Origin of the sequence: Devosia psychrophila (assembly GCF_000971275.1) — a bacterium.
Lineage (GTDB): Bacteria > Pseudomonadota > Alphaproteobacteria > Rhizobiales > Devosiaceae > Devosia > Devosia psychrophila.
The window spans coordinates 226,588-324,034 of sequence record NZ_LAPV01000093.1; the positions used below are offsets into that span (position 1 = coordinate 226,588).

Consider the following 97,447-nt stretch of genomic DNA (forward strand, 5'->3'; position numbering starts at 1 on the left):
CCAGATGGTACGGTGGGGCGAACTCAAGGGCAGCCCGCAATCGGCTGCGATTGCCGCTGCCAGTTTCCGGCCGGACCTGTATAGGGCTGCCCTGGCGCCGCTTGGCGTCGATTTGCCACTGGCCGACAGCAAAATCGAAGGCGCCCGGCAGCAGCCCGAACAGATTGCCGGCGCCCCCTCGCCTGTGGCCATGCTGCCAGACCGGTTCTTTGACGGCGCAGTGTTCGATCACGACCAGCTCGGCGCCTATATGGCTCGCCAGCAACAAGCCGATCTGCCTGCCACATAGGCAGTCCGCTGGGCGATTGCGCATCGGCGAGATAAGCCGTGTTTGGTTCGCTTCAGCCAAGCCACTGGCAAAGCGTGGCTTTTCGCCGAGACCTCGGTGGCACGAGTTATGCATAGCCTGGGCCACTCGGTGTCCAGTGACGGGCACCACAGGCAAAGCCGCCAACCGCTGCATCCGGGTCATCGCGACCGGGGTGCAGCGGTTGGCGGCTTTTCATCTTCCGTGGAGTTGAAACACATGGCCCGTTCCGCATCCATCGAGCTCGTCCCGACGCAACGCCTGCCAGACCGCATGGCGCCGCTCGCGGTTTTGCCGCTGTTCCTCGACCTGCGCGGCAAGCGCGCCGTCGTCATTGGCGGATCGGAACCAGCCTGCTGGAAAATCGAGCTGCTGGCGGCTGCCGGTGCGCAAGTCGATGTGTATGCGCCCGTGGCAGACCGCTGCAGCGAGCTGGAGGCTCTGGCCGATCGGGTCAACCTTATCGACCGCCACTGGTGCGCAGCGGATCTGCAAGGTGCGGCTTTTGCCGTGGCAGACATCGAGCATGACGACGAGGCCAAGGCGTTCGTAGAGGCGGCGCATGCCGCCGGGGTGCCCTCCAATGTCATCGACAAACCGGAATTCTGCCAGTTGCAGTTCGGCGCCATCGTCAACCGCTCGCCCCTCGTGCTCGGCATCTCGACCGCTGGCGCCGCGCCGATCCTCGGGCAGGCGGTGCGTCGCCGCATCGAGATGCTGCTGCCGCGAACGCTGAGCGACTGGGCCCAACTTGCTGCCACCATCCGCCCAAAGGTGATGGCACGGCTACCGGCCGGCCCCTTGCGCCGCGCCTTCTGGGAACGCCTTGCCGAGCAGGCTTTCGGCCCGGCCGCCCCAGAAGCCGAGGACCACGACGCTGCGCTGCTAGCGCCGGCACCCAGCCATGGCCGCGTAACCTTGGTTGGTGCCGGCCCCGGCGATGCCGATCTGCTTACCATCAAGGCAGTCCGTGCCCTGCAGTCGGCCGATGTGATCCTGTTCGACGACCTGGTCTCGGGGGAAGTGCTGGAACTGGCGCGGCGGGAGGCCAAGCGCATGCTGGTGGGCAAGCGTGCCGGACGCGACAGCTGCCGGCAGGAGGATATTAACCAGACCATGCTGAAGCTGGCCCAGCAGGGCAAGCACGTCGTTCGCCTCAAGTCCGGCGACCCGATGATCTTCGGCCGCGCGGGCGAGGAAATCGCCATGCTGGAACAGCACGGCATCAGCGTCAGCGTGGTGCCAGGGATCAGCGCAGCGCTGGCACTGGCCAGCGGCCTCGGCATATCGCTAACCCACCGCGATTGCGCTCAGGCCGTGCGCTTCGTCACCGGACATTCCCGCAAAGGCGTGTTGCCCGACAACCTCGATTGGCGCTCGCTGGCCGATCCCGCCACCACCAATATCTACTACATGTCGCGCCGCACCCTGCCCGACATTGTGCAACGCCTGCTCGACGGCGGCATGGCGCCCACGACCCCCGCAGTCATCGCCAGCGATATCAGCCTGCCAAACCAGAAGACCTGGCGTGGCACTATCGCGGACTCGACAACAGCTGCCACGGATTTCGACCTGTCATCCCCAACGCTATTCGCCGTAGGCACTGCATTGGGCCTGAAGGCCGCGAGTGAGGTGTATTACGAGCAACCGGCGGCCCTCGCCGCTAGCCGCTGACCTGTTCCAGTTCGATCAGCGTGCCGTCGAAATCCTTTGGATGCAGGAACAACACCGGCAGCCCATGCGCGCCGGTCTTGGGCTTTCCATCGCCCAGCACCCGCGCTCCACCTGCTGTCAGCGTCGCCGCAGCGGCAAGAATATCCGGCACCTCAAAGCAGATGTGATGCATGCCACCGCTGGGGTTCTTGGCAAGAAAGGCCGCAATCGGCGAGCTTTCACCCAACGGCTCCAACAGCTCGACCTTGCTGTTGCCGGTGTCGATAAACACCACCGTCACCCCATGCTCCGGCAGCGCCTGCGGCTGACCGACATGCGCGCCGAGCAGGTCACGATAATTCGCCGACGCAGCCGCGATGTCGGGCACAGCGATGGCGATGTGATTGAGGCGACCGATCATCGATTGCTCAGCCTTCCCTCGATCTGGCTCAGCACCGAAAACGCGGCGCTCAACACATTGGTGCCCGGGCCGAAAATGGCCGCAACACCGGCGTCGAGTAGAAAATCATAATCCTGTTCGGGGATGACGCCGCCGACGATGACGGTGACCTCGCCAAGTTCGCGATCCTTCAAGGCATTGATCAATTCAGGCACCAGCGTCTTGTGCCCCGCGGCCAGCGATGACACGCCGACCGCATCGACCTTGAGCGCGTCGACATGTGCGGCGACTTCCGGCGCCGTCTCGAACAGGTCGCCCATATGCACCGAAAAGCCCAGATCGGCGAAGGCGCTGGCAATCACCTTGGCGCCCCGATCATGCCCATCCTGCCCCATCTTGGCGATGAAGATCGACGGCGCTCGGCCCCGAGCCGCCTTGAAGCTCTCGATGCGGCCGGCGATGGCGGCAAATTCGGGATCGTCGCCATACCCCTCTGCATAGACGCCCGAAATAACGCGGGTGACCGCGGCGTGGCGGCCAAACACATCTTCCATTGCCAGGGAAATCTCGCCCAGCGTCGCCCGCGCCCGCGCCGCCTCGATGGCCGCTTCAAGCAGGTTGCCCTCGTCCTTGGCCGCATATTCGCGCAGTGCCGCCAGCAGCGACTGGCATTTCGCCTCGTCACGGCTGGCCCGGATGCGCTGGAGTTGCGCCACCTGCTCCAGCCGCACCTTGGCATTGTCGATGTCGCGCACCTCGATGGGGTCTTCCACGTCCAGCCGATAGCGGTTGACCCCGACGATGACATCCTCGCCGCGATCCACCCGGGCCTGGCGCTGTGCCGCCGCCTTTTCGATCTCAAGTTTCGGCCCGCCCGACTGCACCGCCTTGGTCATGCCGCCCTGCGCCTCTGCCTCGCCGATCAGCGCCTTGGCACCGGCGACCAGCTGCGCCGTCAGCGCCTCGACATAGTAAGACCCTCCGAGAGGGTCGACCACGTCGGTAATGCGCGATTCATGCTGCAGGATGAGCTGGGTATTGCGCGCGATGCGGCTCGAAAACTCCGTCGGCAGCGCGATGGCTTCGTCGAAGCTGTTGGTGTGGAGGCTCTGCGTGCCGCCCAGCGTCGCGGCCAAGGCTTCGATAGTGGTGCGCACGATATTGTTATGCGGGTCCTGCTCGGTCAGCGATACGCCCGAAGTCTGGCAATGGGTGCGCAGCATTTTCGAGCGCGGGTCTTTCGCCCCAAGCCCGGTCATGATCTCGCTCCACAGTTGCCGCGCGGCGCGCAGCTTGGAAACCTCGAGAAAGAAGTTCATGCCGATGCCGAAAAAGAAGCTCAGCCGCCCGGCAAAGGCATCGATATCGAGCCCCCGCGCTTGGGCCGCGCGGACATATTCCATGCCGTCGGCCAGCGTATAGGCCAGCTCCTGCACCGCCGTCGCCCCGGCCTCGTGCATGTGGTAGCCCGAGATCGAGATCGAGTTGAACTTGGGCATGTGCCGCGCCGTATGGGCGATGATGTCACCGACGATCCGCATCGAAGGCTCCGGCGGATAGATATAGGTATTGCGGACCATGAACTCCTTGAGGATGTCGTTCTGGATGGTCCCCTCCAGCTTGCCCTGCGGCACGCCCTGCTCTTCGGCCGCCACGATGAACATCGCCAGCACCGGGATCACCGCGCCATTCATGGTCATCGACACGCTCATCTGATCGAGCGGAATGCCGTCAAACAGCACCTTCATGTCCTCGACCGTGTCAATGGCCACTCCGGCCTTGCCGACATCGCCGATGACGCGCGGATGGTCGCTGTCATAGCCGCGATGGGTCGCCAGATCGAAGGCGACCGACAATCCCTTCTGCCCCTTCTCCAGCGCCTGCCGGTAAAACGCATTGCTCTCGCGCGCCGTCGAAAACCCGGCATATTGCCGAATGGTCCACGGCCGGTTGGCATACATGGTCGCCCGCACGCCGCGGGTAAACGGCTCGACGCCGGGTGTTTCTGCATTGTCACCGAAGTAAACCGGCTTGACGGGGATGCCGCCATAGTCGCGGTCAAGCGACGCGACCTGAGTATCGCGCAGTTCCTTTTGGGCGAGCGTGGCCCAGTGGGCGAAGGTGGCTCGTTCAGTCATGCGCTATTCTCCCGCATCCACCGAACGGTACCTCCCCCTTGACGGGGGAGGCTAGGTGGGGGTGTCGTTTAGCCCCGATGGGGCCAAACGCCCCCCACCCTTGATCCCTCCCCGCAAGGGGGAGGGTGTCGACTGGACTATCGAGCGCGAAATCCAGCACCATCACACCGCCTCGAATTCGAGGATGACCGCATCCACCGCCAGCACCGCACCGGCCACCGCATGCACCTTGCTCACCCGCGCCCGCTTCTCGGCCTTGAGCACGTTTTCCATCTTCATGGCCTCGACGATGGCCAGCGTCTGGCCATCCTCGACAATATCGCCTTCGACAACATCGATCCGCACCACCTGCCCCGGCATCGGGCAGAGCAGGAAACGGCTCATGTCGGGCGGTACTTTCACCGGCATATGGACCAGCAACGCCGCGACATGCGGCCGAACCACCATCACCTTGAGATCGGCACCGCGATAGCGGATGCGGAAACCAGCGGTGGTCGTCGCGACCTTAAGCACCGAAGCCGGCCCGGTCGACCAGGCAATGCTGGCCAGCGTGCCACCCGGCTGCCAGTCGAAGCCATTCGCCGTCAGCGCAGTGTCGAACAGGTTCAACTCCCACACACCCGCCGGATCGAGCCGATGCAGTTTGACCGGGATCTGCTCGCCGCCGATGACCACGACGAATTCGCCATACAGTTCGGACGTCGAAACTAGTGGTGTATGCGCCACCAGCCCTTTCCGATCCTCCTGCAGCAGCCGCATCATCGCCGCTGCCGCCACCACTTCGATCAACCGCCCACGCGGCAGTTTGGCGCCATGGAAACCGTCGGGAAATTCCTCGGCGATGTAGCCCGTCGTCAACCGCCCCTCGCGGAAACGATCCTGATCCATCACCGTGGAGAGAAACGGCAGGTTGTTGCCGACCCCTTCGACCTCGAAACTGTCCAGCGCCGTGGCCATGGCGTCGATTGCCTCAAGCCGGGTCGGCGCCCAAGTGCACAGCTTGGCGATCATCGGATCGTAAAACGTCGAAATCTCGCCGCCTTCGAACACACCGGTATCGTTGCGAACCGCCAGCGTTTCGGTGGCAAACTCCTCCGGTGGGCTGTATCGGGTCAGCCGCCCAGTGGACGGCAGGAAATTGCGATAGGGATCCTCGGCATAGAGCCGGCTTTCGATGGCCCAGCCGTTGCGCTGCACCTGGTCCTGCGTCAGCGGCAGCTTTTCGCCATTGGCCACGCGCAGCATCAGCTCCACCAAGTCCAGCCCGGTGATTAGCTCGGTCACCGGATGCTCCACCTGCAGCCGCGTGTTCATTTCGAGAAAGTAGAAATTGCGCTCGCCATCGACAATGAATTCAACCGTGCCGGCGCTGGTGTATCCCACCGCCTTGGCCAGCGCGACCGACTGCTCGCCCATGGCTTTTCGCGTTGCCTCGTCGAGGAAGGGCGACGGCGCCTCCTCGATGACCTTCTGGTTGCGGCGCTGAATCGAACATTCGCGCTCGTTGAGAAAGAGCACGTTGCCAAAACTGTCGCCGATCAGCTGGATTTCGATATGGCGCGGCTCGGTGACGAATTTTTCAATGAAAATCCGATCGTCGCCAAACGACGACGCGGCCTCGGATTTGGAGCGCTCAAAACCCTCCCGCGCCTCGGCATCGTTCGAGGCGATGCGCATGCCCTTGCCGCCACCGCCGGCCGATGCCTTGATCATCACCGGATAGCCGACGGACTTGGCAATCGTCACCGCGTGCTCGGCATCGTCGATCAGGCCCATATGGCCCGGCACGGTCGAAACACCCGCCGCCGCCGCCAGTTTCTTGCTGGTAATCTTGTCGCCCATCGCCTCGATGGCCTTCACCGGCGGCCCGACGAAAATGATCCCGGCCGCCTCCAGCGCCGCCGCGAACTTCGGATTCTCGGACAAAAATCCATATCCCGGATGCACCGCCTGCGCGCCGGTCTTCCGGCAAGCCGCAATGATCTTGTCGATCTGCAAATAGCTGTCCTTGGCCGGCGACGCCCCGATATGCACCGCCTCATCCGCCATCCGCACATGCAGCGCCTCGCGGTCGGCGTCGGAATAAACCGCGACGGTCGCAATGCCCATGCGCTTGGCAGTCTTGATGACGCGACAGGCGATTTCACCGCGATTGGCGATGAGGAGTTTGGTGATTGTCATGCTGGCCTCGATGGTGGAGCGACCACCGGGTCGCACCCTCCCCCTTGCGGGGAGGGCTGGGGAGGGGGATTGCCGCGAAGACGCGACGGGTTGGACCCTAGTGCCGCAACGATGGTGTCAAACACCCCGTCGGGATTGTGCAGCACGTCATCATTGGTGAACCGCAACACCGCGAACCCACGGGCATTCAGATACTCGTCGCGCGTTCGGTCATTGGCCAGAGCGATGTCGCCACCATGCGTGTCGCCGTCCACCTCAATGACCAATTGCCCATGAATGCACGCGAAATCGACGAAATAGCTGCCGATCTGCTTCTGCTTGCGAAAATGGTAACCGCCGGTGCGGAGCGACCACAACAACTGCCATAGCGCCCTTTCGGCAAGCGTGGGATTGGCGCGGAGTTTCTTTGCGAGTTCGATGCTCATCGGGCGCCGCACAGATCTCGCCACGGCCACGAAGCGGTACCTCCCCCTTGACGGGGGAGGCTAGGAGGGGGTGCGAGAGCCCCGATATTGGGACTAACCGCCCCCCTCCCTGACCCTCCCCGCGCGGGGGAGGGTGTCGACTGAAACATCTTCATCCTCGCCCCCTTCACAACGGAATATTCCCGTGCTTTTTCTTCGGCACACTCACCGTCTTATTCCGCAATGTCGAAAACGCCCTGATCACCCTTCTTCTCGTCCCATGCGGCATGATCACGTCGTCGATAAACCCACGCTCCGCCGCCACGAACGGATTGGCGAAGCGCGCCTCATAATCCGCCGTACGCTGGGCGATCTTGTCCTTGTCGCCCAGTTCCGAGCGATACAAAATCTCTGTCGCCCCCTTGGCGCCCATCACGGCGATTTCGGCTGAGGGCCAGGCGTAGTTCACATCCGCCTTGATGTGCTTGCTGGCCATCACGTCATAGGCGCCGCCATAGGCCTTCCGCGTAATCACCGTCACCAGCGGCACGGTGGCTTCGGCATAGGCGAACAGCAGCTTGGCGCCGTGCTTGATGATGCCGCCGTACTCCTGCGCCACGCCGGGAAGGAAGCCGGGCACGTCGACGAAGGTCAGGATGGGGATTTCAAAGCTGTCGCAAAAACGGATGAAGCGTGCGGCCTTTTTGCTGGCGTTTATATCCAGGCAGCCTGCAAGCACCAGCGGTTGATTGGCGACGACGCCGACGGTATTGCCGTCGAGCCGGATGAAACCGCACAGGATATTGCCGGCGTGGTCCTGTTGGATTTGGAGGAAGTCACCCCCGTCGGCGACCTTGTGGATCACCTCGCGCATGTCATAGGGCTGGCTGGCGCTGTCGGGGATGATGGTATCGAGCGAAGCGTCGTCGCGGTCGATCGGATCATGCGTGGGCAGGCGCGGTGGCTTCTGGCCAGCGGCCAGCGGCAGGAAGCCGAACAGCCGGCGCACTTCGAGCAGCGTTTCGATGTCATTGTCGAAGGCGGCATCGGCCACCGAAGAGATTTTCGTATGCGTCGAAGCGCCGCCGAGTTCTTCCTGAGTGACGGTCTCGTTGGTGACGGTTTTGACCACGTCCGGGCCGGTCACGAACATGTAGCTGGTGTCTTTCACCATGTAGATAAAGTCGGTCATCGCCGGCGAATAGACGGCCCCGCCGGCACAAGGCCCCATGATCACCGAGATCTGTGGCACCGCGCCCGAGGCCTGCACATTGCGCCAGAACACGTCGGCATAGCCTCCGAGCGAGGCCACACCTTCCTGGATGCGGGCGCCGCCGCTGTCGTTGAGCCCGATAATCGGCGCGCCGTTCTGCAGCGCCAGGTCCATGACTTTACAGATTTTTTTGGCATGGGTTTCGCTGAGCGAGCCGCCGAACACCGTGAAATCCTGGCTGAACACATAGACCATCCGGCCCTCGATCATGCCCCAGCCGGTCACCACGCCATCGCCCGGAATGATGGTGTCGGCCATGTCGAAATCCGTCGCCCGATGGGTGACGAACATGTCGTATTCTTCGAAACTGCCGGGATCGAGCAGCACGTCAAGGCGTTCGCGCGCCGTCAGCTTGCCCTTGCCGTGCTGCACATCGATGCGCCGCTGTCCGCCACCAAGCCTCGCCTGCGCGCGCTTGTCTTCGAGTTCGGCGATGATTTTCTGCATGGCGACAAGGGTCCGGTGTTGGTGCCCGATCCGACCACAGCGCGGCGCTATTTCCAAGACGGCAAAAGACATTGTTGCTAGTTCTGAACGCCATAGGGAAATGAGGAGGCAGACTTGGCTATCGACAGTGCAACCACCATCAAGGTGCCCGAGGCCGTTCTGGCCGAGCGGGTCGCTGCCGCCCTGCGCGAGGCCGGGGCCAGCGAGGCATCTCTCGCTGCTGCCACGCGCGCCATGCTGCATGCTTCGAGACATGGCGTGGATAGCCATGGAGTGCGGCTGACCGAGCATTACTGCCTGATGCTGGCGGGTGGGCGGCTCAACAAAAATCCGCAACTGCAGATCGATCACAAGGCCGCGGCCAGCGCTGTGGTCGATGGCGACGACGGGCTGGGGCACTACGCGGCCTATCGCGCCATGGAAGTGGCCTGCGAGATGGCGAAGACTTCGGGTATTGCCGCCGTCGGGGTGCGCCGCTCGTCCCACCTCGGCGCAGCGGGCGCCTACGCGCTGGCCGGCGCCGAAGCGGGTTGCATTGGCTTTGCCACCACCAATACCGATTCCATGGTGGCGCTGTTCGATGGGGCGCAGCGCTTTCATGGCACCAATCCGCTGGCTTTTGCCGCACCGGTGCCGGGGCAAAAGCCATGGTTTGTCGACATGGCGACCTCGTCCATTCCGATGAACCGGGTGCTGCTGCATCGATCGCTCGGCACGCAATTGCCCGAGGGCATTGCGGCCAACGCCGAGGGCATTCCGGTGACCGATCCGGCCGAGGTGAATATGCTGCTGCCGCTTGGCGGCGCCGATTATGGCTACAAGGGCGCGGCGCTGGCGGGCGTCGCCACCCTGCTCTCGGCGATCCTGATGGGCACGACGCTCGATACCGACTTCATCCCGATGTATGATGCCGAAGATACCTCGACGCCGCGCAATATGGGACACTTCTTCATGGCCATCGACCCAGGGCACTTTGTTGGGACCTCGGCATTTGGCGACGGCATGCTGCGCTATCTCAAGGGCCTGCGCGGTGCTCCTGCCCGTCCCGGCGGCCAGACCATGGCACCAGGCGATCGCGAGTGGACCATTGCCGAGCAACGCGTCGTGGCGGGCATTCCCATTGATCCGGACACGGCGCGGTTTCTCGGGCTGGCTGAGTTTTAGCGATAGCCGACGAAGATCGATGCCATCGCCGGTGAAGCCTTGGTGTAGCCGAGAGCACTGCTCCAGTCGCCAAGCCCCTCAGGAATGACGACCGGCTTGCCGTCTGCTGTGAGATCAGCAACGATCAATAATTCGTTGTCAGCATTGGCGCGACGGAAGGCGATGGCGTCCGGTCCGCAGGGGATCGGCTCATAGCTGCCGCGGGCAAACAGGTCTGGCAGCTTCTGGCGCAATTGCAGCAATCGCTGCGTCAGCACCAGCTTGTCGTCACGCGGGCCGGCTGGAGCCGCAAGCCGCTGCTTGAGACCGGCAAAATCCACCGGGCGCCGGTTGTCGGGATCGACGAAACTCTGCTCCCAGTCCTCGGCACCGCGATAGATGTCCGGCATGCCCGGCACCGTCAGCTTGAGCGCCGCCTGTACCAGCGCCTTACGCAGTCCGGTCTGCAGGATTGCCGCGCGATCCTGCTCGAAACGCGCCATGAAATCCCGGTTTGCCAGTGTCGCATCGATGAACGCGTCGACACCGCTCTCGTATTCCGTATTGTTGACGCCCCAATCGGTCCGCTCGCGCGCCTCGCGCAGGGACTTCATCATGGCGCCCTTGATGCGCCTGCCAAAGTCATCCGGCGCGCCGAAAGATGGCCAGCCGCCGAGCAACAGCTGGAAAAACAGGTACATGTCGTTTGGGTGGATCGGGTTAGCGGCCAGCAGATCCCGCCAGCCCTTAACCGCCCGGTCCCACTCTGCCGGGTGTTCTGAGATGGCGCCGACAATGGCGCGGATATCCTCGCCGCGCTTGGTGTCATGCGTCGAGGTGCCGAGCATGGCATCGGGGCTTTCCACCAACCGGCGCTGGTTGGCATCGTGGAACGCCGCGACGCTTATGGAGAAGCGTTCGGGATGGGCGCCGACCTCATTTAGGGCCACCAGACGGTGGTGGCGATACACGGCGGTGTCCTCGAGCCCCTTGGCCATGGCCGGGCCGGTGTATTGCTGGAATTTTCCGATGGCGGTGATGACCAGGCGCGGATCGTATTCAGCGCCGAGATGGCCACCGAGCAGTTCTTCGAGGAAATCTAACAGTTCCGGCGCAAAATTCGGCTGGGTCTTTCGAGCCTTGGCGATGGCGAGACCAATTTCGCGACGGTCGCGATTGGAGACCCCGCTGTCGTCGATATAGGTGCGATAGACGGTGAGGTGGGCGATAACTTCGCGCATTGCCTTGCGCAGCCCGTTCTCGGTCAGGTCGCGGGTTTCAGAATGCGACCAAGCAACAGCGGACAGATGCCGCGCCAAAGCTGCCAGTTCGGCTGCCAGCTCATTGTCCATCACCCGCAGCTTGCAGCTGTATTCCAGACCGACCGGGTCCGGCACCGGGCCGATGAAATCGGCATAGGTTTGGGTTAGGGCCGCTTCGGCATCTTCCGGGACCAGCAGCCGCGTCAGCAGGGCGCCGAATTCATAACCGGTGGTGCCGTCCACCGGCCAGTCCGGCCGCAACCTTTCGTACGGCGCGAGGATTTTTTCGATGGCCAGATAAATCGGCCGCGGCGACTTGGCGCGCAGGTTTTCGATATAACCCTTGGGGTCGAGCAGGCCGTCGACATGGTCGATGCGCAGGCCCTGCACCAGTCCTTCCTCGATCAGCTGGAAAATCAGCTGATGGGCATGGGCGAACACATCGGGCCGGTCGATGCGAATGCTGGCGAGGTCGCTGTTGATGAAAAAGCGACGATAGTTGATCTCGTCGGCCGCGGCGGAATGATGCACCAGCCGCCAGTGCTGGCGCTGGATCAAGGCGTCGAGCGCGGCGTGTCCGGACGGTTCCGAAAGCGCGGCTATCGCCGCGTTCAGACTACCGTAAGTCTCGTTCAGAATCCGTTCATCTTCGGGCCGGAGCGGCAGCTTTTCGCTGCCATTAGCCCAGATTGAACCATCTGCACGAAGCTCGATATCGCCCGCAGCAAGTGCCTCGGCGTAGCTTTTGCCTAGGAACGGGACCAGCAATTTTCCCGACATTTCCGCCCGCGGCGGGTTCCAGTCGATGTCAAACCAGTCCGCATATTTGCTGTCGGGACCATGCTTGAGCACATCCAGCCACAACTCGTTATGCGCCCCGCCGACGCCCATGTGATTGGGCACAAAATCTAGAATAACGCCCAGTCCCGCAGCCTGGACGACGCCAACCATCTGGCGGAACTCATCAATCGTCCCAAGCTCCGGATTGATCCGCGCATGATCCACCGTATCGTACCCATGCGTACTCCCCGGTCGCGCCATCAGGATCGGCGACAGGTAGACGTGGCTGATACCCAGGTCAGCCAGATAGGGCACCAGCGCCGTAGCACCGGCAAAGGTGAAATCCTGGCTGAGCTGGAGGCGATACGTGGCGCGGAGGGAGGTCATGCCAGCGCAACGGCAGGTAAGCCGCTTCGTTCCTACGAAAGTGCCGCCACTACACAAGCTTCGTCGAGATCGATGACCTGTTCGACGATCATACCAGCGCCAGCTGAATCACTGTCGCCAATGGCGGTTACCAGCGCGGTCAGGGTTTCCAGCGACGCCTGCAGGTAAGCCTCTGCGCCGGTCTTGCCGACCTGGCGCAGTGCCAGCGCCAGTGTCAGTTCAACGATGCCGGTAACCGAGCGCAGAATGGCATTACCCGATGTATCGGCCACTGCGCGGTGGATTTCCAACGCGGCGATACCATGGTTTTCGAGATCGCCACCAGCCGAGTCCATCTGGTGCAGCCAGTATTTCATGACGCGGATATTCTCGGCGGTGCGGCGCTGCGCGGCCAAAGCTGCAGCGCGGGTTTCGAGCGCCCGACGCACATCGAACAGGCTTTCATAGAAGCGCCGGTCTGGCTTGGCGTAATAGTGCCATGAGAGGACTTGGGGATCAAAGAGGCTCCAGCGGCTGGTGGGTGAAACGCGCGTGCCGACCTTGGGCCGCGCCTCGACCAGGCCCTTGGCTTCGAGCGTCTTCAGCGCCTCGCGCAGCACGGTGCGCGAGACGCCATAGCTTTCCATCATCACCGCGTCGCTGGCGAGGATCGAGCCGACAGGAAACTTGCCTGTGACGATGCCCAGACCGATTTCGTTGATGACGAAAGTGTGGAAATTCCGTGCAGCGGGTCGCCCTGAAAGTGAGCGAATAAGGCTGCCTGCTTCGATCATACCAGAACCAGTTCTACGCTTTCTCGGGCTTCTCTTCGCCCGGGGCGGAAGCCGCAAATATGATGCGCTGCAAGACTATGAACAAGAACAGCAAGACGCCGATCACGATCTTGGTCCACCAGCTCGACAGCGTTCCGTCGAAGATGATGTAGGTCTGGACCAGACCGAGCAGCATGACGCCAACGAAAGTTCCCAGCACAAAGCCGTAGCCGCCGGTCAGCAGCGTGCCGCCGATCACCACCGCGCTGATGGCGTCGAGTTCCACGCCCACCGCCGCAAGCGGATAACCCGCCGAGGTGTAGAGCGAAAACACGATGCCCGACAAGGCGGCAAGTACGCTCGACAGCATATAGATTTGCACGGTTGTTCGCGCCACCGGCACGCCCATCAGCAGGGCGGAGACCGGGTTTCCGCCCAATGCGTAGACGTATGAACCGAAGCGGGTACGGTGGGCCAGCAACGCGCCGAGAAGGAAAATCGCGACCATCAGAAGGCCGATGAAACTCAACCGTCCGCCCCCCGGCAGGCGGATCATCAGGTCGGAAATGGCGCTATAGAACTCGTGATTGATGGGCACGGAATCCTGGGTGATGACCGAGGCACCGCCTCGCGCTAGGAACATGCCGGCCAGGGTGACGATGAAGCTGGGCACCTTCAGATAATGGATGGCGGCCCCCATAGCCGCGCCGAACAGCGCCGCGACACCCAGCACGATGACGAAGGCCAGCAGCGGATGCACCCCGAGCCAGGAGATCAGCACCGCCACCAGCACGCCGGTAAAGCCGATCACCGCGCCGACCGACAGGTCGATGCCGCCCGAGATGATGACGAAGGTCATGCCGACGGCGGCAATGCCGAGAAACGCATTGTCGGTGAGGAAATTGCCCAGCACCCGCGTCGACAGCATACTGGGGAACTGCAGCACGCTAGCCGCGTAGGCGATGATGAAGATAACGGCGGTGGCGGCGAGGGGACGAAGACTGCGTTTCATTTGGAAACCACCCGCTTGTCGTCGCGCTTGAAGAAGCCGACGGCGGTGCCGACCAGCGGGGATTGCAGCATCAGGATCAGGATGATCATCCCGGCCTTGACGATGAGGTTGAATTCGGGCCGGAAACCCGAGACCAGGATGCCGGTGTTCATCGCCTGGATGATGATGGCGCCCACCACGGCGAGGGGTATGGAGAACTTGCCGCCGAGCAACGAGGTACCCCCGATGACTACGGCGAGGATGGCGTCGAGTTCGAGCCAAAGGCCGGAATTATTGGCGTCGGCGCCGCGAATATCGGCGGCCACGAGGATGCCGGCGATGGCAGCACAGAAGCCGCTCAGGCCGTAGACCAGCATCAGCAGGATGCGGCTATTGATGCCGGCCAGCGAAGCTGCGGAGCGATTGACGCCGATGGCCTGAATGAACAGGCCGATGGCCGTTCGTTTCACCACTAGCGTGACGAGGATCATCAGCACCAGCGCGATCACCGCCGCCATGGGAAAGCCCAGCAACGAGCCGGTGCCGATAAAGATCAGGGTCGGATCGTTGAAGGTGACGATATACCCCTCGGTAATCAGTTGGGCGATGCCACGCCCGGCCACCATCAGCACCAGCGTGGCAATGATGGGCTGGATATCGAGCACGGCAACGAGGAAGCCGTTCCACAAGCCACACACGATCCCGACGCCGAGCGCAGCAGTCACGGCGATTGGCGTTGGATAGCCCGCCACCACCATGGTCGCGGCCACCGCGCCGCAAACGGCCATGATGGCGCCGACCGACAGGTCGACGCCCTTGGTGGCGATGACGCCGGTCATGCCGATTGCGAGAATTGCTACCGGGGCGCCGCGATTAAGCACGTCGATGGCGCTGCCGAACAGCCGCCCGTCCTGCCAGGTGATGCGAAAGAAATTGGGGAACAGCGCCCAGTTGATGAGCAGCACGGCGGCAAGCGCCAGCAATTGCGGATTGGCCAGACGTTCGAGATGGAGCCGCTTCATGCGACAGCCTCGTCAGGGTTATTGGCGATCGCCTGGACGATGACGCCGGGATTGATGTTCTTGCCGCGCAGTTCGGCGACCATTTCGCGATCACGCATCACTACGATGCGCGAGCTGTAGGCCACCACTTCGTCGAGTTCAGAGGAGATCACCAGCATGGCCATGCCCTCGTCGCGCAGGCGATTGATGGTGCGGACGATTTCGGCATGGGCGCCGACGTCGATGCCGCGCGTCGGCTCGTCGAGAATGAGAAAGGCCGGGTCGGTGGCCAGCCAGCGCGAAAGGATCACCTTCTGCTGGTTGCCGCCCGAGAGAAGTTTTACCGGCATGTCGAGCGAGGCGGCGCGGATATCCATGGACTCGCCGAAGCGGCCGGCGATTTCCATCTGTTCGTCGCGGTTGAGCGCCTTGAACCAGCCGAGCTTGCCCTGCAATGCGATGATGATGTTTTCCCGTACCGACAGGTCGCCGAGAATGCCCTCGGCCTTGCGGTCTTCCGGGCAGAAACCAAAGCCGTGCTTGATGGCGTCGGTAGTCTTGCGGATGGCGCTCGGCTTGCCGTTGACGCTTACGGTGCCCTGGTCGGCCGGGTCGGCGCCGAACATGATGCGTGCCACTTCGGTGCGGCCGGATCCCAGCAGGCCGGCGACACCGACCACTTCGCCCTTGTGGATGGTCAGATCGAACGGCAGCACACTGCGCTTGCGGCCATAGCCCTTGAATTCGACTAGCACCTCGTTAGGCGCCTCGCCCGGCTCGACATCAGTGGCGCCGGAAAAGGCTATGTCCTTGCCCAGCATGAGGCGGACAACGTCGGTACGGGTCAGCGCATCAAGGGCGCGGGTTTCGATCAGTTTGCCATTGCGCAACACGGTGACCCGGTCGGAGATGGCAAAGACCTGATCGAGAAAATGGGTGATGAAGATGATGGCCAGCCCCTTGGCCTTGAGGCCGCGAACCACTTCGAACAGGCGCTCGACCTCGTTTCGATCAAGGCTGGCGGTGGGTTCGTCGAGGATCAGCACCTTGCCTGAAAGCTGCACGGCTCGGGCGATGGCGACGATCTGCTGTACGGCCACCGAATGGGTGCCGAGTTCGCTGGAGGGATCGATGTTTAGGTCGTAATTCTTGAGGATAACCCTGGCGTCCGCTTCCATCTTGCGGAAATTGACGAAGCCGAAGCGCAAAGGCTGGTGCCCGAGGAACAGGTTTTCCGCCACGGACCGGTTCGGCAGAAGGTTCACCTCCTGATACACGGTGCCGATGCCAAAGGTCTGGGCGTGCAGTGGATTGTCGAGCGAGACCTGCGTGCCATCGACATAGATGCCACCGCCATCGGGCTGGTACGCGCCGGTCAGGATCTTGATCAGCGTGGATTTACCGGCGCCGTTTTCGCCGAGCAGGGCGTGCACTTCGCCAGCCTTGAGGCCGAAATCGACATTGTCGAGCGCGACATGATTGCCGAAAATCTTCATGACGCCGCGTGCTTCGAGCACGTAGTCGCTATCAGCCATGCTGCCCCCATTCATTGATCGCAACGCCCCCAGTCGGCACCCTCCCCTTGCGGGGAGGGATCAAGGGTGGGGGTCGGCTGGCCCCAATATCGAGGCCAAACCACACCCCCAACCAACCTCCCCGTCAAGGGGGAGGTGCCGTCCGGTGGTTAAACGAGCTTCGTTGCTTAATAGCCCAGGCCCTTGCGGGTATCATACTCGCCCTGGGGATTGTCGGCAGGCGTGTACAGCTTCGACTCGGTGATGATGAACTTTGCGGGTTGGGTGCCATCGGCGAGGAAGGCCGAGAGCGCATCGAAGGCGGGACCGGCCATGTTGGGGGTCAGTTCCACGGTAGCATTGGCTTCGCCGGCAACCATTGCAGCGAAGATGTCCGGCACGCCGTCGATCGAGACGACCTTGATGTCGGTGCCGGGCTTGAGGCCAGCGTCCTTGATGGCCTGGATGGCGCCAACGGCCATGTCATCGTTGTGGGCATAGACCGCGCAAATATCGGCGCCGCCGTTTTCGGCCTTGATGAAGCCTTCCATGACTTCCTTACCCTTGGCGCGGGTGAAATCACCGGTCTGGCTGCGGGCGATGGTCAGGTTGGCGTGGCCGACAATGGCTTCTTCGAAGCCCTTCTTGCGGTTGATGGCCGGGGTGGAGCCGACGGTGCCCTGCAGCTCGACGATCTTGCAATCGGCATCGCCGACTTCCTTGACCAACCAGTCGCCAGCGGTACGGCCTTCGAGCACCTGATCGGAAGCAACCGAGGTCAGGTAAAGGTCTTCCGGCGCGTCAACGCCGCGGTCGAGCAGCATGACGGGGATTTCGGCTTCCTTGGCTTCGGTCAGCACGTCGTCCCAGCCGGTCGCAACGACAGGAGCCACGATGATTGCGTCGACGCCCTGAGCGATGAAGCCGCGGATGGCCTTGATCTGGTTTTCCTGCTTCTGCTGCGCATCGGCAAATTTGAGGTCGATGCCGCGCTCTTCGGCCTGCTGCTTGGTTACCGAAGTCTCAGCGGCGCGCCAGCCGGATTCAGAACCAATCTGGCTGAAGCCGATGGTCAACCCCTTCAGATTGTCCTGCGCGATGGCGACAGAAGTCAAAGCGGTAGCGAGGCTTGCCGCGATGGCAAGCTTGGAAATGATGGTCACGATGTCCTCCCAATGTGGCGCCACGGCGTTTTCACCTGCAGCGATAATGGGGACGCTACATAAAGTACTATTATATGTAAATAGCGAAAACCGTACCCACGCCGGCGCTCGAATGAAGTGTCTTGTCGGGTGATTTTTGTGGCTTCCAGCCAGTGCCTTAGCCTAGCCTGTCGGCCGAGCTGTTGCGCGCCACGACGCGCGGCGTGACGACGAAATGCTCGGACTCGGTGCGGCCCTTGATGCGCTCGATCAACAGGCGGACCGATTGCAGCCCGAGCAGTTCGCCGGATTGGTCGACGCTGGTTAGGCTGTTCTGGGCAAAGTCGCAGTACATCGTGTTGTCATAGCCGACCACCGCCAGATCGCGCGGAATGGACAGACCCATCTCGGTCGCCACGCTGATGACCTCAAGGGCGATAAAGTCGGTCCAGCAGAAGATTGCCTCGGGACGATCGGGAGCCTCAAGCAGCTTTTTTGCAGCGATCTGCACTTCGCGCATGGTCTGGCGAGCTCTAACTACGTTGATATACGAGCCCAGTTCCTGCTCCATCATCTCGCGCCGGTAACCGAGTTCGCGCTGCGTGATGATGGTCGATTCGGTGATCAGGCTCAGCATGGCGATGTTGCGGTAGCCGTTGCTCGACAGGTGTCTGACAGCCAGGGTGCCGCCCTCGTAGTCGTCATTGTTGACAGTATCGTAGCTTGAGACGCCGGGAGCATGATTGCCGATCGTGGCAAGCGGTTTGCGCTTGGCAATGTCCAGCAATTGCTGCTGGTCGGTGGGACCGATCAGGATCAGGCCATCCATTTGCCGGTCGATCATGGAATCGACCAGGGCATCATCGAACGTGGTCCCGGATTGGCTGACCCCGAGCAGCACCTGGTACTGGGTCCGCTCCAGTGCCGAATTTACGCCGGCAAGGATGTCCGAGAAAAACGGGTTGCGCAGATCGGGCAATATCATGCCGAGTGTGAAGGTTTGCCCGCGCATTCCCCGCGCTGCCGTATGCGGACGATAACCCAGCTTGGCCATCGACTTCCGAACCTTGAGGCGCATCGACTCGCTGACGCCGTAAGCGTCCCGCAATACCTTCGAAACCGCGGCGACGGAGACGCCGGCATCTATCGCAACCTCACGGATGGTGACGCGTGACGGCTTCTGGACGGCTGGTTTTTCCATGCAACTCCAAGGGTCAGAACCCTGCATTTCGGGGCTGGTCGCGGCTTGCCAGCTCGTTCCGTCTACATCAGAAAATTCCTATTGCCAAAAAACTTGGAATGTAGAACGATACACGTAGAACATTATACACCTCGCAAACGAGGTTGCCGTCAACCGGACGGCGTGGAGGAGGCAGACTTGACCGACATGACGAGCACGCTGGTGCGGGCGAACCCGACTTCTGCGCGACAGGCGCCTTGGGCGGCAGCCAGGATGATCCGTCCGCTGGTCGACAAGGGTGTAGGCATGCCTGCCTCGTTCGTCTCGACTGATTTCAGCATTGAACGCGTTGGCGGCGATGAGACACTGCGCATCAGCGCTCTCGGGCTCTATCGCTGCTTCATCAACGGCAGACGCGTCGGCAACGACCTGCTCACCCCGGGCTGGACTAGCTACGAAACCCGCCTCAGCTACCAGACCTATGCCGTCGCCGACCTGCTGGTGGCAGGCACCAACCACATCGAGATCTGGCTGGCCGATGGCTGGTTGCGTTCGCAGATGATGTGGGGCAATGCGCCGATCTTCAACACCTGGGGCAGCGAGATTGGCGCCATTGCCGAACTGACTTCGGACGCGAACGGCGGCAAGACGCTGCTGGTCACCGACGACAGCTGGAAAAGTGGCGAGTTGCCCATTCGCAAGTCTGGCATCTATTTCGGCGAGGTTTTCGACGCGCGGATCAAGCCAGTGGTTTCCTCAGGCACCGCTGCGATCGACTTCGACGTGGTCAGGCTCATTGCCCACGAAACCACTCCGGTGCGCGAGCTGGATGCGCTGGCCGTGGTCAAGCAATGGACCGATGCCGATGGCCGCACGGTCTATGACTTCGGCCAGAATATTGGCGGCTATGTCGCGTTTACCGTGCGCGGCGAGGCTGGCGCCAAAGTCACCGTCGAACATGCCGAAGTGCTCGATAAGGATGGCAATTTCTACAACGTCAACTATCGCACTGCCGAAGCGCGGATCGAATATACGCTGAGCGGCAATGGCGACGAGCAATTCCGCCCGCACTTCACCTTCCAAGGTTTCCGATATGCCCGCATCACCATCGAGAGCAAGGCCGAACTGACCAGCGTGGTCTCGGTGCCGATCAGTTCGGTCACGGAGGTCAAGTCCAGCTTCACCTCAGCCAACAAGCTGGTCGACCGGCTGTTTCTCAACACCGTCTGGTCGCAGCGCGGCAATTTCATCGAAGTGCCGACCGATTGCCCGCAGCGCGACGAGCGCCTGGGCTGGACCGGCGATGCGCAGGTTTTCGCAGGCACCGCAATGTATCTGGCCGATGCGCAGAATTTCTTCCGCAAGTGGATCCGCGACGTCATGGCAGACCAGCGCGAAGATGGTGCGGTGCCCCATGTGGTGCCGGACCCAACCAAGATGCAGCCCAAGGATTATCCGGGCTTTTATGGCAGCACCGGCTGGGGTGATGCGATCGCTGTGGTGCCGTGGCAGATGTATCTGCACTACGGCGACACCGACTTTTTGGCCGAGACGCTACCGGCGATGGTGAAGTGGGTCGATTTCGTGTGGTCCATCAGCGAGGGCCCGATCGTCAAGCCACCGCGCGCCTGGGGCGGTCGTGGTTTCTCGTTTGGCGACTGGCTGCAGCCCAGCGGCCCGAGCGCCAAGCCGCTGCCGACGATCAGCGACGACGCTGCGGCGACGCTGTATCTGCATATCACCTCGGCAATGGTTGGCAGGATTGCCGGCATCGTCGGTGACACGGCGACTGCCCAGCGGATGAGCGACATCGCAACGAAGGTGAAGAACGCCTTTGCGCTCGAGTTCATCACCCCGGCAGGACGCGTGGCGGGCGACGACCAGACATCCTATGCACTGGCGTTCCTGCATGACCTGATCCCGGCCGACAAGCAGGACGCGGCCAAGGCGTATTTCAAGAATGCCATAGCCCGCACCGATGGGCGGATCGGCACCGGTTTCATCGGCACCCCTGCCCTGTTGCCGGCGCTAGTCAAGATTGGCGAAGCCAACCTTGCCGCTGACGTCTTCTTGCAGGAAGAAGTTCCCGGCTGGCTGTATCAGGTCAAGATGGGGGCCACGACGATCTGGGAGCGCTGGGACGCGATCCAGGCCGATGGCTCGATCTACAATCCGCAGATGAATTCCTACAATCACTATGCCTATGGCGCGGTGTGCCAGTGGCTGCTCGAAGGGGTCGCCGGGTTCCGGCCGGACCCCGAGGCGCCAGGCTTTGCCACGGTGATTTTCGAGCCGATCATCATTGGCGCGCTATCGCCGGTGAAGGCTAGCCACGCCAGCCCCAAGGGTCTCATTCGCGCTGAATGGACGGTGGATGGCGATGCAGTTCGCTACGAGGTCGAGGTGCCTGGCGGCTCGAACGGCGTGCTGCGGCTGGCGGCCGGCTATCGCAACATCACGGTCGATGGTGCGGCGTGGGACGGCAAGGGCGACCATGCCCTCGCAGCGGGCAGCCATGTCATCACCTTCGATCACACACCGGCACAGCGCAAAGCGGCTGCCGAACACAGCATCAATACCCGTACGCCCTGATAAACAGGCGGCGGCTGAGACGGCCCGCATGGTGCGGGTAAATGGGAGAGAGACCAAATGACCAAGACGACACGCAGGACCGCGCTTACCGGCTTCGCCGCCGGTCTGCTGGCCTTGACTGCCCTGACCGGCGCAAGCTTTGCCCAGAGCACTACACTGACCTACCTGATCCCCAGCGGCGCCGATGGCGTGGCCGTGGCCGAGGAGCTGGTGAAGAGCTTCGAAGCCGCCAACCCGGATATCAATATCGAGATCGAAACCCGTCCAGGCGGCTCGGAAGGCGACAATCTCGTCAAGACGCGGTTGGCCACCAGCAGCATGGCCGACGTGTTCCGCTACAATTCCGGCTCGTTGTTCCAGGCCATCAACCCGCAGCAGTTCCTGGTCGACCTGACCAACGAACCCTGGCAGGCCGATGTGCAGGACAGCTTCAAGCAGGTGGTGACGGCATCGGACGGCACCGTGCGCGGCGCGCCGATGGGCGCGGCCATGGGCGGCGGCATCTATTACAACAAGGCAATCTATGCCGAGCTGGGCCTGACCGTTCCCAAGACCTGGGCCGAGTTCATGGCCAACAATGAAAAGATCAAGGCCGCCGGCAAGGTCGCCGTGGTCCAGACCTATGGCGATACGTGGACCAGCCAGCTGTTCGTGCTTGCCGATTATTACAACGTCTCGGCTGCCGAGCCGGACTTTGCCGCCAACTACACCGCCGGTACGGCCAAGTTCGCGACAGACAAGGTGGCACAGCGCGGCTTCGACAAGCTGCAGGAAACCTTCGACGCCGGCTATTTCAACGAAGACTTCGGCGCCGCCAAGTATGACGACGGGCTGCGCATGGTGGCATCGGGTGAAGGCGCCCACTACCCGATGCTGACCTTTGCCACCACCGCCATCGTCGCCAGCTATCCTGACCTGATCGACAATGTCGGCTTCTTCGCCCAGCCGGGCGACGACGCCGCCAAGAACGGCCTGACGGTGTGGATGCCGGATGGCATCTATATCCCCAACACCACGTCGAATCTTGATGCCGCCAAGAAGTTCGTCGCCTACGTCGCCAGCGTCGAAGGTTGCGAAGCCCAGACCCGGGCCGGTGGCGCTTCGGGGCCGTACCTGATCAACGGCTGCACGCTGCCAGCCGACGTGCCGCCAGCCGTGACCGACATGCTCCCCTACTTCGCAGATGGCGGCCAGAACGGGCCGGCGCTGGAGTTCCTGTCGCCGATCAAGGGCCCGGCACTCGAGCAGATCACCGTTGAAGTCGGCTCGGGCATTCGCCCCGCCGCTGATGGCGCGGCGCTCTACGACGAAGACGTTCGCAAGCAAGCCCAGCAACTCGGCCTCCCAGGCTGGTAAGCGCTTGCCGATAGGCGGCTCCGGGTGCCTGGTCTCACCCGGGGCTGCCGCTTTGAGGAGGAACATAGATGGCCGTGATGACTGAAACCGCAGCGGCCGTGCCCGTGGTGCAGGTGCCTAAGCGCCGCTCGCCCTATCCGGCCTCGTTCTTTCTTCCCGCCGCCGTCATCTATGGCGTGCTGTTCCTGCTGCCGACCTTCGCATCGCTGTATTTCAGCCTGACGCGCTGGACGCTGTTCAACTCCACCTTCATCGGGCTGGATAATTTTGCGCAATTTCTGCGCGAGCCGTTCCTGATCAAGGGGCTGATCAATACAGTGCTGTATGCGGTAATCACCTCCGGCCTCAAAGTTGTGCTCGGACTGCTGCTGGCGGTGTTGCTGACCAGCCAGATCGCGGCGCGCGGCTATCTGCGCTCGGTGGTGTTTTTCCCGGTGCTGGTTTCTACCGTCGGCGTCGGCATCACCTTCACGATTTTGATGCACCCCACCCAGGGCATGATCAATGAGGCGCTGGCGGTGATCGGCATCAAGGGGCCGGGCTGGCTGGTCAATCCAAGCCTGGCGCTGTTCTCGGTGGCACTGGTCGATGTGTGGAAGGGCGTCGGGCTCGCCACGGTGATCTACATCGCCGGCATCGTCGCCATCCCCAAGGATTACTATGAGGCCGCCCGCATCGACGGCTCAACCAAGTGGCAGAGCTTTTTGTATGTCACCCTGCCGCTGTGCCGCCCCGCCACGGTAACGGTGATCCTACTTTCCTTCATCGGCGGGTTGCGGACCTTCGACCTGATCTGGGCGATGACGCGGGGCGGGCCGGGCTTTGCCTCCGATACCGTCGCCTCGGTGATTTACAAGCAATACCAGGCCGGCTTTTATGGCCTCAGCACCGCCGGGAACGTGGTGCTGTTCATCCTGATCGCCGTTCTTGTCGTGCCGCTGACCATGCTGCTCAATCGCCGCGAGGGACACGAATGAGTTTCGTCCGCAATTATTGGCTGAGCGCCGTCGCCATCGTGGTTTCCGCCGTGGTGTTTCTGATCCCGTTCAGCTTCATCATCCTGATGGCGTTCAAGGACAAGACCCAGGCGCAATTGCTCGACTTTTCGTGGCCGCAGGGCATGCACCTGTGGAGCAACATCGTCGAGGTGGTGACCACCCGCAACTGGATGCTGCTGACCGCCTTCATCAATTCGACCATCCTGACCGTCGCCAGCGTAACCCTCGTGGTGATCTTGTCGGCCATGGTCGGCTTCGTGCTGCAGCGCCGCAAGACGAAGTTCAACGGGCTGATCGAGTTCCTGATCCTCGCCGGCCTGATGCTGCCGCCGGCCGTGGTGCCGACCATCTGGTTGCTGCAGGGCCTTGGCCTGTTCGGCAAGCTGCATGGGCTGGTGCTGATCGAGGTGGCTTACTCCCTGCCCTTCTCGATCTTGCTGTATCGCGCCTTCATCGCCACCATTCCACGCGAGCTGGACGAGGCCGCCATCATCGACGGGGCGCGTCCGTTCGACGTGTTCTTCCGTATCGTATTGCCACTGCTGTGGCCGGTCACCGTCACCAATATCGTGGTGCAATCGGTGGCCATCTTCAACGACTTCACCAATCCGCTGTATTACCTGCCCGGCAATGCCAATGCGACGGTGCAACTGACGCTGTATAATTTCCAGAGCCAGTTCAGCACGTCTTACAACCTGCTCTTCACCAATATCGCGCTCATCACCATTCCGCCGCTGATCGTCTTCCTGTTCTTCAACCGGCAGATCGTGGCGGGGATGACCGCTGGCGCCGTCAAAGGATAATCCACATGGCAGGACTGGAACTGAAATCGCTCCGTAAGAGCTATGGCAATGTCGAGGTCATCAAGGGTGTCGACCTGACCATCGAACATGGCGAGTTCGTGGTGTTCGTCGGCCCGTCCGGCTGCGGCAAGTCCACGCTGCTGCGCATGATCGCCGGGCTCGAGGACATCACCGGTGGCGAGCTCTATATCGCCGGCAAGCTGTGTAACGCCGTCGAGCCGCGCGATCGCGGCATCGCCATGGTGTTCCAGAGTTACGCGCTTTATCCGCACATGACCGTCTACGACAATGTCGGCTTTGGGCTGAAGCTCGCCAAAACGCCTAAGGATGTGCGCGACAAGAAGATCCGCGACGCGGCGCGTATCCTGCAGATGGAGCACCTGCTCGATCGCAAGCCGAGCCAGCTGTCGGGCGGTCAGCGCCAGCGCGTTGCCATCGGCCGCGCCATCGTACGCCAGCCCGAGGTGTTCCTGTTCGACGAGCCGCTCAGCAATCTCGATGCGGCGCTGCGCGTCGATACGCGGATGGAAATCGCCAAGCTGCACGCCGATCTCGGTGCCACCATGGTTTATGTAACCCATGACCAGGTCGAAGCCATGACGCTGGCCGACAAGATCGTAGTGCTCAATGCCGGCGTGGTGCAGCAGGTCGGCGCGCCGATCGAGCTGTATCAGCGCCCGGCAAACCTGTTCGTCGCTGGTTTTATCGGTTCGCCCAAGATGAATTTTGTTTCGGTGACGGTTGAGGCCGTGGGCGCCAGAACGATCACCGTGACTGGCAAGGACCTGTCGTCGGTGGCTATTCCGGCCAATCCGACCGGGATCAAGCCTGGCGACACCGTAACCCTGGGCGTCCGTCCGCATGCGCTGGACCGGAATGCTTCCGGTACCATCGTCGGCCAGGTGGGTCTGGTCGAGCGCCTGGGCAACGAGACCATCGTCAACCTCAAGCTGCCGTCGGAAGCCTCGTGGCTGGTGGTGTTCGATGGCGACCATGATCTTGCGGTCGGGCAGAGCGTGGCCCTGAGCTTTGCCCCTGAAAGCGCCATCATCTTTGGCGCCGACGGCATGGCGCGCCACCCCGCCTAAGGCTGACGGCATAGCACCTGTGACGCTGGCAGAGCTTGCGCCTGCCGGCCTACGATGCTTTACGGGCGCATAAAGGCGCCAGTGGGCGCGGCAGGATTTCTACGCGCATGATACGTCTCGAAAGCATCGGCAAACAGAACGGCAAGCAGATCGTCTTTATCGACGCCTCCGCGGTGTTGCAAAAGGGCGAGAAAATCGGCCTCGTCGGTCCCAATGGCGCTGGCAAGACCACCCTCTTTCGCATGATTACCGGCGAAGAGCAGCCCGACGAAGGCCAGGTCTCGATGGAGCGCGGCGTCACCATCGGCTATTTCAGCCAGGATGTCGGCGAGATGGGCGGCCGCAGCGCGGTCTCCGAAGTGATGGACGGCGCCGGCCCAGTCTCTGCGCTGATCACCGAAATGCGCGCACTCGAAGCCGACATGGGCGATCCCGACAAGGCCGACGCGATGGACGCCATCATCGAGCGCTATGGCGAAATACAGCACCAATTCGAAGAGCTTGATGGCTACTCCCTGGATGGCCGCGCCCGTGAAGTGCTGGATGGTCTTGGCTTCAGCCAGGAAATGATGGACGGCGACGTCGGCGCGCTGTCCGGCGGCTGGAAAATGCGCGTGGCGCTGGCCAGAATCCTTTTGATGCGTCCCGATGCGCTGCTGCTCGACGAGCCGAGCAACCATCTCGATCTCGAAAGCCTGATCTGGCTGGAAGACTTCCTGCAGAACTATTCTGGCGCGCTGTTCATGACGAGCCATGACCGCGAATTCATGAACCGCATCTGCACCAAGATCGTCGAGATCGATGCGGGCTCGCTGACCAGCTATTCTGGCAATTACGAATTCTATCAGCAGCAGCGCGCCATCAGCGAAAAGAACCAGCAAGCCCAATTTGAGCGCCAGCAAGCGATGTTGGCGAAAGAGCTAGACTTCATCGCCCGCTTCAAGGCGCGCGCATCACATGCCGCACAGGTGCAGAGCCGGGTGAAAAAGCTCGACAAGATCGACCGCGTCGAGCCACCCAAGCGCCGCCAGACCGTCGAGTTCGAATTCCGCCAGGCGCCGCGCTCGGGCGACGATGTGGCTCTGCTGAAAAACGTCAGCAAGAGCTATGGCAGCCGGACCATCTATGACGGGCTCGACTTCCATGTGCGCCGCAAGGAACGCTGGTGCATCATGGGCGTCAACGGCGCCGGTAAGTCCACTTTGCTCAAGCTGGTGACCGGCACCGCCGATCCCGACCAGGGTACGGTAACGCGCGGCCCTTCGGTCAAGATGGCCTATTTCGCCCAGCACGCCATGGATGTGCTCGACGGCGGCCTGACGGTATTCCAGCAGCTTGAAAGCTCGTTCCCGCAGGCTGGCCAAGCGCCGTTGCGGGCGCTGGCCGGAGCCTTCGGCTTTACCGGCGACGAGATCGAGAAGAAGTGCCGCGTGCTGTCCGGCGGCGAGAAGGCGCGTCTGGTGATGGCGATGATGCTGTTTGATCCCCCGAACTTCCTGGTGCTCGACGAGCCGACAAACCATCTCGACATCGCCACCAAGGAAATGCTGATCACCGCGCTCAGCCAGTATGAGGGCACCATGCTGTTCGTCAGCCATGATCGTCATTTTCTCGCGGCTCTATCGAACCGGGTGCTCGAGCTGACGCCGGATGGTGTCCACACTTATGGCGGCGGCTATACCGAATATGTCCAGAGCACGGGCCAGGAAGCGCCGGGCCTGCGCGGTTAACCATAGGAACAATGGACCGGCTGGATTCAGATTCGGCAAACACTTAGCTGATAGACTATGGTTCTGGGGTGGGGCTCCGGCCCTGCTGCTCAGGAGGTCACGTGACATCACCGTGGCAAATACTAGCTGGCAATCTTGCCGTCGTTGCTTTGTTCATACTCGGCTGGGGCCACGCACGCTTCTGGCTGCGCCGCTTGCCCGGCGTTTGGCGCAGCCTGTTGTTCGGCGTTATCATGGGCCTGGGCGCCATCGCTTCCATGCTGATGGCCGCAGAAGTGCTCCCCGGTCGTTTCCTCGATCTGCGACTGTCGCTCGTCGCGGTTGCCGCGTTTTTCGGCGGGCCAGTAGCCGCACTGGCGACCACGGCCCTGACCCTGGGCTATCGGGTGAGCATGGGCGGCGTCGGCATGACAACCGGCGTGATCACCATTTTGATCGTCACCGCATCGGCATTGGCCGGGCGCGCGCTGGTCGGTCGCGGCCGGGTCTTTGCCTGGCACGGCGTGGTGCTGGGACTGGCAATCTCGCTCATTTCCGCCGTGGGTATCTATTCCATTGGGTCCGAAGGGTTGCTTAATACCATCCTGCCGTTAGGGGTGCTCAACACGCTGGCCACCGTCCTGGCAAGCCTGGTTTTTGTTCAGGCACGGCGCGTATCGGCCGAGCGCGACCTGTTCGCCGCGGCGCTGACCCAGGCACCCGACTTCTTTTACATCAAGGACCGGCATAGCCGCTTTGCTGCGGTCAACAATGCAGTGGCGAAAATGCACGGCTTTGCCACGCCGCACGACATGATCGGCAAAACCGACTTCGACATTGCGCCGCCGGAACGCGCGGACGTCCTGTTTGCCAGCGAACAGAAAATAATCGCGTCGGGACAACCCCAGTTGGATATCGAGGAACTACTACCCGATGCCACGGGCGAGTTGCGCAGCTACATGACGGCAAAAGTGCCGCTGCATGGCGCCAACGGCGAGATGATCGGGCTGGCAGGCGTTAGCCGGGACATCACCGACGACAAGCAGTTGCGGCAGGATGTGATAGAGAGCCGCAACCTGCTGTCCTATGCCCTCGCCGAAATGTCGGATGGCCTGGCCATGTTCGACTGGCAGGGCAATATTGTGCTGTGCAACGCCCAGTATAGCGCCAGCTTCCCCTACACCAGCCACGCACGACGGCAGGGCGTTAACCTCCGCGATATCCTCGCAGAGGTGGTTCGCACCCGCGAACAGCTCAATATTCCGGTCGACCATGAACAGGAGTGGATCGATGATATCGTGACCAACCTGCACCGCGAGAGCGAGGAAGAGGTCCATCTGTTCGATGACCGCTGGCTGCAGGTGCGCACGCGCCCAACTACAGCCGGCAAAACGCTGGTTGTGGTCACCGACGTGACACGCATCAAGCAGGCGGAACTGGCGCTGCATTCGGCCAGTGATCAGCTCAAACATCTGGCACGTACCGATGGGCTGACGGGCCTGCTGAATCGCCGCGCCTTCGACATTGCCATGGATGCCGAGATAGCCCGTGGCGCCCGGGCCGGCACGCCGATGAGCCTGTTGCTGATCGATGTGGATCGCTTCAAGGCCTATAATGACGCGTATGGCCATCCTTCGGGCGACGAATGCCTGAAGCTGGTAGCCAGCCATTTGCAAAAGAGTTTGAAACGGTCAGCGGACCTGGCGGTGCGCTACGGCGGCGAGGAATTTGCAGCAATTTTGCCGGGTACCGACGAGGACGGCGCCTATCTGGTCGCGGAAACCTTCCGCAAGTCACTGGCCGACGCCCGCGTATCGCACAAGGGCGCTGAACGCGGCATCCTGACCGCCAGCGTGGGTGTCGCCACCTACATGCCGGATAATCTGCACCGCAGCGCGGCCGAATTGATCCAGACCGCCGATGAAGCACTGTACAGCGCCAAGGCCGCCGGACGCGACCGGGTCTACGGCACGCGGGTCCGCGCCAAGCAGTCCAAATACGCTCAAGAGTGAGACCTCCCTGACGCCAGTCGTGTCGGAGGGCTTACTTGGACAGCAGCGCGCTCAGTTCAGGCACCAGCTTTTCCAGCGACCATGGGATCGACAGCACGGACGGCGCCGAGGTGGCCATGACGAAGGCCCGGTCCAGCATCGTCAGATGATGGCCGGAGGCTACCGGCGCGAAACGGGCAAAGATGGGATTGGCTAAAGCCGCGTCGAGCTCTGCCTGGTCGGACTGCCAGGTAATGAAGACATCGGCGTCCAGCGTGTCGAGGTTTTCATAGGCTACCGGGACGTAGAAGTTGTCGCTCCTCAAGGCCGCGGCGCCGGGCGATAGCGTGAAGCCAAGTTCCTCGATCATCTGCACGCGCGGATCGGTGCCGATGTAGACGCCGACTTCCGACTTGGACGGATCGGCCCAGCCGATGGTGAAGGTCTTGCCCTTGAACTCAGGGTGTTCGGCCGCCAGTTCGGCGATGCGGGCATCGGTGGCTTCAACCAGTTGCTGCGCCTCGGCTTCTTGACCCAGGGTCTTGCCGATGGTCATGGTGATATCCTGCCAGGTGCCGGACCAGACCGCATCTTTCCAGGCCACCACGGGGGCGATCTGGCTGAGACGGGTATATTCTTCTTGGGTCAGGTCGCTGTAGGGCGCCAGGATCAGATCGGGCTCCAGCGACAGGATTTTCTCAAAAGGAATGGCCGTGTCGTCATAACGCGCCGGCAGTTCGCCACCCAGTTGCGCGACGGCGGTTGCCACCCACGGCAGCACGCCATTCTCGTCGCCGCCCCAGGTCTGCAGCGGCATGCCGACGGGCACCTGGCCGAGCGCGAGAACCACGTCCTGGCTCATCCAGCCGATAGTGGCGATGCGCTCCGGCTTGGCAGGTATGACCGTCTCGCCATAGATGTGCTCAATCGTGACGGGGAAATCCTGCGACAACGCTGGCGCGGTCGCAGCGAGGCCGATGCCGAGCAGCATGGCGGCGAGAACGGACGACTTCATGGCAGGCTCCTGAGCAATCAGGTTTTCGGGATGGAGCCGCGTGGAATGACCAGCGGCGTATGGGCAATGGGGTCATCGATGATGATGCATGGCAGTCCGAACACCCGTTCGACCAGTTCGGCCGTCACAATCTCACGCGGCGGTCCTTCGGCTATCACCTGCCCGTCGCGCATGGCGATGATGTGACTGGCATAGCGGCAGGCGTGATTGAGATCGTGCAGTACCGCCACGATGGTCTGACCATTGCGGCGGTTGAGACCATCCAGCAGCTCGAGCAGTTCGATTTGGTGGGTGATGTCGAGGAAGGTGGTCGGCTCGTCGAGCAGCAGCAGCGGCGTTTCCTGAGCTAGCACCATGGCAACCCAGACTCGCTGGCGCTGGCCGCCGGACAGTTCATCAACCAGTCGGTGGCTGAGTTCGGTTACCTTGGTCGCCTCCATGGCGGCGATGACCGCGGCTTCGTCGGCATGCGACCACTGCTGCAACAGCTTCTGGTGCGGATAACGGCCACGGGCAATGAGATCGGCGACGGTAATGCCTTCGGGCGCGATGGAAGTCTGCGGCAATAGCCCAAGCCGCCGCGCCACTTCCTTGGCCGGATAGCTCGATATCGCAGCGCCATCCAGCACGACGCGGCCCGCCGCCGGCTTGATCAGGCGCGACAGCGCCCGCAATAGCGTGGACTTGCCGCAGGCATTGGCGCCGACGATCACGGTGAACGACCGATCGGGAATAGCGACCGACAGGTCCTTGGAAATGATGCGATTGTCATAGCCGATAGTGACACCCTCGGCGAACAGGCGCGGCGCGGCTGCGGGTGGCACGGGATCGATCTGGTTCATTGGTATGTCCCTCATTGCCGACGCGCTTCGCGCAATAGCAGCCAGACGAAATAGATGCCGCCCAGGCTGACCGTGACGATGCCGACCGGGATTTGAGTTGGCGCAAAGGCGCGTTGCGCCACGAAATCGGCCACGGCCAGCAACAAGGCGCCCATAGCGGCAGCCGGCAAAATAGCGACACTGGCCGTGCCGGTCAGGCGGCGCGCCAGTTGCGGTGCTGAAAGCGCCACAAAGCCAATCGGCCCGGCGGTCGCGGTCACTGTTGCAGTCAGTGCCACGCCCAGCACCAGCAGGGCCAGCCGGGTGCGCTCGGCATTGACGCCCAATGCGCGAGCCGCATCGTCGCCCAGTTCGAGTTGGCCCATCGGCCGGCTCATCAGCATGGCCAATGGCATCAGCACGGCGAGGATAATCATGGCGGGAAACAATCGGTCGAGATCGAGACCATTCAGCGTGCCGGCGCCCCAGATGGCCGCTGCCATGGCAACCTCCAGCTTCGCACGAAGCAGGATCCATGTATTGAGCGCGGTCAGCATGGCCGAGACGCCGATGCCGACGATGATTAGCCGGAAGCCCTGCACGCCGCGATTATAGGCTAGCGCATAGACCACCAGCGCCGTCACCAGCCCGCCGAACAGTGCACCTCCGGCGATGGCGTAGTAACTGCCGTGCAGCAGCGTGATCACGATCAGCGCACCAGTGAAAGCGCCGGCGTCGAAGCCGATAATGTCCGGGCTGCCAAGAGGATTGCGGGTCAGCGATTGGAAGATGGCGCCGCCCATGCCCAGCGCCGCACCCAGCAGCAGCGCCAGCGCGGTACGCGGCAAGCGCCACTCCACCACCACCATATGGATACGCCCCTCGCCCTGCCCCAGCAGCGCCCGCACCACGTCGGGCAACGGCACCTGATAATCGCCGCTCGCAAGCGTTACCAAAGCCACCACCAGTGCGATGGCCAGCAGGGTCAGGCAGATGGTGGCGGTCTTGATATCGAAGCGAAGCGAAACCCTTCCGCCAAACCAGCGCAGGGAGCGGATCGGGCGCCCGAAGTCGATACCGGCGGGGAGCCCGAGATTGCTCATAGCCCGCTCACCTTGCGACGCCGTGCCAACAGGATCAGCACCGGGGCACCCACAAATGCGGTGACGATACCAACCTGCAACTCACCCGGTCGCATCACCAGGCGACCGACAACGTCGGCCGTCAGCAGCAGCACTGGGGACAGTACGATAGTGAAGGCCAATATCCAGCGCTGGTCGGGTCCGGCAATCCACCGCGCCACATGTGGCACCATGAGACCGACGAAACCGATTGGCCCTGCAGCGGCAGTGGCCCCACCCGCCAGCAGCGTCACGGCAAGCACCACGAAGCCGCGGGTGCGCCGCATATTGGCGCCAAGCGCCGCTGCCAGGTCATCGCCCAATGCCACGGCATTGAGCCGCCGCGCCATGGCAATGGCAATCGCGAGGCCGAGCAGAATGAAGGGCAGCACGGACCATAAGGTTTCATAACCGGGGGCAACCAGCGAGCCGGCGTTCCACTGCCGCATGCGATCGAAAGTGGCGGGATTGAGCAAGGCGATACCGGCGGAAACACCGCCCAGAACCGCACCGATGGCGACGCCGGCCAAGGTCAGGCGCACCGGGGTAGCACCGTTCCGGCCCGCTGAGCCGACCAGATAGACCACCACTGTGGTGACGATGGCGCCTAGGAAAGCAAACCAGATGTAGCCTTGGATGGCGGTGATGCCTAACAGCCCGACTGCCAGCACCACGAAGAAGGCTGCGCCGGCATTGACGCCCAGGACGCCTGGATCGGCTAGTGGATTGCGCGTCAACGCCTGGATCAGCGCGCCAGCCACGCCCAAGGCTGCACCGACCGTCAGGCCCATCAGTGTGCGCGGCACGCGCAAGGCAAGGATGATGGCGTGGTCGTCGCTGTCATTATAGGCGAACAGCGCCTCGAACACCGTGCCAAGGGCAATGTCCTTGGAGCCGACAGCGATGCTGGCGAGGATAACGCAGAGCAGCACCGCGATGGCTAGCAGCAGCCAGACGAAACGCGTCGCGTTTGTCTGGGCCAAGCCGGGGCGCTTTTCCTCCTGCCGTGCCCGGTCATGGCTGGTGACGGCGACTGTCACAATCCGAGCTTTTCGAGCGTCGCGTCATACTCGTCCCGAACCACCTCGGCATCGCGGCCGGAATCCCACGCGGTTTCGATCTGTGCTTTGACGACAGGATCAAGCGCCGCCCATTTGGCGCCCCACTCCTCCGCATTGGCAGTCCAATAGCCGACCAGTTCATAGCGCTCGGGAGGCAGCTTGAGCTCCTGGCGCACGAATTTTCGGATGGCGCGCACCACCTTCTGCTCGCCGGCAACCCAGATATAGCCGGGCGACTTGGGCAGAGGCACGGCGCTGACCACTTCGACCATGCGGCTGGGGGCCACGCCATTGCCGCACTTGTGCAGCCAGGTCACCGTCGAGCCGGGGTGGGCCGGCAGGGCCTGTTCGTCCTCGGCCAAAGCCACTTCGACGAAAACCCGGCTTTCGACATGTTTGGGCGTCTGCTCCATCAGGCGCGACAGCGCCGGCAGCCCGGTAGCGTCGGAAACGAGCAGCTGCCAGACGGTGTCGGCAGGTGGCTTATAGAGACCGCGCGGCCGGTTGATGGTGACCTTGTCGCCCACTTGTGCCGAGACGGCCCAGGTACAGGCCAGTCCGCCCTCGTGGATCACGAAATCGATGTCGAGCTCGATCGGATCGGCACGATAGCGACGCACCGTATAGGTCGAGCAACGGATGGCATCCTGCCCGTCGGGATAGGTCCAGCGGCCCTCATCGGTAATTTGGGGCAGGTGCAGCTTGCCGGTCTGCTCATTGCGAAAGAACAGGCGCAGATACTCGTCGCCGACGCCGGTAGTGCGCAACTCGGAGAGCCCCTCGCCGCCGAACGTCAGGCGGAGCATGCCCGGCGTCAACTGCTGACGCGACAGGACGGTCGCTTCGTGGAACATCCGAGGCATTCTGTCTCCGTCGAGTAGCGCATGCATGGCGCCGGCATAACCGCTCGGTGCCGGGTCGGCTGCCCATCACAAGGGTGCTATATTTTATGATTAAACTAGTCAAGTTACGTGCCGGGAACTGGCCGTGCATCTAGCTTCCCCGAGAGGTCATGCGCGTTACGCGTTGGACCCGTGGCGGGCTGGTGCGGGGACTTGAACCAGTAGAACGGCCGCAGCAGCAGGTCGCAAACGGCGCGGATGGTGGCGACCCCGATCAGCACCCAGTAGAACGGCAAAAGGAGCTGGCGCAGCAACAGGTGGTAGCCTCCCAGCCGACGCAGCCCCAGCATCGTAATCACCAGGGCACTGCCATAGCCCATGCCGAGCATCGCCAGGTATGACACCGTCCATATCGAGCCATCTAGCAAGGCGTAACCCTGCAGAAAACGCACTACGATGGTCAGCAGGAAGGCACAATGCAGCACCGGCGCCACGATCATGCCCAGCACCAGCGTCTGAAACCCCAGGAAGGCCGGCAAGCCCATTTCCGCAAGCAGTGTGCCGGGGTCGCGATTGTGCACGATGAAAGTCTGCATCCAGCCTTTCATCCATCGGGTGCGCTGCCCCATCCAGGGCAATAGCCGCGTCGGCGCATGTTCAAGAGTTCTTGATGCCAGCACGTCGACCCGTAGTCGACAACGCGCCAGGCGAGTTCCGAGGTCCGCATCTTCCGTGACATTAAAGGCGTCCCAGCCGCCTAGATCCCGCAGCACGCTCAACCTGAAATGATTGGACGTACCGCCCAGCGGCATGGGCAGACCCCAACGTGCGAGGGCCGGCAGCAGCACGGTGAACAGCCCGGCATATTCTCCGGCAAACAGCGCCGCGAGCCAGTTATGGTGGCCATTGTCGATCACCAAATGGGCTTGCAGACAAACCAGATCGGGCTCTTCCCGAAAGCGGACCGCGGCCTTCCAGAGTTGGTCGGGATCGGGGATGTCTTCGGCATCGAACACCACAACATACTCGCCACGACACAGCGGCAACACGAAATCCAGCGCCTTGGGCTTGGTGCGCGGCTGCGCATCGGGCACGCAAACCAGCGAAAAACGCGGATCGCCCAATCGCTCCCGCACCGCTGCAAGCGTCGTCTCGGACAAGGCTTCGACGGCAAATTTGATATCGAGGCGCTCAGGCGGATAGTCCAGTTCACGCATGGCCGCGAACAATTGCCCCACCATGCTCGCCTCGTTATGCAAAGGGATCAGCACGGAATAGACCGGCAATTCCTGGTCCGGTGGCCGAACCAGTTTTGGCATGATGCGGATCGGACTGAACACCGCCGCCAATCGCATCGCCGCAGGGGCCAGCAGCAGGACCAGCGTGGCCGGAAGCAGCGGCAATTGTGCAAAATGGGGCGCTGCAAGAACCATGCTGATCATCAAGGCCAAGGCAATAGCAAAGACATATCGAGCGATCGTGGTCAGTTCGAGCTGGGCCGTGGCAAAAGGCCAGCGCCGGGTGAGATTTTGCCTCGACGCATCGAGCAGGGCGGGTGCCGCAGCCTTTGCGATATAGTCGCGCAATGCCGGTTCGGCGATGAAGCAGACCAATTGCCCCAGATGCGGTCGCTGAATACGACGGCGTTTAAGCCGGATAACGTCGAGAAATTCCGGCGCGGTCAGGGCGACCTCGCGATCGAACAACTGCAGCCGCAGCATGCGCACCGTTGCCAGTGCATCGAGCTGCAACGGCATGAGGTCTTCCGGCACTCCCAATGGGACATGCTCGATAAAGCCGTATCCGGCCCAGCGCGCAGCCCGCTCCATGATCACGGTCGGGCTCAACGTAAGGGCGCTGGCGCAATAGAGCAGCACATCGACTTCGCGTTCCAGCGCCGCCTCAAGCAGCACCAGCGCGTGTCCGTCATCGGGACCCGTCTGTTGCAGAATTGCCCGTATCAAATCCAGCGCGTCCGACATCGGAGCGCCTGAGATCAATACTGCTCAACCAGGACATCTCGTCGTCGCGCATCGCCAAAGATGTCGCGGACGGATCGGCTTGGCACAAGAAAATGGTATACAGTCATCGAATTGCCCCCGCACCGATGATCCGCCCTACTAGGCACTACTACTGTATATCAGTAAAAATACGTATTGTGGAGTCTATTAGTATACTTCGATACTATAATCACCAATCTATTATCAGCGCTTGATATTTTCCGTCACAATCGACGTGAAGTTGCACAACGCCGAACGGCGAATACAGTCCAGCGACAACGGCCGCCCTGAAGGCGGCCGCTGAAACATTTACTGGCTAGTGCTTGGCCTCGAACTGGTTCGGATTGAAGTGATAGGCAGTCGAGCAGAACTCGCAGACCACTTCTATCTCGCCATCCACCGCCATTTCCTCGCGGTCTTCGGCGGTGAAATTGGTGGCCAGCATGTCCTCGATGCGATCTGGTGAGCAGGTGCAGCGCTCGACCATGGGCATGGGCGCGAACACGCGCACGCCGGTCTCGTGATACAGCCGGAACAGCAGGCGTTCGGACGACAGGTCGGGGTCGGCCAGTTCAAGATCGTCCAGCGTCGATAGATGCACCTTGGCTTCGTTCCAGCCATCGGCCTCGACGAAATTGTGGTCCGGATTGTCGAAATTGCCGTCGCCCGGCAAGTCCGCCACACGGGTACCACCGTGTTCGGGAAGATGCTGGATCAACACGCCGCCGGCCCGCCAATGCGGACGATGATCGCCCTTTTTGGTGAACTCAGCCACCGCCAGGCGCACCTGGGTCGGGATCTGCTCGGACTGCATGAAATAGGTATGCGCCACCTCTTCCAGCGAATTGCCCTGCAGCGCGACGATGCCTTGGTAGCGCTCGGTGTGAGCGCCCTGGTCGATAGTCATGGCGAGGTGACCGTTGCCCAGCAATTCGCTTGGCTTGGTGCGGCCTTCTTCGGCAGCCCTGAGCAGCGCGTCATGATCGAAACGGGCATAACCGCGCAACCCATCGGGCGCATCGAAATCCACGACGATCAGGTTCACCGGACCATCGGTCTGGGTCTGCATGATGAACTTGCCATCGAACTTGAGCGATGAGCCGATCAGCGAAGCCAGCACCACGGCCTCGCCCAGCAGGCGCGCAACGGGAGCGGGATAATTGTGGCGGTTGAGGATGGTGTCGAGGGAATCGCCCAGCCGCACGCTGCGGCCGCGGGTATCGAGCTTGTCGAGGGTGAACGGCACCACGGTGTCGTCGCCGCTTTCCGGGCGGTCGAGCCCGAGGGCAGTCATCATGTTCTCGGTCATGGTCGTGCTATCCGTCGTCATTTCGAACGTAAGTCTTTCAAGTCGGTTTGGCCACAATGGTCCTACAGCCCAAACTCGGCAAGAGTTTGAGCCACTATTGCCGGAGCGTGCACCGAACTGCGATGAGCTTCTGTCTGGGGCGAGTCGAAAATGGCGACTTTCGAGAACCGGAGCGGAGCGTACATGGGTACGTGAGCACCGGAAGCGCAGAAAGCCGCCGTTTGCAGGCCGACCCAGACAGAAGATCGAAGCAGTTTAGTTGGTTTCGACCCCGAAGGCCCAGCACAGGATGGCTTTTTGGGCGTGCAGGCGGTTCTCGGCCTCGTCCCACACAACCGATTGAGGACCGTCGATTACCTCGTCGGTCACTTCATCGCCGCGATGGGCGGGCAGGTCATGCATGAACAGGGCGTTCTTGTCCGCCAAGGCCATCAAACTGGTGTTGACCTGGTAGGGTTTCAAGACCCGGCGACGCTCGGCGATATCGACGTCGCCCATCGAGACCCAGGTATCGGTAATGACGAGGTCGGCGCCCTCGACGGCCTCGCGCGGGTCCTCGATCAGTTTTACATAGTCGCCTGCCCTGCGGATGTCCTGCATCAGGTCCTTTTCGGGGCTGTATTCGTCCGGCACCGCAATGGTCAGGTGGCACTCGAATAGCTCGGCAGCATTGACCCAGGAGTGCAGAACATTGTTGCTATCGCCGACCCAGGCGACCTTGGCGCCCTTGATGTTGCCGCGATGCTCTTCGAAAGTCATCAGGTCGGCCATGATCTGGCACGGATGGGCGCGGCGTGTCAGGCCGTTGATGACCGGCACGCTCGCTGCCTCGGCCAGGTCGAGCAGGTCGGCGTGGCTGAGAATGCGGATCATGATGGCGTCGACATAGCGGCTCAGCACCTTGGCGGTGTCGGACAGCGTTTCCTCGCGGCTCAGCTGCATTTCCTGGCCGGACAGCATGATGGTCTCGCCGCCGAGCTGGCGCATACCGACATCGAAGCTGACGCGGGTGCGGGTCGACTGGCGTTCGAAGATCATCGCCAGGACCTTGTCCTGCAACAGCTTGGGCCGGTCGCCGTCCTTGAGACGGGTCTTGAGCGAGCTGGCGGCGCTCAGCATGCCGCGCAGTTCGGAATAATCGAAATCATCTATCGAAAGAAAATGCCTGGGGGTGCCGGTCGAAGTGGCTCCGGTCGAAGTCATGGCCGGGTTCCTTTATGACGCTTGAAAGAGGTCCGCGACGCGGGGCGTGCGGTTGATACCTGCCCTCCCCTTGAGGGGAGGGAAGCGATCATCGTCGACGCCGCGCCTGCGAAAAGAATGTCATTGCCAATCAGCCGACTGCCGGAGCCGAAGCCGCTTCGGTCTCGATGGCGTCGAAAGCGGCGGCGAGCTTGCCCATAGCTTCTTCGATGTCCGCCTCGGTAACGATCAGCGGCGGGATCAGCCGCAGCACATTGTCACCGGCGCCGATCGCCAGCATCTGGTGGTCGTCGCGCAGCCGCGAGACGAAGTCGCGCACCGGCGGGGTGATCTTGATGCCAGCAAGCAGACCCTTGCCGCGCAATTCCAGCACATAATCCGGGTATTTTTGCGCCAGTTGCTGCAGGTGCCAGGCTAGCTTCTGGCCCATCTGGTTGACGTGATCAATGAAGCCGGGCGCCAAAATCCGATCGAGCACCGCGTTGCCCACCGCCGTGGCCAGCGGATTGCCGCCATAGGTCGAGCCATGCGTGCCGGGCACCATCGAGGCCGCGACATTGCCCTTGGCGAGGCAGGCGCCAAGCGGGAAACCGCCACCGATCGCCTTGGCGACCGCGACGATATCGGGCGTGATGCCGCTCCACTCAAAGGCGAAGAAGCGCCCGGTCCTGCCATAGCCGCACTGCACTTCGTCAAGGATCAGCAGCATGCCATGCTCGTCGCACAGCGCTCGCAGGCCCTGCATATATTCGGGCGTCATGGCGGTTACGCCGCCCTCGCCCTGCACGGTCTCGATCAGGATGGCACAAGTCTGCGGTCCGATCAGCGCGCGAACGGCGTCGAGGTCACCGGGTGCGGTGTGCTTGAAGCCCTGCATTGGCGGGCCGAAGCCTTCGAGGTAGCTCGGATTGCCGCCCGCCGCGATAGTGCCCATGGTGCGGCCGTGGAACGAGCCGGTGAAGGCGATGATCTCGTAGCGATCGACTTCGCCCTTGGCCCAGAAATAATGCCGCGCCGTCTTGATGGCGCATTCCAGCGCCTCGGCGCCGGAATTGGTGAAAAACACCGAGTCCGCAAAGGTCGCATCGACGAGCCGCTGACCCAGCCGTTCCTGCTCGGGAATGGTGAACACGTTGGACGTGTGCCACACCTTCTCTGCGGCGCTTTTGAGCGCGCTAACGATGTGAGCGTCGCCATGTCCGAGGGCGTTGACGGCGATACCAGAATGGAAATCGAGATAATCTCGGCCGTGCTGGTCATACAGGCGCATGCCTTCGCCCCGTTCGAAAGCGAGTTCGGACCGGACATAGGTGCCGTAGAGCGCAGACATGGTCATTTCCTTATATATATCAGGACTAAAAACAGCGTGCTGTTCGAGCGTGACAATAGCGCCACAAAAATCAAAAACGCGCTCGTGAGCCGGCGCGTTTCATAGCCCAAGTAACGCCGTTTTTGCAAGATAAGTCAATGATCACGGGCCAAGTGCCTGATTTGACTCAAGAGTTCGTTAAGCCAATTTTAACCAGTTAATATACGGGGAAAGTCGCACCCGACTCTTGATCCCGATTCCCCCCATGGCGTAAACTCACAGGCATTGGGAACACGATATATCGTGTGGCGGACCCACTTAACATACGACGCCTAGAGTTTGATGGCTGCCGATAGCTTTTCGGCCGCGCAATGAAGGATTCTGTTTTGACGATGGTTTCAGGAGCACAACCGGCCGGCTGGACTGATGAGCGCGTCGAGACGTTGACGAAGCTCTGGATGGAGGGCCTTAGCGCCAGCCAGATCGCTGGCGAACTCGGCGAAGGGGTTACCCGCAACGCCGTGATCGGCAAGGTGCACCGCCTCAAGCTCTCGGCTCGTGCCAAGCCCACCAACTCGGCGCCGCGCGCCCGTCCCCCAGCCCGTCCGGCACCGCGCCGTGTGGCGAGCCCCTCCGCCGGCATGTCGTCGCCGATGTCCAGCGGCGCTGCCAAGATGGCCCGCCCGGCCATGCAGGCCTCGCGCCCGCAGTCGATCGGCGCGACCGCGCTGGCGATGGACCCGCAGATGGAACAGCAGCTCTATGTGGCACCCGCCGCAGCCGAGCTGTTCATCCCCGAGGACAAGCGGCTCAGCCTGCTTCAGCTCACCGAAGCGACCTGCAAGTGGCCGATCGGCGATCCGCTGTCGAAGGACTTCTATTTCTGCGGCCAGCACAGCCTCGAAAGCGGCCCCTACTGCGACTTCCACTCGCGCCGCGCCTACCACCAGGTCGACAAAAAGCGCCGCTGATTGTCGAAGATTTTGAATTGAAAAGGGCGCCCGGAGGCGCCCTTTTTTGTTTTGAAGCGAGTGCAAGGATTACCCCACCACCTCTTTTCCCTCGGGCTCGACCCGAGGGTCGCTCTCAGCCCAGCACATGCGGCGAATGACCCTCGGGTCAAGCCCGAGGGAGAAAGCAGTAGTAAGCAAAAGATGGTGCGCCGCACTACCTTCTCCCTCGGGCTTGACCCGAGGGCCACTCTCCGCAAACGCCTAGCCATCACCCCACCCTCGGTCCCTCCCCATTTAGGGGAGGGAGGCGCCAGACCGCAGGTCCCAGCTCTTTCTTATCCCTCCCCCTGGTGGGGAGGGTGGGGGTAGGATTGCGCAGGATGTAAATCCTCCGCTCAAGGGGGAGGGTGTCGACTGAGGTGTCACACCAAAAACTTTTCCATCTTATCCCCACCCACCTCCGCCTCCCGCACAATGTCGTCATTCCCGCACGCACTGCGCGGTCGCGACGAACGGTCGGTTCGGGGATGCCGGTTGGGCTGGGGGTCGCTCCAGTTCCTGCGGGAAGAGGATGATCTGTGACCCGATTTGAGCCCCCGGGTCCGGAGCGCTCAGCGCTCCAATCAGTCGGCACGGGCTGCCAGCCGAGGACGGTCCTCCCCCTAGAGTCGCCGGGATAGCATGGGGCGAGGTGTGACCCACCTCCACCAATTTCGCCTTAAGACCAGCACCAGGACGCATCTCGCCCCATGTCGCAGCTATTGCGACACACTATCGAATAGCAGCCGCAGGACATCGCCCCGTGCGGCGCTTTCCGTGCCGACCATGTAGCCTGCTAGGGCAGAAACACGTCCACCCGCATGCCTTCGCCCGGCTTGCTCTTGATCGCCAATTGGCCGCGATGGCGGTTGACGATGTGCTTGACGATGGCAAGGCCGAGGCCGGTGCCCTTCTTCTTGCGGCTGGCATCGGCATCGATGCGATAAAACCGCTCGGTCAGGCGCGGCACATGCTCGGGCTCGACGCCCGGGCCGTGATCGATGATCGTCACCTGTTGCTGGAAACCGGGTCGGCTGGAGGGGGCTAGGTCGATCTCGACCGTCTTGCCGCCGGCGCCATACTTGATGGCATTCTCGACCAGGTTTTCGAACACCTCATAAAGCTGGCCGCGATCCCCGGTTACCGTACTGGAGCCATCGAACAGGCTGAGCCTGATATCCAGCTCCGCTGCCTTGGCCTGAATGGACAGCCCCTCACGCACCTCACGCAACAGCCCGGCCAGCTCGATACTACCGGTAGGGCGCACATGCTGGTGCATTTCGATGCGCGACAGACTGAGCATATCGTCGATCAGCTTGCTCATTCGCTCGGCCTGGCCGCGCATGATGACGAGGAATTTTTCGCGCGCCACGGTGTCCTTGGCCGCCGGGCCCAATAGCGTGTCGATAAAGCCGATCAGCGACGCCAAAGGAGTGCGCATTTCATGGCTGGCATTGGCAATAAAATCACTTCGCAAGGCATCGACGCGCTTGAGTTCGGTCAGGCTCTGGAAGGTCACCAGCAATTGCCGGTCCTCGTCCTGCAGCCATTCCTGGCCGGGATGACGCAGCGGCGACAGCACGACTTTTTCCCATGTCTCGGAGGGAATGGTCTCGTGCAGCTCGATGCTGCGCACATTGCCGGATCGCATGGCGAGGTCGAAGGCTTCGACAAGTTGCGGATTGCGCAGCGAAAAGGTCAGCGGATTGCCGCGTGTCACCGAGGGAAACTGCCGGCGCGCTGCTCCATTGGCATGCAGGACCACGCTGCGGCGATCCAGCACCAGGCACGGATCGGCCAGCGCGTCGGCCACCGCGAACACCGCGCCATCATCGCTGACGAGCTGCGGCCGGATGACTTCCACGGTCCGCGTCATGGTAATGCTCGGCGTCGGCAGAATAGCGACGCCCGCCGCCACGACAAGGAAACTGACGACTGCAGCGACGACGCTCAGTTCACCAAACAGCACCAGCGCTACCAGCACGCCAAAGACGCCGGCCAGCAGGCCGGCTTGTGCAACCAGACGCGCCACAGCCAGTGTCATGCGCGAGGCTGGCTGGTGGAACTGCGGTTCGTCCATATTTTCTTTCTGTGAATCAGCCAGCTGCGACGCCCCTTGCGCGCAAGGGCGCCTTCATAGCACGGTGAAGATGACAACGGAGCGACACCAGTGACCGACCCTCTCGACGGCTTCGACCTCGAAAATCCCGAACTGCCCAAGTCAATCAAGAAGAATGCAATGGCCTCGGGCGGTTATCCCTACGAGGATAAGCTGAATAGCGAAATCTATGAAGCCCAGATGTATGAACTGCAAAAACAACTGGTGCTGCTGCAGGCTCACTTAGCCAAGAGCGGCGAGCGCGTCATGGTGGTGTTCGAGGGGCGCGATGCAGCCGGCAAGGGCGGCACGATCAAGACCTACCTGGAAAACCTCAATCCCCGATACAACCTGATCGCGGCCCTGCCAAAGCCCAACGATCGCGAAAGCACGCAGTGGTATTTCCAGCGTTATGTCGACTGGTTGCCGGCGGCCGGCGAAACCGTGCTGTTCGACCGCTCCTGGTATAATCGCGCCGGCGTCGAGCGCGTCATGGGCTTCTGCACGCCCGAGCAGACCGAGCACTTCCTCGAAGAGGCGCCGGAATTCGAGAAGCGCATCACGAGGGACGGGATTCACTTCTTCAAGTTCTGGCTGTCGATCGGGCGGGAAATGCAGCTTAAGCGCTTCCATGACCGGCGCCACGATCCGCTTAAAGTGTGGAAGCTGTCGCCGATCGATATCGACGCGCTGCACAAGTGGGACGACTATACCGTGGCGCGCGACGAGATGCTGAAGCGTACCGACCTGCCGCATTCGCGCTGGACGGTGATCCGCGCCAATGACAAGCGTCGCGGCCGGATCAACGTGATCCAGACGGTACTCGATCGGCTGACCTTCGCCGGCAAGGACGCCAGGGCGATCGGCGACATCGACAACAAGGTCGCGATGAGCGCCCAGTACTTCCTGAAACTGCACAAGTCGGATTGACGGGGTAGCAGGAATACCCCCACCTGACCTCCCCCTGAACAGGGGAGGAATCTGGCCGGCGCCTTTGGCGAGACAGTGCCAAATACTCGATGAGATGCCTCCCCCTCATCAGGGGGCGGCTAGGTGGGGTACCCCAACAAGGGCTCGCCTTCGCCGCTTCTTCGCCGCCCCATTGACACCCATCGCCAGTGTGAAACTACTGTTACAAATGCGACTATTGCTTCGCCGGGGCCAAGTTGGACGTTAGCGGTAAAAAGGCTGTGCTGGTTTCGAATGCACGCGGGGCTTCGCCCTTCGTGATTGTCTGCGACCATGCCAGCAACCGTATCCCCACGAAGTACGATGACCTTGGCCTAAGCCAGACCGAGCGGCTCAGCCATATCGCCTGGGACCCGGGCGCGCTGTCGGTCAGCCGAGTGCTGTCCGAGATGCTCGATGCGCCGCTGGTGCAGTCAACTGTCTCCCGCCTGATCATCGACTGCAACCGCGAGCTCACCGCGCCGGACCTGATCTGGACCCTGTCGGAAACCACGCGCATTGCCGCCAATGAAAATATCGAAGCTGACGAGCGGCAGTATCGCATCGATCATTTTCACCGCCCCTATCACGCCTCGATCGAAACGCTGCTGGAATCGCGCCGCCATGCCGGTCGCGAGACCATCCTTGTCTGCATGCACTCCTTCACACCGGTCTATCACGATGTGCAACGCCCGTGGCCGATCGGACTGATCCATGGCCTCGACACGGGCTACACCAGCGCACTCTACGATGCCCTCAGGAATGACGACCCGTCGCTGAACGTGGGTTGGAACGAGCCTTATGCCGCGCATAATGGCGTGACATTGACGCTCGAAAAACACGGCGACGGTCGCGGCCTTCAGGCCACCATGATCGAAATCCGCCATGACGAAATTCTCGAACCTGCCGGCGTGACCCAATGGTCAGTCCGGCTGGCGCATTGCCTCGAAACGGCGCGGGTCGCGCGCAAAGGGGCAATGTCAGTCTAAGCATACCGGGCTCATTTTCAGGGGGACGTGACTATGGCTGAGACGAAAAAGGTCGGCAGTGTCGCTTACGCGACGCGCGACAAGGACTATTTTGCAAAGCGCGGGCTGATCCGCCACGCCAATGTCTGGCACCTGTGGGCGCTGGGCGTCGGCGCCGTCATCTCGGGGCATTTCTCGGGCTGGAACGGCGGCCTGCTGCAGGGCGGCTGGGGTGGCATGTTCATCGCCACCGTCATCATTGGCATCATGTATCTCGGCCTGACCTTTGCCATCGCCGAGATGAGCCCCGCCCTGCCCCATACCGGAGCAGCCTATTCATTTGCCCGCACCGCCATGGGCCCATGGGGCGGCTTCCTCACGGGTCTGGCCGAAAACGTCGAGTACGTGCTCACCCCAGCGGTGATCGTGTTCTTCATCGGCTCCTATCTCACCGGCATTTTCGAAACGCCGGACAGCTTCCAGCCCGTCTGGTGGGTGCTGGCCTATATCGTCTTCGTCGGCCTTAACGTGTGGGGCGTAGCACTCAGCTTCCGCGTAACGCTGGTGGTGACGCTGCTGGCACTAGCCTGCTTGCTGGTGTTCTGGTTCTCGGCCATTCCCAACATTGATTTCTCGCGCTGGGCGCTCAATATCGGCGAAGGCGGCGTGGAATTACCCGAGGGTAATGGGCCGTTCCTGCCAAATGGCATCATGGGCGTATTCTTCGCCCTGCCCTTCGCCGTATGGCTATTCCTAGCCATCGAACAACTGCCGCTAGCAGCCGAAGAATCGATGGATCCGAAACGCGACATGCCACGCGGCATTATCGCTGGCTTCCTGACGCTGGTGGTCTCGGCCTTGGCTATCCTGACGCTCAATCCGTCGGTGATCGGCATTGGCTCGTTTACCCTCGGCTCATCGGGCGAACCGCTGCTCGACGGCTTCCGCGCCATCTATGGCGACGGCATCGCCAAGGGTCTTGCGCTGGTTGCGGTGCTGGGGCTGATCGCCTCGTTCCACACCATCATCTTCGCTCAGGGCCGGCAGATCTTCTCGCTCAGCCGCGCCGGCTATTTCCCAACCTTCCTGTCGGTCACCCACACCACCCGCAAGACGCCGCATGTCGCGATGGTCGCAGGTGCCTTGCTGGGCCTTGTCGTTATCATGTCGGTCTGGTTCCTCGCTGGCGAAGAAAACCGAGGCTCGGTGATCGGCTTTACCCTGCTTAACATGGCGGTATTTGGCGCTATGCTCAGCTACATCATGCAGGGCATCAGCTTCATCATGCTGCGGCGCAACCAGCCCAACATGGAGCGGCCGTTCCGCAATCCGTTCGGCATTCCCGGCGCTGCGCTGACGGTCATCATTGCGGCCATCACCATCTACTTCCAGGTCACTGGCGACGCCGCCTATCGCGCCGGCATCCTCGGCGTGGCGATCTGGTTCGCGGTATTCATCGCCTACTTCGCGCTCGTCGGCCGTCACAAGCTGATCATGTCGCCGGAAGAAGAGTTCGCGCTGGGACACAAGGCCTAGGGCCAAAGGGGGTTGCGCCATGGCGCGGCCCCCACTCAAATAACGAGGAGAATTCCCCATGCCGTACACGCTTTCCGAGCTGAAGAAAGACGTCGCTGCCGGAGTGATGGACACCGTGCTGGTGGCCTTTCCAGACATGCAGGGGCGCATGATCGGCAAGCGCTTCCAGGCCGAGTATTTCCTGGAAGTCGCCGAAGACGAAACCCATGGCTGCGACTACCTGCTGGCTGACGACATCGACATGGAGCCGGTGCCCGGCTACGAGGCCGCCAACTGGGGTAAGGGCTATGGCGATTTCGTCATGAAGCCCGACCTCGCCACGATGATGAAGGCGAGCTGGCTCGAAGGCACTGCCATCGTGCTCTGCGATCTCAGCGATCACCATCATCACGAGCCGATCGCCCACAGCCCGCGCGCTATTCTGCGCCGCCAGATCGAGCGCCTCGCTGCCCTGGGCTTCACCTGCAATGCCGCCACCGAACTCGAATTCTACCTGTTCGACGAGGATTACCGTACCATCAGCCAGCGGGGACACGCCAAGGCCCAGACTGCCGGCGACTACATCCAGGATTACCACATCTTCCAGACCACCAAGGAAGAAGGCGTGATGCGCGCTTTGCGCAAGCATCTGCAGGCCTCCGGCATTCCGGTTGAATCCTCCAAGGGCGAATGGGGCCCGGGCCAGGAAGAAATCAACGTCAAATACTCCGACGCGCTGACCATGGCCGACCGTCATGTGGTGCTGAAAAATGCCACCAAGGAAATCGCCTGGGCCCAGGGCAAGGCCGTCACCTTCATGGCCAAGTGGGACTACACGCTGGCCGGCTCATCGAGCCACATCCACATGTCGCTGGCCGACAAGTCCGGCAAGCCGCTGTTCGTCGACGGCAAGGACGAGCGCGGCATGAGCGAGCTGATGAAGCATTTCATGGCCGGCCAGCTCGCCTATGCCCGCGAAATCACCTATTTCCTTGCGCCCTATATCAACAGCTACAAACGCTTCCAGGCCGGCACGTTCGCCCCCACCAAGGCAATCTGGTCACCCGACAACCGCACCGCCGGCTTCCGCCTCTGTGGCGAACATTCAAAATCCATCCGGGTCGAGTGCCGCATGGGTGGCGCCGACCTCAACCCCTACCTCGCCATCGCCGCGCTTATTGCTGCCGGCATCGAAGGCATCGAGGAGAAGATGCCGCTTGAGCCAGCCTTCGTCGGCGACGCCTATGTGACAGACAAACTGCGCGAAATCCCCAAGACGCTGCGCGAAGCGACGGACGCCCTGCGCAACTCGGCCATGCTCAAGGACGCGTTTGGCGAGAACGTTATCAGGCATTACGTTCACACTGCCGAATGGGAACAGCTCGAATACGACCGCCGCGTCACCGATTGGGAACTCAAGCGCGGCTTCGAGCGGAGTTAGACGCATCACTGCCACAGAATGCATGACATACTCGATGTTACCCCGGCCTTGAGCCGGGGCCCATCCCGAGATAGCACCGCCGGCGCGAGGTCGTTCGAACGGACCACCTGGCGGCAAGACACAAATCTCAGGATGAATCCCGGCTCAAGGCCGGGATGACACCGTGGGTTGGACGAGTTCGGAACACATGACTGACACTGTAAAGATCATCTCCCCCATCGACGGCAGCGTTTATGCCGAGCGGCCGGTCACGACTGCCGTTGAAATCGAAGCGTCCGTCATCCGCGCCAAGGCCGCGCGTCACGCCTGGCATGACACCACCATTGCCGAGCGCCAGAAAATCCTGACGCATTTCGTCGATGCGCTGCTGCTGATGAATGACGATATCGTGCCCGAACTGGCCTGGCAGATGGGCCGGCCGGTACGTTTCGGCGGCGAAAAACGCGGCGTCGAGGAACGCGCCCGCTATATGATCGAACTGGCCGCCGAGGCGTTGGCGCCATCGATCAAGCCCGAGAAAGACGGCTTCACCCGCTACATCACGCGCGAAGCGCTGGGCACCGTCATGGTGATCGCTCCGTGGAATTACCCGTTCCTCACCGCGGTCAATTCCATCGTGCCGGGCCTGATGGCAGGCAATGCCATCATCCTCAAGCACGCGTCCCAAACCCTGCTCGCCGGTGAGCGCTTCGGCGCCGCCGCCGAAAGCGCTGGATTGCCGGTAGGCCTGTTCCAGAACCTGGTGCTGGGCCACGCAGATACCGAAAAACTGATCGGCTCGGGCCAAATCGACCACATCAACTTCACCGGCTCGGTCGAAGGCGGCCGCCGTATCGAAAAAGCCGCCGCCGGCACCTTCGCCACGCTCGGCCTCGAACTCGGCGGCAAGGACCCCGCCTATGTCCGCGCCGATGCCAATCTCGACAATGCCGTCGAAAACCTGGTCGACGGCTCATTCTTCAACTCCGGCCAAAGCTGCTGCGGCGTCGAGCGCATCTATGTGCACGAAAGCGTCTACGGCAATTTCGTCGAGCGCTTCATCGACACTGCGCGCGGCTGGACGCTGGGCAACCCGCTCGATGCCGACACCATCGTCGGCCCGATGGCGCGCGGCACTTTCGCCGACCACGTCCGCCAGCAGACCGACGAAGCCATTCGCGGCGGCGCCACCCGCCATCTCAATACGCGCCACGATCTCGACAAGCCCGGCTCGCCTTACCTGGCGCCCGAAGTTCTGACCAACGTCAACCACCAGATGTCGGTGATGCGCGAGGAAAGCTTCGGGCCTGTCGTCGGTATTATGAAAGTGGCCGACGACGCCGAGGCAATCACCCTGATGAATGACAGCCAATACGGCCTTACCGCCTCGATCTGGACCGAAGACCTCGACGCCGCCGCCAAGCTCGGCACCCAGATCGAAACCGGCACCGTCTTCGCCAACCGCTGCGATTATCTCGATCCGGCTTTGGTGTGGACGGGGGTCAAGGATACCGGCAAGGGTGGCGGGCTATCTGAGATAGGTTATGCGAATTTGACCCAGCCCAAGAGCTATCATTTGAAGCGGGTGTAACCACCAGCGTGAACCCACACTCGATGTCACCCCGGCCTTGAGCCGGGGCCCATCCCGAGATTAAGCCGCAGCCGCAAGGTCGATCGAACAAGCCACCTGGCGGCAGGACCAACATCTCGAGATGGATCCCGGCTCAAGGCCGGGATGACACGGTGGATAAAACGAGACCGAGAACAACGAGGCCATCATGACCAAAGCCAACTGGAATTACCCGACCGCCATCAAGTTTGGCCCCGGCCGCATTGCGGAACTGCCCGAAGCCCTCAAGAGCGCCGGCATTACCAGGCCGCTGCTGGTCACCGACTCCGGCCTCGCCGGCCTGCCGATTACCCAGAACACCCTCAAGCTGCTCAAGGACGCCGGCATCCCCGTCGGCCTGTTCGCCGACGTCAAACCCAACCCGATCTCGGCCAATGTCGAGGCTGGCATCAAGGTGTTGCGCGAGGGTGGCCATGACGGCGTCATTGCCTTTGGCGGCGGCTCGGGTCTCGATGTCGGCAAGGTCATCGCCTTCATGGCCGGCCAGACCCGCCCGATGTGGGATTTCGAGGATGTCGGCGACTGGTGGACCCGCGCCGATCCGGCCGGCATTTTCCCGATCGTCGCGGTGCCGACCACCGCCGGCACTGGTTCGGAAGTCGGCCGCGCCGGGGTTATCACCGATGAAAAGAGCCATACCAAGAAGGTGATCTTCCACCCGCTGATGATGCCAAGGATCGTCATCGCCGATCCCGAACTGACCGTCGGCATGCCCAAATTCATCACGGTCGGCACCGGCATGGACGCGCTGGCCCATTGCCTCGAAGCCTATTGCGCGCCCGGCTATCACCCCATGGCCGATGGCATCGCCGTCGAAGGTATGCGGCTGGTGTTCGAGAACCTGCCCAAGGTCTTTGCCGATCCGCTCGACGTCGAAGCCCGCGGCCACATGATGAGCGCCGCCGCGATGGGCGCTACCGCCTTCCAGAAGGGCCTCGGCGCCATTCACGCCCTCAGCCACCCGGTCGGGGCGCTGTATGACACCCATCACGGCATGACCAATGCGGTGTTCATGCCCTATGTGCTGGCGGTCAACCGCAGCGCCATCGAGGCCCGCGTCGCGCGCCTGTCGGCCTATCTCGGCCTCCCACCAAGTTTTGAGGCGTTCCAGCATGCGGTCATCAGCCTGCGCCTGCGGCTCGACGTGCCGCATACCCTCGCCCAGTTCAAGGTCGACGGCACCAAGCGGGACCTGATCGCCGACATGGCCATCATCGATCCGACCGCCAGCGGCAATCCGATCGAACTGACCCGGGATCGCGCACTGGAGATTTTCGATCGGGCGATGGAGGGGCGGGTGTGAAACGAATGACTTGGTGACGCGTTTGAGAGAGGTCAACGCAAGGAACAAATCATGCACCGCGTCTTCATCGCAACCTGCCTTACGCTGCTCGTTGCTACCACGAGTGCTACGGCGCATCACAAGCCTGGGCACAAAATACCCCCTGGCCAAGTTAAAAAGATGCTGCCCGCTGACATCATCATCATAACGCCGCCAGCTGGGGTGGAAGACGTTTGTCTGGTCACCACAGCGACGCCGGGTGATCCCTTCGCGCCGATTATCGTCACGGAATGGCTGCCGCGCACTGTCGCCGAAGCTCAGGCAGCGGCACGAGACAGCTTCATTATCTATCATCCTGATTACAACACCGAATCAGGCTGTCTCGCGCTTTAGGGCGTCGCGCTAGTCTCGACCAATTCAGCTACCGTCTCTGCCACGCCGATCTCGAACAAATCATCGAGATGCGTCGCGACTGTCTCGCCGAAGGTCTGATTATCGCCGAGATCGCTGCCAAACACCTCGGTTAGCGCTGCCAGCCCCTCATACAGCGCCTCCGCGTCATCGCCCGCATCCGCTGCAATCGCCATCATCCGCATAGCCAGCGGATCACGCACATCGATGGTCTCACCCTTCTCGTCGATCCCGATCACATAGCGCATCCACGCCGCGACCCCGAGGCCTAGCCGCTCGAACGGCTGCCCAGCCGCAAGCCTATCGCGGATGGTCCCCAACAACCGCTGCGGCAGCTTCTGGCTTCCATCCATGGCGATCTGCCAGGTCCGGTGCTTGAGCGCCGGATTGCGGAACCGGTCGAGCAGCTGATCGCGATAGGCGCCGAGGTCGACCCCCGGCATGTCCAGCGTCGGCATGGCTTCCTCGGTCATCAGCCCATGGATCAGTGCGACGAAGTTATCATCGCCCATCACGTCCGAGATATATTCATAGCCCGCGAGGTAGCCCAGATAGGCCATGGTCGAATGAGAGCCGTTCAACATGCGCAGCTTCATCCGCTCGAAAGGCTCAACGTCCTCGACCAGTTGCGCACCCGCCAGTTCGAACGGCGGGCGGCCATCGGGGAAATGATCCTCGATCACCCATTGGGTGAAGGGCTCGGTCATGATCGGCCAGGCGTCGTCGGCGCCGATCAGCCCGGCGACCATATCGCGGTCGGCATCGGTGGTGGAGGGCACGATGCGATCCACCATGGTGCCGGGAAAAGCCACGCCCGCCACGAACTCGCCGAGAGCCGCCTCGCGCAGGGCGGCAAACTTGGCGACAATACGCTTTACCGTCGCGCCGTTGCTCGGCAGGTTGTCGCAGCTCATCACCGCGAAGGGGGTAACCCCGGCCGCGTGACGCCGCGCGAGTGCCTCGACCAGCATGCCAGGCGCCGATTTAGGCGCCGTCGGATTAGCCAGGTCATGCATAATATCGGGGTGGTGCTGGTCCAGCTCGCCGGTCGCCGGATCGTGGCAATAGCCCTTCTCGGTCACCGTCAGCGACACAATCTTGATTTGCGGGCTGGCCATCAGCGCGAGCAATTCCTCGCGCTGGCTATTGGCATCGAGCACCTTGATGATCGAGCCGATGATGCGCGGATGGGTGCCCGATGCGTCGCGTACCGCCACCGTATAAAGCCCGTCCTGCGGCTCCAGCGCCTCCTTGGTATCGGGCCGGCGCAGGCTGGCGCCGACGATGCCCCAATCCGGATGATGCTTCAGCAGGTCGTCGACATAGACCGCCATATGGGCCCGGTGAAACGCGCCGATGCCCAGATGCACGATGCCCGGCGTGATCTGGCTGCGATCATAATCGGGCACGCGGACCCCGGCGGGGGCATTTGCAAGGGTGCTGGCGCTCAAACGCGTCATGATCGACTCCGGGAATAAAAGTAGCGCCACCATAGGACCTTCCGTTCTTGTATGGAAGATAGTGGCTTGCAGCCAAATCGGCTTTACCGGCATAAGCCATAAAGCGTTTCGAGGAAAAGTGGGCACCGGTTTTCCGACCCAGAAACGCGACTGAATAGTTAGCACGCAAGGGAGGGCAAGCGCTTTGACACAACAGCGGTTCGTCAGCATCGGGGAATGCATGATCGAGATGAGCGGCGGCGAGGATCGCCAGTATCGCCTCGGCTATGCCGGCGATACGCTCAACACCGCCTGGTACATGCGCGCGCTGCTCGGCGATGACTGGTCGGTGGATTATGTCACCGGCCTCGGCGACGACCGCTATTCCGGTGACATCCGCGCCTTTCTCGATGCCAATAACATCGGCACCGGCCATATCCGCACCGTGCCCGGCCGCCGCCCCGGCCTCTATATGATCCACCAGGACAAGGGCGACCGCCACTTCACCTATTGGCGGGATACCAGTGCCGCCAAGCTCTTGGCCGACGACAAGGATGCCCTCGCCGCCGCGGTGAAGGGCGCCAGCATGGTGTATTTCTCGGGCATTACCCTCGCCATCCTGGCACCGCGCGCCCGTGGGCGGCTGCTCGGCGCCGTGGTCAAGGCGCGCGACGCCGGCGCAAAGATCGTGTTCGACACCAATATCCGACCGGCCCTGTGGACCAGTCCGCGCGTCATGACTTCGGTGCTGACCGCCGCCGCCACACTCTGCGATATCGTTCTGCCCACCCACACCGACGAAGCGCCGCTGTTCGGCGACACCTCGATCGATGACACCGCCGATCGCTATCTCGAACTCGGCGTCGAGGAAGTTGTAGTCAAGGACGGTGCCGGCAAAGCGCTGATCGCCACGGCAAGCGAGCGGGTGCGTGTTGCACCAAAACCGGGTGCGAACGTCGTGGATGCGACGGGGGCGGGCGACAGTTTCAACGGGGCATATTTGAGCGCGCGCCTGGCCGGGAAGTCGCTGCAGGAAGCAGCCGAAGCAGCCCACCGCGTTGCGGGCGTAGTCATCGGCCAAAAGGGCGCTCTGGTCGATCCCAAGCTGGTGCAGTAGCACCCCCACCTAGACCGTAATGATGGCCTTGATCAGCCCGTTCCGGTCGTGCGCCCATTTGGGTAGGTTGAGCGGCACATCGTCAAAGCTCGTCGTGTGTGTCGCCAGTCTATCAGTCGGTACACCACCATTGCGTATCGACGCCATCACATGGTCGAAGTCCTCGCGTGTCGCATTGCGCGAGGCGCGAATAGTCAGTTCGCGCTTGTGGATTTCGGGGTCTTCCCAAGACAGCGTTCCCTTGACCACGCCGACCAAAGTCAGCGCGCCGCCGTTGCGGCAATAGCCGACGGCCTGGTTCATCGCCGGAATGGCCCCAGTGGCATCGAACACGGCGTCAAAGCCGCTGCTCATCTTGGATTTAAACGCCACGCCGTCGCGTTCGTCCAAAGCCGCTGCGCCAAAACCGAAGCCGCGCGCTGCCTCGAGCTTGTCTGCCGCTGCATCAAGAATGGTCACATCGGCGCCGGCAATGCGCGCAAAGAACGCCACGCCCAACCCGATGGGGCCACCCCCGACCACCAGCACGCGCCAGCCGGCCTTGAGCTCGGTGCGCCGCACGGCATGGGCGCCGATGGCGAGAAATTCCACCATGGCCGCATCGCGCAGGCTGAGGCCTTCGGCCCGGTACAGATTGGCTTCCGGCAGGGTGATTTCTTCGGCCATGCCGCCGTCGCCATGCACGCCGATCACTGTCAGGGTTTCACAGGCATTGGTTTTGCCCTCGCGGCAGGCCGGGCAATTGTAGCAGGGCAGATAAGGGTTGATCACTACCGCATCGCCATTGGCCAACGTCGTCGCACCATTAGCGTCTCGCACCACGCCGCTGAGCTCATGGCCCATGACCCGGGGATATTTCAGGAACGGGTGCTTGCCCTCGTAGATATGATAATCGGTGCCGCAAATGCCGATGTGGCTGATGCCGACCCGCACCCAGCCGGGCTTGAGCTGTGGCGCTTCGATCTCGATCAGCGCCAGTTCACCCGGCGCAGCGCATGATATAGCCCGCATGAAATATCCTCCCGATCATTGAGCGGGAGCACTAACATGTTAGCGTCGATGGAGGAAGCGTTACGCCACCAAAACCTTGATCCGGTTGCCGAAGGGATCCTGCGTTTCAACGCCACCCTCGATAGCGGACACCGGGGCTTTAACATCAACAAGCCGTGCCTTGACACCAGCTAGCGTCACCGCATCCGGCACCACGATGGTGAACCAGCGCAAGCCGGCGGCTCCGGCCGGCGGCAGCGCCGCATTGGGGCCGGACCAGATGTTGAACGCCACCGTATGAGGCATGTAGTCGAGCCCGACATCGCCCATGCCGAAGGAATGGATCATCAGGAAGCCGGCAAAGCCGATGACGTCGCGATAAAAATTCATCGCTAGGCCGAGATCGTTGACATGCACATGCACATGGCCGATGCGCGTGCCGGCCGGCATGCGGGCAACCAGAACCGGCTTCTCGCCCAGTTCACCCAGCAGGCCGTCGAGATCGATCGCTTCGCGGCCGGAATGCGACTTGCCCTCGGTGGTCACGGCATAGGTCTGGCCCTTGTCGGGGTCGCCCAGGGTGCCGCGCCAGGGCGTCTCGAAGGTGATCTCGATGCCATTGCCGTCGAGGTCCCACAGATAGACCGCCTCGGAGACGAGATGGTCTGTGGGTGAAATCCGCACATTGCGCTGCAGTGCCCGCACCGCCATCTGCGCCAGGTCGACGCGGTGGGGTACGTGGATGGCAACGTGATACAGCCCGATGGTGCGCGGCACCGATCGGCGCGTCGCACCCGTTTCGAGCACGATCAGCACCTTGCCACCGGCGCCGAGCGACAGTTCGTTGCCGGTCTCGGCGATCAGATCGAGCCCGACCACGTCTTGCCAGATCTCCAGCGCCTTGCTGCGGTCCGTTACGGCGATATGCACGGTGCCCAGTGCCGAGGTCAGCGGCAGGATGGGCTTGGATTTGACATTGGTCTGTACGGAAGCGTCGATCATGACGAAGTCCTCGAAGTTCTGCTGTTGAACAATATATAGACTGCGCCGACCGATCGGCCATGAAGCTGGCGCCGAAGGCATTGTTCGTAAAACGCGGTCCAATACTCTCGCGCCACAGTCGCATGGGAGCCATGCGAACAGCCCAAAACCGCCCGCTTTCACAGTAATTTAAGCAGTTTCACAGACTCCTGTTGCCAAGTCTGAAGGCGGGGCCGCGGACATTGACTCGGGCACAGGTACTTCCAATGAATTTCCGCAATATTCCGGTCCTGCAGAAGCTGGTTCTGACGGTCGTTTTGATGGGTGTCGTCGCCACCGCCATCGCCGCCATCGGCTGGCGTGAATTGAGCTCGTTGACCACCGTGATGAACCGCGTCGGCGCCAGCGAAGTCGCGGCGCGCGAAGCCATGGACCTGCGCATGGACGTCATCGCGATCAGCCGCATGACCTACCAGTTGACGCTGGACCCGGCCAATGCCGACTTCGTCGCCCAGGCCGAACGCCGCCAGACCGAAATGAAGGCGCGCTTCCCCACCATCGAAGCCGCCGCCGATGCTACCCAGCTCACCCAGCTCGCGGCCGTAAAGCCGGTGATGGATGCCTATTTCGGCAAGATCAACGAGATGCTGACCGTCGCGGCCGCCCAGCCGTTCGATCCCGACGCGATGAGTGACGCCCTTGCCAAGGCTCTCGCAGCCCAGCTCGTCGTCACCGATACGATCAAGGTCTACAGCACCTATTCGGGTGAGCAGATGGCCACCATGCGCGCCAGTGCCGAAGCGTCGGCGTTCAACGCCAAGCTGACCCTCGCCATCTCGGCTGCCGTCGGCATCATCGTGGGCGTCGGCGCCAGCCTGCTGATCGGCGGCCGCACCATCGTCAATCCGGTTCGTAACCTGACCCAGACCATGAGCGAACTGGCCGATGGCAAGCTCGACATCTCCATTGCCAATGCCGACGCGAAGGACGAAATCGGCGCCATGGCCCGTGCCGTCGAAGTGTTCCGCCAGAACGCCAAGCGCGTCGCCGCCCTCAGCGCCGAAGAGGCCGCCCGCAACCTGTCGATCGTCGAACGCGCCGACATGATGTCGCTGTTGCAGGCCGAACTCGGCTCGGTGATGAAGGCGGCCAGCGCCGGCAATTTCGCCCAGCGCGTGCCGACCGATTTCAGCGATAGCGAACTCAACAACCTTGCCAACAGCGTCAATGGCCTGGTCGACACCGTCGACCGCGGCCTGGCCGAGACCGGCACCGTGCTGTCGGCCATCGCCAATACCGACCTGACCCAGCGCGTCACCGGCCATTACGAAGGCGCCTTCGGAGCGCTGAAGAACAACACCAATGCGGTAGCCGAAAAGCTGGCCGACATCGTCGCCCAGCTGCGCGGCACGTCGCGCTCGCTGAAAACCGCAACCAGCGAAATCCTCGCCGGCGCCAACGATCTCAGCGAACGCACCACCCGCCAGGCCGCGACCATCGAACAGACCTCGGCGGCCATGGAGCAGCTCGCCACCACCGTCATGGAAAACGCCAAGCGCGCCCAGGATGCCAATGGCAATGCCACCAAGGTCACCATCTCGGCCGAACAGGGCGGCGCCGTGATGGCTCAGGCGACCGGCGCCATGGAGCGGATCACAACCTCCTCGGCCAAGATTTCCAACATCATCGGCCTGATCGATGACATCGCGTTCCAGACCAATCTTTTGGCCTTGAACGCTTCGGTCGAAGCTGCCCGTGCGGGCGATGCCGGCAAGGGCTTTGCGGTCGTCGCCGTCGAAGTTCGTCGCCTGGCCCAGTCCGCCGCTTCGGCCTCGGCCGACGTCAAGGTGCTGATCGAGCAGAGCGCCAAGGAAGTCAAAGACGGCAGTCGCCTGGTTGCCGACGCCGCCGAGCGCCTCAACGGCATGCTGGAAGGCGTCCGCTCCAGCTCGACCCTGATGGAAGGCATTTCACGCGACAGCCAGGAACAGTCGACCGGTATCACCGAAGTCAGCATCGCCGTCCGCCAGATGGATGAAATGACCCAGCACAACGCCGCGCTCGTTGAAGAAATGAACGCCGCCATTGAGCAGACCGAAAACCAGGCCACCCAGCTGGACGCGATTGTGGAGATATTCAAGGTCAACGAGACCCCCACCGCCCGCCGCGGCCTGTCCCGCGCTGCTTAACTCTGAACTTGTAGCCGCCAATCGTCCAACATCCACGGTGTCACCCCGGCCTTGAGCCGGGGCCCATCCCGAAATAACGCCGCCGCCGCAAGGTGGTCCATCCAGACATCTCAGGATGGATCCCGGCTCAAGGCCGGGATGACATCGAAGTTTGTTAGGCATCGTCGAAATACAAAACGCCGGGGCTCACACCCCGGCGTTCCTGTTTTTATGCAACCAGCCCCTTGGTCAGTTCCAGCGCCTGCCGCTCGAACAGCCGCCGGTAAATCCCGCCATTGAGCCGGATCAGCGACTGGTGATCGCCCTCTTCGACGATGCGACCCTTGTCGAACACCAGCAGCCGGTCCAGCGCCCGCACCGTCGACAACCGGTGGGCGATGACCAGCGTCGTCCGCCCGACCATCAGCCGCTCCATCGCCTCCTGGATCTGCACTTCGCTCTCGCTGTCGAGGCTCGAGGTTGCCTCGTCGAGGATCAGCACCCGCGCATCCGCCAGAAACGCCCGCGCAATGGCAACGCGCTGACGCTCGCCGCCCGACAGCTTGACGCCGCGCTCGCCCACCATGGTCTCATAGCCCTTGGGCAGGTTGACGATGAAGTCATGCGCATTGGCCTGCTCCGCCGCCAGCTCGATCTCGGCACGCGTGGCGCCGGGGCGGGCATAGGCGATGTTCTCGGCCAGCGTCCGGTGAAACAGGATCGGCTCCTGTTGTACGATAGCAATCTGCCCGCGCAGGCTCGACTGCTGCACATCGGCGATGTTGCTCCCGTCGATGGTGATGGCGCCTTGGTTGACGTCATAGAGCCGCTGAATCAGCTTGACGAAGGTCGTCTTGCCCGACCCAGAATGCCCGACAAGGCCCACGCGCTGCCCCGGCTCGATCTTGACCGAGAAATCGCGATACAGCGGCGTGCGGTGCGAACCATACTGGAACGTCACGTTGTCGAAGGCGATGGCGCCCTCGCCGATGCGGATTTCCGGCGCAGCCTTCATGTCCTCGATGCCGTAGGTCTGGCGGTCGAGCGCCACCAGTTCTTCCATGTCGTTGACCGAGCGCTGCAGGTTGCGAATGTGCTGGCCGACGTCGCGCAGGTGACCCTGCAACACGAAGAACATGGTCAGAACGAAGGTGATATCGCCTGGCGTTGCCGCACCCTGCTGCCACAGCAACAGCGCCGTGCCGAGGATCGCCGCCTGCATCACGGCCATCATCAGGCCCTGCGCACCGCCGTTGAGCGTGCCGCGCTGCCACAGCCGCTTGGTGCGCTTGCGCCACTTGCCGACCACCTTGGCGAGGATCGCTTCTTCGCGCGTTTCAGCGCCGAAGGCCTTGACCACCGAATTGCAGCTGACAGCATCGGCCAGGGCGCCACCCATGCGGGTGTCCCAGCTATTGGCCAGCGTGCCGGCGGGCGCGACAAAGCTTACCGACAACCAGGTGGTGACGCCGACATAGATCAGCGAGCCGAGCCCCACGACGAGGCCCATCACCGGCCAGAACATGCCCAGGATCACGCTGGCCCCAACCAGCATTACCAGTGAGGGCAAAAGCGCAATCAGCAGCACGTCGTTGAGCAGGTCGATGGCGCCCGAGCCGCGCGTGATCTTGCGCACGGTCGAGCCGGCAAAGCTGTTGGCATGCCAGTCGGTCGAGAAACGCTGCACCCGAACAAACGCATCGGTGATGACGTCATTCATTACCTTGAGCGTGAACGGGATCAAATTGAAAAACACGAACTGCCGCAGGATCACTGAGCCGAGATACAGCGCAGTCATGGTCGCGAAGGCAGTGACGGCCGGAATCCAGAACGCGTCGTCCTGCCCGCTGCCCGAAGCAACGGCGTCGACCAGCCGGCCTGCAAAAATGGGGCTGAACGCTTCGGCCAGCGTTGCCGCCAGCACGAGCAGGGCGATGAAAGCCGCACGAACCGGTTGCTTGGCCCAGTGACGGAAAGTAAAGCCGAGCACGTTGGAAAACGCGTCGGCCTTGAAGAGCTTCTTGGAACTCATATTGGCAGTCCGGCACCGTTCTCCGGCAACCGGCCCTCAAAACAGAGAGATGAAAAGCACAGCCAGAACGGGGCGAAATAATCCCGTCAGATCAATCGGGCTGTAAAGGGGAAACCGCTGGCGGCCGCAAGGGGGGCCGCGAATGGCAATAACCTAAAGTCTGGTCATACCAATGCGAGGGAGGCAGATGAACATTACTGGCATTCACGTCTCCCCAGCTTGAATCTATAGCAGTGGACGTTTTGTAACCAAACCGTCTGCAATTGCCAACGGGGTATTTTGATAGCGCACAGGTGATGATGCGGAAAAGACACAGGGGGCGTTCGCGGAGGTGAGGTGTTGAGTAAGAGGGTACCCCCAACAAGGACGCTCTCACTTCCCCGCCCGAAACACCTCCACATCACGCGTCACCCATTGCGCGTATCCCAGCCCAACCATGAACACGCCAAACATTCCCACCACGGCGCCCAGCACCAATCCTGCAGCCATTGCCCGTCTCCTTGAAAACCTGCCGCACCCTCCTCCCACCCCGACTTTCGCGCTTGATCCAGGTCAACGGATTTTCCGATTGGTGCGGGTGGCAATGATCGCAACCGGGCGGTAACCTCCCTGCCAACCAGACTCAAAAACCAAGAGGCATTCGCCCAAATGACTATCGATCCCGTCAAGCTCGACAAGCTCGCTCAGGTCGCCATCAAGGTCGGCCTGCAACTCGCCGAGGGCCAGGACCTGGTGATGACCGCGCCGATGACCGCCGCTCCGCTGGTCCGTCGCATCACCGAGCATGCCTACAAGGCCGGCGCCGGTCTCGTCACCACCATCTATTCCGACGAGGAAGCCACCCTCGCCCGCTACAAGCACGCCAATAGCGCCAGCTTCGACAAGGCCGCCGGCTGGCTCTATTCGGGCATGGCCGACGCCTTCAAGAACAACGCCGCGCGTCTTGCCATCTCGGGCGACAATCCGATGATGCTGGCCGGCCAAGACCCTGAAAAAGTCACCCGCGCCATGCGCGCTAATTCGGCCGCCTACAAGCCGGCGCTGCAGCTGATCACCGGCTTCGACATCAACTGGAACATCGTCTCCTATCCGACGACGGCCTGGGCCAAGCTGGTGTTCCCCAACGACAGCGAAGAGGAGGCCGTCAGCAAGCTCGCCGATGCCATCTTCAAGGCGTCACGCGTCGACCAGGACGACCCGATCGCCGCCTGGGCCGAGCATAATGCCAACTTGAAAAAGCGCTGGACCTGGCTCAACGGCAAGTCCTTTGCCTCGCTGCATTACACCGGCCCCGGCACCGATCTCACCGTTGGTCTCGCCGATGGCCATCGCTGGAAGGGCGGCGCATCGGAGGCGAAGAATGGCATCACCTGCAACCCCAACATTCCGACCGAGGAAGTCTTCACCACGCCGCACAAGCTGCGCGTTGACGGGTATGTCGCCGGCACCAAGCCGCTCAGCCACAATGGTGCGCTGATCGAAGAAATGCAGGCCCGCTTCGAGGGCGGCAAGCTGGTCGAGTTCAAGGCCGGCAAAAACGGCGACCTGTTCAACAAAGTGCTTGATACCGACGAGGGCGGCCGTCGTCTCGGCGAAGTGGCCCTGGTGCCGCATTCATCGCCGATCTCAGCCTCGGGCATCCTGTTTTTCAACACGCTGTACGACGAAAACGCGTCCTGCCACATTGCGCAGGGCCAGTGTTATTCGGACTGCTTCGTAGGCGGCAAGGACCTCACCCAGGAACAGATTTCGGCACAGGGCGGCAACACCTCCAACATCCATATCGACTGGATGATCGGCAGCGACAAGATCGACATCAACGGCGTGCATGCCGATGGAACAACCGAGCCCGTCATGCGCGGCGGCGAGTGGGCGAACTGAACATGACCGAAACACTTCAGGATTTCGCCGCTCGCCTGGTTGCCGGCCACGATGGCGGCCCGCTGGTCGAGAGCTTTCCCGTCGATCTGGTGCCGACCGACCGGTCCGGCATCTACGCCATTCAGGATGCCATCATTGCCCACACCGGACCGGTCGGCGGCTGGAAAGTGATGGCCGGTGGTCAAGGGGAGCCGATGTGCTCGCCGATCCCGGCCAACCGCTACTACGTCGACGGCGAGAGTATCAGTTCCACCCAGCATCGCTTCGTGCTGGCGGAGATTGAAGTGGCGGTGAAGCTGGGCAGCGACCTGCCTGCCGGCGCCGAAGCGGCAGAGGTCGAGGCGGCAATCGCCAGCATTCACCCAGCCATGGAAATGGTCGGAAGCCCGTTCGTTGATCGTGACAAGATCGATAGCATGGCCAAAAACGGCGACCTGCAGAGCAATGGCGCGGTAGTGGTGGGGTCGGCCTTGGACAATGCCATCAAGGCCGATCTTGCCACTCTAAAAGTCAGTCTGCGCCTTGACGGCGTCGAGGCCAAATCGACCGACACTGGCGCCGACTGGGCGGCCATCGTCGAAGCCGTGCGCTGGCTCGCCAGCCACGCTGCTTCGCGCGGCCTGCCATTGCAGGCTGGCCAGGTCATCATCACCGGTGCGCGCGCGCTCGCGCCCCAGGCGACCGCGCACCTCATCGAGGGCGATATGGGCGCCTGGGGTAAAGTCACCGCAAGGATGACGTACTGACGCTTGCCTCAGGACAATTTTCTTGGGCGGCCACCCTCCCCCTTGAGGGGAGGGAAAGCGAGATAGGACTCAACCCTCAAGGGGGAAGAGTATCGGTCAAAACCTCAGCCGCTAAACTCATTCTCCGCGATCGACTCCGCCTTCATCTGGATCGAAAATCCCGGCAGCTTTGGCGGCATATAGGCAGCATTCCTGATTTCGCACGGCTCGATAAAGTGCTCGTGCAGGTGATCTACATATTCGATCACCCTGCCTTCCTTGGTCCCCGACACGACCAGATAATCGATCATAGACAGGTGCTGCACATATTCGCACAGGCCGACGCCGCCGGCATGCGGCCATACCGGTAGGCCGAACTTGGCGGCCATCAGCAGCACCGACAGCACCTCGTTGAGCCCACCGATACGGCAGGCATCGATCTGCACAATGTCGATGGCGCCATCCTTGATGAACTGCTTGAACAAAATCCGGTTCTGGCACATCTCGCCCGTCGCGACCTTGACCGGCGCGATCGCCTTGCGGATCGCCCGATGGCCCGAAACGTCATCCGGGCTGGTCGGCTCCTCGATGAAATACGGGTTGAACCGCGACAGCGCCTTGACCCAGTCGATGGCCTGATCGACTTCCCAGACCTGGTTGGCGTCGATCATCAAAACCCGGTCCGGCCCCATAATCTCGCGCACGATTTCCAGCCGGCGGATGTCGTCGTCGAGGTCGCGACCCACCTTCATCTTGATATGCTGGAAGCCTTCGGCCACTGCCTCGGTGGCCAGCCGTTTCAGCTTTTCGTTGGAATAGCCGAGCCAACCGGCCGACGTGGTGTAGCACTGGTAGCCCTCGGCCTTGAGCTTCGCGATGCGCTCAGCTTTGCCGACTTCGGCCTTACGGAAAATTGCCAGCGCTTCTTCCGGCGTGATGGCGTCGGTGAGGTAGCGGAAATCGACGATGGCGACCAGTTGCTCGGGCGTCATGTCCGCGACCAGTTGCCACACTGGCTTGCCGGCTTCCTTGGCCAACAGGTCCCACACCGCATTGACCACGGCGCCGGTTGCCAGATGCATGGCGCCCTTGTCCGGGCCGATCCAGCGCAACTGGCTGTCGCCGGTTACATGCCGCCAGAACCGGCCTGGGTTTTCAGCGATCCAGCTCAGCTCCAGCCCGATCACCCGGCTCTGCAACGCCTTGATCGCCGCCACCACCACCTCGTTGCCGCGCCCGATGGTGAAGGTCAGCCCGTGGCCTTCATGGTCGCCATCGGTGCCAAGAATCACATAGGCCGCCGAGTAGTCGGGATCGGGATTCATCGCATCGGAGCCATCCAGCGAAGCCGAGGTCGGGAAGCGCAGGTCGTGCGTTTTGAGGGAGGTGATCTTGGTCATTTCAAACTCGACTGAACTGAAAAACTGCGACGCAGGGTTGCGTTAAGCATGCGGATTAACGGGACGGAGCAATGGTCATGGCATTGTTCGCGAGCCACGGTGGACGACGGGGACGCAGGGTGATGAACAAGATTATTAGGCAGACCTATCACCGCTATTATGTGTGGCTGCTGGGACTGGGCATGTCGGGTGCCGTTGCATTTGGAACCCTGGTCGCCATTGTCGGATCGGTGCTGACCACCGCTGTCGTCATGCTGCTGATTCCGGGGCCAAAAGACTTCTTCTGGTATGGGATGATTGTTGCCGTGGTTTCGCCTGCGCTGACAGCGCCGGGCCTTAGCTCCATCGCTTTCAAGATGGCATTTCAGCTGAACACGACACAGGCGGCGCTCAAGCTGGCGGCGGAAACCGATGCGCTCACCGGCGTTTCCAATCGCCGCTCGTTCATGACGCAGGCCGAACTGGCCTTCGCCAATGCCAAGGCGGGCGGTACGCCCTTCACCATCGTCATGATCGATATCGATCACTTCAAGGCCATCAACGATACGCATGGCCACAGCATCGGCGACAGCGTGCTGCGCGATGTGGCGCAAGCCTGCCAGGCTGCGCTGCGCGCCAGCGATTGTTTCGCGCGCTTCGGTGGCGAGGAATTCGTTGCGCTGCTGCAGCTGACCGATACGGCCGGCGCCACGGCCGTCGCCGAAATCCTGCGCAAGACCGTCGCGGTACTGGCGTTCGAAAACCGCATGCCGCCGACCGTCACGGTCAGCCTTGGGGTCGCCAGCTATCTCGCGAGCAGCGAAAGCCTGCATGATATCCTCAATGAAGCCGATCGGCAGCTCTATGCGGCCAAGGCCGCCGGCCGAAATCGGGTGATGGTGTCGGCAACTGCGGTGCGCCGGGCGTCCTGAACTCAGGCGGTCCAGCCGCCGTCGATGATGTGAATCTGGCCCGTCGTATAGGTCGCGCCGGCCAGATAAACCGCCAAGTCTGCAACCTCTTCAGGGCGCGCGATACGGCCGATCGGCTGGCGGGCGATAAAGGCTGCCTTGGCCGCCTCGAAATCGCCGGTCGCGTGCCAACGCTCGTGCAGGCTGGGACTGTCCACCGTGCCAGGGCAGATGGCGTTCACGCGGATGCCCTTGGTGGTGTAGTCGCTAGCGATCGACTTGGTCAGCCCGATCACTGCGGCCTTGGAAATCGAATAGGCGGCGCGGTTGGGCACGCCTTTGATGGAGCTCGCGACCGTCGCCATGTTGATGATGGCGCCATCCTGGCGTTCCAGCATCTGCGGCAGCACGGCCTTGATGGTGCGGATCTGTGCCTTGACGTTGAGGTCGAAGGCGAAGTCCATGTCCTTGTCGCTCATCTCCAGCACGGCGCCGGAATGCACCACGCCGGCGCAGTTGAAGAGCACGTCGATCCGGCCAATCTCGGCCACCGCTGCGTTCACCGCATCGGCCGACAGCACGTCCAAAACGCGCGTCGTCACCGCGGCAACGCCGTCAAGCTCAGCGAGTTTGGCCGCGTTGATATCGGTGGCAATCACCTTGGCGCCAGCAGCCACGAAGGCGTCCACCGAAGCCCGGCCAATGCCTTGAGCGGCGGCGGTGATGAGAACGATTTTACCGGTGAGATCAGCCATGGAAATTCCTTGCAGTTGGTCCTCCCAGGGTGAGGTTGGGCTGGCGCCCACCAGATACGCCGGACGGTACCTCCCCCTTGACGGGGGAGGCTAGGAGGGGGGTCGTTTAGCCCTGATCTAGGGGCCAAACTTCCCCCACTCTTGATCCCTCCCCGCAAGGGGAGGGTGTCGACTGCGAGAGTAGCGAAAGATCTTAGTCGTACAGCACGGCAGCAATGGCCGGATCAGCCATGGTCGCAGCGTCGTAATAGTAGAAGCCGGTGTCGATGATTGGCGGCAGGGTTTCGCCCTTGAGCGCCTTGACGGCGGCGGCGACGGTTTCATAGCCGATGCCGACCGGGTTCTGGGTGATGGCGCCGTTCATCACGCCCGAGGTGATCATGCCCTTCTGGGCCGCGCCGGAGTCGAAGCCGATGACAACGATTTTGCTGCCCAGTTCGGTCTTGCCGTTGGCAACACCGATGGCCGAGCCTTCATTGGCACCGAAAATGCCCTTGAGGTCGGGGTTGGCCAGCAGGATCGACTTGGTGATTTCGGTCGACTGCAGCTGGTCGCCGCCGCCATACTGAACGCTCACAACTTCGATCTTGGGATAGGCTTCCTTCATGCGGTTGACGAAGCCGTCAACGCGATCGATGCCGGTGCGGCTGGTCTGGTCATGGGCGACGACGGCCACCTTGCCCTCGCCACCGATCAGCTCGGCCATCTTGTCGGCCGCCAAAGCGGCGGCGGCCACGTTATCGGTGGTCGCGGTGGTCAGCGGAATGTCGCTATCGACGCCGGAGTCAAATGCGATGATCGGGATGCCGGCGTCCTTGGCCTGCTGCAGCAGCGGCGTTGCAGCCTGGCTGTCCAGCGCGGCAAAGCCGATGGCGTCGGGGTTACGCGACAGCGCGGCGGCCAGCATGTCCATCTGGCGATCGACCTGGGTTTCGCTTTCCGGACCTTCGAAGGTCACGGTCACGCCAAGATCGGCGGCAGCCTTGTCGGCACCGGCTTTCACGGCCTGCCAGAACTGGTGCTGGAAGCCCTTGGAAATCAGTGCGATATTATAGTTTTCCTGGGCCGAAGCGATGCCGCTGGCCGAGAGAAGTGCTAGCGCGCTGATGGCGCCAAGCAGGGTACGTCGAAGCATTGTAGTCCTCCCATTAAGATGAATTCGTCGTCTGGCGAGGCGTTGCCGCCCTCTTGTTGGCGCCCGAGCGGGCACAGCGTAACCGGCGCTTAAAGTGTGCGGCGCCGCAGGATATCGGCATAGACGGCCAGGATGATGATCGAGCCGGTCACGACCGTCTGCCACTCCTGAGCCACCGAAAGAATGCGCAGGCCATTGGCCAGCACGGAAATGATGAGCGCGCCGATCAGCGTGCCGACAACGGTGCCGCGACCGCCGCTGAGCGAGGTACCACCGATGACTACGGCCGCAATGGCATCGAGCTCATAGCCTTGGCCCAGCGCCGGCTGCGCCGAATTGAGGCGGCTCGCAATGAGCAGGCCCGCTACGCCGCAGATGCCGCCCGCGGTGGCATAGACGGCGATCTTCCAGCGGTCGACATTGACGCCCGACAAGCGCACGGCCTCTTCATTGCTGCCCAGCGCAAAGGTGTAGCGACCGAGCGCCGTCCTGCTCAGCACGAAAGCTGCGATAGCGGCGACCAGGAACAGGATCAGCACGCCATTGGGCACCGGCAAGGACGGAAAGATCGAGCCTACGGCCGAGCCGAGGGCGATCTGGTTGAAGCCGGGTGTGTCGTTGAAATAGATCGGCTTGGTGCCCGAAATCACCAGCGACAGGCCCTTGAGGATCAGCATCATGCCCAGGGTTGCGATGAAGGGCGGCACCTTGAGCTTGGCGATGATGGTGCCCGAAATCAGCCCGCAGAACGTGCCCGCCAGGATGGAGGCCAAGATGCCAAGCGGCAGTGGCATGCCGAGATTGGTCAGCACCACGCCGGTAATCACGGCGCAGAAAGTCATAAGTGTACCGACCGACAGATCGATGCCGCCGGTAATGATTACCAGCGTCGCGGCGATGGCGAGAACGCCGTTGACCGAGGTTGCCTGCAGGATGGCCAGCACATTCTGCGTCTGCATGAAATTTGGGGAGGCGATACTGAACACCACCACCAGCGCAATCAGCCCCGAAAAGGCCAGCAGTCGATGGAAAGCGCCAGAGATGCGCACGCCGGATTTGGCGGCGGGAGCGGTTGTGTCGGTCATGCGGACTTCCGTTCAGAATTGGTTTCGGCCACGGCACTCGGGCGCAAGGTCGCCAGCCGCATGATTTCTTCCTGGCTCGAACCACCCGGCAGCACGCCAGTCAGGCGGCCCTCGCACATCACGGCGATGCGGTGGCTGAGGCGCAGGATTTCCGGCAGCTCGGAAGAAATGACGATGATCGCCCGACCCTGTTCGGCCAGTGCATTGAGCAGTTTGTAAATCTCGGCCTTGGCGCCGACGTCGATGCCGCGCGTCGGCTCGTCAAAGATCAGGATATCGCAATCGCGCAGCAGCCATTTGGCAATGACCACCTTTTGCTGATTACCGCCCGACAGCAGCCGGGCTTCCTGAGTGTCACTCGGGGTCTTGATCGAGAGCTGGCGAATGAACTTCTCCGCCGTCTCGTGCATCGCGCTATCGTTGATGACGCCACCCGGTCCAATGAACCGTTCCAGGCTTGCCAGCGCAATGTTGTTGCGCACGTCGAGCCCGGTCGCCAAACCGAACTGCTTGCGGTCTTCCGACAGGTAGCCAATCCCGGCGCGCACCGCGTCCTGCGGTGAAGAGATGCCGACGCGATTGCCGTTGACCCAGATTTCCCCGCTCTCACGCGGATCGGCGCCGAAGATGGCGCGTGCCACTTCGGTTCGGCCGGCGCCCATCAGGCCGGCGAGGCCGAGGATTTCGCCCTTACGTACCGAAAAGCTGACGTCACGGATTTCGCGGCCGCGGTTGAGGTTGCGCACTTCGAGCGCTACCGGCGCGGCCGATGTATCGGGAATGACCAGTGCATCATTGGTCAACGTGCGGCCCACCATCATGGAAATGATGGTCTCGATTGGAGTATCGGCGGCTGGCACGGTACCAACGTATTCGCCGTCGCGCATGATCGTCACGCGGTCCGAGATGCGTTTGATCTCGTCCATCTTGTGGGAAATGTAGACAATTCCAACGCCTTCGGCCTTGAGCCGATTGATGATGGTGAATAGCTCGGCAATCTCTGCGTCGTTGAGCGCCGCAGTCGGCTCGTCCATGATCAGCACACGCGACTGGTAGCTCAGCGCCTTGGCGATCTCGACCATCTGCTGCTTGGCAATGGTCAGCGTCTCTACCTTCACCGTCGGCTCGAGCTTCAGATTCATCGAATCAAAGATCGCCTGGGTGTCGCGGTTCAGCGCGCCCTCATCGAGAAGGAAGGCCCGGCGCGGTTCGCGGCCGATGAAAATATTCTGCGCTGCCGTCAGGTCGCGCATCAGCGCCAGTTCCTGGTGGATGATGCCGATGCCCATGTCCTGAGCCTGGCGCGGGCTGGTGATCTCGACCGGCTGGCCATTGAGGCGCACCTGACCGGCATCGCGGGTGTACACACCGGACAGGATTTTCATCAGCGTCGACTTGCCGGCGCCATTCTCGCCCATCAGGGCGTGGACCTCGCCAGCGCGCAGTTCGAAGCGGGCACGGGACAGCGCCCGGACGCCCGGAAAGGCCTTGTCGATATCGACCATCTCCACCAGCGGCGTAACGCTGGCGTCCACGCTCGACGACAATGCTGTCGCTGGGCTGATCGGCATGCTGATTATATCCTCCGCACATTCTTGCGATGCGCATACGAACAACCTATTCATAAATGAAGGTGACGCGCAAGACTAACATGTCAGATTGCGCAGCAGTGAATCCGAGACCGGTCGTTGTGCCGTTGGTGCTATGAAATGGTCACGGAACGGGCACTCAAATGCCAACGGTGTGCTAACCGATCGGTGACTGAAGGTGACACTTTAGCGCGGTCTGGTGAGAGGGGGATAGACGTGGCGATCGAGGATGATGGAGATCGCTATCGCGCGCCTGCGTTGGACAAGGGGCTCGATATTCTCGAGCTGCTGGCGGCCACTCCGGACGGGCTGAGCCAGGCGGAAATCGCCAAGGCGCTCAACCGTTCACCCAATGAGATTTACCGCATGCTCGACCGGTTGGTACGGCGCGACTATGTTCGCCGCACGCCAGAAGACCGCTATGAGATCACGCTCAAGCTGTTCGAGATGGCCCATGCGCGGCCTCCCATGCACCGGCTGATCAGCCAGGCGACGCCGGTGCTGCGCCGCTTCTCCCTCAAGGCCGAGCAGGCGGTGCATCTGGTGGTGCGGGACCGCAACATCCTGGTGGTCGTGGCGCAGGTCGACGGGCCCGGATATTGGAACGTTTCGATCCGCGTCGGCTCCCGCATCGGGCTGGTCAACACCGGCTCGGGACATGTGTTCCTGGCCTTTGCGACGTCGGAAGAACGCGCGTTGATGCTCGAAGCGCAAGGCCTCTCGAATCCCGAAGCCATGCCCAAGGGGCTGGAAACCCGGCTCACCCAGATCGCCGAGCAAGGTTATGAAAGCATGCCTAGCGCCCAGACGCCGGGTGTGTTCAATTTGTCGGTGCCGGTCTTTGGGCCAATGGGCAGCGTGCTGGCCGTCATCACCAGCCCATACACCCAGCGGCTCGACAAATACGATGCTCCCAACATGCAGCAGGCGCTCGAGTTGATCCGCGTGGCGGGGCACGAGCTTTCCCGCCGGGCCAAGGAATAGTTCAATGCGCATCCTCGATACCCATCTGCACCTGATCTATCCCGAGCGGTTCGACTACCCATGGCTTGGCGGCGCGCCGGCCATCAACAAGCCATGGTCGGTCGACGATTATTTCGCCGAGGCAGTGCCGCTGGGCATTGAATCGGCGCTACATATGGAGGTCGATGTCGCCGAAAGTGACATGATGGCCGAGAGCGAATTCGTGGTCACCCTGCCCCGTATTGTGGGCGCCGTCGCTGCCTGCCGCCCGGAGCATATGAATTTCGTCGACAAGATCGAGCAGCTTAGCGATCACCCCCATATCACGGGGGTTCGCCGGATTTTGCATGAGGCGCCGGATGATCTCAGCCAGTCCGACCTGTTCATCGAAAACATCCGCCACCTGCCCGATTATGACCTGAGCTTTGATCTCTGCCTGCGTGCCGACCAGTTACATCTGGGCGTCGATCTGGTGCAGCGGGCGCCGGATGTGGCGTTCATCCTCGATCATTGCGGCAACCCCGACATCAAGGGGTTAGGGCTCGACCCCTGGCGCGCATCGCTGCGCGAAATCGCCCGCAATCCCAATGTGATCGGCAAGATATCGGGTCTGGTCAACCACTGCGCTCCAGGCTGGACCGCCGAGACGCTGCGCCCCTATGTCGAGCACATGATCGAAAGCTTTGGCTGGGACCGCCTGGTCTGGGGCAGCGACCACCCCGTCGCCACCACCACCGGCGGCACACTCACCGACTGGGTCAACGCGACGCGTGAAATCATCAGCGGCGCCAGCGAAGACGAACAAGCCAAACTGCTGCACGGCAACGCCGAGCGGATCTACAAGGTCTAGGGGCCAAATCCACCCGACCCCTTCGGGGGCACCCTCCCCACAAGGGGGAGGGATAAGAAGAGTCCAGACCGCTGAACTCAGGCTTCCCTCCCCTGAATGGGGAGGGATCGAGGGTGGGGTGATGGGAGCCATCAGGGGCCCGTTCAACTAACTCTCGTCCAGCTTGAGGACAGGCTTATACTCAAGTCAAACGGGCACGATGAACGGATTCTGAACGGCGAAATAGGGTCGATCAATACGGGAATCCGGACAGATTTAACGGCCTGGACCGTGTGCGCCGCATGACAAGATCGCCGAAGGTAAGTCAGATTTATTTGTATATGAAAACATTATTTACAATTTCGATTGCGACATAAGCGGCTTGAACGGAACGCTTGCCCGGCGCACAGTCTTATCCAATAGCAAGAAAAGGGATGAGACTTATGAGCGTCAGCGCTGACCGCATCGCCGTATCGACCTGGTCGCTGCACCGCCTGCTGGGCATGACCTACCCGCATGACCTGACCACCACCGAGATCGGGCAGATGCAGGAAAGCTACGGCGAAGGCGAGGAATCGCTGCTGGGCCTGCCGTCGGTTCTGGCCAATCATGGCTATCATCGGCTGGAAATCGTCTCCTTCCACCTGCGCAGCCGCGACCCGATCTACCTGGCCGAACTCAAGGATCAGTTGCGTATCGCCAATGTGCGGCTGCAAACCCTGCTGATCGATGCCGGCGATATCAGCCATCCCGAGCATGGCGAGCGCGACACGCGCTGGATCGCCAGCTGGATCGAGATCGCCAATGAGTTGGGCGCCGAAAATGCGCGTGTCATCGCCGGCAAGCAGAAGCCGACCCGTGATGCGCTGGACCGCTCGATCAAGGCGTTGAACACCTTGTCCGAAGGCAATGCCGGCTCATCGGTGCGGCTGGTGACCGAGAACTGGTTCGACCTGCTGGCTGAACCGGCGCATGTGCATTACCTGCTCGACAAGCTCGATGGCCGCGTCGGGCTGCTCGGCGATTTCGGCAATTGGGGCGGACCCAACAAGTATTCCGATCTCAAGTCGATCTTCGGTGTCGCCGAACTGTGCCATGCCAAGGCCGGCTTCATTGACGGCGATCTGGACGAAGCCGATTATGGCGCCTGCGTCAGGCTGGCCGAGGAAGCCGGCTATACGGGCCCCTACACTTTGATCTTCGACAGTGAAATCCCCAATGAATGGCACGGGCTGGCGATCGAACGCGATTTCATCGCGTCACTTCCACTGTGATCACATGCACTCAATTGTAATCAGGTTTAAGCCAGTTATTAAGGGATGTGACGCAGATTAATCCCATGCCCGTCCACGCGCCGACCATAGCAACGCCGACCTTGCCCCGTTTCTCACGAATCGGGTCGATGTTGGCGGGCGTGGTCGAGAACGCTGCCGTAGGCATGGTGGTGTCCGAAATGAGCGGTCGCATGGTCTATGCCAACAGGGCGTTCAGCGCGCTGCTGGGCTACCAGATCGAGGACGACGGCCGCCAGAACATCCTCGACATCATGCATCCAGACGATACCGGCATAGCCCGTTTGCAATTGCAGCGGCTGATGCGCAACGAGGCGGAAGACTTTCGCGGCGACCACCGCTTCCGCCGCGCCGATGGCGAGACGGTCTGGGTTACCGTGGCGGCGTCGCTGCTGCGCGACGATGCGGCCGGCTCCCCGCTCTACCTCATCACACAGTTGACCAGTATCGAGCTGCAGAAGAAGGCCGAAGCTGCCTTGGCGCACTCGGAAAGCCGGTTGAATTTCGCGCTCGAAAGCGCCGGGCAAGGCGTTTGGGACCACGACATCGTCAATGAGACGATGTTTTATTCGCGCATGTGGCGCATGATGCGCGGCATTGCGCCGGACGAAATTGTAGACGGTAACGAGGAAAAGTGGCTCGCCCGCATTCACCCCGACGACGTGGACTATGTTCGCAGCAACGTGCATCGCCAGGATGAGGGCGATGCGACCTTTGATTTCCTAGAGTATCGGGAACTCACCGCAGATGGTCGTTACATCTGGATTCTCAGCCGTGGCAAGCCGGTGGAATGGGACGAGGCCGGCAAGCCGACGCGGACGCTTGGCACCGACACCGATATTACCCGGATCAAAACCGTCGAGCTTGAACTGGCGGCCGAAAAAGAGCGGTTGCGCGTAACGCTCAATTCCATCGCTGATGGCATGATATCGACCAATGACTCCGGCCATGTGGTGTTCATCAATCCCGCGGCCGAACTGCTGACCGGCTGGAAATCCAGCGATGCCGTGGGTGAAGAAGTCCGGACGATCTTCCGGGTCCGGGATGGCGCCACTGGCGAAATACAGCCCTGCCCCGTGGCGCTCTGCCTCGGGGGGGATATGCCAGTTCATCTCGATGACGACATGATCCTGGTCGGCAAAGGCGGTTTAGAGCGCGATATCCGCTGCACCGCCGCGCCACTCAAGACACCACTCGGCAGGCTCAGCGGCGCAGTGCTGGTGTTCCAGGACGTCACCCAAAGCCGCGCCATGCAGCGCGAACTGGCCCATTCTGCCACCCATGACGACCTGACAGGCCTGCCCAATCGCCCCGCCTTCGAGCGGGCGCTGAACGCGGCCATTGCTTCGGCACGTGGCGGGCGAAAGCATTGCCTGCTGTATGTCGACCTCGACCGCTTCAAGCCGGTCAACGACAATGCCGGCCATGCGGCGGGCGATGCATTGCTCAAGCAAGTGGCGCAAACCATTCGCGGTTCCTGCCGTAGCCATGACTTGGCAGCCCGAATCGGCGGCGACGAATTCGGAGTCTTGCTCAACGATTGCTCCAGCGAGGGCGGCCAGCGCCTCGCCGACAAGATCGTTCGGGCCATCGGCTCGCTGGACTTTTCATGGGCCGGCCGCACCTATCACATCGGCGCCAGCGTCGGCATCACCTCGATCGACGACCAGCCATCCTCCCCCCTCGGCTTCATGGGCGAAGCCGACGCCGCCTGTTATGCGGCCAAGGCCCGAGGGCGCGGCATAGCGGTGCATTTCCGGGATTTGTGAGGGGGGGCTGCCCTTCGAATATAATCTTCGTGGCTCCCATCACCCCACCCTCAATCCCTCCCCATTCAGAGGAGGGAGGCGCCAGACTGACGGTCCGAGTTCTTTCTCATCCCTCCCCCCTTGTGGGGAGGGTGGCCCCGAAGGGGTCGGGTGGGGGTATTCCTGCTTCACTCCAGCGGCTTCAGGTCTGCTAGTAGCGATGGGATCAGCTCGGTTACCGTTGGGTGGATATGTACGGTATGCATCATCGTGGTGTAGGGCGTCCCTGCCACCATCAGTTGCAGCAGCGAATGGATGACCTCGTCGCCGCCGATACCTAAGATAGTTGCGCCAAGAATTTGCTTGCTCTCGGCGTCGACCAGCACCTTCATCAGGCCCTGCGTTTCGCCGCGCTCGCGCGCCCGAGCCACCTTGCTCATCGGCATGATGGCCATCAGCGCCGGTTTGCCGGATTTGCGGACCTCGGTCTCGCTCATGCCGATGCGACCGAGTGGCGGATCGATGAACAGGCCATAGACCGGCACGCGCTTGGCAATGGAGCGCTTGCCGTGGTCGATGACATTGTCGGCGACGATTTCGAAGTCATTATATGAGGTATGGGTGAAGGCGCCGCGGCCGTTGATGTCGCCCATGGCCCAGATGCCCCTGGCCTTGGTGCGAAGGTGATCGTCGACCGGGATATAGCCGCGCTCGTCGGTCTTGATGCCCGCCGCTTCAAGGTTGAGCCCGGCGCTGTTGGGGGTACGGCCGACGGCGACCAGGAAGTGGGAGCCTTCCACCGAGGCGCGGCGTTCGCCGGACTTCAGCGACAGCAACGCACCGTTGCCGGCCTTGGCCAAGGCCTCGATGGTGGTGTCGAACAGGAAGGTGACGCCTTCCGCCTCGAGGATTTCGCGGATGGCGGTGGAAACATCTTCGTCCTCGCGTGACGCAGGCCGTGCGCCGCGCTCGATCACCGTCACCTTGGCGCCGAAGCGCGCATACATCTGCGCAAACTCGAGCCCGATATAGCTGGCGCCGGCAATGATCAGATGCCCCGGCAGGGTGTCGAGATTCATCATCGAGGTATTGGTGAGGTAGGGCACCGTCCGGATGCCCGGCCAGTCCGGCACCGAGGCGGTGGCGCCGGCATTGATGAAAATTTGCGGCGCGGTCAGCACGCGGTTATCGACGCTGACTTCGGTTGGCGAGACGAAGCTGCCGGTGCCCTTGATATATTCAAGAGTCTTGAGGCTGCCGATCCAGTCGGTCAGGCTTTTGACCGAGGCGCCGACGACCTTGTCCTTGCGCGCCTTGACCGCCTTCATATCGACGGTGACCGAACCCGTGAGGACGACGCCGAACTCCGCCGCGTGGCGCGCCGACCAGGCGGCGCGGGCGCTGGCCACCAGCGTTTTGGTGGGCGTGCAGCCGTCGTTGACGCAGGTGCCGCCGAGATGTTCCTTCTCGATCAGCGCCACTTTCTTGCCGGCATCGGCAAGCCTGGCAGCCAGGAACGGCCCGGACTGGCCGGCGCCGATAATGATGGCATCAAACTGTTCTGACATGGTGGCCTCCATTGGGCGCAAGCCTATGACTTTGAAGGGCTTAGCGCTAGTGGCGGTTGGTGCGTCGTCCTATTCGACCGGCGCGACCGGCAGGGCTCTTGGCATGCGGTTCCAGGCGTCGAGCGCGGCAATCTTGTAAGCTTCGGCCAGCGTTGGATAATTGAAGGCGTTCTCGACGAAATAATCCAGCGTGCCGCCGAGGTTGAGCACCGCCTGGCCGATATGGATCAACTCGGTGGCGCCTTCGCCAACGATGTGTACGCCGAGCAATTTGCGGGTTTCCAGCGCGAAGATCATCTTCATCATGCCGGACTGCAGGCCCATGATGTGGCCGCGCGAGGTCTCGCGGAAACGGGCAATGCCGGCTTCATAATGGATGCCCTGCGCCTTTACCTGTTGCTCGGTAAGGCCGACGGTGGAGATTTCCGGCACGGCATAGATGCCATAGGGGAAAAATTCGGGGGCGGGAGGCATGGGCGCGCCGCAGGCATGCAGGGCGGCAATACGGCCCTGCTCCATCGAGGTCGAGGCCAGCGAGGGCCAGCCGATGACGTCACCGGCCGCGTAGATATTGCGGACCGTGGTCTGAAAGGTCACCGGATCGACCTTGAGGCGGCCGCGATCGACGGGGGTGATGCCAGCGTTTTCCAGCCCCAGGCCGGCCGTGGCGCCAGAGCGACCGGCGGCATAGAGCAGCATGTCGGAGCGGAGACGGCGGCCGTCGGCAAGGGTCGAGACGGCCCAGCCCTGCTCGTCGAGCTCGACCTTTTCGACCTTTGTACCCAGTCGCAGGGTCACGCCGCGCTGGCGCAGGTCATGGGTGAATTCCTCGATGATCTCGCGGTCGATGAAGTCGAGAATGGTATCCTTGGGCTCGACGATGGTCACCGGCACGTCGAGCGCCGAAAAGATGGTGGCATATTCGATGCCGATAACGCCGGCGCCAACGACGGTCAGGCTGCGCGGCACGCGCGGCTCCGACACCAGGCTGTCGCTGTCGAGCACGGAATGGTCGTTGAACGGAATATTGGACGGCCGGTAGGGCGTGGTTCCCACGGCGATCACCGCATGATCGAAGCTGAATGTCACCTCGTCGCCATCGGGCGGCGTCACCGCGACATGGGTCGTATCGATAAATCGTGCCATGCCGCCGAAGGTGCGCACGCCGTTGCGGGCGAACTGGTGCTCCAGCACCTCAATCTCGTGATTGAGCGTCATGCGCAGGCGGGCGCCGAGGTCCTTGCCCTCGATGTCCTTCTTGACCCGATAGGACAGGCCGTAAAAGCCGCGCTCGCGCCAGCCGGACAGGTTGAGCACGGTCTCGCGCAGGGTCTTGCTCGGGATGGTGCCGGTGTGGACCGAGACGCCGCCTAGGCGCAGGCGGTTTTCCACCACCATTACCGATTTGCCCAGCTTGGCCGCCTGTACTGCCGCGCGACGCCCAGCCGGACCGCTGCCGATGACCACGATATTGAAATGTTGCAAGACAATCCCCGATTCGCCGCTGCGAACGCCTAGCGGGACAGTGTGACACTGGCGCAAACGTTGCAATGCGGATGGTGGAAGAGCTGGGATGCAAGCCGAAAGTAAGGGGACCCCCACCCGACCCCTGCGGGGCCACCCTCCCCACAAGGGGGAGGGATAAGAAAGAGCTGGGATGCGCCCCTCAGGGGAGAGGGAGCCATCGGCCGGTGTCCAATCATCAAGTTTATCCATCTTATCCCCGCCCCCTCACCCTCCCGCATAATCCTCCCATCTTCCGGGATACGAGCGGCGCTGCAGCGACCGGTGTCCGGAGGGACAGTTGGGAGGGTGGAGGTCGCGCTTCACCCTGGGCTGCGCGGACGGGACAATCGGGCGGGCGCTACGGCAAACGCTGGGGTCACGATCCGCCTTCCGACAAAGTCCCAGCAACCCCGAGACGCTGTCGTCTCACTTTTATCTACCCATTACGAGGCGGTTGCCGTCTCGGGGTCCGCTCGTCTAGCGAAACCCGCAACACAGGCGGCGCTTCGGCATGTCCGCTGGTTGACACTTGTGGCGTCCCGGCTATGGTCCGGCTGCATTCAAAAGGACCGTCCGCCATGAGCTATGCCGATCTCGCCAAGACCATCGATGATGCCTTCGAGGCCCGCGCCGAGATCCGTTTCGACACCAAAGGCGAAGTCCGCGACGCCGTCGAAGAGGCGCTGCGCCTGCTCGATACCGGCGTGGCGCGGGTGGCCGAGAAGGTCGATGGCGAATGGCGGGTCAACCAGTGGCTCAAGAAGGCCGTGCTGCTGAACTTCCGCCTCAACGACAACCGCCTGATCGAAGGTGCACCGGGCGGCTCGCACTATTGGGACAAGGTTTCCACCAAGTTCGAAGGTTGGAGCGAGAACCACTTTCGTGATGCCGGCTTCCGCGCCGTGCCCGGCGCCATCGTGCGCAGTCCGGCGTTTATCGGCCGCAACGTCATCCTGATGCCCAGCTTCGTCAATGTCGGCGCCTATGTCGACGAAAACACCATGGTGGACACCTGGGTCACCGTCGGCTCCTGCGCCCAGATCGGCAAGAACGTGCATATCTCGGGCGGCGTCGGCATTGGCGGCGTGCTTGAGCCGCTGCAGGCCGGGCCGGTGATCATCGAGGACAATTGCTTTATCGGCGCGCGCTCCGAAGTGGTCGAGGGCGTGGTGGTGGGCGAAGGCGCGGTGATTTCGATGGGCGTGTTCATCGGCGCCTCGACCAAGATCGTCGATCGTGCAACCGGCGAAATCCATATCGGCAAGGTGCCACCCTATTCGGTCGTGGTCTCCGGCTCGCTGCCCGGCAAGCCGCTGCCCAATGGAAATCCCGGCCCCAACCTTTACTGCGCCGTCATCGTCAAGACGGTCGATGCACAGACGCGCAGCAAGACCGCCATCAACGAATTGCTGCGGGACTAAGAGATGAGCCTTGATGCTCTCGACCTGCTGAAGCGCCTGATCGCTTGCCCCTCGGTGACGCCCGAGGCGGCTGGGGCGCTGGATGTGCTGGAGGCGGCGCTGAGCGGGATCGGATTTGTCGTGACGCGGCTGCGGTTTGAGGGCGATGGGTCGTATCCGGTCGATAACCTGTTTGCGGTTCGCGGCACTGGTGGTCGTCGGCTGCTGTTTGCCGGGCATACCGATGTGGTGCCGCCGGGCGATCTGGCGAACTGGACGTCGGATCCCTTCACGCCGCGTGAGGCCGATGGCATGCTTTATGGGCGTGGCGCGGCTGATATGAAGTCGGGTGTCGCAGCCTTTGTTGCGGCGGCTGCGGCTATTCCCGCCGATGCGGGCACGGTGATGCTGGCCATTACCAATGACGAGGAAGCCGACGCCATCAACGGCACTGCCAAGCTGATGGCCTGGGCCGAGGCACAGCAGCAGCATTTCGATTTTGCGCTGGTCGGCGAGCCGAGTTCGGCGGCACTGCTGGGCGACAGCATCAAGATCGGGCGGCGCGGGTCGCTGTCGGGCCTTATTACCGTCGCCGGCACGCAAGGCCATGTGGCCTATCCCGAGCGGGCCAATAATCCGATGCCGGCACTGGCGCGGATCGTTTCGGCGCTGGACAGCCAGATCGATACCGGCACCGAGCATTTTCCGGCCAGCAATCTCGAAGTCACCTCCATCGACGTCGGCAACCCGACCGGCAACGTGATCCCGGCGGCGGGGACCATCAAGTTCAACATTCGCTACAACGACCTGTGGACCCCCGAGACGCTGGCGGATTGGGTGCGCGGGCGGATCGCCACGGTGGATGCCAAGGGCGCCACGGTCACGTTCAATATCACCGGTGCCCCGGCGCGCTCGTTCCTGTCGCCGCTGAGCGACGATGTCGCAATACTGGGCACAGTCATCAGTGACGTCACCGGCCGCAAGCCGGAATTCTCGACCGGCGGCGGCACCTCGGACGCGCGCTTCATCGCGCAGCATGGTCCGGTGGTGGAATGCGGACTGGTCGGCCCCTCGATGCACAAGGCCGACGAGCATATCTCGATCGCCGACCTCAACGGGTTGACCGAAATCTATCGCGCCTTCATGGTCCGCTTCTTTGGAGAGGCCGCATGAAAATCTGGAAGGCGATCAGCGACGCCTTGGCCGGCTGGATGCTTATACTGCGCGGCGAGGCGGGCTGGCGCGGGCGGTTTTCGCTGACCACGCCGGGCCTGCTGGCGGCGCTGGCGATTTATGCCTTCATGACGTTTCTCGCCGTAGCCCTGGCCTCCATGAGCATCGGCATGCCGTCCATCGCCGGTATCCTCGCTGCGATGTTCGTTCTGGCCTTGCCGGTGATCGCGCTGGTGCTGACCCTGCTGGGCACGCGCAGCCTGCTCAAGAGCGCTGAGCCGGTCTATCCGGTGTTGATCCCCGGCATTTATGCGCTCACGGTGTTCCTGGTCGTCGAAGGCGTGCTGGCGATGATCGGCGGGCCAGTGGTGATTCTGGCGTGGCTCGCGCTAGGCTATCTGCTGTATCGGCTGGTGCGCGCCGCGACGGGCTGGAACATTGGCATTGCGGCAGGATTTGCAGTTTTGACCGTCGTGCTGCTTGTGGCGATGCGCATGGCGCTCTACATGCTCAGCAATCCTGCGTTCTGAACTTTCGAGAAAAGCCCTTGGCCAAACCGACCACGACCTTCCTCGATGAACTGAGCGCTGCGGCGCGCGGCTGCGTTGCCTTGGTGATGGGCCGTCGCGAGGCGGCTTCCTATTTCGATTTCAGCCAGCGCGGCCTCGTCGGCAGCCTGATAGCCACGCTGGTCGCCGTCGCCCTTGCCGGCTTTGGTCCTGTGCTGGTGGGCGTGCCGCTGCCGCCCGGCGGTGCAACGCAGTCGATCATCATCAACGTCGTGCTGTTTCTCGCCCAGGCTGCGACTGCCTTTGTGGCGCTGCGCCAGATGGGAAGGCAGGACGGCTTCGTGCCATATCTCGTAGCGTCGAACTGGGTCACGCTGGCGTCGTCCATCCTGCTGCTGCTGTCCACGCTGCTGGGCCCGAGCGGCATCATCATCCTGCTGCTGGTGGCGATCCTTGCAATCACGACCTTTATCAATATTGGCCGTTTCATCGTCACGCTGAAGCCGATGCAGATCGGCGTGGTGTTTATTTCGCAGGCTGTCGGCGTCTTCCTGGCACTGGCCGTGGTCGCCGTGCTGATGGGACCGCCAGCGCTCTAGTAGCTGACGCCGGTCAGATATAGCCCTGCAGATGGCGCCATGGCGCCGCAGCGGCTACGGTCCCTGGCGTCGAGCACGGCGCGGAAATCGCGGGGCGACCACTTGCCCACGCCCACCAGCCGCAGCGAGCCGACCATAGAGCGCACTTGATGATGCAGGAAGCTGCGGGCGCTGGCGCTGATGACGATATGGTCCGGCTCTGCCCGCACTGAAAACTTATCCAAGGTCCGCACAGGTGAGTTAGCCTGGCATTCCGTTGAGCGGAAGGTGGTGAAGTCATGCGTTCCGAGGATGAGACTGGCGGCATGGTCCATGGCCTCGGCATCGAGTTTTTTTGAGACGTGCCAGACGCGGTTGCGCTCAAGAACCGGCGGCGCACGCCGGGTCAGGATGCGATACTCATAGTGTCGAGCCTTTGCCGAGAAGCGAGCCTCGAAGGTGTGGGGCGCGGCCTCGACGGTGAGGACCGCCACGGGGTGCGGGCGCAGGTGAAAGTTCAGCGCCTCGCGGACGCGGAGCGGCTCCCATTGCTTGGTGAGGTCGAAATGGGCCACCTGCCCGGTCGCATGCACGCCGGCATCAGTGCGGCCGGCGGTCTGGGTGGTGACGGTTTCGCCGGTCATGGCGAAGATCGCATCCTCTAGTGCCTGCTGAACGCTCGGACGCTCGGTCTGGCGCTGCCAGCCTGAAAACGGCGTTCCGTCATATTCAATTGTCAGCTTATAACGATATGTCAAATGTTGGAGGCCCAGGTGGCACTAGTAAGAAAGTTCTCTTCGCTCGAGACCGAGCGTGTTTCAGCCCAGCAAGAAGTTGAAGCAAGAGCGGGGAGAGCTGAAATCAACGGCGAGACGTATGTTGTCATTAAAACTTACGGCAAACCCGGCAGAAAATACCCTGATATGGCTTCCCAGACCATTCAGCTTGATCGAGTTGGTGCAGAGGCCCTGATGGATATCCTTCGTCGCACATTTGCCCTCAGTTGACTGTGGTTGGCAGGACCCCTGCCCCACGCAGGAAAGTGGCGGCGTCCATGGCGCCTTTTCCTTCGCGCTGCACCTGGGTCAGGCGGACGGCGCCGGTGCCGCAGGCAATGGTGAGGTTATCGAGCAGGGTGCCGGGCGCGCCTACGCCCTGACCGAGGGTCGAGCGCAGGGCTTTTACGCGGGTGGATTTACCGGCCAGATCGACTTCGAACCAGGCACCGGGAAACGGCGACAGGCCGCGGATGTGGTTGTGGACTTCATCTGCAGGACGCGACCAGTCGATGCGGGCTTCGGTTTTTTCGATTTTCTTGGCATAGACCGCGCCCGTTTCAACCTGCGGCGTGAACGTGAGGCTGCCGCGTTCCAGCGCTGCCAGCGCCCGGCCCATCAGATCGGCGCCGGTGCGCATCATGGTGTCGTGCAATTCGCCGGCTGTCATATCCGGGCCGATCGGGATGACTTCGCCGACGGCAACAGCGCCGGTATCGAGGCCTTCGTCCATCTGCATGACCATGACGCCGGTCTGGGTGTCGCCGGCCATGATGGCGCGCTGGATCGGGGCGGCGCCACGCCAGCGTGGCAGCAGCGAGCCATGCAGGTTGAGGCAGCCCAGTTCGGGCGCGTCGAGAATGGGCTTGGGCAGCAGCAGGCCATAGGCCACGACGATCGCCAGTTCGGCGCCATGGCTGGCAAAGATGATCTGCTCGGCCTCGCCCTTGAGCGATTTCGGCGTAAAAACAGGAATGCCGAAGTTTTCGGCCGCCAGATGCACCGGCGACTTGCGCTCTTCCTGGCCGCGGCCGGCGGGCTTGGGCGCCCGGGTATAGACCGCAACAATCTCGTGGCCCGAGGAGACGATCTCGGTGAGGGTGGGAACGGAAAAATCCGGCGTGCCCATGAAAATAACGCGCATTGTGGCAAACTCCTGGGCACGACCTCGTCCTTCGACAGGCTCAGGATGAGGTCTACGGGGTGTCCGTTGAACTAGCAGTAGACCTCATGGTGAGCCAGTCGAACCACGAGGTCGTGGCATCAGCCAGCGGCCCGTTTGGCTTGCTTGTCGAATTTCTTGATGACGCGGTCGCGCTTGAGGCGGCTGAGGTAGTCGATATAGAGCACGCCATCGAGGTGATCGAGTTCGTGCTGGATGCAGACGGCAAGCTTGCCTTCGGCTTGCTTGACCACTTCCTTGCCGTCGAGATCGGTGTAGGTCACCGTGACGTCATTGGGGCGCTCGACCTCGTAATACAGCTCGGGGATGGACAGGCACCCTTCTTCGGTGACCTGCATCTGCTCGCCGAAATGAGTGATCTCCGGATTGATCATGACGAGCGGCTCGGGCGTTTCGCCTTCGGGGGCCAGGTCCATCACCACGATGCGCTTCAGCACGCCGATCTGCGGCGCGGCAAGGCCGATGCCGGGGGCATCGTACATAGTGTCGAGCATGTCTTTGGCAAGCGCCTTGATCTCGTCATCGACCTCGATGATGTGATCGGCGACAGCGCGCAAGCGGGCATCGGGAAGGACGAGAATAGGGCGTACAGCCATGCTGAAGGTCCGGCAGAAAAAGTATTTGACCTTCGATATGGTATTTCCGCGCCCTGGGTCAACTCTTGTGCCCCGCCGATACGAGAACATTCTGCGACCAGACGAATCGCGGTAAGACGTTTGGATGGACACTGTACTCTTCTCGATAGCCGATTATCCCGTGAGGCTGGCCGTGGCCCTGATCGGCGGCGTGGCGCTGGCTGCGCTGGTGCTGGTGGTCGTGACCATTGCGGTGATGCGTTCGGGCGCCAGCCGGTCGGCCGAAGCCAGCGGTCACCTGGTCGAGCAATTGCGCGAGGGATTTACCACGCAGCTGGGCGAACGCGACCGGCGTATCCAGGAGTTGGATCATCAGGTTCGGGTGGAGCGGCAGCGCGGCAGCGATCTGCTCGACACCGAGCGGGCGAAGGCCGAGACCTTGCTGGCGGAAAACGCCGCGCTGAAGGCGCAAATGACCGCCCAGGCCGCGCATGCACAAGCCAGCGAAGCGCGCCTGATGGCGGTGCGGCAGGAAATGACCGACCAGTTCAAGCTGATTGCCGGAGCCGCGCTAAAGGACCAGAGCGAGACCTTCACCAAGCAAAACCGCGAGCAGGTCGACACGTTGCTCAGGCCGCTCAACGAGAAGATCGGCGAATTTCACGTCGGCCTGATCAAGGATCGCGCCACCATGGGCGAGCAGATCCGGCAATTGCTCGAGAGCAATGTGCAGATCACAACCGAGGCGAACAACCTGACCAAGGCGCTAAAGGGCAATTCGCAGACCCAGGGCGCCTGGGGCGAGATGATCCTCTCGACTATTCTGGAACGTTCGGGGCTTCGCGAGGGCGAGCAGTATGTGACGCAGCAGAGCCATACTGGCGCCGATGGTTCGCGACTGCGCACCGATGTCGAAATCCTGATGCCCAACGACGACCGGCTGGTGATCGACTCCAAAGTGTCGCTGACCGCCTTCGAGGCCTATACCAATTGCGAGGACGACACGCGCCCCGGCCATCTCGCCGCCCATATCGTATCGGTACGCGGCCATATCCGCACGCTGGGCGAGAAGACCTACCAGAAGCATGCGCGCAGCAGCCTCGACTATGTGATGATGTTCGTGCCGATCGAATCCGCACTTGCGACGGCGATCCAGGCCGATCCGAAGCTGTTCGAATATGGCATGAGCCAGGGCGTGATGCTGACGACACCGACAACGCTGATGACGGTATTGCGCACGGTGCGGAACGTCTGGGATATCGAAAAGCGCCACCGCAATGCCGACGAGATCGCCGAGCGGGCTGGCGCGCTGTTCGAAAAGGTTGCCGGTTTCCTCTCCAGCATGGACAAGCTGGACGGCCATCTGGAGAAGGCCCGGCTGAGCTTCGAGGATGCCAAGGGGCAGCTTTCGACGGGGCGAGGCAATGTGGTCCGGCAGGTGGAGTTGTTGCGCGACCTGGGTGCCAAGACCAACAAGACGCTGCCTACCGGCTGGGACAGTGGTGCGGAAGAGCCCCCTACCCTGCGCATCGTCGGCAAGGACGAGCCGGGCGACCTGGCCTAGTCGGCGGTCAGCTCGCTGCGGCTCTTGAGTACTTGGTCCCCGTCGTCCTGTTCTATGAGATAAGCAGGCTCCTTCCGGCTCGCCCCACGGGTGACTTCGCTGCCCTTGAGAGTACGGGTTACTTTTTCGGTGAAGCTCTCAACGATTTTCCCATGGGCGGTATGGGCGCCCCACTTCCAGCTGACTTTTGATCCCGTTCGGAAGGCCATTTCGTTCTCCTGTCGTGCTCCCGAACAACCGGAGAGCGATCACAAGCGTTCCGTCGGCTCGAACCACCTGCGCGCTGAAGCGTTGGCTAGCCAGATCAACCCAAGCGGGAGACGGAAATGGCTCAGTATCACGACACCATAGTGCCGCAGGACACCAACTTCGATAATGCCGACCAGCCCGGCATTGCCCAACCCTACACGCAGGCCGAGGTTGAAGAGTTGCTTTATGGCGAAGACCGCCCGGCGTCCGAACGACTGGCCCGTCTGCGCGAGTTGCGAGACGAGAACGCCATTCGCGAGAGCGGTGATTGGGGAGATGAAGACCCGGCTGCGATGCTGGACGAGTTGGACCGGGCAATCGACGAGCTTAGTGCCACTCTCGCCAACGCCGACGAGGCGGATGATTTTGCTGGTCTGGCGCCGACCTTCGATATCGATCCAGCCAGCCGCCTCGACGCACTGTCACCCGACGACGAAGAGGCCAGAGAGGCCATTGAGGGTGATGATGATGGTGAAGAACCCGAGCCGCTCGATGAAACTGAGTGGGATGAGGGCGACGGGTTCAAGCCGGAGGATGGCATGAGGTAGAGGTTACTGGCTCAGGCTTATCTAAACTTTCTCCCTCGGGCTTGACCCGAGGGCCACTAGCAACCCGGAGCAAACGGCGAATGGCCCTCGGGTCGAGCCCGAGGAAAAGGTTAGTGAGATGGCGTGCCCCCTAGACCTCTGTCCGGGCCTTGAGCGCTTGGCTCAGCGTGCCTTCGTCGAGATAATCCAGTTCGCCGCCTACGGGGACGCCGTGGGCTAGGCGGGTAACTTTCAACCCAGAGCCGGCGAGGCGATCGGTGATGTAATGCGCCGTGGTCTGGCCTTCGACGGTGGCGTTAACTGCCAGCACAATCTCGGCGAAATCCGGCGCGCGAGCGATCAGTGCATCGACAGTCAGGTCATCGGGGCCGACGCCGTCGAGTGGGGACAGCACGCCGCCGAGGACGTGATAATTAACCTGGCCGACGCCAGCGCGTTCGAGCGCCCAAAGGTCCGACACATCTTCGACGACGATCAGCATGCCGCTGTCGCGGCGTGGATCGGCACAGATGGTGCAAGGGCTTTTGGTATCGATATTGCCGCAGACTTCGCAGGTCCGCACCACGGCGACGGCCCGGTCCAGCGCTGCCGAAAGGGGCAGCATCAGCTGCTCCCGCTTCTTGACCATATGCAGCACGGCACGCCTAGCCGAACGCGGCCCAAGCCCTGGCAGGCGCGCCAGCAGCTGGATCAGCTGTTCAATCTCGGGTCCGCCGCTGGCCATGCGCCGGGTCTAGAACGGAAACTTCATGCCGGGCGGGATGGGAAGACCCGCGGTGACTTCGCTCATCTTGCGCTGCATTTCGGCTTCGGACTTGCCCTTGGCGTCGGCATGCGCGGCGATGATCAGGTCTTCGAGCACATCCACATCGTCTTCCTTGAACAGCGACGGATCGATCTTGAGACCCTTGAGATCGCCCTTGCCGCTCAGCAACACCACGACCATGCCGCCACCTGAACGGCCTTCGACGACCAGCTCGGCAAGCTCGGCCTGCATGGCCTCCATCTTGCCTTTCATCTCACCGGCAGCCTTCATCATACCCATGATGTCTTTCATTCGTCGTCCTCTTCAGGTGGTGGCGGGGGCACTTCGGGTTCGGCGACGGTGGCATCGTCGCGCACCTTCACATTCACAACCTTGGCCCCGGGAAATGTCTCAAGAATGGCTTTGACCAGCGGATCTTCATGGGCCGCCGCGTGAGCCGCCACGGTGCGCTGTTCATTTTCCTGCCGCGCGGTCAGGCCTTCGGGCGGCTTGGTCGACACCATGATCAGCCAGCGCTGGCCGGTCCAGGCCTGGAGGCGGGCGGAGAGCGTCGCGATAATGCCAGGATCGGCACCATCGGTGAGCGCGACCTCGATGCGGCCCTGCTCGAAGGAAATCGGGCGCATCGAACCTTCGAGCGCCAGCTTGACCAGCACGTCGCGCTTGGCACCGGCCAGCGCGATCAGTTCCTTGTAAGAGCCGACCGTGGACATGGCCGGCTGCACGACGGGCTGCGGCTGGGCTGGTTGAAAATTGGCCTGCGGCTTCGCCGGCTGGATGGCAACCGCCTCGGTCATGACCGGGCGCGGGGCGTCGACACGCATGGCGGAAGCACCACCGCCACCGCCGCCGGAGGGGCCACGATTGATCGGCGCGGCGGGCGGCAGGCTGGGTGCCGGCGCGGGCATGTTGGCCAGCCTGGCGATCAGGTCGTCCGGGCTCGGCAGGTCGGCGGCATAAGCCAGGCGGATCAGCGCCATTTCGGCAGCCTGCAGGCCATTGCTGGCGCGGGCGACCTCGTCATAGCCCTTGAACAGGATCTGCCAGGCGCGGGTCAGCGCCCGCATCGGCAGCTTGCCGGCGAGTTCAGCGCCACGCTTGCGTTCATCAGGGGTCAACGAGACATCGTCAGCAGCGGCCGGGACAACCTTGATGCGGGTCACCAGATGGGTGAAATCGGCGAGGTCGGCAATCAGAGTCTGAGGGTCGGCGCCCATGTCATAAAGGCTGCGCATGGTCTCGATGGCCTGGCCGATCTGGCCGCCCATCAGTTCCTCGAACAGGTCGATGATACGCGCCCGGTCGCCGAGGCCGAGCATGGCCTTGACGGCATGGGCGGTGACCGTTCCATTGCCGTGGGCGATGGCCTGATCGAGGAGAGAAAGATTATCACGGGCCGAGCCTTCGCCGGCACGGACGATCATCGCCAGCGCCTCTGGCTCGAAGCCGATGCCTTCCTGGCCAAGAATGGACTCGAGATAGGTGGACATGATCTCGGGCGTAATGCGGCGCAGGTCGAAGCGCATGCAACGGCTGAGGATGGTCACCGGAACCTTGCGGATTTCGGTGGTGGCGAAAATGAATTTCACATAGGGCGGCGGCTCTTCGAGCGTCTTGAGCAGTCCGTTGAAGGCTGCCGTCGAGAGCATATGCACTTCGTCGATGACGTAGACTTTGTACTTGGCCGAGGACGGCGCGTATTTCACCGAGTCGATGATCTCGCGGATGTCGTTGATGCCGGTATTGCTGGCGGCGTCCATCTCGATGACGTCGACGTGGCGGCCTTCGATGATGGCGCGGCAGTGCTCGCCTTCGACGCTCAGGTCGAGCGTGGGGTGAGCGCCATTGGCGTCTTCGTAGTTGAAGGCGCGCGCCAGAATGCGGGCCGTGGTGGTCTTGCCGACGCCGCGCACGCCGGTGAGAATGAAGGCATGGTGGATGCGGTTCTGCGCGAAGGCATTGCCCAGCGTCTGGACCATGGCATCCTGGCCGACAAGCGTGGTGAAATCGCGCGGCCGGTATTTGCGGGCGAGTACGAGATAGGGCGATGATGGGGAATCGGAACCAGCCATTTCGCTTTCTTACCACATCGGGTGGGAAAGCCTCTGCCTGAGCTGGGTAGCTTTTACGCAAAAGGCCGAAGTAGGAGGCTGGCATCGACCCGTGAAGGTCTCGTTGGGGCTGCTTCCTTCCGGACCTGACCCGGTTGGCGAGGAACACGTCCGCGCCAACCTCCCGAAGCGCTATATGCTGATAAAAAAGGGCGAGTGCAAGACCTCAGGGGGCGAAGATGTTGGAGAGCGTTTCCAGTGTGGCGCGCAACATCTCGCTCTCAGCGTCTCGGTCCTGCGGATCAATCGCCGCTTATCCACCGCCATGCCTTGCTCGACAGGGCGCCGCCCGGTATGCGGTCGGGTCGATTAGAGAAGAGACGAAAAGCATGGCCAAACGACGTCCTACATCGCTGCGTACCTCGAGCCAGGACGTCGCTGCCAGCAAGCGGGCGCCATCGACGCCGCAAACCGAGTCGCCGGCGTTTCGGCTGGCCTTTGCCGATGATGACTTCCTGACGTCGGAAGACACGCGGGGCATACGTTTTCAGCTCGAATATATGAAGCCGGAATTCCGGCTGCGCGAGCAGGGCATCAATTCGACGGTGGTGCTGTTTGGCGGGGCGCGCATTCCGGCGCCGGGAAAGCCGGCCTGGGCGGCCAAGAACGAGGTGCAGAAGGCCAATCTCGAAGCGGCGTCCAAATACTACGACGAGGCGCGGCGTTTTGCGCAACTGGCGTCGGCCACCTCAAAGGCGCTGGATTTCAAGGAATTCGTGGTGACCACCGGCGGCGGGCCGGGGGTGATGGAGGCGGGTAACCGTGGCGCGGCCGATGTCGGCGCACCCTCGATCGGGCTCAATATCGTGCTGCCGCATGAGCAGGCGCCCAATATCTACGTGACGCCGGAGTTGAGCTTCAACTTCCACTATTTCGCGACGCGAAAGATCCACTTCCTGATCCGCGCCAAGGCGGTTGCGGTTTTCCCCGGCGGCTTCGGCACGCTGGACGAGTTTTTCGAGACACTGACGCTGATCCAGACACGGCGTATGGACCCGATCCCGCTGATCCTGTTCGGCAAGGAATTCTGGGGCAAGGTTATCAATTTCGAGGCCTTGGCCGAAGCCGGCACCATCGCGCCGGACGACACCAAGCTGTTCCACTTCGTCGACACCGCCGAAGAAGGCTGGGAAGTGGTGCGCAAGTTCTATGACCTGCCGGTGGTCGACGAGGTGTTGCGGGGAGATTGATCCCCCGCAAGCCTACTTATTCTCTGTCGCCGGGTAGACGCCGAGAATCTTGAAATGGTCGGTAAAGAAGCCGAGCTCTTCGAAGGCGTGGACGACGCCTGGATCGGACGGGTGGCCTTCGATATCGGCGTAGAACTGAGTGGCGGTGAAGGCGCCGCCGACCATGTAGCTTTCGAGCTTGGTCATGTTGACGCCGTTGGTGGCAAAGCCGCCCATCGCTTTGTAGAGCGCGGCTGGCACGTTGCGGACGCGGAACACGAAGGTGGTCTTGACCTTGCCGATGTTGGCGGGGGCTTCCTGCGACGTCGGCGAAAGGACGAGGAAGCGCGTGGTATTATGCGCGGCGTCCTCGATATTGGAGGCCAACACATCGAGGCCATAAATCTCGCCAGCGAAGCGCGAGGCGATGGCGGCGACGGATTTGTCGCCCTTCTCGGCGACTTCGCGCGCCGAGCCGGCGGTATCGACGGCATTGATGGTGCGGTAGCCGTTTTCGGCGATGAACTTGCGGCACTGACCGAGCGCAACTGACAGCGACTGCACGGCCTTGATATCGGCCAACGTGGCGCCGGGCACGCCGAGCAGGGTCATCTCGACGCGGAGATAAGTCTCGCCGATGATGTGCAGGCCGCTTTCGGGCAGCAGGTGATGGATATCGGTGATGCGGCCATAGAGCGAGTTCTCGACCGGCACCACCGCGAAGTCGGCCTTGCCGGACTGCACGGCGTTGATGGTCTCCTCGAAGGTGACGCAGCCAATCGCTTGTTCACCGGGGAACACATTGTTCGAGGCGGCATGGCTGAAAGCGCCGGGCTCGCCCTGGAAAGCGATCTTCTTGGTCATCGGGAGTGTCCGTATCTGGAAGGCGAGAGGCTTTTGAACCCGGTGACCGGCGGAGTCAATTGAACCTGCCGGCACGGCAGCGCGTTGGGCACGGGGTGAGGCCATTCGAGCCGCCATTCGACCGCAGGTCTCGTGGCCTCCTCGCCTAAAATCGTTTCACTGGAGCGATTTTGCCCAATGGGGCGGCTCGAAGTGTCGCAGGACGGCTTTGGACTGTTGCGCAGCCAAGGCTCTGCGACTATCTTCCGCGCGCATTCGGACCCCTCCGTTGAGCCGATAACCCTTTGGGGCTATCGAAAGTTGGGCGGGTTCGCGTATCGTCCACAAGGGATGGGCTGGCAGGAAGACCAAATGGATTCGTTTGAGCTAAACAAGATCATGGGCGCCGTGCTCGGCACGCTGCTGTTCGTCATGGGCGCCGGCTTCGTCGCAGAGGCCATCTACCAGCCCATCGAGGGCCGTGGCCCGGGCTATGCCCTCCCGGAGCCGGAAGCGGTCGCGGGCGGCGAAGCCGTGGAAGCCGCACCGGAAGTGCCGATCGGCGTTCTGCTGGCCAGCGCTAGCGCCGAGCGCGGTCAGGCATCGGTTCGCAAGTGCCAGTCGTGCCACAATTTCGGTGAAGGTGAGCCCAGCAAGCAGGGTCCGCATCTGTATGGCGTCGTCGGTCGCCCCGAAGGCGCAATTGAGGATTTCGCCTATTCCGAAGGCATCATGGCGCATAACGCTGCCGGCGACATCTGGAGCTATGACAATATAAATCTGTTCCTGACCAAGCCGAGCGCTTATGTGCCCGGCACAAAGATGAACTTTGCCGGCATCCGTACCGCCGAAGAACGCGCGGATATCCTGGCCTATCTGCAGACGCTGTCGGCCGATCCAGTGCCGTTCCCGGCTGCCGACGTTGTCGCTCCGGCCCCTGTCGAAGGTGCCGATCCAGCAGCTTCGGCAGCGGAGGCCGCCGGCACGCCACAGCCTGATGCGACCGCTCCGACCGACCCGGCTGCGACAACTCCCGAAAATGTAGCCGAGCCTGAGGCTCCGGCCGCAGTAACCGCGACGCCGACCACTACCCAGGGCGAGAGCCCGGTGCAGGGCACTGCAACTGGTAGCGGTTCGCCGGCTGGCACGACCAATGGCGCAGCCCCTGCCGCTCCGGCCCCCGCTGCTCCCGCAGCGCAGTAAAGCCTTACGACCGCCTGAAAATATTCAGCCGCGCCCGTCAAACGGCGCGGCTTTTCTTATGAGGGATACGCCATGCTGCTGCTGCACCTTTCCGATGTCGATGAAGCGAGTTGGGCGGCCAAGCTCGGGGCGGAACTGGCCCCCTACCCCGTGGTGCGGCGCGGCGATCAGTTCGCCCCGGCGGAGGTGCGCTATATCTTTGTGTGGAAGGCCAAAACGGATGCGTTCGACGGGCTGACCGGGTTGCAGGCCATCCTGTCGCTGGGTGCTGGCGTCGACGCGCTGCTTAAACATCCCAAGTTGCCCGACGCGCCGATCGTGCGCTTCGTGGATCAGGATTTGAGCCAGCGCATGAGCGATTATGTAGTGGCTCATGTCACCATGCATCATCGGCTATATTCGCGGTTCCGAGCCGACCAGATGGCCAGGCGCTGGAGCCAGCTTTATCCACCGGCGGCATCGAAAACCACGGTTGGGATCATGGGCATGGGCGTGCTGGGGCAGGATGCGGTGACCCGGCTCAAGCCGTTGGGTTTCGCCCTGCGCAGCTGGAGTCGGACGCCCAAGAACATCGACGGCGTCGAGGGATTTGCAGGTCAGGAGCAGTTCGACGCATTTCTGGGCGGCACCGATATCCTGGTGAACCTGTTGCCACTGACGCCGGAGACTACGGGCATCCTGAACTACGAGACTTTCGGGAAGCTGAGGCGCGACGGGCTGGAGGGTGGTCCGGTGATCATCAATGCGGCACGGGGTGGGCATCAGCGAGAGGCCGATATCGTCAAGGCGCTGGGCAACGGCACCCTGGCGGCGGCGAGCCTTGACGTGTTCGAAACTGAGCCGCTGCCGGCGAGCAGCCCGCTGTGGGAGCTCGAGACATGCTACATCACGCCCCACGTCGCAGCGATTTCCAACGAAAGCAGCGGCGTGCGCTACTTCTCACAGGTCATCCGCGACAGTGAAGCGGGCAAGCCGCTGGTCAATGTGGTGGACCGTAGCCGCGGCTACTGAGACCAATAGGGCGCGTTAGGGCAAGGCCGCTTAGGCTTTGGCGCTCAGGACAGGGCTAACTATGCCGGATAGCGCTGTTTGAGCACGCCATAGACGGCGCGGATGCCCTGGTCGGTGCCGCCATGGCTGCGGCCGGCACGGGCTTCGGGCGCCCAGCCGTAGATATCGAGATGAACCCAGGCGGCGGCATTGGTGACGAAGCGGCGCAGGAACAGGGCCGCGGTGATCGAGCCGGCAAAGCCACCGCTGCCGGCGTTACTCACGTCGGCAATCTTGGAACTCATCATCGCGTCATAGGGCGACCACAGCGGCATCTGCCATAGGGGATCGTCGCTCAGGGCACCTTGGACCATAAGGTCACGCGCCAGCCCATCGTCAGTCGAATAAAGCGGCGGCAGTTCGGGACCGAGCGCAACGCGGGCGGCGCCGGTCAGCGTTGCCATGTCGAGCAGCAGGTCGGGGCGTTCCTCATCCGCCAGCGCCAACGCATCGGCCAGAATGAGGCGACCTTCGGCGTCGGTATTGCCGATCTCCACAGTCAGGCCCTTGCGGGACTTGAGGATGTCGCCGGGGCGGAAAGATGCACTGGCAATGGAGTTTTCAACGATGGGGATCAGCACGCGCAGGCGAATCCGCAGGCCGGCCGAGACTATGGCATGGGCGAGGCCCAGCACATTGGCGGCGCCGCCCATGTCCTTCTTCATGATCAGCATGCCGGCCGAGGACTTGATATCGAGACCGCCGGTATCAAAGGTCACGCCCTTGCCGACCAGGGTCACCTTGGGATCGCCGGCATGGCCCCAGGTAAGGTCGATTAGGCGCGGTGCCTCCGCGCTGGCGCGGCCGACGGCGTGGATCATGGGAAAATTGGCGTGCAACAATTCGTCGCCGGTGGTGACCTCGATCTGCATGTTGCGGGCGGTCGCAAAGGAGCGAATTTGGGCCTCGAACGCATCCGGTCCTAGGTCATTGGCGGGCGTATTGATCAGGTCGCGGGCCAGCGTCGCGGCTTCGACGAGGCAGTCGACTTGGCCAGCATCTAGATCGCCGGAAGCGGCCAGCAGCGGCGCGGCGCGGGCTTCACGATAGCGATCAAAGCGATAAGCGCCGAGGCGGAAACCGAGGGCCGCCAGATTGGGGTCGCCGTACTTGCCTTCGAGGCGATAGGTGCCGCCAGGCAGCGCGGCGCCGGCGAGGCCGGTAACAAGAGCGGGACGACCGGCCGATGCACCAAGACCGAAAAGATAGGAGGCCAAAGCGCCTTCGCTACCGGGTAGCGCCAGCAAGCCTCCGCGTTGGCCGGTAAAGCCATTCGCGGTGGCCCAGGCGCGGTGCGCAGGTGTCAATTCCGCCCCGGCCAAATCACCCTCTTCGACGCAGATGACCGGAATGATGGGGGACGTAGCCATGGCACAACTCCTGCGTGAAGTGTCCCGTTGTAGCGTGTCGGGGTCAGTTAAGACATCGCCTCTAACTCATTATGGGCGCCATATCTGCCCTTGCAATCATCTCTGCCACAGTCGGCAACGGGGTGGGAAACGGACAGTCGGCTTTCGAGCGATTACCCGTCAAAGCAGACGGCGCACAAGGGCTGACTAGACGCGCCTCACCTCAGCGAGCCGCTGTTTCGAGTACTCGTCATCCAGTAAACGGCCGCCTCCTATGCGGCGGACGCCTGATGCGCGATGTCCCACATTTGGGGGTCAAGATCAGCGGCCAGAAATAGTCAACTAAAAGGTTGACCGTTTCAGCATCCCTCGATATAAACAACCTTATGGTTGAGCATTCAGGGCTGCAAATTGGGATCGTATTTCAGGCGCTGTCACATGAGGTGCGGCGCGAAATGCTGGCGAGCCTCGCCCGTGAGGAACTCAGTGTGTCTAGCTTGGCACGACCGCACGCTATGTCGCTGGCTGCTGCATCCAAGCACGTGAAACTACTTGAAGACGCTGGGCTAATTCGCCGGCGTGTGGTGGGCCGCGAACACCTCTGCCGGCTCGACGCGCGGCCGCTCGCTCAAGTGACCGAGTGGCTCCGCTTCTATGAGAGCTTCTGGACCGAAGGGCTCGATGCCCTCGGTGAGCTAGTCGAAATAAATGATGAGAAGGAAAAATAGATGCTTGGTACTTTAATTGCCTCCGTTCGCATGGAACGGACCTATAACGCCCCGCCCGAGAGAGTCTTTGATGCGTGGCTGGATCCAGCAACAGTAGCCAAATGGATGGCGCCCGGACAAATTGCAGCGAGCGCGAAGATCGACCCCCAAGTTGGCGGCCACTATCAAGTGTTTCATTCGGTAGCCGGTCGGTCTGTCGGCGGTTTTGACGCCAGGATCGTGGAACTCGATCGCGCTAATCGCATCGGGCTCGATTGGGGATTTTGGGGACCCGAACTCGATCGAGGTCCACGGTATGATTCTCGGCTCGCCATTTCCTTTTATCCCATACCTTCAGGGACGCGTCTGCTTCTGGTTCACGATAAGCTGGAAGACTTGAACGCGGCGCTGCCAGAAGTGGCCGCACATGTTGATGTCGGTTGGCAGGATGTATTGGCAACCCTGGCAATGGTGATCGAATGACTCTGGTCGCGATTGAATTTATGAGTCTCGACGGGGTGGTCCAGGCGCCATCTTATTCTAACGAAGATTCAAGCGGTGACTTTAAGCATGGCGGATGGCACCGCCCTTTTCTCGATAACGTCTCGATGCAATGGGTTGTGGACACTATCGCCGGCGCAGAAGGATACCTGCTGGGGCGAACCACCTACGATTCTTTTGCTGCGCATTGGCCCAACGCGGGGCCTGATGAGTCAGTTCTCGCTGAACCGCTTAATACCAAGCCCAAGTATCTGGTAACATCTCACCCACTTGACGCGACGTGGGCGAACACCAAGGTTCTGCGCGGGGACCTGAAAGCATCAATCTCTGAGCTGATGTCCGTGGTCAACGGCAAAATACTCATCATCGGAAGTCCGATTTTGGCCCGCTCACTTCTTGAACTTGAACTCATTGACGAATTACGAGTGATGATTGATCCCATAGTGATCGGCTCAGGGAAGCGCCTTTTTGGCGAGTACCCTCGGCCAATTACTCTCAAGCTAGCTTCTTGTGTTCTCTGTGACACGGGTTCGCTTCTTGCGACCTACCTGAAAACTTAGCCGTAAGCTCGGGCCGAAGGTCCCAAGCATGCCGGTGTGGCCGGCATGCATTTTTGCGGGCGGCCCCGTGGGAGCAGCATTCTATTGACGATTGCAGTCGGCGCGCTGTGCGTGTTGCGTCTTAACGCGGTGACGAGCGTGCACCGCGTTAAGCATGCCATTAATTGGAAGCGGCTCACCGCCGCTTCCGAGGCCATTGCTTCGAGGGACAAATCCTCTGCGATTTGCCGGCGGCGAGGGCGTGGGTCACAGCCTGGATCAGGGAGTCCGTGGCGATACCGTCAAACTTGTAACTGCCACCTCTGGATGCCCAGTCCCCAACCAGACCGATGAGTGGTACCGGTAGCAAAGGAGGTCGACCATGACGACGATTGAATTCGAGAACCAGGCGGGCAAGCAAGGGGCGAGGAAGCATCGCTTCGCGGCCGTTGGGCAAGCGCTTGCCGCAGTGCAGCGTGGCACCTTGGGCGCCGAACCGTCGGCCGTATAGCCCGTCTTGATGAGCATCTGCTCCGCGACGCAGGCTTTGATTCCGACGATGTGCGCGACCCAATCAACGGGGACGATTCGGCGCTCTGGGAAAAGTGGGAGGCTTCACAGCGCCAACGCCGCCAGCGCGCGTGATCGCCGAGGCCCATATCTTTAGGTCCGGCGACCAACATTCTGGCGAGCCGCCTGACAAGACTGCGAGCGTACGGGATCATAGCCAACGAACGGGATCCAGAAGATGACCACAGCTCTGTTTACCACCTCACTGCCAAGGGGCTCGACCTGGTTCCTGTAATAATGGAGCTGAGCAACTGGGGAACACGGCAAAAGAAGGGCAGCCACCAAGCGGTGTTCTTGAGGCCTGGAGGGCTGATCCTAAGGCCTTTCAGTCTCAGCTGCGCCGGTCACTAAGTACTCCATAAGCCGCAGGATAGATAAGACCATGGCTGCTTTCGGGAGAGCTCATCCAAGCGTTTAATGACCGCAATGGTGAAGGGTTTCGGGTGCCTCTTGGCGTACGAAAGCCTCTCATGCAGGAACCCGTGGTCCGCAGGTGTTGCGCTATGGGTTTTGCTGTTTTGGGGTGATCGAGTGCGTGCCTCGAACAGGGGCGC

Annotated in this window: 84 protein-coding genes and 1 other RNA gene (1 of these 85 cut by a window edge); 42 read left to right on the forward strand and 43 right to left on the reverse strand. The window is 62.1% G+C overall.

Annotated elements, in window-relative coordinates; translation table 11 throughout:
* A protein-coding gene (locus WH91_RS09780; protein ID WP_046170792.1) for a CmpA/NrtA family ABC transporter substrate-binding protein crosses the window boundary here: on the forward strand, nt 1-289 show its 3' end. The gene continues 938 nt to the left of window position 1, outside the view; 289 of the gene's 1,227 nt are visible here — the last part of the coding sequence; its start codon lies beyond the left edge, outside the window; the stop codon is at nt 287-289.
* Nucleotides 290-526: 237 nt separating this feature from the next.
* On the forward strand, nt 527-1,981 hold the full coding sequence (cysG, locus tag WH91_RS09785) for a siroheme synthase CysG (protein ID WP_244542317.1): 1,455 nt from the start codon (nt 527-529) through the stop codon (nt 1,979-1,981).
* Here cysG and mce read toward each other — a convergent pair.
* From mce to WH91_RS09810, 5 genes are all read right to left on the reverse strand, one after another.
* Entirely contained in the window at nt 1,971-2,381 is a 411-nt protein-coding gene (gene mce / locus WH91_RS09790; RefSeq protein ID WP_046170793.1) for a methylmalonyl-CoA epimerase, read from the reverse strand. The two genes, cysG and mce, sit on opposite strands and share 11 nt — an antisense overlap.
* Nucleotides 2,378-4,498 (reverse strand): methylmalonyl-CoA mutase, encoded by a 2,121-nt coding sequence (scpA, locus tag WH91_RS09795; protein ID WP_046170794.1) that lies wholly within the window; start codon nt 4,496-4,498, stop codon nt 2,378-2,380. Before scpA ends, mce begins: the two co-directional genes overlap by 4 nt.
* Before the next feature lie 162 nt (nt 4,499-4,660).
* The gene (locus WH91_RS09800) at nt 4,661-6,679 is read right to left on the reverse strand and encodes an acetyl-CoA carboxylase biotin carboxylase subunit (protein WP_046170795.1); all 2,019 of its coding nucleotides are present in this window, start codon (nt 6,677-6,679) and stop codon (nt 4,661-4,663) included.
* A complete protein-coding gene (locus WH91_RS09805; protein ID WP_046170796.1) occupies nt 6,676-7,104 on the reverse strand; it encodes an endonuclease domain-containing protein in 429 nt (142 codons plus the stop codon). Before WH91_RS09805 ends, WH91_RS09800 begins: the two co-directional genes overlap by 4 nt.
* A gap of 166 nt (nt 7,105-7,270) precedes the next feature.
* Complete coding sequence (locus WH91_RS09810) at nt 7,271-8,803, reverse strand: acyl-CoA carboxylase subunit beta (RefSeq protein ID WP_046170797.1); 1,533 nt, start codon at nt 8,801-8,803, stop codon at nt 7,271-7,273.
* Between the two features lie 120 nt (nt 8,804-8,923).
* Between WH91_RS09810 and WH91_RS09815 the strand changes: the two genes are divergently transcribed.
* On the forward strand, nt 8,924-9,967 hold the full coding sequence (locus WH91_RS09815; protein ID WP_046170891.1) for an Ldh family oxidoreductase: 1,044 nt from the start codon (nt 8,924-8,926) through the stop codon (nt 9,965-9,967).
* Here WH91_RS09815 and treY read toward each other — a convergent pair.
* From treY to WH91_RS09850, 7 genes are all read right to left on the reverse strand, one after another.
* Complete coding sequence (gene treY, locus WH91_RS09820) at nt 9,964-12,375, reverse strand: malto-oligosyltrehalose synthase (protein WP_046170798.1); 2,412 nt, start codon at nt 12,373-12,375, stop codon at nt 9,964-9,966. The two genes, WH91_RS09815 and treY, sit on opposite strands and share 4 nt — an antisense overlap.
* Nucleotides 12,376-12,407: 32 nt before the next feature.
* Complete coding sequence (locus WH91_RS09825) at nt 12,408-13,148, reverse strand: FadR/GntR family transcriptional regulator (RefSeq protein ID WP_046170799.1); 741 nt, start codon at nt 13,146-13,148, stop codon at nt 12,408-12,410.
* Nucleotides 13,149-13,161: 13 nt separating this feature from the next.
* Nucleotides 13,162-14,139, reverse strand: a complete 978-nt coding sequence (gene yjfF, locus WH91_RS09830; RefSeq protein WP_046170800.1) for a galactofuranose ABC transporter, permease protein YjfF — start codon at nt 14,137-14,139, stop codon at nt 13,162-13,164.
* On the reverse strand, nt 14,136-15,140 hold the full coding sequence (locus WH91_RS09835; protein WP_046170801.1) for an ABC transporter permease: 1,005 nt from the start codon (nt 15,138-15,140) through the stop codon (nt 14,136-14,138). The genes yjfF and WH91_RS09835 overlap by 4 nt, the downstream gene beginning before the upstream one ends.
* Nucleotides 15,137-16,654 (reverse strand): sugar ABC transporter ATP-binding protein, encoded by a 1,518-nt coding sequence (locus WH91_RS09840; protein WP_046170892.1) that lies wholly within the window; start codon nt 16,652-16,654, stop codon nt 15,137-15,139. Before WH91_RS09840 ends, WH91_RS09835 begins: the two co-directional genes overlap by 4 nt.
* Nucleotides 16,655-16,821: 167 nt before the next feature.
* Entirely contained in the window at nt 16,822-17,748 is a 927-nt protein-coding gene (ytfQ, locus tag WH91_RS09845; protein WP_425285333.1) for a galactofuranose ABC transporter, galactofuranose-binding protein YtfQ, read from the reverse strand.
* 205 nt (nt 17,749-17,953) lie between these two features.
* A complete protein-coding gene (locus tag WH91_RS09850; protein WP_046170802.1) occupies nt 17,954-18,976 on the reverse strand; it encodes a LacI family DNA-binding transcriptional regulator in 1,023 nt (340 codons plus the stop codon).
* 252 nt (nt 18,977-19,228) lie between these two features.
* On the opposite strand from WH91_RS09850, the gene WH91_RS09855 reads away from it, so the two are divergent.
* The 7 genes from WH91_RS09855 (at nt 19,229) to WH91_RS09885 (ending at nt 29,513) form a co-directional block, all read left to right on the forward strand.
* Nucleotides 19,229-21,547, forward strand: coding sequence for an alpha-L-rhamnosidase (locus WH91_RS09855; RefSeq protein ID WP_143078045.1), 2,319 nt, complete (start codon nt 19,229-19,231; stop codon nt 21,545-21,547).
* 57 nt (nt 21,548-21,604) lie between these two features.
* Entirely contained in the window at nt 21,605-22,903 is a 1,299-nt protein-coding gene (locus WH91_RS09860; protein WP_046170803.1) for an ABC transporter substrate-binding protein, read from the forward strand.
* A 77-nt stretch (nt 22,904-22,980) separates the two neighbouring features.
* A complete protein-coding gene (locus tag WH91_RS09865; protein ID WP_046170895.1) occupies nt 22,981-23,880 on the forward strand; it encodes a carbohydrate ABC transporter permease in 900 nt (299 codons plus the stop codon).
* Complete coding sequence (locus WH91_RS09870; protein ID WP_046170804.1) at nt 23,877-24,704, forward strand: carbohydrate ABC transporter permease; 828 nt, start codon at nt 23,877-23,879, stop codon at nt 24,702-24,704. The genes WH91_RS09865 and WH91_RS09870 overlap by 4 nt, the downstream gene beginning before the upstream one ends.
* Before the next feature lie 5 nt (nt 24,705-24,709).
* Entirely contained in the window at nt 24,710-25,792 is a 1,083-nt protein-coding gene (locus WH91_RS09875; protein ID WP_046170805.1) for an ABC transporter ATP-binding protein, read from the forward strand.
* A gap of 107 nt (nt 25,793-25,899) precedes the next feature.
* The gene (locus tag WH91_RS09880) at nt 25,900-27,522 is read left to right on the forward strand and encodes an ABC-F family ATP-binding cassette domain-containing protein (protein WP_046170806.1); all 1,623 of its coding nucleotides are present in this window, start codon (nt 25,900-25,902) and stop codon (nt 27,520-27,522) included.
* A gap of 101 nt (nt 27,523-27,623) precedes the next feature.
* Nucleotides 27,624-29,513, forward strand: a complete 1,890-nt coding sequence (locus tag WH91_RS09885; protein WP_074797285.1) for a diguanylate cyclase — start codon at nt 27,624-27,626, stop codon at nt 29,511-29,513.
* 31 nt (nt 29,514-29,544) lie between these two features.
* Here the strand turns inward: WH91_RS09885 and WH91_RS09890 are convergent, their stop codons facing one another.
* The 9 genes from WH91_RS09890 to WH91_RS09930 form a co-directional block, all read right to left on the reverse strand.
* Entirely contained in the window at nt 29,545-30,507 is a 963-nt protein-coding gene (locus tag WH91_RS09890; protein WP_046170807.1) for an iron-siderophore ABC transporter substrate-binding protein, read from the reverse strand.
* Between the two features lie 17 nt (nt 30,508-30,524).
* Entirely contained in the window at nt 30,525-31,349 is an 825-nt protein-coding gene (locus WH91_RS09895) for an ABC transporter ATP-binding protein (RefSeq protein WP_046170808.1), read from the reverse strand.
* An 11-nt stretch (nt 31,350-31,360) separates the two neighbouring features.
* Nucleotides 31,361-32,431, reverse strand: coding sequence for a FecCD family ABC transporter permease (locus WH91_RS09900; RefSeq protein WP_046170809.1), 1,071 nt, complete (start codon nt 32,429-32,431; stop codon nt 31,361-31,363).
* Nucleotides 32,428-33,489 carry an iron chelate uptake ABC transporter family permease subunit gene (locus WH91_RS09905; protein WP_052952719.1) on the reverse strand — a complete coding sequence of 354 codons (1,062 nt, stop codon included), beginning with the start codon at nt 33,487-33,489 and terminating at the stop codon, nt 32,428-32,430. Before WH91_RS09905 ends, WH91_RS09900 begins: the two co-directional genes overlap by 4 nt.
* Entirely contained in the window at nt 33,486-34,373 is an 888-nt protein-coding gene (locus WH91_RS09910) for a siderophore-interacting protein (RefSeq protein ID WP_046170811.1), read from the reverse strand. Before WH91_RS09910 ends, WH91_RS09905 begins: the two co-directional genes overlap by 4 nt.
* A 104-nt stretch (nt 34,374-34,477) precedes the next feature.
* Complete coding sequence (locus WH91_RS09915) at nt 34,478-36,334, reverse strand: glycosyltransferase family 2 protein (RefSeq protein WP_052952720.1); 1,857 nt, start codon at nt 36,332-36,334, stop codon at nt 34,478-34,480.
* 334 nt (nt 36,335-36,668) lie between these two features.
* Nucleotides 36,669-37,661 (reverse strand): Hsp33 family molecular chaperone, encoded by a 993-nt coding sequence (locus WH91_RS09920; protein WP_046170898.1) that lies wholly within the window; start codon nt 37,659-37,661, stop codon nt 36,669-36,671.
* A gap of 255 nt (nt 37,662-37,916) precedes the next feature.
* The gene (argF, locus tag WH91_RS09925; protein WP_046170812.1) at nt 37,917-38,864 is read right to left on the reverse strand and encodes an ornithine carbamoyltransferase; all 948 of its coding nucleotides are present in this window, start codon (nt 38,862-38,864) and stop codon (nt 37,917-37,919) included.
* A gap of 130 nt (nt 38,865-38,994) precedes the next feature.
* Complete coding sequence (locus WH91_RS09930; RefSeq protein ID WP_046170813.1) at nt 38,995-40,200, reverse strand: aspartate aminotransferase family protein; 1,206 nt, start codon at nt 40,198-40,200, stop codon at nt 38,995-38,997.
* A 365-nt stretch (nt 40,201-40,565) separates the two neighbouring features.
* Between WH91_RS09930 and WH91_RS09935 the strand changes: the two genes are divergently transcribed.
* Nucleotides 40,566-41,144 (forward strand): GcrA family cell cycle regulator, encoded by a 579-nt coding sequence (locus WH91_RS09935; RefSeq protein WP_046170899.1) that lies wholly within the window; start codon nt 40,566-40,568, stop codon nt 41,142-41,144.
* 817 nt (nt 41,145-41,961) lie between these two features.
* Here the strand turns inward: WH91_RS09935 and WH91_RS09940 are convergent.
* The gene (locus WH91_RS09940; protein ID WP_052952721.1) at nt 41,962-43,245 is read right to left on the reverse strand and encodes an ATP-binding protein; all 1,284 of its coding nucleotides are present in this window, start codon (nt 43,243-43,245) and stop codon (nt 41,962-41,964) included.
* 90 nt (nt 43,246-43,335) lie between these two features.
* Here WH91_RS09940 and ppk2 point away from each other — a divergent pair, with 90 nt between their 5' ends.
* The 7 genes from ppk2 to WH91_RS09975 all read left to right on the forward strand — a co-directional run bounded on the left by ppk2 (nt 43,336) and on the right by WH91_RS09975 (nt 51,419).
* Complete coding sequence (gene ppk2, locus WH91_RS09945) at nt 43,336-44,193, forward strand: polyphosphate kinase 2 (protein ID WP_046170814.1); 858 nt, start codon at nt 43,336-43,338, stop codon at nt 44,191-44,193.
* A 260-nt stretch (nt 44,194-44,453) separates the two neighbouring features.
* The gene (locus WH91_RS09950) at nt 44,454-45,200 is read left to right on the forward strand and encodes an N-formylglutamate amidohydrolase (protein ID WP_244542314.1); all 747 of its coding nucleotides are present in this window, start codon (nt 44,454-44,456) and stop codon (nt 45,198-45,200) included.
* Nucleotides 45,201-45,233: 33 nt separating this feature from the next.
* Entirely contained in the window at nt 45,234-46,715 is a 1,482-nt protein-coding gene (locus tag WH91_RS09955) for an amino acid permease (RefSeq protein ID WP_046170816.1), read from the forward strand.
* Nucleotides 46,716-46,773: 58 nt separating this feature from the next.
* Nucleotides 46,774-48,135, forward strand: coding sequence for a glutamine synthetase family protein (locus WH91_RS09960; protein WP_046170817.1), 1,362 nt, complete (start codon nt 46,774-46,776; stop codon nt 48,133-48,135).
* Nucleotides 48,136-48,298: 163 nt separating this feature from the next.
* Nucleotides 48,299-49,705 (forward strand): aldehyde dehydrogenase family protein, encoded by a 1,407-nt coding sequence (locus WH91_RS09965; protein ID WP_280140226.1) that lies wholly within the window; start codon nt 48,299-48,301, stop codon nt 49,703-49,705.
* 187 nt (nt 49,706-49,892) lie between these two features.
* On the forward strand, nt 49,893-51,047 hold the full coding sequence (locus tag WH91_RS09970) for an iron-containing alcohol dehydrogenase (protein ID WP_046170819.1): 1,155 nt from the start codon (nt 49,893-49,895) through the stop codon (nt 51,045-51,047).
* A gap of 51 nt (nt 51,048-51,098) precedes the next feature.
* Complete coding sequence (locus WH91_RS09975) at nt 51,099-51,419, forward strand: hypothetical protein (protein WP_046170820.1); 321 nt, start codon at nt 51,099-51,101, stop codon at nt 51,417-51,419.
* Here WH91_RS09975 and WH91_RS09980 read toward each other — a convergent pair.
* Nucleotides 51,416-52,897, reverse strand: a complete 1,482-nt coding sequence (locus WH91_RS09980) for a mannitol dehydrogenase family protein (protein WP_074797330.1) — start codon at nt 52,895-52,897, stop codon at nt 51,416-51,418. The genes WH91_RS09975 and WH91_RS09980 overlap by 4 nt on opposite strands.
* A 184-nt stretch (nt 52,898-53,081) precedes the next feature.
* Between WH91_RS09980 and WH91_RS09985 the strand changes: the two genes are divergently transcribed.
* On the forward strand, nt 53,082-53,993 hold the full coding sequence (locus WH91_RS09985) for a sugar kinase (protein WP_280140225.1): 912 nt from the start codon (nt 53,082-53,084) through the stop codon (nt 53,991-53,993).
* 9 nt (nt 53,994-54,002) lie between these two features.
* Here the strand turns inward: WH91_RS09985 and WH91_RS09990 are convergent, their stop codons facing one another.
* Nucleotides 54,003-55,004, reverse strand: coding sequence for a zinc-binding alcohol dehydrogenase family protein (locus WH91_RS09990; RefSeq protein ID WP_046170823.1), 1,002 nt, complete (start codon nt 55,002-55,004; stop codon nt 54,003-54,005).
* A 60-nt stretch (nt 55,005-55,064) separates the two neighbouring features.
* Nucleotides 55,065-55,985 carry a VOC family protein gene (locus WH91_RS09995; RefSeq protein ID WP_046170824.1) on the reverse strand — a complete coding sequence of 307 codons (921 nt, stop codon included), beginning with the start codon at nt 55,983-55,985 and terminating at the stop codon, nt 55,065-55,067.
* Between the two features lie 245 nt (nt 55,986-56,230).
* Here WH91_RS09995 and WH91_RS10000 point away from each other — a divergent pair, with 245 nt between their 5' ends.
* Nucleotides 56,231-58,153 carry a methyl-accepting chemotaxis protein gene (locus WH91_RS10000; RefSeq protein WP_046170825.1) on the forward strand — a complete coding sequence of 641 codons (1,923 nt, stop codon included), beginning with the start codon at nt 56,231-56,233 and terminating at the stop codon, nt 58,151-58,153.
* A gap of 208 nt (nt 58,154-58,361) precedes the next feature.
* Here WH91_RS10000 and WH91_RS10005 read toward each other — a convergent pair whose 3' ends face one another.
* Nucleotides 58,362-60,164 (reverse strand): ABC transporter ATP-binding protein, encoded by a 1,803-nt coding sequence (locus WH91_RS10005; RefSeq protein ID WP_046170826.1) that lies wholly within the window; start codon nt 60,162-60,164, stop codon nt 58,362-58,364.
* 648 nt (nt 60,165-60,812) lie between these two features.
* Here WH91_RS10005 and WH91_RS10010 point away from each other — a divergent pair.
* The gene (locus tag WH91_RS10010) at nt 60,813-62,045 is read left to right on the forward strand and encodes an aminopeptidase (RefSeq protein ID WP_046170827.1); all 1,233 of its coding nucleotides are present in this window, start codon (nt 60,813-60,815) and stop codon (nt 62,043-62,045) included.
* 2 nt (nt 62,046-62,047) lie between these two features.
* Complete coding sequence (locus WH91_RS10015; protein WP_143078031.1) at nt 62,048-62,791, forward strand: fumarylacetoacetate hydrolase family protein; 744 nt, start codon at nt 62,048-62,050, stop codon at nt 62,789-62,791.
* Nucleotides 62,792-62,895: 104 nt separating this feature from the next.
* Here the strand turns inward: WH91_RS10015 and WH91_RS10020 are convergent, their stop codons facing one another.
* Nucleotides 62,896-64,170, reverse strand: a complete 1,275-nt coding sequence (locus tag WH91_RS10020) for an L-fuconate dehydratase (protein WP_046170828.1) — start codon at nt 64,168-64,170, stop codon at nt 62,896-62,898.
* Nucleotides 64,171-64,292: 122 nt separating this feature from the next.
* Here WH91_RS10020 and WH91_RS10025 point away from each other — a divergent pair, with 122 nt between their 5' ends.
* Nucleotides 64,293-65,081: a GGDEF domain-containing protein gene (locus WH91_RS10025; protein ID WP_052952723.1), complete on the forward strand. Its 789-nt coding sequence runs from the start codon at nt 64,293-64,295 to the stop codon at nt 65,079-65,081.
* Nucleotides 65,082-65,083: 2 nt separating this feature from the next.
* Here WH91_RS10025 and WH91_RS10030 read toward each other — a convergent pair whose 3' ends face one another.
* The 4 genes from WH91_RS10030 to WH91_RS10045 all read right to left on the reverse strand — a co-directional run bounded on the left by WH91_RS10030 (nt 65,084) and on the right by WH91_RS10045 (nt 69,606).
* Nucleotides 65,084-65,815 carry an SDR family oxidoreductase gene (locus WH91_RS10030; protein WP_046170829.1) on the reverse strand — a complete coding sequence of 244 codons (732 nt, stop codon included), beginning with the start codon at nt 65,813-65,815 and terminating at the stop codon, nt 65,084-65,086.
* A 193-nt stretch (nt 65,816-66,008) separates the two neighbouring features.
* Nucleotides 66,009-66,950, reverse strand: coding sequence for an ABC transporter substrate-binding protein (locus WH91_RS10035; protein WP_046170830.1), 942 nt, complete (start codon nt 66,948-66,950; stop codon nt 66,009-66,011).
* 89 nt (nt 66,951-67,039) lie between these two features.
* Nucleotides 67,040-68,035 (reverse strand): ABC transporter permease, encoded by a 996-nt coding sequence (locus WH91_RS10040; protein WP_046170831.1) that lies wholly within the window; start codon nt 68,033-68,035, stop codon nt 67,040-67,042.
* A complete protein-coding gene (locus tag WH91_RS10045) occupies nt 68,032-69,606 on the reverse strand; it encodes a sugar ABC transporter ATP-binding protein (RefSeq protein ID WP_210165773.1) in 1,575 nt (524 codons plus the stop codon). Before WH91_RS10045 ends, WH91_RS10040 begins: the two co-directional genes overlap by 4 nt.
* Nucleotides 69,607-69,840: 234 nt before the next feature.
* On the opposite strand from WH91_RS10045, the gene WH91_RS10050 reads away from it, so the two are divergent.
* The 4 genes from WH91_RS10050 to WH91_RS10065 all read left to right on the forward strand — a co-directional run bounded on the left by WH91_RS10050 (nt 69,841) and on the right by WH91_RS10065 (nt 74,477).
* Nucleotides 69,841-70,608, forward strand: coding sequence for an IclR family transcriptional regulator (locus WH91_RS10050; protein ID WP_046170832.1), 768 nt, complete (start codon nt 69,841-69,843; stop codon nt 70,606-70,608).
* Nucleotides 70,609-70,612: 4 nt separating this feature from the next.
* Nucleotides 70,613-71,437, forward strand: coding sequence for an amidohydrolase family protein (locus tag WH91_RS10055; protein WP_046170833.1), 825 nt, complete (start codon nt 70,613-70,615; stop codon nt 71,435-71,437).
* Nucleotides 71,438-71,859: 422 nt separating this feature from the next.
* Nucleotides 71,860-72,690 carry a sugar phosphate isomerase/epimerase family protein gene (locus tag WH91_RS10060; RefSeq protein WP_143078030.1) on the forward strand — a complete coding sequence of 277 codons (831 nt, stop codon included), beginning with the start codon at nt 71,860-71,862 and terminating at the stop codon, nt 72,688-72,690.
* A gap of 65 nt (nt 72,691-72,755) precedes the next feature.
* Nucleotides 72,756-74,477, forward strand: a complete 1,722-nt coding sequence (locus WH91_RS10065; RefSeq protein ID WP_082102093.1) for a diguanylate cyclase domain-containing protein — start codon at nt 72,756-72,758, stop codon at nt 74,475-74,477.
* Nucleotides 74,478-74,644: 167 nt separating this feature from the next.
* Here the strand turns inward: WH91_RS10065 and WH91_RS10070 are convergent, their stop codons facing one another.
* Complete coding sequence (locus WH91_RS10070) at nt 74,645-76,024, reverse strand: FAD-containing oxidoreductase (protein ID WP_143078029.1); 1,380 nt, start codon at nt 76,022-76,024, stop codon at nt 74,645-74,647.
* Between the two features lie 69 nt (nt 76,025-76,093).
* The gene (sthA, locus tag WH91_RS10075) at nt 76,094-77,509 is read right to left on the reverse strand and encodes a Si-specific NAD(P)(+) transhydrogenase (RefSeq protein ID WP_046170836.1); all 1,416 of its coding nucleotides are present in this window, start codon (nt 77,507-77,509) and stop codon (nt 76,094-76,096) included.
* Between the two features lie 599 nt (nt 77,510-78,108).
* Here sthA and dapD point away from each other — a divergent pair.
* Genes dapD through WH91_RS10095 form a run of 4 tightly spaced genes read left to right on the forward strand, consistent with a single transcriptional unit; the run spans nt 78,109 to nt 81,211 of the window.
* Entirely contained in the window at nt 78,109-78,951 is an 843-nt protein-coding gene (dapD, locus tag WH91_RS10080; protein WP_046170837.1) for a 2,3,4,5-tetrahydropyridine-2,6-dicarboxylate N-succinyltransferase, read from the forward strand.
* 3 nt (nt 78,952-78,954) lie between these two features.
* A complete protein-coding gene (gene dapE, locus WH91_RS10085) occupies nt 78,955-80,103 on the forward strand; it encodes a succinyl-diaminopimelate desuccinylase (protein WP_046170838.1) in 1,149 nt (382 codons plus the stop codon).
* A complete protein-coding gene (locus WH91_RS10090) occupies nt 80,100-80,633 on the forward strand; it encodes a hypothetical protein (RefSeq protein ID WP_046170839.1) in 534 nt (177 codons plus the stop codon). Before dapE ends, WH91_RS10090 begins: the two co-directional genes overlap by 4 nt.
* Nucleotides 80,634-80,650: 17 nt before the next feature.
* Nucleotides 80,651-81,211: a hypothetical protein gene (locus WH91_RS10095; RefSeq protein ID WP_046170840.1), complete on the forward strand. Its 561-nt coding sequence runs from the start codon at nt 80,651-80,653 to the stop codon at nt 81,209-81,211.
* On the opposite strand, the gene truA is transcribed toward WH91_RS10095, so the two are convergent.
* Nucleotides 81,208-81,948: a tRNA pseudouridine(38-40) synthase TruA gene (truA, locus tag WH91_RS10100; RefSeq protein WP_046170841.1), complete on the reverse strand. Its 741-nt coding sequence runs from the start codon at nt 81,946-81,948 to the stop codon at nt 81,208-81,210. The genes WH91_RS10095 and truA overlap by 4 nt on opposite strands.
* A gap of 15 nt (nt 81,949-81,963) precedes the next feature.
* Here truA and WH91_RS10105 point away from each other — a divergent pair, with 15 nt between their 5' ends.
* On the forward strand, nt 81,964-82,197 hold the full coding sequence (locus WH91_RS10105; protein WP_046170905.1) for a hypothetical protein: 234 nt from the start codon (nt 81,964-81,966) through the stop codon (nt 82,195-82,197).
* On the opposite strand, the gene fmt is transcribed toward WH91_RS10105, so the two are convergent.
* The gene (gene fmt, locus WH91_RS10110) at nt 82,190-83,110 is read right to left on the reverse strand and encodes a methionyl-tRNA formyltransferase (protein WP_046170842.1); all 921 of its coding nucleotides are present in this window, start codon (nt 83,108-83,110) and stop codon (nt 82,190-82,192) included. The two genes, WH91_RS10105 and fmt, sit on opposite strands and share 8 nt — an antisense overlap.
* A 119-nt stretch (nt 83,111-83,229) precedes the next feature.
* Nucleotides 83,230-83,745, reverse strand: coding sequence for a peptide deformylase (gene def, locus WH91_RS10115; RefSeq protein WP_046170843.1), 516 nt, complete (start codon nt 83,743-83,745; stop codon nt 83,230-83,232).
* 124 nt (nt 83,746-83,869) lie between these two features.
* Between def and WH91_RS10120 the strand changes: the two genes are divergently transcribed.
* Nucleotides 83,870-85,288: a DNA recombination protein RmuC gene (locus WH91_RS10120; RefSeq protein ID WP_052952726.1), complete on the forward strand. Its 1,419-nt coding sequence runs from the start codon at nt 83,870-83,872 to the stop codon at nt 85,286-85,288.
* On the opposite strand, the gene WH91_RS10125 is transcribed toward WH91_RS10120, so the two are convergent.
* The gene (locus WH91_RS10125) at nt 85,285-85,497 is read right to left on the reverse strand and encodes a hypervirulence associated TUDOR domain-containing protein (protein ID WP_046170844.1); all 213 of its coding nucleotides are present in this window, start codon (nt 85,495-85,497) and stop codon (nt 85,285-85,287) included. The two genes, WH91_RS10120 and WH91_RS10125, sit on opposite strands and share 4 nt — an antisense overlap.
* A gap of 117 nt (nt 85,498-85,614) precedes the next feature.
* Here WH91_RS10125 and WH91_RS10130 point away from each other — a divergent pair, with 117 nt between their 5' ends.
* Nucleotides 85,615-86,085, forward strand: coding sequence for a hypothetical protein (locus WH91_RS10130; protein ID WP_046170845.1), 471 nt, complete (start codon nt 85,615-85,617; stop codon nt 86,083-86,085).
* 130 nt (nt 86,086-86,215) lie between these two features.
* On the opposite strand, the gene recR is transcribed toward WH91_RS10130, so the two are convergent.
* From recR to ffs, 4 genes are all read right to left on the reverse strand, one after another.
* Nucleotides 86,216-86,809: a recombination mediator RecR gene (gene recR, locus WH91_RS10135; protein WP_046170846.1), complete on the reverse strand. Its 594-nt coding sequence runs from the start codon at nt 86,807-86,809 to the stop codon at nt 86,216-86,218.
* A 9-nt stretch (nt 86,810-86,818) separates the two neighbouring features.
* Nucleotides 86,819-87,142 carry a YbaB/EbfC family nucleoid-associated protein gene (locus tag WH91_RS10140; protein ID WP_046170847.1) on the reverse strand — a complete coding sequence of 108 codons (324 nt, stop codon included), beginning with the start codon at nt 87,140-87,142 and terminating at the stop codon, nt 86,819-86,821.
* A complete protein-coding gene (locus WH91_RS10145) occupies nt 87,139-88,923 on the reverse strand; it encodes a DNA polymerase III subunit gamma/tau (protein WP_046170848.1) in 1,785 nt (594 codons plus the stop codon). Before WH91_RS10145 ends, WH91_RS10140 begins: the two co-directional genes overlap by 4 nt.
* Nucleotides 88,924-88,992: 69 nt before the next feature.
* Nucleotides 88,993-89,088, reverse strand: an RNA gene (ffs, locus tag WH91_RS23360) — signal recognition particle sRNA small type.
* Nucleotides 89,089-89,291: 203 nt separating this feature from the next.
* On the opposite strand from ffs, the gene WH91_RS10150 reads away from it, so the two are divergent.
* Nucleotides 89,292-90,152, forward strand: a complete 861-nt coding sequence (locus WH91_RS10150) for an LOG family protein (protein WP_046170849.1) — start codon at nt 89,292-89,294, stop codon at nt 90,150-90,152.
* Nucleotides 90,153-90,164: 12 nt separating this feature from the next.
* Here the strand turns inward: WH91_RS10150 and WH91_RS10155 are convergent, their stop codons facing one another.
* Nucleotides 90,165-90,995, reverse strand: coding sequence for a prephenate dehydratase (locus WH91_RS10155; protein ID WP_046170850.1), 831 nt, complete (start codon nt 90,993-90,995; stop codon nt 90,165-90,167).
* Between the two features lie 351 nt (nt 90,996-91,346).
* On the opposite strand from WH91_RS10155, the gene WH91_RS23365 reads away from it, so the two are divergent.
* Both WH91_RS23365 and WH91_RS10165 read left to right on the forward strand, forming a co-directional pair.
* Nucleotides 91,347-92,177 (forward strand): c-type cytochrome, encoded by an 831-nt coding sequence (locus WH91_RS23365; protein ID WP_082102100.1) that lies wholly within the window; start codon nt 91,347-91,349, stop codon nt 92,175-92,177.
* 72 nt (nt 92,178-92,249) lie between these two features.
* Entirely contained in the window at nt 92,250-93,188 is a 939-nt protein-coding gene (locus tag WH91_RS10165; protein ID WP_052952727.1) for a 2-hydroxyacid dehydrogenase, read from the forward strand.
* A 59-nt stretch (nt 93,189-93,247) separates the two neighbouring features.
* Here the strand turns inward: WH91_RS10165 and WH91_RS10170 are convergent, their stop codons facing one another.
* Nucleotides 93,248-94,597, reverse strand: coding sequence for a leucyl aminopeptidase family protein (locus WH91_RS10170; RefSeq protein WP_046170851.1), 1,350 nt, complete (start codon nt 94,595-94,597; stop codon nt 93,248-93,250).
* Nucleotides 94,598-94,962: 365 nt separating this feature from the next.
* Between WH91_RS10170 and WH91_RS10175 the strand changes: the two genes are divergently transcribed.
* The 5 genes from WH91_RS10175 to WH91_RS26095 all read left to right on the forward strand — a co-directional run bounded on the left by WH91_RS10175 (nt 94,963) and on the right by WH91_RS26095 (nt 97,244).
* A complete protein-coding gene (locus WH91_RS10175; protein ID WP_046170852.1) occupies nt 94,963-95,304 on the forward strand; it encodes an ArsR/SmtB family transcription factor in 342 nt (113 codons plus the stop codon).
* Nucleotides 95,305-95,766, forward strand: a complete 462-nt coding sequence (locus WH91_RS22595; protein WP_052952728.1) for an SRPBCC family protein — start codon at nt 95,305-95,307, stop codon at nt 95,764-95,766. It abuts the gene before it with no gap.
* A complete protein-coding gene (locus tag WH91_RS10185; RefSeq protein WP_046170853.1) occupies nt 95,763-96,344 on the forward strand; it encodes a dihydrofolate reductase family protein in 582 nt (193 codons plus the stop codon). The genes WH91_RS22595 and WH91_RS10185 overlap by 4 nt, the downstream gene beginning before the upstream one ends.
* Before the next feature lie 361 nt (nt 96,345-96,705).
* Nucleotides 96,706-96,834: a hypothetical protein gene (locus WH91_RS25780; protein ID WP_280140224.1), complete on the forward strand. Its 129-nt coding sequence runs from the start codon at nt 96,706-96,708 to the stop codon at nt 96,832-96,834.
* A gap of 173 nt (nt 96,835-97,007) precedes the next feature.
* The gene (locus WH91_RS26095; protein WP_428040638.1) at nt 97,008-97,244 is read left to right on the forward strand and encodes a winged helix-turn-helix transcriptional regulator; all 237 of its coding nucleotides are present in this window, start codon (nt 97,008-97,010) and stop codon (nt 97,242-97,244) included.
* Nucleotides 97,245-97,447 lie beyond the last annotated feature (203 nt).

Excerpts from the sequence above, each read along its gene's own strand:
- WH91_RS10045 (WP_210165773.1), bottom strand. The coding sequence starts at position 69,606 with ATGCCGATCAGCCCAGCGACAGCATTGTCGTCGAGCGTGGACGCCAGC.
- WH91_RS09970 (WP_046170819.1), top strand. The coding sequence starts at position 49,893 with ATGACCAAAGCCAACTGGAATTACCCGACCGCCATCAAGTTTGGCCCC.
- recR (WP_046170846.1), bottom strand. The coding sequence starts at position 86,809 with ATGGCCAGCGGCGGACCCGAGATTGAACAGCTGATCCAGCTGCTGGCG.
- scpA (WP_046170794.1), bottom strand. The coding sequence starts at position 4,498 with ATGACTGAACGAGCCACCTTCGCCCACTGGGCCACGCTCGCCCAAAAG.
- WH91_RS10120 (WP_052952726.1), top strand. The coding sequence starts at position 83,870 with ATGGACACTGTACTCTTCTCGATAGCCGATTATCCCGTGAGGCTGGCC.
- WH91_RS09915 (WP_052952720.1), bottom strand. The coding sequence starts at position 36,334 with ATGTCGGACGCGCTGGATTTGATACGGGCAATTCTGCAACAGACGGGT.
- WH91_RS09875 (WP_046170805.1), top strand. The coding sequence starts at position 24,710 with ATGGCAGGACTGGAACTGAAATCGCTCCGTAAGAGCTATGGCAATGTC.
- WH91_RS09990 (WP_046170823.1), bottom strand. The coding sequence starts at position 55,004 with ATGCGGGCTATATCATGCGCTGCGCCGGGTGAACTGGCGCTGATCGAG.
- WH91_RS10010 (WP_046170827.1), top strand. The coding sequence starts at position 60,813 with ATGACTATCGATCCCGTCAAGCTCGACAAGCTCGCTCAGGTCGCCATC.
- WH91_RS10185 (WP_046170853.1), top strand. The coding sequence starts at position 95,763 with ATGACTCTGGTCGCGATTGAATTTATGAGTCTCGACGGGGTGGTCCAG.
- WH91_RS09840 (WP_046170892.1), bottom strand. The coding sequence starts at position 16,654 with ATGGCTGATAGCGACTACGTGCTCGAAGCACGCGGCGTCATGAAGATT.
- WH91_RS09935 (WP_046170899.1), top strand. The coding sequence starts at position 40,566 with ATGGTTTCAGGAGCACAACCGGCCGGCTGGACTGATGAGCGCGTCGAG.
- argF (WP_046170812.1), bottom strand. The coding sequence starts at position 38,864 with ATGACTTCGACCGGAGCCACTTCGACCGGCACCCCCAGGCATTTTCTT.
- WH91_RS09860 (WP_046170803.1), top strand. The coding sequence starts at position 21,605 with ATGACCAAGACGACACGCAGGACCGCGCTTACCGGCTTCGCCGCCGGT.
- WH91_RS10125 (WP_046170844.1), bottom strand. The coding sequence starts at position 85,497 with ATGGCCTTCCGAACGGGATCAAAAGTCAGCTGGAAGTGGGGCGCCCAT.
- WH91_RS10070 (WP_143078029.1), bottom strand. The coding sequence starts at position 76,024 with ATGTCAGAACAGTTTGATGCCATCATTATCGGCGCCGGCCAGTCCGGG.
- WH91_RS25780 (WP_280140224.1), top strand. The coding sequence starts at position 96,706 with ATGACGACGATTGAATTCGAGAACCAGGCGGGCAAGCAAGGGGCGAGG.
- mce (WP_046170793.1), bottom strand. The coding sequence starts at position 2,381 with ATGATCGGTCGCCTCAATCACATCGCCATCGCTGTGCCCGACATCGCG.
- fmt (WP_046170842.1), bottom strand. The coding sequence starts at position 83,110 with ATGCGCGTTATTTTCATGGGCACGCCGGATTTTTCCGTTCCCACCCTC.
- WH91_RS10015 (WP_143078031.1), top strand. The coding sequence starts at position 62,048 with ATGACCGAAACACTTCAGGATTTCGCCGCTCGCCTGGTTGCCGGCCAC.
- WH91_RS10175 (WP_046170852.1), top strand. The coding sequence starts at position 94,963 with ATGGTTGAGCATTCAGGGCTGCAAATTGGGATCGTATTTCAGGCGCTG.
- WH91_RS10020 (WP_046170828.1), bottom strand. The coding sequence starts at position 64,170 with ATGACCAAGATCACCTCCCTCAAAACGCACGACCTGCGCTTCCCGACC.
- WH91_RS09910 (WP_046170811.1), bottom strand. The coding sequence starts at position 34,373 with ATGCCTCGGATGTTCCACGAAGCGACCGTCCTGTCGCGTCAGCAGTTG.
- cysG (WP_244542317.1), top strand. The coding sequence starts at position 527 with ATGGCCCGTTCCGCATCCATCGAGCTCGTCCCGACGCAACGCCTGCCA.
- WH91_RS09895 (WP_046170808.1), bottom strand. The coding sequence starts at position 31,349 with ATGAACCAGATCGATCCCGTGCCACCCGCAGCCGCGCCGCGCCTGTTC.
- WH91_RS10165 (WP_052952727.1), top strand. The coding sequence starts at position 92,250 with ATGCTGCTGCTGCACCTTTCCGATGTCGATGAAGCGAGTTGGGCGGCC.
- WH91_RS09825 (WP_046170799.1), bottom strand. The coding sequence starts at position 13,148 with ATGATCGAAGCAGGCAGCCTTATTCGCTCACTTTCAGGGCGACCCGCT.
- WH91_RS10060 (WP_143078030.1), top strand. The coding sequence starts at position 71,860 with ATGAGCGTCAGCGCTGACCGCATCGCCGTATCGACCTGGTCGCTGCAC.
- WH91_RS09870 (WP_046170804.1), top strand. The coding sequence starts at position 23,877 with ATGAGTTTCGTCCGCAATTATTGGCTGAGCGCCGTCGCCATCGTGGTT.
- WH91_RS09865 (WP_046170895.1), top strand. The coding sequence starts at position 22,981 with ATGACTGAAACCGCAGCGGCCGTGCCCGTGGTGCAGGTGCCTAAGCGC.
- WH91_RS10040 (WP_046170831.1), bottom strand. The coding sequence starts at position 68,035 with ATGACCGACACAACCGCTCCCGCCGCCAAATCCGGCGTGCGCATCTCT.
- WH91_RS10035 (WP_046170830.1), bottom strand. The coding sequence starts at position 66,950 with ATGCTTCGACGTACCCTGCTTGGCGCCATCAGCGCGCTAGCACTTCTC.
- WH91_RS09900 (WP_046170809.1), bottom strand. The coding sequence starts at position 32,431 with ATGAGCAATCTCGGGCTCCCCGCCGGTATCGACTTCGGGCGCCCGATC.
- WH91_RS09960 (WP_046170817.1), top strand. The coding sequence starts at position 46,774 with ATGCCGTACACGCTTTCCGAGCTGAAGAAAGACGTCGCTGCCGGAGTG.
- WH91_RS10005 (WP_046170826.1), bottom strand. The coding sequence starts at position 60,164 with ATGAGTTCCAAGAAGCTCTTCAAGGCCGACGCGTTTTCCAACGTGCTC.
- WH91_RS09975 (WP_046170820.1), top strand. The coding sequence starts at position 51,099 with ATGCACCGCGTCTTCATCGCAACCTGCCTTACGCTGCTCGTTGCTACC.
- treY (WP_046170798.1), bottom strand. The coding sequence starts at position 12,375 with ATGACCTCCCTCCGCGCCACGTATCGCCTCCAGCTCAGCCAGGATTTC.
- WH91_RS09880 (WP_046170806.1), top strand. The coding sequence starts at position 25,900 with ATGATACGTCTCGAAAGCATCGGCAAACAGAACGGCAAGCAGATCGTC.
- WH91_RS10145 (WP_046170848.1), bottom strand. The coding sequence starts at position 88,923 with ATGGCTGGTTCCGATTCCCCATCATCGCCCTATCTCGTACTCGCCCGC.
- WH91_RS09855 (WP_143078045.1), top strand. The coding sequence starts at position 19,229 with ATGATCCGTCCGCTGGTCGACAAGGGTGTAGGCATGCCTGCCTCGTTC.
- WH91_RS09810 (WP_046170797.1), bottom strand. The coding sequence starts at position 8,803 with ATGCAGAAAATCATCGCCGAACTCGAAGACAAGCGCGCGCAGGCGAGG.
- WH91_RS10030 (WP_046170829.1), bottom strand. The coding sequence starts at position 65,815 with ATGGCTGATCTCACCGGTAAAATCGTTCTCATCACCGCCGCCGCTCAA.
- WH91_RS09930 (WP_046170813.1), bottom strand. The coding sequence starts at position 40,200 with ATGACCATGTCTGCGCTCTACGGCACCTATGTCCGGTCCGAACTCGCT.
- WH91_RS09805 (WP_046170796.1), bottom strand. The coding sequence starts at position 7,104 with ATGAGCATCGAACTCGCAAAGAAACTCCGCGCCAATCCCACGCTTGCC.
- WH91_RS23365 (WP_082102100.1), top strand. The coding sequence starts at position 91,347 with ATGGATTCGTTTGAGCTAAACAAGATCATGGGCGCCGTGCTCGGCACG.
- WH91_RS09980 (WP_074797330.1), bottom strand. The coding sequence starts at position 52,897 with ATGACGCGTTTGAGCGCCAGCACCCTTGCAAATGCCCCCGCCGGGGTC.
- yjfF (WP_046170800.1), bottom strand. The coding sequence starts at position 14,139 with ATGAAACGCAGTCTTCGTCCCCTCGCCGCCACCGCCGTTATCTTCATC.
- dapE (WP_046170838.1), top strand. The coding sequence starts at position 78,955 with ATGAGCCTTGATGCTCTCGACCTGCTGAAGCGCCTGATCGCTTGCCCC.
- WH91_RS10150 (WP_046170849.1), top strand. The coding sequence starts at position 89,292 with ATGGCCAAACGACGTCCTACATCGCTGCGTACCTCGAGCCAGGACGTC.
- WH91_RS10055 (WP_046170833.1), top strand. The coding sequence starts at position 70,613 with ATGCGCATCCTCGATACCCATCTGCACCTGATCTATCCCGAGCGGTTC.
- dapD (WP_046170837.1), top strand. The coding sequence starts at position 78,109 with ATGAGCTATGCCGATCTCGCCAAGACCATCGATGATGCCTTCGAGGCC.
- WH91_RS09995 (WP_046170824.1), bottom strand. The coding sequence starts at position 55,985 with ATGATCGACGCTTCCGTACAGACCAATGTCAAATCCAAGCCCATCCTG.
- WH91_RS09955 (WP_046170816.1), top strand. The coding sequence starts at position 45,234 with ATGGCTGAGACGAAAAAGGTCGGCAGTGTCGCTTACGCGACGCGCGAC.
- WH91_RS10000 (WP_046170825.1), top strand. The coding sequence starts at position 56,231 with ATGAATTTCCGCAATATTCCGGTCCTGCAGAAGCTGGTTCTGACGGTC.
- WH91_RS09920 (WP_046170898.1), bottom strand. The coding sequence starts at position 37,661 with ATGACCGAGAACATGATGACTGCCCTCGGGCTCGACCGCCCGGAAAGC.
- WH91_RS09835 (WP_046170801.1), bottom strand. The coding sequence starts at position 15,140 with ATGAAGCGGCTCCATCTCGAACGTCTGGCCAATCCGCAATTGCTGGCG.
- WH91_RS10090 (WP_046170839.1), top strand. The coding sequence starts at position 80,100 with ATGAAAATCTGGAAGGCGATCAGCGACGCCTTGGCCGGCTGGATGCTT.
- def (WP_046170843.1), bottom strand. The coding sequence starts at position 83,745 with ATGGCTGTACGCCCTATTCTCGTCCTTCCCGATGCCCGCTTGCGCGCT.
- WH91_RS09800 (WP_046170795.1), bottom strand. The coding sequence starts at position 6,679 with ATGACAATCACCAAACTCCTCATCGCCAATCGCGGTGAAATCGCCTGT.
- WH91_RS09940 (WP_052952721.1), bottom strand. The coding sequence starts at position 43,245 with ATGGACGAACCGCAGTTCCACCAGCCAGCCTCGCGCATGACACTGGCT.
- WH91_RS10170 (WP_046170851.1), bottom strand. The coding sequence starts at position 94,597 with ATGGCTACGTCCCCCATCATTCCGGTCATCTGCGTCGAAGAGGGTGAT.
- WH91_RS10140 (WP_046170847.1), bottom strand. The coding sequence starts at position 87,142 with ATGAAAGACATCATGGGTATGATGAAGGCTGCCGGTGAGATGAAAGGC.
- WH91_RS10130 (WP_046170845.1), top strand. The coding sequence starts at position 85,615 with ATGGCTCAGTATCACGACACCATAGTGCCGCAGGACACCAACTTCGAT.
- WH91_RS10065 (WP_082102093.1), top strand. The coding sequence starts at position 72,756 with ATGCCCGTCCACGCGCCGACCATAGCAACGCCGACCTTGCCCCGTTTC.
- WH91_RS22595 (WP_052952728.1), top strand. The coding sequence starts at position 95,305 with ATGCTTGGTACTTTAATTGCCTCCGTTCGCATGGAACGGACCTATAAC.
- WH91_RS10155 (WP_046170850.1), bottom strand. The coding sequence starts at position 90,995 with ATGACCAAGAAGATCGCTTTCCAGGGCGAGCCCGGCGCTTTCAGCCAT.
- WH91_RS10025 (WP_052952723.1), top strand. The coding sequence starts at position 64,293 with ATGAACAAGATTATTAGGCAGACCTATCACCGCTATTATGTGTGGCTG.
- WH91_RS09890 (WP_046170807.1), bottom strand. The coding sequence starts at position 30,507 with ATGAAGTCGTCCGTTCTCGCCGCCATGCTGCTCGGCATCGGCCTCGCT.
- WH91_RS09850 (WP_046170802.1), bottom strand. The coding sequence starts at position 18,976 with ATGGAAAAACCAGCCGTCCAGAAGCCGTCACGCGTCACCATCCGTGAG.